This is a genomic window from Roseomonas sp. CCTCC AB2023176 (assembly GCF_042259275.1).
In the GTDB taxonomy this organism is placed as follows: Bacteria; Pseudomonadota; Alphaproteobacteria; order Acetobacterales; family Acetobacteraceae; genus Roseomonas.
On the sequence record NZ_CP170087.1, the window covers coordinates 57146 to 167441 of the forward strand.

Consider the following 110296-nt stretch of genomic DNA (forward strand, 5'->3'; position numbering starts at 1 on the left):
CGGGAGTGGGTCGGGGCGAGGGCGGCGAGGTAGGCGGCCACGGCAGCAGGCGCGGCAGGAAGCGGCTCGGTCCCGTGGGCCACGCACCACGCCTCGAAGTCGGCGAGGTCGGCCCGGTAGGCCCGCAGCGTCTCGGGCGCGAGCGCCCGGCGGGCATAGGCCTTCGCCGCCTCGATCGCCTCCGCCAAGCGGGGTGAGAGCGCGGTTCCGACCGGGGCGACGGGGATGCGGGTGGGCAGCTTGGCGTCGGTCACGGCGGGCAATCCATCACTCGACGCCGACCGCGGCGGCGATCTGGCGACGGATGAGGGCAAGTTCGTCCGGGGTAATCCGCGAGGGCGTCGCCCGAACCCGCGCCTTCGCCGTCGCGGTCACGAAGGGGGAGAGGCAAAAGCTCGGCTTCGTGCAGCCGTTCTCCGGGCCCGGCTCGAGGCGGACGCAGAGGTCCGGGATCGCGAGCCCCGCATCCTCCGTGATCGGCACGAGGAGGAGCGCGGGGTATCCCGGCCCGAACAGGCCATCGTCCTCGACGACGACCGCCGGCCGCCGCTTGTTCGCCTCGACCGGGACGGCGTCGCGCCAGTCGACCACGACGATGGAGCCCGCGGGGAAGGGCCGCTCAGGCGGGGTCAACGGGACGGCCGAGTTCCGCGACGAGGGCGGCGGCGGCGGGGCTCACCGCGACATGGCGGCCGACCGCCTCGCTCGCGGCCCGGATGCGGGCGCGCCGGACGTCGCGCGCCGCATCCGCCGCGAGGTGACGGAGGAGGGTCGCGAGCGGCAGTCCACGCGCCGCGGCCTCGGCCTCGAGTACCTCGCGGACGTCGTCGTCCAGGCGGACGGAAATCGGAACGGCCATCGGGCACCTCCTGGACGTGAGCGTAGCGCCCCGGCGTAGTGCACGCCAGTCACCGAATGAGGCGATCTTCTAGTCACACGCGGTAAGGGAAGCTTATCGCGTGTGAGGCGCAGGGAATGTCTTGGGCGCCAGTGCCTCTGAACGCACCCGCGTTTCCAGCGCCCACGGGGGCTAGCCACCGCCGGCGCGCCATGAGGGAGCACGTCTTGCAGCGCCAGCGGAGACGCGATGACAATCAAGCCCGATGCCGCGCGGGTTCGATGCCGGCGGCCTTGCCTCGCCGCGCCCCGCCGGCCCAAAGATCCGCCCGCTTGCCGACTGGGGGCGACCAGCCGTCCCGCTTCCTCGAGGCCCAGGCGTAGCGGTGGTCGCCCTCGAGCAGGTGAAGGTGGTCCGAGAGGCGGTTGCGCGAGACCCAGGCGAGCGCCGCCTCGAGCTCGGCGAGGCTCATCTCGGTCCGCGACTTGCCTCCGTGCACCCGCTTCAGGACGGCGTTGTAGGCGTGGTAGAGCCCGGCACCGCGCGAGGCGACCGCGACAGGGGCCGTTGCGACCGCTGACGTCCCCGCGTCCTCCACGGCCTGCGCCGCGACGAGCTCGCCGACCTGTTGCCGCAGCCGCCGCTCCTGGACCGAGGGCGGCTCGAGCAGCTCGCCCTGCGGGTCGGGATCTCGCGCCGCGGCGAGCCCCGCCGCGAGGTCCGGGCCGGGGCGGAGCGTCGACAGCCGCAGCGCGAGCGCGTTGCTCTCAAGCGGCACGATCGCGCCCCGACGCCGCGCCTCCTCCATCCGCTCCTCGAGCCAGTCGGGCAGCGCGAGGCGGGGCTGCCGCGGCGGGGCCGGTGCCTTCGCCCGCGTTCCCTGCTCCAGCTCCATCCGCCGTCGGAAGGCGGCAAACAGCGGGTCGTCGGGGTGGAAGACGAGCGCGCGCTGGCTCTCGTAGGGCCCGGCATTGGGGTCCACCCGCGTGGCCCTCGCGACCATCTGCTCGAGCCAGGGCCTGCTCCGGATGTGGGTGAGTGCCGCCACCACCGCGACCTCCGGCGCGTCGAGCCCCTCATAGGCCATCGCCACCGTGACGAGGCAGGAGGGCTCGGGGGTGAGACGGTAGGCCGCGAGTGCCTCGTGGGAGCCCGGCGTGTCGGCGGTGGCCATGCCGACCGTGCTCTCCTGCGCGCGCGGCACCCAGGAGCGCAGCAGGTCGAGGTAACGACGCGCCTGCACCTGGTCGGGCGCCACGACGAGGAGTTTTCCCAACCCGCGAGCCGGCTCGCGCCGGGAAGGGTTCAGCGTGCCCCGCCGCTCGGCCCGGAGGCGTCTCGCGGCCTCGAAGGCACGCCGCAGCAGCGCGTCGGCGAAGCCGGTCCGCAGGGCGGTAAAGAGCGCCGGCCGCGTCAGGTCCGAGGGGGCGGCAGCACGGAGGCGGTGCGGGCCGAGGTGGGGGCGCTCGGCGCCCCCGTCCGGTTCCGGCCCGAGCCAGGAGGCCTCGCCGTCGAGCGCGCCGAAGGTGACGGGGAGCACGGCCCGCTCGGCCAGCGCCCTCGCGCGCGAGTAGCCCACCACGGCCCAGCCGGGGGCGGCGAGGTCGACCTCCTCCCGGCCCCGGCCGGCGCGGCGGTAGGGCAGCCAGAGGATGCGCCGCCCATCGGCGCGCTCGAGGGTGCCCGACAGCAGCAGCCGCACGCGGGCGCACTCGAGCAGCGGCAGGAGGGCTGCGGACCACGCGGCCTCGGGTGGGGGGCTCGCGCCGTCACCCCCTTCCCCTGCCCCGCGCTCCGCGCCTGCCCCGTCGAGCGACGGGAGGTGATGCACCTCGTCGACGACGAGGAGCGTCGGGTGGGCGCGATGCGACGCGAGGTGGAGGTCGGGCGCGGCTGCGACGGCCTGGTAGGTCGTGACGTAGCCCGCGAGGCCGCGGGCCGGATCGCCCGCCGCATTGTCCGCGGCCCGGACCGAGAGCGTATGCCCGAGTGCCCCCCGCCAGCGCGGGTCGGCGAAGGCCTCCTCCGCCTGCAGGCGCAGGCTGTCGCGCGGCACGACCCAGCAGACGCGCGAGACGATCCCCGAGCCGATGAGGGCCGCCGCCGACAGCACGGGGAGGAGCGACTTGCCGCCGCCGGGCGTGACGGCCGCGAGCACGTCGCGCACGTCTGAAGCCTCACCGCGCGCGATCGCCGCCATGACGGCCGCGACCTCGCACTGGTGCGCCCGCAACGACGGCGCGGTCACGAGCTGGAAGGACGATGCAGCACCGGGAGGTTGGACTCCGGTCGCACGCCAGACGCAAGTCGAAAGCGCGCTCGAGCCGTCGCGATGCGTACGATGAGCGCGGACTGCGTCCTTCCCGCCGCGTGCATCTCAGTACCGGGACCAGTCGGGCGGGTACCGTCGTCCTACGCCGAGAGCAGTGGCAAGATGGAGGAGGTCGAAGCACCGCGTGGGCCACACGCTTGATCCCTCATCCCCGATCTCGTGCATGTCATCCAGCGCGACCCTCGGGTCGGAGGAGGAGCGGATCTCCGCCTGACTCAACGACCTCCGCGCGCTTCGGCTGAAACTTAATGGGTCGAGTTCAAGGTGGACATGCTCGCCCTGGATCGGCTTGGCCGCACGGTCTCCGTACTCACGAACGCTGCCCGCTACTGCGATAAGCCCTCTGCCGTCTTTGGTACGGATGCTGGCCGAGGAGCTGACGGGCTCGGACGTGCACGACACGGTGCCCGTGCCCGCGATGCTGGATCGCATCACCAACCGAATCGGGCGTGTCTACGGCGATGCGGCCTATGCGGGCGGTCCAACTTACTGCGCGGTGGTCGAGCACCGGGAGGCCCTGCCCAACGCCGAAGGGGTGTTCAGGCCGAAGGCGCCCGATGTCACAAGGGGCATGGACTCGACCTCTTGGGCGGCCGGGGTGCGACACGCACGGCACGGCGCGCACGAGGGCCGTCGCGCTTGGGAGAAGGCGACCGGCTACGGCCGCAGGAATGCGGCGGAGTGGACCCACTCGCGACGGAAAGGCGGGCTCGGCCCCGGAAGGCCCACTGCGACCCAAGACTGATCGTGCACCAGAGCCGCCGCAAGTGAAGCGGCACGATGGATCCGTCACCCAGATACGAGTCGGCCGTTCCCCAGATCTCCCGTTGGAACGCTCTTCATGAAAGTTTGCAGGGGTGGTGGTAAAACTGACGGCTTGGCTAACGGCAACGTCGTAGCCTGAGAAGGAGTAATTCCGCCTTTAGGCGCGCTTCCGTCGCTCACGGCCTTCCTCTGCCAACTCCGACGCCGGACGCTCCGTCACCCGATCCCCCCACCAACCCTTGTGAACCACGACCATCGGCGGCGGGATCACGTTGCTGAGGCGGCGCGGGTCGAGCGTCACCGCCCGCTGTCGGTCGGTTCGCGGAGCCGAGACCTGGGTTGGCCTGTCGCGCATATCCACCGATGTTGGTTACCACGACGAGCGCCACAAGGACCAGCACCATCAGGACCGAGGCGAGGGTCGCGAGGCCGGCGCGGGTGCGCCACCGGGCACGTCGCTGGTTGATGACACGATTGTTGTCGACCGCCGTCGCGTACTGCTCGATGAGAGCCGCCTTGACCGTTCGGAGCGCTCGCTCGGCAACCTTCTCCTCCATCTCACCCTCCTCGGCCTCCGCCTCCGCCGATGCCCGGACGTCCTCAGCGTAGTCGCGGAAGAGCGGCTCACGCCCGACATACTGAAAATCGGCCGGCCACACGGAGAGGGCGAGGAAAGCGATCGCCGCGAAGGTCGCGAGGCCCGCCGCGATGAGGAGCCCTGTCGCGGCGAGGAGCATCGGCCCGCCCACGCCCTCGATCCAGTCGCGTACCTGGGCGATTCCCGCGAGCTGGAGTGCGAGGGTCGCCGCGAAGAAGGGCAGGCTGCGCCAGACGTTCTCCTCCTGGTCGATCTCCTTGCGGTAGGCGTCAGCGAAGGTCTTCTCGATGTGGTCGAGCAGCGGGTCCGTGGCCATCACCTCACCGTAGCAGGCAGCGGGACTATTGCCCCCCACGAGACCGGACAGCGGGACGGGCGTGGACTAACGATCACCTTCCGCTGCTGGCGACGCTCGACGAATGGATCCGGGCGGCGGAGGCGACCGCTCGCCATGAGTACAACGCGATCATCCTTGCACCGTGCAAATCCCAGCAGCCACGCAACTTCAAGGCGCGGAGGGAATCCGCCGCCTTCGGCGACGGCGGCGCGGTTTCGTCCCGTCTGACTCCGCCCCAGCCTGTTCCGTCGCACCAGGGATCGCCCGTGGCCGCTCGGCATCTGGCAGACCCCAGTAGTCGAAGTTGCCGCTCAGGACCGCCACCAGGCGACGCATCTCCACCCGGACTGCGTCCGCTGCCTCCTGCACGTCCCGAGCGACGCCGGACAGCCGTTCGCCATCATCGCGCGAGCCGAGCGTGCGGGCCAATCCTTGGACCCCCGAGGCGATGGAACGAACCTCCACGAACACCGCCCGGAGCACCTCCTCTTCGTCCTGGCTCCACTGCGGCGTCCGCGCGAGATGCACGATCGCGAGGGAGCGAAGCCAGTTCGCGGGCGTCGTCCCGCGGGCCCGCGCCGCCTCTGCCAATGCGGTTCGTTCGCGCGGCTTGAGGCGCACGCCGACCTGAGTGCCGCGACCAACCCCACCGACCGGCCCGACCTCCTCGCCCAGGACTCCGAGAATGAGTCGGCGAAGTGCCGCCGATGAACTGCCGTCGCGCTCCCGTGCCCAGGCCTGAAAGCGCTCGGCAACATCTCCATCCACGTAGGCGCCGATGAACTTCTGACCCGGCGAGGCCGCCATCAGTCCTCCGTTTTAAATCTGCTACCAGCCGACATATCCTGCCTTCTCTCAAATCCCTATGGCTTCGGACAGAGACTGAGCGCCCGTGCAAACGCTCTCGCCGGGCGGAGGCTTGCACGGTGCAAGGACCCTCTTGGTCGTGAACCTGACCAGTGGGTGCCCCTGGCGAGATACCGAGGATTGACGCGATCTATTCGATGCGGGCGAGGGCGAGATCTGCCAAGTCGATCTCTTCGAGAGCCGCTCCGATCTGGACGAGTGCCCAGCCGTCCCGACCGGCACGCCGGTTCACGACGAGACGCCCCTCCGCACCGGCCTTCGTGCGGACGATGAAGACAGGAGCAAGAGGTTGCTGCGCCCTCGGCTCGGTGCGGTCGCGCCGGGCCGGTGCCCTCCCCTCCCCTCCCCGGCCGTCCTTGCCGGAGTTCGCGTCAGCCTCATTGGGCGCCTCTTCCGGCTCATCGGCCCCGGCCTCCGGAACGGCCAGTAGTGCCGGAGCGGGCGTCGCCTTCGGCTCGTCCCCGAACAGCGGGGCACGGTCGAGGACGATGCTGCCGGTCGCCTTGCCCGTGATGCCGCCGATGATCCTGCGGGCCTCGGTGATGGTGATGAACGTGTTGGGCTCGGGGAGTGCGGCGAGGACTTCCGCCGGCGTCTTCGTCCACTGGCGGTAGAGATCGTAGAGCGCTCGCATGTCGGCGGCGTCCATCCTCTCCCGCAGTTCCGGCGGGAAGTCGTCCACTTTCCGGAAAGCCGCGACCTGGTACTCCTTCAGGTTGCAGATGACGCCTATCTGCTTCGACGTCTTGCCCTCCGCAGCGAAGCGGAGAACGGCGGTCGCGAGTTCGGAGTTCGAAAGGTTCGAGCGCTGCTGGTTCTCGATGACCTGCGAGGCATAGTCGTCGTCCTCGACGCGGCGGATGATCGCCGGGATGTCCGGCGTGCCCGCGATCCGCGACGCGCGGAGGCGCCGTGCGCCCATCACAAGGGTATAGCGCCCTCCTCCGAGCGGACGCACGACGATCGGCTGGAGGACCCCTCTCTCCCGGATGCTATCGGCGAGGCTCGCGAGTTCCTCCTCGGAGAAGGTCCGGCGGGGCTGGTTCGGGTCCTCTTCGATGTCGGCTAGGCGAATACGGATCGCCTCTCCCCGCGTGTCCTCGCCGAGGGCGGACCGCAGGTTGCCGAAGGCCGCCGCCGCGAACTGCGCCTTGCCCCGGACCGGGGCGGGCTTCTTCGTCTCCTCCTTCATGCTCCCAGCCCCATCCTCTCGGATACCGTCCCGAAGACGCCGCGAATCTCCGTCGCCGCCTCTCGCGCGCCAGACCCCTTCATCATCCAGACGGGTTCGCCGTCGCTCGCCGCCTTCGCGTAGGCGTCGCGCTTGGCGATGACACCGGGGAAGAGGAGCTTGCCCGCTTGGCCCGCAAGATCCTCGAAGAGTTCGCGCTCGCGCTTGCTCTTGCGGTCGTAGATCGAGGGAAGCAGGCCGAGGAACAGCGGCTCCGGGCGGCCGTAATGGGTCGAGACTCCCTTGATGGCACGCAGCAGTTCCGCGATGCCCTGGATCGAGTAGTCATTGATCCCGATCGGGGCGATGACCGCATCGGCCGCGAGGAGCGCTCCGAACGTCCGGTTGGTGAGGGCCGGAGGGGTGTCCACGACGCAGACGTCGTAGTCGTCCCCGTTCGCCTTCAAGCTGTCCCGGAACACCTCGATGCAGGCCCGATCCACGCCTTCCACACCGAGGAGTTCGCGGGTCGAGCGGGTGACGGTGAGCGACCCAAGGGGCGGAACGCGCGTGGGCTCCGCGAAGAGGTCAACGGTCTCGACGGGCGACAGGTAGGCGCCGAGTGTCGTCGAGAGGTTGGCCTGCTGGTCGAGGTCCACGACGAGCGTGCGATGGTGCTCGGCGAAGAACCAACCGGCGTGGGCGACGATGTTCGTCTTCCCCACGCCCCCCTTCTCGTTCATCACCACGAGGGTCTTCATCAGACCATCCCCCACCACCCGGATGCGACCTCGCCCCATGTCACGCCCGGCCCGCTCCCCCGAGCGGGCCAAGCGGTCGTAGGATGCTCAGCCGGCAACGTCAACACTTGTAAACGTTTTCTTCCCCCGCGTTTATCTATCACGTGGACCGGCCTTGCACGGTGCAAGCCGCTTTGGGGCGTGGGTGGGGTTGTCGCACGGCGTCGCATCACGGGCTGCGGGCCGCTTTCGCTTGCACCGCTCCGGCCCGCGCCTCGCGCGCCATCTCTTCGACCCGTTGGGCCAGATCGGGCGGAAGCCAGACTTCGACGCGGCGCCAATCTCTCGGGACGTCGCGCTCCGCGTGCTGGAAGCGACGGAGAATGCCGCTCACCCGTTGCCGGCTCATGCCGTGCACCCGCGCCACATCGGCGGGGCGCTGGCCGTCGACCACGACGGCCCGCGCGATGCGGACGGTGTCGAGCGAGAGGCGGCCGAGGCGTGGCAGCAGGGCGTCGAACGCCTCCGCGCTCATGGTGGGCTCGCTCGACATCCGCTATCCCCGGCACCGCGTCGTCAACAGTCGGCGTCACGCCGTTTCCCTTTGTTGACATGCTGGCGGCCGTGCGTCGAGGGCGCGCCCGCGTCGGTCACTCTGCCCTACGCGGCTGCCAGGACGGGGCGCAGCTTCGTCGGCGATGGCCGGCCGGTGTGGGGAACCGACGCCGCTGGCTTGCACGGTGCAAGGGCGCGGATGCCGTCGCCCTGCCGATCTTCTAAGCGTGCCGGAGGGGCCGCTCCGGGATGATGGGCGTGCTCTCCCTGCCTCTCGCACGCCGCTCGCCCACGTAGGTGAGGACTTCGGCACCGGAGTAGGGCAAGTCGTGCAAGCCTGCGGAGGAGGAGAACCACAGGTCCTCGGCAGTCCCTCCCTCGTCGCGTCCCACGTCCACCACCCGCCAGCCCTCCTCCTCGGCCTCCAAAATCCAGGCGGTGCAGGCTGCGGCGTTCTCCGCGTCGTCGTCTAGGCCGGACGGGTCGTTGTTGACCAGCATGGTAGCCCACGATGCGGTCAGGGCGCTGCGCTCGGTCTCCCACCCAAGCCCCGCAGCGTCCCGCACCGCCCTGTCCATCTGTCCCATAGCCGCAGCGGAAAGGAGCCGCCGGTCTCCCGGTGGCCCCGATCCTCTCACTCCGCCGCCATTGGCCAGGCCGGGGCATCGTCCATGTCCTGGGCCTCCCCCTCCTTGGCTTCCGGCAGGTGATCGGTCGCCTCGTCGGTGTCGCCTCCCCCGTCCACCGGTGCCGCCTCGGGCGCTCTACCCGGCACGCGGAGGCGCGGCGGCAGCCATCCGGTGCAATCGAGGAGCGACGCGGCCTCCTCGACCATCGGCGCCTTCTTCATCCCGGCGAGACGGGACGCGGCCGCCTCGCCGACGGCCTCGCGGACGGCGGCGAGGATCGCGGCTTTCGGCATGCGGGCGAGGTAGGTCTCGGGCGTCGCCCTCCACCACCGCCGCATGTCGAGGCCTGCCCTGCGCGCGACCTCGGCACAGAGCGCGCCGTCCCCGAGCGACCAATCGCCGTGCCCGGCGTCGGCAACCCGCGCGACGCACACGGCCAGGGTGCGCAGCAGCGACGGGGTGTCCTGCGCCGCGATCCAGGCCCATAGGTCGCGCCGCTCGGCCGGGAGCGTCGCGCGCTCGCGCGCCTCGGGCCTCGTCGAGGACGCGCTTGGTCGGGCTATCCGTCAGCCCCGGCGCACCGCCGAAGGTGAGCGCGTAGGCCGGGAAGCTCGCGACCGTCTCACCGAAGCCCCTTCCATAGAAGGCGTCGCCCGCGAGGGAGTGGACGAGAACGCGGAGCGCGAGGTCGGGCTGGTCCGCGAGTTCGGCGCGGAGGCCGAGTGTGCGGTGGAAGTCCAGTTCGGCCGAGAGCGCGGCGGTCAGCGGCGGCAGGTGATCGTCCCGCTCCTCGTCCTCGGCTCGGTGATCCCCGTCCGTCCCCGCATCGCCAGACGCCGTGACCGGGTTCGCCTCCCCCTCGCCGCCAGCGTCCTCCGCCTCACCTTCCCCGGTCACGGCCACCGGCTTCGGCTCATCCTCCGGGCGGACCAGCCCGCGCGTGACCGACAGTCGCCCGTCGCCCGCGAGGGTCAGGACGCATCCGGCCAGCGCCACATCCTCCGGGCGCCACGCCTCCTCGCGGTGTTCGAGGGCGGCAAGCTCCGCCTCGATGCCGTCGAATTCGGCCGCGATCTGCTCCGGCAGGTCGTCGGCACCGCCGTAATCGTTCGCGATCTCGTCGGATCGCGTGGCAAGCTCGTCCCGCCGCGCCTCCTCGGCCTCGGTCAGGGACGCCCGCGTCGGCCAGACCCGGCGGCAGCGCCACACCTCGTCGGAAGCCGCGTCGCCCACCGCGACCCAGCGCCAGCCCTCGGCGCGGAGTGTCTCGGCCTCAGCTTCCATCCGCTCGCCGACGAGACGCTCCAACAGGGCCGCGTCCGCGATCCACCCGCCCCCGTCCTCCGTGAACAGGTCGCGCTGCACGGCGCCGCCCGCCGCCCCGTAGGCGTCGAGGCCGACGAGACGCACGCGCTTGTCGGTCACGGGCAGCAGGGAGTGGGTCAGCAGCCGCCGGATGGTGGCGGGGCTTCGCTGCCAAGGCAGCAGGTTGCGATGCACCCGCTCCTGCGCCGCGTGGTCGTCCGTGACGGTGAAGGCCATCACGTCGTCCAGCGTCAGCGTCCCCTCGCGGTAGGCCGCAACGACGGCGGGCGACAAGTCGGCCAGCCGAAGGCGTTGCCGCACGACAGCGGCGGTCACGCCGTAGCGGGCACGATCTCCTCAACCCCGAGACCTTCTCCCCCGCGATGGAGAAGCGCGAAGGCCTCGAACTCGTCGGCCGGGTGCATGTCGAGCCGCATCGCGTTCTCCGCGAGGCTCGCCTCGGTCGCGCCCGACGCGCCGTCCAGCTTCCAGCACACGATGGGGGCCGACTTGGAGAGGCGCTTGCGGGAGGCCAGCAGCCGCAGGGCGGCGTGGCGCCGTCCGCCGGCGATGACCTCGTAGCGCCCGCGCCCCTTTGGGCGGACGAGGAGGGATTGCAGCAGCCCGTGTGCCTCGATGGAGGCTGCGAGTCCCTCGATCCCCGCGTCGCGGCCGGTCTTGCGGACGTTAGCGGGGGAGGGGTCGAGCTTGGACAGCGCGACCTCGACGAAGGGGAAGGGAGTGATGGCGTTCATGCGATGCGCCTTTCGGGCGAGAGTGGGGAAGGGGAGGGGAGGGGGGTCGCGGCTCTCACGCGTGCCACCCCGGCCGGTGTTTCCCCCAACTGAAGGCGCGATCCTCCAGTTCGCATTCGATGCGATGGTCCGCGAGATCGGCGGCGGGGGAGGGGAGGGGGGCTCGGATCGCCGGGGCACCTTCCAAGGCCGACACCTGCTCCCAAAGGCTGTCGGCCAGATGCCCGCACCGGGCCTCGCCCGCGAGGAAGGCGAGGGTCTCCGTCGCGAGAGAGGCGAGCGTCGCGGCGCGGTGAGCGAGGTCCTCCTCCGGATGGCCATCCTCCACGGCCCGCAGCACCAAGCCGGCGCGAGGATGCGTGGCGGCGACCTGCAACAGGGCGGCGACGGCGGGGGAGGGACCTGGGGGAGGGGAGGGAGGAAGTGAGTTGCGCGCGACTGCACGCGGCCCCAGTAGGGGGTCAGCCTGGGTCATGGTTCGTGTCCATGTCTCGGGTGAGGCTGGGGAGGAGGGGTTGCCGCCCCTTTCCCTGGCCGCCGGTGTGCTCACCGGCAAGAGGAAGATAGCAGAACCGGCCGAAGAAGCAAGCGAATACAGCGGGTTAGCGCAGTTTCTGCTTCACGGAAGCGCGTACTCCGGCAGTCAACGCGCAGCGTCCGCCAGTCGAGGCCAAGTCGAACCTGCCCCTCGGGTGTGCCTTCCACATACACCCCTTGCTTCTTCTCCGGTCTTTACTTCAGCACGACCCTCCTCCACCTGCCCTTTGTTCGACCCGCGCCGGAGGCGAGGGTTGAACACTTGAGGACGCCCTTCGTCCCGACGGGGCCACCCGGCCGGCGCGCGCAGCGGGGGTCAACGGGGCATGGGCGCTGCCCTCACCGGGATCACGCCTGCGCGGCCCCCGGTCGCGCACCCGCAGGGCGCCGCAGCGCGGCGGGGGTGATCGCAGCACTGCCTTCCCCGGCCCCGTTGACGCCCGCGAGCACGCTGGCAGCCTCGGCCCATCGGGACATCGCGAACGGCCTCGGCCGCTACCCCGCGTGAGGGGGCGTGACCCGAAGGGCCGAGACCCCGCAGGGGGCTCCGGGAGGCCGAAGGCCGAGTAGCACCCGACCCCGTCCCCTTGGACGGGGGCACGTCCATGCTCCGATGCCGGCTTGTGTACGCCCGAATGTCGCCCACGCGATTCACCGCTTGGTCTGCTTGCCCTTTTTAGGGTCTGACGCAACGGGAGCATCGGTCTTGCACGGTGCAAGGCTCGCCGCTCACGATTTCGCTCGGACAGTGATCGGCAGGGGCGCCACTGGCTCGGGGCACTTCTCCCTGACTTCTGCGAAGCTGTCCCGCGCTTCCATCCACCGCGCGAGGTCGGCGTCCATCCAGTGTAGCAACTCCATCGCTTCGGTGTGCCGTGCTGCCGCCTTCCCGTCGATGCGCTCCCAACTCGAACCAAGGCTGGGCTCGTGGTGGGCGATTCGGTTCCGGAGATCCTGGAGCCGCTCGACTCGGTCGTGGAGTGGTGGAAGGAGCAGTCGCTCGTGGCGGCGGAAGGTCAGGTTCGGGAAGGCGATCGGGAGGCGCCTGGCCCAGAATACCCCTGCGTAGGGTGGACGGAGCAGTTCGCGCCAGAGATTGAAGTTGCTCGCGGCGATGATGTCGGGGAGCGTCGGCGAGGGCTTCCTCGTTCGTGTCTCGGCACCGACGAGTTCCGATTCGACGGCTCCATGGAAGTGGCGGAGGCGTGAGACCCTGTGCCAGGTCAGTCTAAAGGCGTCCGTCAGCGCGCGATGAATCCCGTTCCGGAGCGCGATCTCGACGGCGGAGAGTACCGCCGTCAGCGCGGCGGCGGCTCCGAAGTTCCACTCGTAGAGGGCGAGCGCACGGCTTGCGTCGTTCCCGGTCCGGACGAGGTACTTCGACAGACGTTCGCGGCTGAGGGCGTCCGCCACGCGCTCCGCCTCGTAGGGCAGCGGGGAATCGGCTTGTCTTTCGGGTGGCTGATGCATCCCTTCCCTCCCGGTCGCGCCCCGGGGGGCTTCCCTGTCGGCTGGTGTTTCCGGTCGGTATTATTCCCTGGCGGGCGATGAATGCGTGTTCCATGGGAGAGCCGCCTGCGAGGGCGGCCCTTCGGCCTCGGTCTCGTCCCGACTCACGCACAGGCGCTCGGGGATTTCCGTCGTTCTCGTCCACCTCACGAATTCGGCGGCGCTGATGCTGGGAAACCAGGCCGGGTCGCCCGTTTCGCGGCGGCTCCGGCGCACACCCGTGGCGAGCTTCCGCACGGAGTCGCCGGCGAGACCGCACGCGCGCCCCGTCTCCTCCTCGGCGTGAGTCGAAGGTGTGACGACCCCGCGGGCAAGAGCCCCCGCATATTCGCCCCGGTAAACCGCCTCGACGACATGCGGCCAGAACGGCGTCGCCCTCAGCAGACGACGGCGGATGTGCGGCGCCGTGTTCCGGTCGCCGAGGGCTACCAACGTCTCGAGCGTCGTACAGACGGCCGCAGCCAGCGGGAGGTAGGGTGTGACGACCGGCCTGCCCCGGCGGCGGGCCGCCGTGATCCGATCGAAATGGGCGCGGCCGATCTGACTCACGCCCAATTCTTCGAGCCGATGGCGGTCCCCGCGGCGCCAGCGATGCCTGAGCTTGTAGGCACGCAAGATCGCCGCACGACGGTGGCCCTCGTGAGCTCGTTCCCAGGCGCGGCGGATGCCGGTCTCGATCCCCTTGATGAACTCGGCGAACCCGACGAGATCACGCATGAGTCCCGAGGCGACGAGATGCTCTGTCATCGGCTGAACTCCTCCTTCGACCACCGATGACACGGGATGGATCAGGAGGCACGGGACGATAAATCGCCGTCCCCGAGCGAGGTAACGGAGGCCGTGAGTTAACCCCCGATCCGACGACGCCCCGCCTCGGGTCGCCGCGCGGGCGAGACGGCGATGAGGCGTGGTCCGACGGGTGGTGGCGAGGGGTGCAGGATGACACCCTCGTCCGCGAGTTCCACGCGTGCCTCCGGATAAGCGGCGACCGCCGGGGCGAGCATCTTCGGGAAGTCACGCCGGAAGAACCGGATCTGGCTGTAGCTCGACCCGAACTGGTCCCGAAGCGCGGCCCACCGCACGGGCGTCGTGCCGGAGAGGTTGTGGAGCCGGTAGGCGAGCCAGATGTAGAGGTCGAGGCTCGCGCTGCGATCCGCGAGTTCCCGAAGCGCCGCCTCGCGGAGCGGGACGGGATGACGGCGCAGGGCGTCGTAGAACGACTCATCGAGGGTGACGCGATCCTCCCAGAGATCGCTCTGTCGGTCGTCCTCGCGGCGGCGGTGGAAGCGCAGGCCGGACCGCACGAAGCGTCCCGCTTCCCAGGCACTTCCGTCTTCGCCCTCCCAGAAAAACTTGAGGGAGCAGGATGCGATCCGTGCAGCCTGTTCCTTCAAGGCTTTTCCTGTCTCTCCACCCCAGGCAAGGCCCATGCGCCCGAGCCAATCGTGCAGGCTCCGGCCGAGCTCCACCTCACGGGAGCCGGTCCGCACGGCCTGCGTCTGGAGGTAGAGAAGGATCATGCGCGCCCGCGCGCCATAGGGCACGCCGAGGAGCTTCGCGGGACCTGGTCCGCTCCGCATGCGCCCAGGCTCCACGAGAAGTGTGACGCGGTGGCCACGCTTCTCCCAAGGCTGATCGTCTGCGAGCTTCTTGTGCGGCAGGCCGGTGAGGCAGAAGCCGCTGTACGAGATGCCGATTTTGCCGGCGTCGTCGGCGAGCACCTCCGCCGCGATGTCCACGAGGGGTCGCTGCTCCGGCTCGACCATCGCCTTGGCCCCTGCGCGGCCGTGGACGAGGACGAGCCGTCTCACGCCTCCATCGGCTTCGTGCATCGGGCGACTCCAAGGATCGGAGTCCAAGTTCCTGATTCGACCGGTGCGGAGTCAATTGGGGGAGAACTCACGCGGGCTAGTGGAAAGCGTGTTGAAGGAAGCTAGTAGAGTCTGTGAGGGGACCCCCGTGGATAACCCCGAGTCCCGTGAGTGGACCCCCGGAAACCCGTGAGTTTGCCCCCGGGGATAACCCCGAGCGCTGTCGACGACGGGGGCGTGAGTTCTCCCCCGCTGTCCGTTGCGACTCGGGTGAGGATCGCGTCTGCCAGCTCCGATCATACGCCACGGCGATTCCGCATCGAGATCGGCCCATGGAAGCCGTGGACGGGGGAGAACTCACGGTGCTGTGCTGGACGGCCCGATACGGCCCGGAACTCCAGCCGCGGCAGGCCCTTCAGGGACCGATGTTGTTAGTCCGGTTTTGTTCTCTCTGAAGAACCGTTTAGGATCAATAGATAAGAGCGTTTCATGTGCGGAATCCGTCTTGAGTCCGTCCACATCTCCCTCATAGGTTGCGCCGCGCGGCCCCGGAACCTCCCTGGGTCGGGTGATGCGGGTGGCAGCTGGGAGACGTGTTCTGCAATCGGTCTCGTTCGCGTCGTCGCGTCACGTCGCTACCGTCCCGGCGAGAGGATCGTCGGAGACGGCCGGGTGGCCCGCAGCAGCATGTCAGAAGCGGATCTGCGCGCTGGCATGGATGCCGGCGGCCGGATCGAGCGCGTCGTCGTCGTCACACGGCCTGATGCCGCCGGCTTGCCCGAGCACGTGCCCTACGTCCTCCCGAGCTGGTGCCGCGGCTACGTCGCGATCTCGCTCTTCCGCGGGCCGGGCGTCCGCGCGTGGCGGGATCTCAACCGCCTCCTTCGCTACCTCCGCGACGACATGCGCTACGTCCTCCCGGTTTCCGTGTACGAGGCCGGCTGCCCGCGGCTCGCGCTGCTCCGCTCCATGCCGCCCGAGGCGCGGGCTCCGGTCGGCGCCGCGGCCGAGGCACCGGTGGGCACACCCGCCCTGTCCTGACCGCGTCGGCGGAGGAGGGGGCCGATGATCCTCTCACTCGCGACCTTCGCCTCGCTTGCGCTCTCCTGCGCGCCGTCGGTCCACCCTGACACGCTCGCCGCGGTGGCGCGGGTCGAGAGCGGCTTCGACACGCTCGCGATCGGCGACAACACGGGGCGCCGGTCCTTCGCGCCGCCGACGCAGGAGGAAGCGGTGGCGCTCGCGACGACGCTCCTCCGCGAGGGGCGCTCGATCGACCTCGGCCTCATGCAGGTGAACTCCGCCAACCTCCTGGCGCTCGGCCTGACGGTCGCGGACGCCTTCGACCCGTGCCGCTCGCTTGCGGCCGGCGCGCGCGTGCTGCGCGACGGCTACCGGCCCGGCCCAGGGGAGGACCCGCAGCCCGCGCTGCTCCGCGCCCTCTCCCGCTACAACACGGGGCATCCGGAGCGTGGCTTCGCGAACGGCTACGTCCGGCGCGTGCAAGCCTCGGCGGAGCAGGTCGTGCCAGCGTTGCGGCTACGCTCCGAACCGGCGGCTCCGGCGGCCGAGGCCGTCCGGCCGCCTGCCGCGCCGCCCGCGTCGTGGGACGTCTACGGGCAGGCCCGCTGGCGCCGGTCGCCGACGGCGGTGACGCCGCCGTCGCGCGAGGCCTCGTCACCACCGGTGGTCGCGCCGGGCGCCCCGGTTCGCCTGGAGGCGACCCTGCGGGGCGCGGAGGCCGCGCGATGACTGCATCCCGCACCCTCGAACTCCCGGTCCGGGGCGTCGGCGCGCCGCCTCGGCGGGACGCCGCGCGCTTGCACCGTGCAAGCCCGAGACCGGCCACCATCGCCGCCGTCAGCCCCTAGAAGAGGTTCTCGCCATGGGTTCCGTTCTCCGTCGCGCCGTCGGCGCGGCCAGCCCCTTCGTGTCTCCGCTCACCCTCCGGCTCGCCTCCGGGCGGCTCTTCGCGCTTGCCCGCGGCATGGACCGGCGGGCGGCGGTCGCCTTCGCGGCGGCAGCGGTCGTCCTCATCGCGGCCGATCCCGCGTGGGCACAGGGCACGTCGGCCGGCAACATCACGACGTTCCTCCAGAACATCGTGAACATCATCACCGGCACCGCGGGAAAGCTCATCGCGGTGATCGCGATCGCCCTCGTCGGCATCGCCTGGATGTTCGGCGCGGCGTCCGCGCGCACGGCGGGCGGCGTCATCGTCGGCGTGATCCTCGTCTTCTCGGCCTCCTGGATCGTCGACCAGATCGTGGGGAGCTGATGGAGGAGCGGTTGACGGAGGACCCGCTGTTCCTCGCCTGCACGCGCCCGGCGATGTGGCGGGGCGTGCCGATTGAGGCGGTGGGGCTGAACATGATGGTGACGACGATCGTCTTCGTCGTGATGGGCAACCCGTTGTGGATGACGGTCGGGATTGCCGTGCACGCCGCGACGCGCGTCCTCGTGGCCCGCGATGCCAACGTCTTCACGACGCTCCGGCTCTGGGTGGAGACGAAGGGGCGCGCGCGCAACATCGAGCTCTGGGGCGGGTCGTCCGTTTCGCCGCTCCCGCTCCGTGCCGCGCGACACCCCCGGGAGATCCGCGTGCATGCCTAAGCTCGGCGCCGGCGCCCGGGAGCGCGAGCCCGACACCTACGTGCCCTTCATCGGGCATGCGGCGCCGGGAGTCCTCCTCCTCGATGACGGCTCGCTCCTCGCGGTCCTCGCTGCCGACGGCCTCTGCGCCGAACTCGCGGACGCGGCGGAGGTGAACGCGCGCCACGCCGCGCTGAACGTGCTGCTTCGCAACGTCGCGTCCGACCGCGTCGTGCTCTCGTCGCATCTCGTCCGCACGCTCGCCGATCCCGCGATCTACCCGACGGCGTCGCCCCGCAGCGGCTTCGCGCGCGACCTCGACGCGGCGTACCGCGAGCGCCTCCTCGGGAACCGGCTCTTCCGGAACGCGCTCCTCGTGTCGGTGCTGCTGCGACCCGCGGGCTCGTCGGGCGTCCTCGACGGCAACGTGGCCTCGCTCCTCGTGCGGCGGCGGCGCGGCGACCGGGCGCGCGGGGCCTCGCCGGCGGCCCTGGAGACGCTCGCCGCCCTCGTCGCGACGCTCGTCGGAGAACTGGCACCTTACGGTGTCCGCGAACTCGGCCTTCGCGAGCGGGGCGGCGTGCTGTTCTCCGAGCCCGCGGAGGCGCTGCGCCTCATCCTCACGGGGGAGCGCCTCCCCGTGCCTCTCGTGGACGGCCACCTCGGCGGCGCGATCTACACGGACCGGGTCATCGTCGGGCGCGAGGCGATCGAGGTCCGGGGGCCGGCGGCTCGACCTTCGCCGCGGCGTTCGCGATGCGCGAGTACCCCGCGACGACGTGGCCGGGAATGTTCGACGCGCTCCTCGGCGCGCCCTACCGCCTCGTCCTGACCCAGACCTTCGGCTTCCTCGCGAAGGAGGCGGCCCAGGGCGTCATGGGCCGGAAGCAGAACCAGATGGTCGCGGCGGGCGACAAGGCCGCGAGCCAGGCCGAGGCGCTGACGGAGGCGGCCGACATGCTCGCCTCCAACGCCTTCTGCATGGGCGATCACCACCTCACGCTCGTCGTCTTCGCGGACAGCCCGGACCGGCTCGCCGCGGTCGCGGGGCGCGCGCGGCGCGACCTGGCGGAGAGCGGCGCCGTCGTCGCGCGGGAGGACCTGGCACTGGAGGCGGCGTATTGGGGCCAGCTTCCCGGGAATGCCGCGTTGCGGGTCCGTCCCGGCGCCATCACGTCGCGGAACTTCGCGGCAATGGCGCCGCTGCACGACTACCCGACGGGTGCCGCGCGCGGGCATTGGGGCGAGCCAATCACGGTGTTCCGCACGACGGGCGGCACCGCCTACCGGTTCCACCTGCACGCCCCGACCGAGACGGTGACCGACCTCGGGAACGTCTTCCTCGCGGGGCCGTCGGGCTCGGGAAAGACGACGCTCATCGCCCTCCTCCTCGCGATGGCCGAGCGCCAGGGCGCGCAGGTCGTGTTCTTCGACAAGGACCGCGGCGGCGAGATCCTCGCGCGCGCCGTCGGCGGCACCTACCTCGTGCTGCCCTCCGGTCGGCCGACGGGCCTCGCGCCGCTGCGCGCGCTCTCCGACACGCCGGCGGATCGCGAGTTCGTCGTCGGCCTCGTGCGCGGTCTCGTCGGCGTCGAAGGAGACCGTGACCTGCTGCCGGAGGAGGAGCGCCGCCTCGCGCTCGGCGTCGGCGCGGTGATGAGCCTGCCGCCGGAGGCGCGGTCCTTCGCCGAGTTGCGAGCCTTCCTCGGGCAGGCGGACCCGGACGGGCCGGGCGCGCGGCTGGAGAGGTGGTGCCGCGGCGGCGCACTCGGCTGGGTGCTCGACAACGAGGCCGACGAGGTCTCGCTCGACGCGCCCTTCCTCGGCTTCGACGTGACGTCGGTGCTGGACGACCCCGTCACGCGGGGGCCGGTGCTGTCCTACCTCTTCCACCGCGTCGAGGGGCTGCTCGACGGGCGGCGGCTCGTGCTCGCGATCGACGAGTTCTGGAAGGCCCTCCTCGATCCGGGCTTCCGGACGCTCGTGAACGACAAGCTGAAGACCATCCGCAAGCTGAACGGGCTCGTGCTGCTCGCGACCCAGTCCCCGGCCGACGCGCTCCGCTCCCCCATCGCGCACTCCATCATCGAGCAGTGCCCGACGCAGATCCTCATGCCGAACGCGCGCGCGGACGCGGCGGATTACCGAGACGGGCTGAAGCTGACGGAGCCCGAGTTCCGGGCGATCCGCGAGGACCTCGCGGTCGGCGGCCGCCGCTTCCTCCTGAAGCAGGGCGTCGCGTCGGTGGCCTGTGAACTGGACCTCGCGGGGCTGGACGATCTCGTGGCTGTCCTCTCGGGGCGGGCGAGCACGGTGCGGCTGATGGAGCGCCTGATCGACGAGGTCGGGCCGGCCCCGGAAGCGTGGCTGCCGCATTTCAGGCGGCTGTGGGGGGGCGCGGCGTGAAGGAGGGAGACGACATGAAGCGGTGGATGCTGGCAGGCGCGGCGGCGCTCGCTCTCGGAGGGGCGCCGACGGCGCGCGCGCAATGGACGGTAATCGACCCGTCGAACCTAGCGCAGGCGATGGAACAGGTGCGCCAGCTCCAGGCACAGATCAGCGTCATGCAGCAGCAGTACCAGCAGCTCCAGCAGACGTATCAGGCGATCGCACACCTCCCGACGGACGCGCTGAACGAGGTCGGCCGGCAGTTGAACGTGGACCAGTTCCGTAACGCCCTGCCGAACGTGTCGGGGCTCGCGGGAATGATGAACGGCGTCCAGCTCGGCGCGATGGCGCGGGGCTTCCTCGACGGCAACCGGGTCTATGCGCCGACGGGGTCGGACTTCGTGGCGGGGGAGCTGGGGCGGACGGCGCAGAGCATCGCGAACGCGCAGGGGATGGCGGAGACGCTCTACCGCTCGGCCTCGGCCCGGATCGAAGCGCTGCGCGGCCTGGAGCGGCTCCTCGCCGGTGCAACGGACGCGAAGGAGGTGGCCGACATCGGCGCCCGGATCGCGGCGGAGCAGAGCTACATCGGCGCTCAACAGGTCCAGGCGCAGGCGCTCGGGATGTGGCAGGGCGCCCAGACTCGCAACGAGCAGCAGCGCCGCGAGGAACAGTCGCGGAGCGAGATCGACCGGCTCATCGAAGAAGCGAAGGCGAGAGGAGGGTGACCATACCCCGGATCAAGCACGCGGCGCTCCTCGGAGGACTGCTGCTCGCCCCGCTCGCGGGCGCCGCCGACGCCCAGACAGGGCGAGGGGAGGGGGCACGACCCCTCCCCGCACGGTCACGTGGTATGCCGAGAATCCGCAGGCGCGCGCCCGCGTGGAGCTCGCCTGCCTCGACGACCCCGGCCGGCTTAACAGCAACCCCGACTGCATCAACGCGCGGCAGGCCGGCGTGGAGCTGGCCCTCCGCGACGCACGGTGGCGGACGGGCACGACCGATCCGGACAGTCCGGCGTTTTGGGCAGCGCGTCCCGAAGCGCGGCAAGCGCAACTGTTGATGTGCAGACGTTCGCCCGGAACCATGAACTGTGACGCGGCTCGGCGCTCTCTCGAAGCCGAGGCCGGTCTGTCACGACGGTAAGCCAGCGTGAACGACATCCAGTTCGCCATCTTCACGTATATCGTGTCTCAGGTTGAGCGACAGCTCGTGGACTCGGTGAGTGGCGTCGTCGCTGCTTTTCTGACTTACGCGTCGGCCCCCCTCCGCGTGGCGCTGGTGCTGTATGTTGCCCTGACGGGGATAGCGCTGGTTCGAGGAGGGGGCACACAGCCTGGTTCAGTCATCCTCGCGCGGCTGCTCCGCGCAGCGGCTGTCGTATGGCTCCTGACAGGTTCGGGTAACTATGAACTCTGGATCCATCGTTTGTTCTTCGAGGTGCTCCCGACCAGTCTGTCCAACGCGCTTACCTCAGGCGGCGTCGCCCCGATCTCATCAGCAAGTTTCGACCAGGTTTGGCTTGCCACCTGGCGCGCCGGTCTCGAAGTGTGGCGGGCGTCCGGCTACACCGAGATCGGAAAGCAGTTCTGCGTCATCCTTTTCTGGCTCGCCGGCATCCTTTCGACCGTCTTCTGCTTCGCGATCTGGCTCGTCTCGCGCGTCGTCCTCGCGCTCTACATCGCGATCGGCCCCCTGCTCGTCGGCCTCGCGCTGTTCGCCGCGACGCGGTCGGTGTTCGAGCGGTGGATCGGCTCGCTCATCTCCTGCGTCATCCTCCAGGTCACGACAGTGGTTCTCCTCTTCATCATCCTCGCCGTGCTCCAGCGCGTCGTCGGCACGGTGGGGCGCATGCCCTCGTCCGAGAGCATGTCGATGATCCAGGTGTTGCTTGCCGGGATGATCTTCTTCGGAGTCAGTGCCTTCGTCGCGCTCCAACTGCCGGGTATCGCCACCTCGCTCGCGGGCGGCTTGAACTTCCATACCGGCGCGGTCGCCCGCGCGATGCGCGCCGGCATCGGCTCCACCGGTCGGTCCGTTCCCTCGGGCCCGTCCGGCCCCTCCGGTGGCGGCACCGTCCGGGTAAACCGCTCCGGCATGCTCGGCGTGGGTCACGCCGTCGGCTCGGTGGTTGGCCGGGGCGCGGTCGCGGGCACCCGCGCCATCTACACCCGCCTTCGCCCGCCGACCGGTGGATCGCTATCCGACGGCTCCCGTCGCATCTGACGGCCGCCTCGACGGCCAAACCTTGTCTTGAAGGAGGAACAAACCGTGACCAGACGCCTGTTGCCGATCCTCCTCGCGGCGACACTCGCCGCGTGCGCGAACGATGGCCGTCCGCCCGAGCCTTCAGGCCCATGGCGCGCGCTGAACGCCGGGCGGTGGACCCCGACGCCGGACGACCTCCGCGGCCCTCGCGCGCCGCTACCGCCTTCGGCTTCCCCGAATGCCCTCACCGGCGGGAGGGGCGCGTGAACGCGGTCCCATCGAAGGACGTCCTCGACAATGCGTTCCGGGCGCGCCCCGTCCCGGCAGACCCTGAACTCACGGCCGCCTACTTCCGCAAGGTCGCGAGCTACGAGGCCGACCGCCTCCGCTCGGCGGAACGCCGTGCCCGGCTCGGCTCCGTCCTCGGCGCCGTCGGGGTGGTGGTCGGCCTCGCCGGCATCGGCGCCGCCGCCGCGCTCGCGCCGCTCAAGACCGTCGTGCCGATCGTCTTCCGGGTGGACAACGTGACGGGCGCGGTCGAGCGCGTCCACGACGTGCGCGGGGGCGAGATGGCGGCGACGGACGCCACCATCCGCTACTTCCTCTGGCAGTACGTGCGGAACCGCCAGTCCTACTCCGCTGCCGAGGCGCCCGCGTTGTTCGACGCGGTGGCCCTCATGTCGGCGCCGCGGGTCGCGGAGGAGTACGCGGCGACCTTCCGCGGCAGCAACCCGGCGAGTCCTCAGGTCCTCCTCGGACGGGACGGCACCGCAACGGTGCGCTGGGTGTCTACCTCGCTCCTCGGGCCGCGCCTCGCGCAGATCCGCTTCGTGCAGGCCGAGCGTCGCGGCGGCGTGCCGCTCCCGGAGAAGCGGATGGTCGCGACCATCGGCTTCGACTTCGCGCCGGGCGGCCTCCCCTCCTCCGCGCTCAACGTCAACCCGCTCGGCTTCGTCGTCACGACCTACCGGGCCGACATGGAGGCCCCGGGGTGATCCGCCTTCCCGTCCTCGCCGCCGCCCTCGTCATCGCCGGCGCCGCGGCCGCCGAGCAGCTCCCGCGCACCGCCGGCTTCTCGCCGAACGTGCAGACGGTTCCCTACAACCCGATGAACGTCGTGCGCGTCGTCGGCTCGCCGACGAGCTCGACGCAGATCATCTTCGCCTCGGGCGAGGAGATCACGCAGGTCGCGATCGGCGATGCCGATGGCTGGCTCGCGCAACCCGCGGCGAACCTCCTCTTCATCAAGCCGACGGAGGTGCGGCCGCCCACGAACGCACAGGTCGTGACCCGGCGGCCGGACGGGACGCTCCGCTCCTACCAGCTCCGCCTCATCTCCGTCCCGCGCGGCGAGGGCGAGGGCGCCGCCTATGCGGTGACCTTCACCTATCCCGCGGACGACGCGACGGCGCGGCGCTCGGCCTCGGCGCGCGCGTCGGCCGACGCGATGGAAGCGGCGGCGGGAGCGCGCCTCGCGGGCGCCTGGGCCGACGGTCCGCGGAACTGGCGCTACGTCGCGCAGGGATCGGTCGCGATCGAGCCCGTCGAGGTGAGCGACAACGGGCGGCAGACGGCCTTCCGCTTTCCGGGCAACGCGCGCGTGCCGACGATCTACACGACGGCACCCGACGGGTCTGAGACGATCGTGCCCTACACGGCGGTGGGCGAGGTCGTCGTGGTCCAGACCACGGCAGCCTCGTTCATCCTCCGCGACGGTCGCGAGGTCCTCCGCGTCGCCAACCAGGGCTACGACCCGGTCGGCCGCAATCCCGGCACCGGGACGGGCACGCCCGAGCTGCGGCGCGTCGTGCGGAGGACGCGCAGGTGAGCGGCGCGGCAGCCCCGCCCCCTGCCCCGGTGCCCCCGGCGGGCGTGCCGACGGTTCCGGGCGAGCGCCACGTCTCCGAGGTCGCGGGCCGCAGCCCCGCCCTCGGCCGCAAGGCCGGCGTCGGCGCGATCATCGCAGCGGGGGCGCTCGCTTGCGGCGTCGTCCTCCTCACGGCCTCCCCGCCGGACCTACGTCCGCCGCCGGGGCCCGAACTCGCGGTGCGTCCAACGATCCGCTTCGAGCCGCCGCCGCCGGCGCCTCCCGCGCAGTCCGTCTCGCTGCCCCTCGCGCCGCCACCGCCCCTCGCCACCCCGCCGCAGCAGCCCGCGGCTGCGGCGGCAGCGCCCGCGCGCCCGTCGCAGCCGCGGCTCCTCGTCTTCAACGCGGGCGGCGGCACGGGCGCGGGAGGCGCGACGCGCACCGCGGGTGGCAGCACCGCTGGTGAGGGCATGCCCGCCCTGCCGCCCGGCGCGCACGCGCCTGACCCGGCCGGTGCGGGGAGCGGGCCGGTGAGGCTCTCGGGCACGGCGGGCGGCGCAGGCCTGGCCGACCGCCTCCGGCCGACGCCGCTCGCCGGCGTGACGGCGAGCGTGCTGCGGAACCAACCCTACCTCCTGACAACGGGGACGCTCATCCCTTGCGTCCTCCAGACCGCGATGGATTCGACGCTCCCGGGCCTCGTCACCTGCGTCGTGCCGCAGGACGTGCTCGGCAAAACGGGGCTCGTGCTGCTGGACCGCGGCACGCGCGTCGTCGGGCAGCACCAGGGCGACGTGCGTCAGGGCGTCGAGCGGATGTTCGTCCTCTGGACGAGGGCGGAGACACCGCAGGGGGTCGTGATCGCCCTCGACTCCCCCGCGAGCGACGCGCTCGGCCGTTCGGGTCTGGAGGGCGAGGTGGACCGGCGCTTCTGGCAGCGGTTCGGGGGCGCGCTGCTCCTCTCCGTCGTCCAGGGAGGGCTCCAGGCTGGAACGGCGGCCGTCTCCCGCGAGGGTGGCATCTCAATCAACACGGGGCAGACGGGCGCGGTCGTCGCCGAGGCACTGCGGGGTTCGGGCGGGCTGCCGCCGACGATCCGCAAGGCGCAGGGCGAGCTCGTCAGCATCTTCGTCGCGCGCGACCTCGACTTCTCCACCGTCTACGGCGTCGTACCGACCTCGCCCGAGGGGCACGTCCGGTGACGCGCGCGGGAGAGGCGACACTCCGACTCCTCCTGGCCCCGGTCTCGGGGCCGCTTGCCGATCCGGGAGTGACGGAGGTCGTCGTGAACCGCCCGGGCGAGGTCGGCGTCGAGCGACGCGGCTCGGGCTGGTCGTGGCTCGCCGCGCCGGAGTTCACCTACGCGCGGCTCGATGCGATCGCGACGCTCGCGGCCTCCCTCTCGGGCCAAGACGTGGGTCCGGAGCACCCCCTCTGCGGAACGGTGCTGCCGGACGGTCAGCGCGTGCAGGTCTGCCGTCCGCCGGCGGTGATCGCGGGCACGGTCAGCCTCACGATCCGCCGCCCGTCGGGCGCGCTGCCCTCCATCGCCGGCCTCGCCGCGGGCGGGCTCTTCACCCGGACGGCAGGCGCGAGCCGCCGGATCCACCCGGACGACGAGAGGCTCCTCGCCTTGCACCGTGCAAGCGATTGGGAGGCGTTCTTCCCCCTCGCGGTCGGCGCACGGAAGACGATCGTCGTCACCGGGGACACGGGATCCGGCAAGACGACCTTCGCGAAGGCGCTCACCGGCGCGGTGCCCCTCGACGAGAGGCTCGTGACGATCGAGGACACGGCGGAGTTCCTCGGCCTGCCCCATCGCAACCTCGTCTCGCTCTACTACAGCAAGGGCGGGCAGGGCCTTGCGCGCGTCGGTGCGGGCGACCTGATGGAAGCCGCGCTCCGGATGCGGCCCGACCGCGTGCTCATGGGCGAGCTGCGCGACGGCGCAGCCTTCACCTTCGTGCGCTCCGTCGCGGCGGGGCATCCCGGGTCCATCACGACGTGCCACGCGGGAAGCGCCGCGGGCGCCTTCGACGCGCTGCGACTGATGGTCCGGGGGCATGAGGCAGGGCGCCACCTCGCGGACGGCGACGTGCGCGCCCTCCTCCTCGGCCTCGTGGACGTCGTCGTCCATTGCCGGCGCGCCGGCGGGCGCTTCGGGATCGAGGAAGTCTGGTTCGACCCACTCGCGGCGTGCGGTGCCGCGTCCCCCGTCGCAGCGGAGATGTCAGCATGAAGAACTTCACCGAGTGGCCGCCGGCGGCGAAGGTGGCGGTCGTCCTCCCCGCCCTCGCCCTCCTTGGGCTGCTGTGGTCGGTCATCGCCTCCGTCGGCTTCCTCGCGGCGACGGGGATGCTGACGCGCGACACACTCCCGCTTGCGCAGTGGTGGCTCTACGCCCTCCACTACGGCCCGTCGCACCCGACCGTGGGGATGCCCTTGAAGATCTCTGGCGGGATCGCGACGGCCCTCCCCTCCTGGTAATCCTCGCGGCCCTGCTGCGGGGCGGCCGCCTGCCGGCGCACGGGCTCCACGGCACGACGCGCTGGGCGACGCTCCGCGAGGCGATGCAGGCCGGCCTCTACGGCGCCTTCCGGGGCCTCTACGTCGCCCGCGACGCGCGGGGGCGCTACCTCCGCTTCTCGGGGCCGGAGCACGTCGCCTGCTATGCCCCGACGCGCTCGGGCAAGGGCGTGGGCCTCGTCATCCCGAACTGCATGCTCTGGGACGGCACGCTCATCTGCCTCGACGTGAAGAAGGAGAACTGGGCGGCGACGGCCGGCATCCGCGCCGAGGCGGGGCAGAAGGTGTTCCTCTTCGACCCGCTGGCGCCCGATGGGCGCACGGCCCGCTACAACCCCTTCACCTACGTCCGGCGCGGCACGATCGACGCCTTCGACGACATCCAGCGCATCGCGCAGATGGTGTTCCCGCACGCGGCCGGCGACCAGCAGTTCTGGACCGATGCGGCGCGCTCGGCCTTCGTGGGCGCGGCGGCCTTCCTCGCCGAGACGCCGGAAATGCCGCTCACCTTCGGGGAGGTGCTGCGGCTGCTCTCCTCCTCCGACGGTCCGCGGGTGATGAATGAGCACATCACGGCGCGACGGCTCGCGGGCAAACCCTACACCGAGGCGACGGTGAAGGCCCTGGAGGATTACCTCAAGGGCTCGGCCGACCTCGTGAACTCGATCCGCAAGACGGTGACGGCCCGCCTCTCCCTCTGGTTCAACCCGCGGATCGACGCGGCCACGAGCGAGAGCGACTTCGATCTCCGTGAGCTGCGGCACTCGCTGCACGCGATCTACCTCGGGGTCACGCCAGACAACATCGCGCGGCTGCGGCCGCTGCTGGCGCTGTTCTTCCAACAGTTCGTGGACCTCGCGGTGCGGGTGCTGCCGCAGCACGATCCCCGCGCGAAGCACGGCGTGCTGCTGCTCCTCGACGAGTTCCCGCTGCTCGGGCCGATGCCGATGCTCGCGGACGCCTTCGCCTACCTCGCGGGCTATGACATCCGGATGATGCTCGTGATGCAGTCGAAGGCGCAGCTCCGCGACCGCGACCTCTACGGGCCCGACAAGGCGACCGCGATCCTCGAGAACTGCGGGCTGGAGGTGGTCTTCGGGACGAAGGACCTGAAGCTGTCGGAGGAGCTGTCCGCCCGCCTCGGCTACGACACCGTCGAGGGGGCCAGCCGGTCGGGGCCGCGCTTCTGGCGGGCGCTGCGGCGGGACCGTCTGAACCTGACCCAAACCGATCAGCGGCGGGCGCTGCTGCTGCCGCAGGAGGTGACGCGGCTCGGGCCGGCGGAGGTGATTCTCCTCCGGCCGGGAACCTACCCGGTCCGTGCGTGGCGCATCCGCTACTACGAGGAAAAGCTTTTCGCGTCGCTCCGGCGGCAGCCGCCGGTCGTGCCGCCGATCGACGTCCACGTGCGGATGGACACGGGGCGGGGCTTCCGGCCGGCGGAGGGGGACGGTGCGGACTCACTAACACCGGCACCGCCCCCGCCACGGCCGTCGCGGCCGGCAGCGCGCCGACGCCCGAAGACGGCCGAGGGTGGCACGCCGCCGTCGGGGTCCATCGCCGTCGTGCGGCCTGGCCTAGCCCCAGCTCGTCCCGCACCTCCGGAACCGGCCGCGCCCCCGCTGCCGGTGCTCAGGCCGCATCAGGCCGATGGGCTGCTGAACGCGATCCTCGGGGCGGAGGTGGACCTGTCCTCCTTCGGGCTCGACGACGGCAAGGCGGCCGTCGCCTCGATCGTGGATGCCGTGCCGACGGTCGGGCGCCCGGGCGGGGCGTCGCGACTGGCGGCTGAATGACCCCCATCGAGAGAGGAGGCCGCCATGGCCGCACCTGACGGGAAGACCGACGCGCCGGCACGCCGCAACACGATCGAGGCCGGTACGCCGGACGGCCCGCCTCCGCCGCCGCCCAGGGACCGCCCGGGGGAGCCGGACGCGCTCAGCCGGACCTACTACCGCGAGGATCGCGACGGCGAACGCCGCTACTGGGACGACTACGCCCGCACGAGCCTCGCGCTCCGCGCCTCGGGGACGACGATCGCGACGGAGCGGGAGGACCGCGCGACGGTGCGGGCCATGCTCGACCTCGCGGAAGCACGGGGCTGGGGGACCGTCGAGTTGAAAGGGTCCGAGGCATTTCGGCGGGAGGCATGGATCGAGGCGGCCGCACGCGGGATCGAGGCTCGCGGGCACCGGCCAACGCAGCCGGAACAGCAGGAGGCGGAGCGGCGGCGGGCCGAGCGTGAGGCGCCGCGGCGGGACCCCGCCGAGGTGCCCCGGGAGACCTCCCCGAGGCCGGGGCGGGATGGGCGTGAGTTAACCCCCGACCTCTCTCCCGATGGCCGGCTCGTCTTCGCGGCGCTGAGCGAGAAGATCGACCGCGCAATGGTCCGCCTCGACGCGGGCATGAAGGCCGAGCTGCGGGCCTTCGTCGCGGGCGAGCTCGTCCGGAAGGAGCGAGAGGAGGGCCCGGTCGTGCTGTCGGCCGAGCAGCGGCGCGCAGCGGCGGCGCCGGAGCCGGTGCTGCCAGTGAAGGGAATGTCGCCGCCGCGCCTGGATGAGCCCCCGCCGCCGCGTCGGGCGATCGGGCGCTGAGGATGGCCGATGGCGTGGAGGATGCCTGGCGGCTGCCAGGGGAGGTGCGTGGCGGTGACGTGCGCCTTGGCGGTGCGGCTTCGCCTCTCTCGGCGGAGGGCAAGGCGCGGCTGCGCCGGATCGTGACGCGCGCGCCGGAGGCGATGGTGAAGGTGACGGGGCGGGCACGCGGAGGGGCAGCCGCGCTCAGGGCGCACCTCGATTACATCACGCGTGGCGGCCGGCTCGCGCTTGAGACGGGCGATGGGGCGCGGATCACGAACCGCGCCGGCCTGCGGGCGCTGGAGGAGGACTGGGTGCTCGCGAACGCGGCGGGGGCGCGTGGCCCCGCGGTTCCGCACGCGTCGCAGAGCGTGGCCCTCGCCCTTTCCATGCCCGCGGGCACGCCGGCCGACCGCGTCGAGGATGCGGCGCGCGCCTGGGCGCGGGAGACATTCGGCGGTACCCACGATTGGGCGATGGCCCGGCATGACGATCGCGGACACCCGCACGTGCACGTCACGGTCCGGGCCGTCGGCCGCGACGGGCTGCGGCTCGCGCCGGGACCGGCCGACCTTCGGGCGTGGCGGGAGCGCTTCGCGCGCGAGCTGCGGGCGCGCGGGATCGAGGCGGAGGCGACGCCGCGGCAGGTGCGCGGCGTGACCCGGAAGCGGCGAGGCGCGACGGTCGAGCGGATCGTCGAGCGCGGGGGAGTCCCGCGTCCTGCGGACCGACGGTGAGGCGATCCACATTGCAGCATCGTCGCCCGAAGCGCCGGACGACCGGACACGATCCGCAGCGGCACGGGGAGAGGCGCTCCGTCTCGCCTACCTCCGGCACGCGGAGGCGCTGGAGCACGGGGACACCGAGGACCGCGCGCTCGCGCATGAGGTGCGCCGCTTCGTCGCGGAGATACCAGCGCCGCTAACGCGGGTGCAGACCGCTGTCGCCGAGCTTCGGCACTCGTGGGCGACGCATAACGAAGTAGCCTCTCGGCCGAACCCGGAGGCGAATCGGCATGGACCGGTCGAGCCGGAGCCGTCACGACATCCCGAACCAGTTCCATTCTCACGGTCGCCACATGAAAGGATGCGGTAGGAGCAGTGTAGGTATCAGATGTGGCACGGAGGGCGGAAACATTCGGTCGCGTCTCGGGAGAAAACAGGTCATTGCCCGGCAACCCGACGTTGATCACTCTCGGCGATCTTCAGGGCGCGAGTCGTAGATGGCCGAGATTCAGTTCCGCGGGAAGGAGGTGGTCTTCAACCACCACCTCTCCGTTCCCTACCGCCCGCTCTTGCCGAACGCGGAGAAGGGCGTCGGCCCCGTGGATCTCGCGGGCAACCTCGTCATCCACGGCGACAACCTCGACGCGCTGAAGGCGCTGTTGCCGACGCACGCCGGACGCGTGGATCTCGTCTTCATCGACCCGCCCTACAACACGGGGAACGAGGGCTGGGCCTACAACGACGCGGTGAACTCCCCCGCGATGAAGGCGTGGCTCGGCCGCGTCGTGGACCGGGACGACCTGCTGCGGCACGACAAGTGGCTCTGCATGATGTGGCCGCGACTTCGGCTACTGCGGGAGCTGTTGAGCGAGCGCGGGTCCTTGTGGATGACGCTCGACGACAACGAGGTGCATCGGGCCCGCGCGATGTTGGATGAGGTATTCGGGGAGCAGAACTTCGTCGCGACCGTGATCTGGCACAAAGCCGACAGCCCCAAACCGTCGGCAAAGTACTTCAGCACGGATCAGGATTACCTTCTCGTGTACGCGAAGGAGAAGGAAGGCTGGAGCGTCGGTTCGACGGAACGCACGCCGACGATGCTCGCGCGCTATCAGAACCCCGACAACGATCCCCGCGGCCCATGGATGGTGAGCGACCTGGACGCTCGCAACTACTACAGCAAAGGCACCTACCCGATCACCACCCCGAAGGGTCGGGTCATCCCAGGTCCTCCTCCTGGCCGCTACTGGGCCGTGTCGCGCGAGCGCTTCGAGGAGCTCGTGGCCGACAATCGCATCTGGTGGGGCAAGGAAGGCGAGGGCGAGCCCAACGTAAAGCGGTTCCTCAACGAGGTTCGCGAAGGCGTCGTTCCGCGTACTCTCTGGCACTGGAGTGAGGTCGGGAGTACGCGGCATTCCAAGAGCGAGGTCGTCACGATTTTCGGCAAGACGGATCTGCCGAAGGAGATCGGTGCCTCGGATGATGACGAAAGCGTATTCATCACCCCAAAGCCTGTCCGTCTCGTCCAGCGCGTTATCGAACTCGCCACCACCCCAGACTCCCTCGTCCTCGACAGCTTCGCCGGTTCCGCAACCACCGGCCACGCCGTCCTCGCGGCCAACGCGAAGGACGGCGGAAACCGGCGCTTCGTTCTCGTCGAGACGGAGGACTACGCCGACAACCTCACCGCCGAGCGCCTCCGCCGCGTGATCGGGGGCTACGCCTACACCGGCACGAAGCGCGAGGAACTGCTCTCCCGCCGCCTCACCTTTCGCGACCTCTCCCGCGCGCCCGACATCCTCGCGGAGGTCGCAGCCCTGGAGGCCGATCCTCTCGCCGGCACCCGCGTCGAGAAGGCGTTGAAGGACGGCACCCTCACCGTCACCCGCGTCACCCCGGTGGAGGAACGCGTCCCTGGCCTCGGCGGGGGCTTCACTTACTGCATCCTCGGGGAGCGAATGGACCTCGACGCCCTCTTCGCGTCAGGCAGCCTACCCGCCTGGGAATCCCTCGGCGCCTGGCTCTTCCACACCGCCACGGGGCAGGCTCTCGACCCTGCGACGGCCGACCCCGCCACCGGGCGGCTCGGCGCCGCAGGGGGTTGGACCGCTTGGCTCCTCTACCGCCCGGACCGCGCATGGCTGGAAACGGGCGACGCTGCCCTGACGCTCTCTTGGGCGAAGGGTCTGCCACCGCCCGAACCCGGCACCCGGCACCTCATCTTCGCCGCGGTCTCCACGGTTCCTCGCGCCGCGCTGGATGGGCTGGGCATCGCCCACGCGCCGCTGCCTTACGCGCTGTTCCGGGTCGAGCAGCCCGCCGCATGATCCCGCGGGATTACCAGGCCGCGGCCCTTGCCTCGCTCGAACGCTGGCTGACCGTCTTGGCCGAGAAGCGGGCCGAGTCCGAAGCCGCCGAGGCCGCCATCGCCGCCACCCCAGCCCTTCGCGGCATCCCCGTCCCCGACTGGACGGAGCGCGCCTGGGAGGCGCTGCGGACGGAGAACCGCCTCCCCTCCAGCGCCACCTTCTCTCCCCGCCGCGATGCCGCGGGCCGGCCCGTGCCGAACGCAACGCTCAAGGTGCCGACCGGCGGCGGCAAGACCTTCCTCGCCGCCGCGAGCATCGCCCCGATCCAGCGCGTCCTCGTCGGCGCCGACGCGGGCCTGATCCTCTGGGTCGTCCCGAACGACGCGATCTACCGTCAGACCCTCACCCGCCTGCGCGACCGCGCCGACCCCTACCGGCAGGCGCTGGACCGCGCCGGCGCCGGCCGCGTCCGTATCGCGACGAAGGACGATCCGCTCGACGCCCGCGACGTCGCCGCGAACCTCGTCGTCCTCGTCCTCATGCTCCAGTCCGCGAACCGCGAGGACCGGGAGAGCCTCAAGATCTTCCGGGAGAGCGGGCGCGTCCGCGGCTTCGTCCCCGCGGCCGGCGACGTCCTAGCCCACCACGCCCTCCTCGCCCGCAACCCCCACCTCCAGACCGTCAGCGGGGCCGACCCGCGCCAGATGGGGACGGAGGCGGTCGAGTCCCTCGGCAACGCCCTCGCCCTTTCGCGCCCCGTCGTCATCATCGACGAAGGTCAGAAGGCCATCTCCGACCTCGCGCAGAAGACCATCCAAGGCTTCGGGCCGCGCCTTATCCTCGAACTCACCGCGACCCCGCGCGAGCGGCCGGACGCCGACCCGCCGATCCGCCCAAACATCCTCGTGGACGTTCGCGGGGCCGCCCTCCTCGCGGAGGAGATGATTAAGCTCCCCATCGAGGTGGAGACCTACCCGGGTGACGACTGGCGCGCCGCGCTCCTCGCCGCGCTCGCCCAGCTGAACGCGCTCCGCGACGATGCCGAGGCGCTCCAAGCCGACGGCGGGGCCCGCATCCGCCCGATCATGATCGTGCAGGCCGAGCGCGTCGGGAAGGATCAGCGCGACACCAGCTTCATCCACGCCGCCGACGTGCGGGGGTGCTGCGCCAGGCAGGGCTGCGGGACGGCGGCGACGCCCCGGAGATCGCTGAGAAGACCGCCGTCACCGACGAGCTCGCGGGCCGCGACCTGATGGACCCGTCGAACCCGGTCCGGGTGATCATCACGAAGCAGGCCCTGCAGGAGGGCTGGGACTGCCCCTTCGCCTACGTCCTCTGTTGCCTCGCGGCAAACCGCAACCGCGCCGCGCTCACGCAGCTCGTCGGCCGCATCCTCCGGCAGCCCGGGGCGAAGCGGACCCGCGTCGCCTCCCTCGATCGCTGCTACGTCGTGACCCATCGCGCCGAGACGGCTGAGGTTGCGAAGGCCATCCGCGACGGGCTGGAGCGGGACGGCATGGGCGACCTGACGGACGCCCTTCGGGAGCGTGCTCCCGGCGGGACCGTCGGCCCCCGCATGCTTCCCCGCCGCCCGGCTTATCGCGACCCGATCTACCTCCCCCAGATCGTCTGGAACGGGGAGGGCGGGCCGCGTCCCCTCGACTACGATGCCGACGTCCTCGCCCCGCTCGACTTCCGAGGCGTGGACCTGACGGCTCGGATCGCCGCGTTCCCGCTCGATGGATCGCACATCGCCCGCACCGGCCGGGTTGCGATCGGCCTTGACGCGGAGGGGCACGCCCTCGTCGGGGCGGAGACGGCGGTCAGCGGCGTGGCGGCGCACTTCGACGTCGTCGTTGCCACCCGCGCCCTCGCGGACCTCGTCCCGAACGCCTTCGTCGCGCACCGGCTCGTGACGGGGTTTCGGGACGGTCTCCTCGCGCGGGGCGCAACGCCCGACCTGCTCGGCCGCCTCTCCGGCTTTCTTCAGGCCGAACTGCGAGACTGGCTGCGGGCCGCGGGCGACGCCCTCGCCGAGGCCCGATTCCGCACCCTCCTCGCCGACGGCACGATCGAGTGCCGCCTTCGCGCAGATGGCCTGGACTGGCGGATGCCCGACGAGATCGCGACGGCCCACGCCGATGGCGCCCGCACCCTGCGACATCCGGACGACTGCCCCCTCGCGCGCGACCTCTTCACCCCGACCTACGAGGCCGACTTCAACGACGAGGAGCGGAAGGTCGCGCTCTTCCTCGATGATCGCGCGACCCTCGACTGGTGGCACCGCAGCGTCGCCCGCGCCGCGGGCGGCTACGCCATCCAGGGCTGGCGCCGCCAGCGCATCTGGCCCGACTTCCTGTTCCGCCATCGACCGGACGGGGAGGCCGAGATCGTCGCCATGGAGACGAAGGGGACGCACCTCTCGGGCAACGACGACACCGCCTATAAGAAGGCGGTGATGGAGGCGGTCACGGCCGCTTACCGCCGGGGCGGCGCGAACCGGATCGGCGAGCTGACGGTCGGGGGCGGCGAGGCCGGGTTCCGGTGCGAGATGGTCATGCTCGACGTGTGGCGGACCGAGTTGCCCAAGTTGACGCCGGCTGCGTAGCGCTATCTGGATGGATCGGAATGCCACAACGATCATCGACCATGGTGACGCCACACTGAGCGACGTTGCTCCACTGAGGCCGGCAGATGTTGGGCCCCGAGGCACTAGGCAGCAGTCATGGAGGCGTGGCGGCCGCTAGGCTTTTGAGAGGGCGTCCGCAACCGCGTCGAGGTAGCGTCTGACCTGCTCGCGGTCGCTCTCCTTTTCCTTCTCCGTCAGGTCAGAGTACGGGGTGCTTATCTGCTTCTCCCAGCGACGCACCAGGTCGGCGGGGAGCACGAGAGAGCCGTCCGCTTGGACCGTCCCCTTTCCGTGCACGTAGCGCTGCCAGTGCGACCACCGCTCGTGCTCGACAGCCGCTAGATCCTCCATGGCCGCGTCCAGGGCGGCCTCCACCCGCGCCCGATCCATCGTCAGATCAGCCCCTGCGACACGAGACGTCGGTAATGCTCGCCAGTGGCCGTCAACCTGCATGCCTTGCTCTCCACCGCGGCGTGCCACATGTGCGGCGCGCCGACCGGAACCAGCAGGTTTACCCGGTTGTACTTCTGTAGGATGGCGAAGACGGCGTTCTTGTCCGGGTCGGCGCTCGGGTCGGTCGGCTCATAGGACGGGTCGAGAGGGAACTCGAAGCCTGGGTCTGGGAAGAACTCGGCGATGCGGCGAAGGTCCGTCTGGGGCAGCGGCGGAGTGACCAGCCTCAGCGAGACAAACCGCTTCACGTTCGTCTTGAACATGGGCCTCTGGCCGCTCCACGTGCCCAGCGACTGGTCAATGTGGGCGTAGACCGCGCCCGGGGTTACCTGCCCCACGAGGTCGGCCGCCGCTCCGCCGAGCGCGTCGAGGAGCAGGCCGGTGAAGACCCCGCCGCCGTTCTTCTCCAGGGCGGACTGCCCCTCGGTCGAGGCGGTCAGGATGGTCACACCCTCGGTGATCTCCGTAACCTGCGCGTTCAGGGCCTGCCCCCCGAGCGCGCCGCCATGGCAGCTGTCGAGGATGATGATCTTGTTCCGCGCGCGACTCCTGTTGGCGAGAGTCATAATCTCGGCGAGGGGCAGTCCGTCGTCGCCTGTCCTGCAATCCGACGCACAGAGATAGCCGCCCGCAGCCTCGATGTGGCCGTGCCCGGCGAAGTAGAACAGCGCCACGTCATTGTCGTCAGCGAAGAGCTGGCGCACTGCCTCTTTCAATTCCGACCGATCCACGCGCTCGGACGGTCCCGTGCCGGTCATCAGCCTTGGCTGGCCGAAGTTCACCGAGCCATCGGCGTGGCGGTCGAGCATCCCCTTAACCCCGAACGCATCGTTCACGCAGCCCTTCAGGCTTCCGATGTGGTCGTAGTAGTCGATGCCGACGATGAGCGCCTTTCTCATGGCCCGCTCAGAGCGAGTCAATCCAGGTGGAGATGTTGTCCCAGCTCCAGACCATTGTGTTGACCCCGACGATGTTGGTCCTGTCGTCCGTGTAGGCCCAGATGCCGCGCAGCTTCTTGCCCTCTTCCTTGGCACACTGGATTTCCCACTTCTGGCCGCTAGACGTGAGCGAGTTCTTGCTGACGAGGGCCAGTATTCCGTCCGAGCGCAGGATGCGCGTCCGAACCCTCTTCTTCCATTCCGTGTCGTATGCCTCTTTCACCGACATATCGACGTACTCGAAAGGAGATTTGGTGTTCAGGGACTGCCCTTTAAGGAAGTCCCGCATTCGCTCGTCCTCGATGGCGAAAGCCACGAAGATCACCTTCCTGTCTGCCATTCGGCCCTCCGTAGAGGGTGAACATGACGGAAACGTCCGAGTCGAGGAAGGGCGTACTGCCAGGTCCGACCGCCGGCGTGCAGCGCGCCCCGCGTCTACTTCTCCGACTTCTTCGGTGGTTGCACGACGCTCGGCGCGCTCGGCGGCGGCCCGGATGGGCCTCCCTCCCCCGTCGTTGGAACGTGGCCGCCCTGCGGCTTCGGGGCGGTGGGGACGTAGCCCCGCTCGCCGGGGACGGGGACCTGTCCGCGCCGAAGGGGGACATACCCGTCATCGATGCGAACCCGTCCGCCCCTGCGTTCGTCGCTCATCTACGCCTCCTTCCTGTCCGGCATGATTTCCACGCACCTGATGTCGCCCGCCGGAACGAGGATGCTCCTGTCCCCGACCCCGTGCCAGGCTCCCTCTTCGTCCACCCGGTAGACCTTCTCGATGTAGAGGTCCCGCTCCTTCGGGTCGGAGGACGCGAACGACCGCGCGCCCATGAATCCCGACACCTTGCTGCCGTCCTTCATGGTGACCGTCACCCACGCGGCGGGGAACTGTCCGAACGTCCTGTCCCACGCCGTGGGGATCACGTGGACGGTCTGGAGGCCGAGCCTGACGAGCATGTTCCAAGTCCACCCCCGAGAAGCGTTGACCCCCAGCACGGAACCGAACAGCGCCGGTCCGACTACCGTCCAGAGGAACAGCGGCAGCGCTCCGCTCGTCGGGGCCAGCCCGCGGGTGGCCAGCCACGGCAGGAAGGGCGCGAGGAGGCCGTAATAGATCGTCGAGAGGGTGAAGAAGCCAAGAATGGCGTCCTTGGTGGTGTCCATTCGCCCGGTGAGGAATTGCGCTCGCACGAAGAGTGCAATGAGGCCCGGCGAAAGGAAGGCAGCGACGAGCGCCAGCTGCTCCAAGGACTTGACGTCACCCATCCCGACCTCCCACCCACGGGTGAGTATACCGAGGATTGAAGACTGCTGCCGGTCTTCGATGAACGCAGGCGATGCTCTCAGTCGTTTGAACACCTAAGCGCGCGCTACAAGCCCCGAGTAGCACCTCCCTCCTGACCGTGGATCTGTTAAATTACCCACGGTAATGTCAGTTACCGCTGGTAATCGCCTTGGCGCGGACCTAGCGTCCCGGGCGAAGCCGGAAGAGCGTGGGACAAGGTGGCGACCGGAGGCGAGGATCGCGCGTCGGCTCGGGTCACTGTTGCGCGGCGCCGGCCGGCGCCGGTCAATCGGTCAGCGATTGTTCTCCCGGAACCGCCGTCGGATCTACCGCCCGACATTGCGGAGCGTCTCGAGGCGCACGCTCGCAGTGCCCGCGGCGCACTCGCACCGGAGACGGAACGCGCGCTCCGCAAGGCTTCGGCCGCCTTCACGGCTTGGGCTGCAACCGAACGCGCTTCCCCGTTGCCCTGCACGGCCGAGACCGTCGCGCGCTACGTGGATGATCTTGCGGAGCGTGCGTGCAAGCCCGCGACGATCCGGCAGGCCGTCTGGGCGGTCGGCACGATGCACCGCGCGGCCGGCTTGACCGACCCCACAAAGGCCGAAGAGGTCCGCCTCGCGCTGAAGCGTATGACGCGTTCCCTCGGCACCCGCCAACGCCAGGCCGCGCCCGTCGGCGAGGACGATGTGCGCCTTCTTCTCCGTCTCGTCGGTCCGGAACCGTCCTTGCGGGTGCAGCGTGACGTCGCGCTCCTTCTGACGATGCGAGACCTCCTCGCGCGTCGATCCGAGGCAGTTGCACTCGACGTCGAAGACGTCACGTCCAGCCCTGACGGAAGCGGCACTGTCCTCATCCGTCGCTCGAAAACCGATCAGGCCGGCGAGGGCGAGGTGCTGTGGCTCTCGCCTCGCACGATGACCCACCTCAAGCGCTGGCTCGACCTCGCCGCCATTGAGGCGGGTGCGATCTTCCGCGCGATTAACAAGGCGGGTCGCGTGATGCGACGTCTTGCTTCGGGAGCCGTACCGCCGATCGTGAAAGGCCTTGCGGCAACTGCTGGCCTCGATGCTTCAGCCTTCTCCGGCCATTCCGCGCGTGTCGGCATGACGCAGGACCTTGCAGCGGCCGGTTCGGAACTCCCCGCGATCATGCAGGCGGGGCGCTGGAAATCGCCAACGATGCCCGCGCGCTACGCAGAGCGGCAGTTCGCGGGGCGAGGTGCGGTCGCGCGATACTATGGACGGCGTGGGGATGGATCACCTTGAGACCGTCCTGAGCCGCGTCGTTCGTCTCGCGCGGCACCGTCCGGAAATCCACCTTTCCGGACACAGCCACCATACCAAACTGAGTTCTCGTGGGCAATTCAGCGCCCGGACGACCGCGGCAGCGGACACGACAACGCTACCGCCGAACGCACCGTTACGAAATGGCCTTGACCAGCTTCATTCCGGCTGCTGCAGCGTCCAGCGCGCGATCAATGTCCGGCTCCGCATGGGCACAGCTGAGGAACATGGTCCGGCAGGGATGGATGTAGGCGCCTGCCCGTGCCGCGCCGACGCAGAAGGCACCGATCTTCGACAAGTCGGAATCATCGTCGAAGCGTAGAAGAGGCATGTGCATCGGCCCAGACTGACGGAGGGCAACGGAATGCAGGCGGGCCAATGCCGTAAGGCCGCCGCGGAAGTAAGCGCCGAGGGCTTCCATGTCGGTGATCATGCCAGTGTCCAACTCATCAAGCGTCGCGACCGCCGCGGCCATTGGCGTCGCCGCATGCGGCCAGGGCGCGGTGGCAAGGACGCTGGCAGCCGCATCGCGGAGCGGCTCCGCACCGGTCACGGCAGCAAGGGCGCGTCCGTTCGCGATGACGCGGCCGAGAACCGACAGGTCCGGCCGAACTCCCAGACGACTCCAACTTCCTGATGGGTGAAGCCGCAGCCCCCCCTTTTCCTCATCAAGGATGAGGACCGCGCCGGCACCGTCGCACAGCGAACGCGCGGCCTGTACGAAGGACGGCTTGGGCATCTCGTGGTCAACGGCGTCGTCGTGTCGGAAGGCAGTGACCACGATGGCGGCAAGATCGTTCCCCGCAGCATCGGCCGCCCCTCGCAGTGAGGTCACGTCATTGTATACGAACCGCAATTCGGGGCGTGACACTCGGCCGCTCACGTTAGGCGGGGCAGGCCGACTGACGTGGGCGGAACCGAGCGCCACGGCGATGCTCCGCCGCCCGGTCGCGATCCGGGCGATTCTCGCACAGGCTGTGAGCGCCGCCGCCGCGTCGCTCCGGAACATTGCCCAGTCAGCCCCGATACAGCGATCCACGAGCCGCTCCGCGAGCGCCACCATCACCTCGTTTGGCCCCCCCAATCCGTCTCCGAGACGAGTCTGCCTCGTCACCGCGGCTTCCACCGAAGGATGATGATGGCCGAGAATCGCCGCTCCTCCGGAGCAGGCCAGATCCACGTACTCTCGTCCGTCGACATCCCAAACTCGTGCTCCCCGGCCCCTTGCGAGGAAGATCGGAAATCCCGGAGGAAGCCTCCAGGCGCGCGAGATGGTGTCCACACCCCCTGGCATGACGCGACCTGCGCGCGCACGAAGGTTCTGTTCGGGTGAGACGGCGCTCATCATCGCCCGTTCCCCGACTCACATTGCGGGGGCGCTGTTCTCTCGGCGGTTGCAGCGGCGATGGCTACACTTCCAGCCGTGCGCTGGCCGCCTTCGAGCGCGGGAGCGGAGCCTTGCCGGAACCCTCCGCTTTTCGGCTCAGTCGCCCGACGAAGGACTGCTCTGCCGCTTCTCGCTTGCGGGTCTCCTCCTCCAGCCACTCCACGAGCAACATACCCCAACGGATGTCAGCTTCCATCGCCTCGCGTGCCGCGACGGGCCGCCCTTCCCGGAGTGCGGAGAGAACGTCGTAATGGCGGTGCCTGTCCTTCGAGAGCTCCCGCTGCGGCACCGTGTCGTGAAAAACCTTCAGCAAGGATCCCATCATCACCCACATGTTCTCGACGACGCCTGCGATCGTAGGCTGCGCCGCGATGGTCATGAGCGCGAAGTGAAAACGCCGGTTATGGAGGCTGGCAAGCTTTGCATCCCTCTCGGCGGCCGCGATGAAGTCTTCCTGGATGCGTTCCAGATCGGACAGTTGGCGCTCGGTAATGACCTCTCCCGCCCGCTCCGTCAGCACGCCTTCCAGCAGGATGCGGACGGTCTGGATTTCACGAAGTTGACTGACCGAAAGGATCGGCACCTGCACGGAGGTCGCCGCCTTCAGCTCCAGCGCCCCCTCGCTGACCAGCCGGAAGATCGCTTCCCGGACCGGCGTAATGCTCGTGCCAAGTTCCGACGCGACCGTCGAGATGCGGATGCGCTCGCCCGGCTCGTACTGTCCGTCCATCAGGGCGTTCCTGATCAGCCGGTGCACGCGTGACGAGAGGCTCTCGTGTTCAATGTGTTCAAGGCTCGGGATGGTCTGTCTCCTGATGCCAGGAAGCGCCGCAGGGTACCGAGAGGTGCTGTTCAGGTCGCCGCGATTTCCATCGCCCGGCGTCCCTCCTGCACTGCCGCGATGTCTTCCAGGTGGCTCATCGCGGTGACGAGGTCAGCCTCGGCGAGGACGCGACCGAAGTTGCGCGTGTGGGGCGCGGCGATGGTCGGGCCCGCGATGGCCGAAAGGACGTTTCCGCCGGGATCGGGCATCCCGAGATCGCCAAGGCTGCGGGGCAAGCCCACCTCCGCGTAGAAGGAGAGCAGGTCGGCCAGCTCGTCCCCGCGTGAACGGTCGAGCGCGACCTGGACGAGAACGCCGTAGGCGACCTGGAGCCCGTGAAGGACACCCGCGATCGGCTCGACGGCTGTGAGGCCGCGCGTCATCGCATGGGCGATCGAAAGCCCGCCGCTCTCGAAGGCAAGGCCGCTCATCAACAGGCACGCCTCCACGACGCGCTCCAGGGCCGGCGTCGGGGTGCCACCGCCCGCGACGTCTAGCGCCGCCGACGCGTCGGCACGAAGGATCTCCCAGGACGCTTCGGCGATGGCGAGAGCCATCCGCGGCGGTGTGCCGCCGAACATATTCACACCCCCTGCCGCGGAACAGGCTTCGGCCTCGAAGCGCTTGGCGACGGTGTCGCCGATCCCGGCGAGCAGGAGAACCCGGGGAGCCCGGGCGATCACCGCCGTATCGGCGATGACGGCATCCGGATTCGCCGGCAGGCGCTCCACTCCGGTGAGCCGGTGATCCGCGTCGTAGAGGACCATGATGTGGCTCGTCGAGGAGTCGTTCGACGCCACGGTCGGCAGCGTGATCAGCCGCGCCCCGAGACGGGAGGAAACGGCCTTGCCCGTGTCGATTCCCTTGCCCCCACCTGCGGCGACGATCACGTCAGGCGGCTCGGCTCCCCGGCATGCGGCGACGAGCCGTTCGATCTCCGGCAATGTCACCTCACCCGTGAAGGGCAGCGCGCGGAAGTGGAGACCAGCCTCCTGCGCCGCCGCCGCCACGGTGCTGCCGACCAGATCCATGACCTGCGCGTCCGCGACGAGACCGATGCTGCGGCCGAGTCGCGCCGCTTCCGTCCCAACCGCGCGTAGAGCGCCGGGACCCTGCACGTAGCGGCGAGGTGAGCCGAAGATGATCATGCGCGTCCTCCGGGCTGGATGGGGGCAGGGCCTCCGGGACTGGCGAGCCAGGATCGCAGCCGTCCGGTCAGGCGCGCGGTCGAGAGGCCGTACTTGTCCTGGAGGTAGGGAACGGAGCCGCACTCGATGAAGCGGTCGGGGATGCCGATCTTCAGGACGGGCCGGCATAGCCCCCTCTCCATCATGGCGTCGAAGACGAGGCTCGCGAGCCCGCCGATACTGACGTGGTTCTCGACTACGACCAGCCGGTCCGCAGCGGCGACGAAATCGACAACGGTCTCGGCGTCGAAGGGCTTGATCGTGGGCACGTGGAGCACGCCCGCTTCCACGCCGTCGGTTTCCAGAGCCCGGCACGCGTCGAGGCAGCGCTCGGTCATGAAGCCTGTCGAGACGATCGCTACGTCCGATCCCTCGCGCAAAGGCATCGTGCGGCCCGGAACGAAGCGGTAAGAGCGCGGGTCCAGCACCTGCGGCACCGCGCCCCGGAGGAGGCGGCAGTACACCGTTCCCGGGATGTCGGCGGCAGCTTCCGCGACCTGCTCCATCTCCGTCGCATCGCAAGGGTCGATGACGGTCATGTCGGGGATGGAGCGCATGAGACCGAGGTCCTCGATGGCTTGGTGCGTGCCGCCGTAGCCTGTCGTGATTCCGGGCAGGGCGGCGAACATCTTCACGTTCGCGCCCCCATGCGCGCACGCGATGGCAAGAAAGTCGTAGGCTCGCCGGGTCGCGAAGCAGCCATAGGTCGTGCAGTAGGGGACGTGTCCGGTGCGGGCGAGTCCTGCCGCGACAGTGACGAGCGCCTGCTCGGCCATGCCGACGTTGTGGAAGCGGCCGGGATGGGCGTCGCGGAACGGGTACACGTCGGTGTACTTGCCGAGGTCGGCTGTGAGGACGACGAGATCACCCCTCGCGGCCTGGGCCGCGAGGATGCCACGGGAGAAGGGGGCCATGACGGAGGGTCGGTGCTCCACCGTCTCCAGCTCCCCCATTCCGAGCGTACGCCCCTCAGCCATTCTCTGCCTCCAACTCGTTCGCGACGTCGTTCCACTCCTCCGGACCGATCCGGACGAAGTGAGCCTTCTCCCGTTGCACGAGGCGCCGGACGCCGAAGCCCGGCGTGGTCCGCATGACGATCATCTTCGGAGCCCTCGAGTCGGCACGGGCCCAGTGCATCGCGCCGACGAGCGCCGCCATGTCATTGCCGTTGATCTCGACCGTATCCCAGCCGAAGGCGCGCCACTTTCCCGCGACGGGCTCGATGTCCACGACCATCGGCCCATCGGCCTGGATGCCGTTGCAATCGCAGAAGGCGACGAGGTTCGACAGATGGAAGCTCGTCGCAGCCGTTGCCGCTTCCCAGGTGGATCCCTCCTGCAGTTCGCCGTCGGAGATCTCCACGAACGTGCGGGACGGGCGGCCCGCGATCCGGTGCCCGAGCGCGACACCGGTCGCGATGCCGAGCCCATGCCCGAGAGAACCGCCGGTCATCTCGACGCCGGGCAGGCGGCCCTCGATCGTGCTCATCTCCACGGGACTGCCGTCGGCGCCGTACGTCGGCAACAGCGCTCGGTCAAAGTAGTCGGCCTCGGCGAGGGCAGCCCAGAGGGCGATCGAGTAGTGGCCGGTCGAGAGATAGAAGCGGTCCCGATCGGCCCAGCCTGGATCGGCTGCGTCGTGACGCATCTCGTAGAAGTAGAGGACGGCGAGGAAGTCGGCGATGCCGAAGCCCTGGCCGAGGTAACCCTGGCCCTTTCCCGCCGCCTGAACGAGCATGTGGCGACGCAGGTTCAGCGCCTTGGCCCTGAGGAAGTCTAGCGGCGCCGTATCGGCGGGTGCGTTGACGACAGGCATTTTTCCCCCTGGACGACGCATGATATATCTTCCATCATGTGTCGCGCAAGCCGGGAATTGCCTCGGCTAGGGAGTGCAGGAGCGACATGGGCATCTCGGGCTTGACCCGTGTCGCGGTGCACCTCGCCCATCCGGCGGACCATGTGCGAACGCCCGGCCTCTTCAACACCCGCTGCGCGGAGCGTGGCGTGGACGCCGTTCTCGTCCCTTGGGACGTGATGCCGGCGCATCTCGCAGCTAGCGTTTCGGCGCTCCGCCAGGTCAGGAACCTGGCGGGCGTGGTGGTCACGATGCCGCACAAGCGGTCTGTCGCGTCGCTCTGCGACGAGCTGCATGGCGATGCCTCGGCCCTCGGAGCCTGCAACGTCGCGCGCAAGCTGCCGGACGGCCGTCTCGTCGGGAGCATGCACGACGGCAGCGGCTTCGTGGCCGGCCTCCGCCGCCGTGGACACGACCCGCGGGGTCGACGCGCACTTCTCGTCGGCGCGGGCGGTGCTGCCTCCGCGGTGGCGCTCGCCCTCGTTGCGGCGGGGGTCGCCCGCCTCGGTATCTCGAACCGGACGGCCTCCGTCGCCGCGGCGCTCGTCGATCGCATCCGCGGCGCCCACCCGGCGGCCGACGTCGCCGTCGTGCCGCCACGGGCCCAGGGCTACGACCTCGTCGTGAACGGCACCCCGCTCGGGATGCATGCGAACGACCCGTTGCCTCTCGATCTCGCCGGCCTCTGGCCGGACACGGTCGTCGCCGAGATGATCATGCAACCCGACGTGACGCTCCTCCTGCACGAGGCGGAGCGCCTCGGCGCCGTCGCGCATCGTGGCGTGCACATGATCACCGAACAGATCGACCTCATCATAGACGCCCTCCTCGCCCCGCCGTTTCCGCGCGATGGCGAGACGCCCTGATCCGAAGGAGCATCACGATGGACACGAACATGCCGACTGCCCCGTACCGGGCGAAGGCGATCCCCGCTGAGGGCGAGGACGGACTGTTCCGTCAATCCTGGTATCCCCTGTGCTTCTCGAAGGAGGTGCCCTCGGGCGGCGTCGTCGGCCGTGACTTCCTCGACGGTCGCGTCGCGATCTTCCGCGGCGCGGACGGGAGCGTGAGCGTCGTCAGCGCCTACTGTCCCCACGTCGGCGCGGACCTGTCCATCGGCAAGGTGGTCGGCGACAACCTTCAATGCGCGTTCCACCACTGGGAATATGACGCGCGCGGGGTCTGCGTGAAGACGGGCATCGGCGACCCACCGCCGCGCAGCGCCTGCCTCTTCAGGTTCCCGAGCCAGGAGCGCTGGGGCATCGTCTGGGCCTTCAACGGGGAAACGCCCCTCTTCGAGCTGCCGACACTCCCCTACGGCGAAGACGAGGTCCTCCTCGGCAACTACACGCTGCCTGAGCCGATGCGAAGCGATCCCTGGACCTTCGCCGCCAACACGCCGGACATGCAGCACATCAAGGTCGTGCACGGGGTGAAGTTCGGGGTGGCCGACCCTCACGACCTCCTTCGCTGGAATGAGTGGGGCCTCGAATACGATGTGAACGGCGTGCATCAGGGCAACAAGCCCATCGAATGGACCCTCGGCCTGCGCGGCATGTTCTTTTACCGCCACGGCACCTACGACGGCTTCTGGTGCGCGGCCATCACCGGTTTCAGCCTGCCCCGCCCGGGCCTTCACAACGTGTTCGGCGCCTACATGGTCCTGAAGGGTCCCGACGCCGAGGCGCAGCTGGCGGCGATGAAGGTCGTGTCGGAGCGCACCATCGCCGAGGACCAGCCGCTCCTCAACACCATCCGATACCGCCCGGGCCTGCTCACCGCGTCCGACAAGTCACTCGCGAAGTACCTCGTGCTGCTGAGGAACTGGCCGCGAGCGCACCCGTCTCAACCCTTCATCACCTGACCTTGCCACGCACGGAGCCAGATCCATGACAGCCACCGTCCTCAACCCGGCCTCACTGCCGTCATCCAACACGTACTCCCACGGGTTCGCCGTCGAGGGAGCCACCCGCACCATCTACTGCGCGGGCCAGGTGGGGGTGGACCGCGACGGCAACGCGCCGGCCGGCATCGCCGCGCAGACGGAACTCGCCTTCAAGGCCGTCGAGGCCATTCTCCGGGAGGGCGGACTGGAACTGCCGAACGTCGTGAAGACGACCGTTTTCCTCCTCGATCCGTCGGACTACGCGGAGTTCGCGCGGGTGCGCTCGGCGATGCTCGGCACCACGAAGCCTGCCTCGACCCTCGTCTACGTCAAGGCGCTCGTGAAGCCGGAGTGGATCGTGGAGGTCGAGGCCATTGCGGTCGGCTGAGATGGTTCCGGCCGCCTTCATCCCTGCGCCCCATGCGCCGGCAGGTCCGGCCGTACGGGTCACCTGCCGCACGGCGCGGGGCGCGGATTTGAGCCTGGCTGCACCATCGGGGACGAGTCTGATGGTGCTGCTTCGGGACTCCGGCGCGGGGGTGGACGGCGCCTGTGGCGGCAATCTTGCGTGCGCGACCTGCCACGTCGAGGTCGCACCGGAATGGGTTGGACGCCTGCCGCCCGCGCGCGCCGACGAGGTCGCGATGCTCGATTCTGTCGAAGGATTGACGCCGGCATCACGGCTCGGCTGCCAGATCATCCTGAACGAGGACATGGACGGCTTGGTCATCGCCGTACCGTAGGGGTACGGCGCGGCCAGAGGCCGGGAGAGGGGAAGATTGAGATGATGCGGACGATCGTGCGGCGCTTGCTCCTGCTCGCGCCACTCCTGGCCTCGGGCGTGTCGTCGGGGCCGGCCGCTGCCCAGAATGCGGTCACCTTCACGACCTTCGGCGGCATCACGCAGGAAGCAGCGGTAGAGGGCCTCCTCGCGGAGGCGCGACAGCTCGGTATCCGGGTCAATCCCGAGGTCCATGGCGGCTGGCCGGGCGTTCGCGCCCATCTTTCCGCGGGTGCCCCGGGCTGGGACATCATCTCGATCGGCTTCGCACGATGCGAGGCGGTGTCGCAGGCCGGCTGGCTGCGCCCCCTCGACTACGGCATCGTGGATCGCTCGCGCGTGCCGGAGAACCTTGCCCGGCGCGACTACGTCGGCATGTACACCTTCACCTACGGCATCGCCTACAACCGCACCCGCGTCCGTACTCCCCCGCAGAGCTGGGCCGATTTCTGGGACGTCTCGCGCTTTCCCGGGCGACGGGCGCTGATGGGTGAGGGGCTGTACGCGCTGGAGGCCGCGCTCATGGCCGACGGCGTGCCAGCGGATCAGGTCTACGCGACCCTGCGGACCCCCGCTGGCCTGGACCGGGCCTTTGCGAAGCTGGAGCAGATCAAGCGGAACGTCGCGATCTGGTGGCGATCTCCCGCCCAGGCGAGCCAGCTCCTCCGCGACGGCGAGGTGGACATGATCCTCATCACCAGCTCCCGGGCTGCCGACCTCGCGCGTGAGGGCGGCAATGTCGGCTTCGTCTGGAACCAAGCCTTCCTCGACGCGGAGTGCTGGATGGTCCCCCGCAACGCCCCGAACCCGGAGGGGGCGATGCGGCTGATCAACAGCGCACTGGACCCTCGCAACCAGGCCAACTTCGCGAACCGCATCGGCTTCGGGCCGATCAACCCCCGGGCCTTCGACACGGGCATCATCCGGCGCGACTCCATTCCGTGGCTTCCGACCGCGCCGGACAACGTCGGCCTCCAGCTGCGGGTTGACCAGGGCTGGTACGCCTCGGCCGAGGCCGATGCGGCCTACCAACGCTTCTCGCGCTTCCTCCAGCAGTAAAGGGACGGCAACAGATGGCGGATGCGGCGGATCTCCTGGAGCGGCACGCATCGGGGAGTCTGGCCCTGCCCGCCCCCGACCCGGCGAGACCGGCCGAGCTGCCCGCCATCCGGATCGAGGTGGCGCGGAAGCGCTACGGCGGCTTCCTCGCCCTCGACGACGTCTCGCTCGACGTCTTCCCTGGTGAGTTCATCACCCTGCTGGGACCGTCCGGCTCCGGCAAGACGACGTTGCTGAACATCATCGCGGGCTTTCAGGCGCCGGATCGGGGCATCGTCTCCTTCGGGGACCGCGACGTGACGGCCCTGCCGCCCAACCGGCGGGACCTCGGGATGGTGTTCCAGAGCTACGCCCTGTTCCCGCACATGACGGTCGGGGAGAACATCGCTTTCCCCCTGCGGGTCCGGCGCCTGCCCCGCGCCGAGATCCTGCGACGCGTGGCGGAGGTCCTGGAGATGGTGCGCCTGGACGGCTTCGCGGAACGGTCCGTCGCGGCCCTCTCCGGCGGCCAGCGGCAGCGCGTCGCGCTGGCGCGCGCCGTGGTCTTCTCTCCGCGCATCGTCCTGATGGATGAACCGTTGTCGGCGCTGGACAAGAACCTTCGGGAGCACATGCAGGTCGAGATCCGGCACCTGCACCGGCGTATCGGAGCAACCACGCTCTACGTGACCCACGACCAGCGCGAGGCGCTGACGATGAGCGACCGGGTCGCGATCATGAACCGCGGCCGCATCGTCCAGCTCGATACCCCGCGCGCCATCTACGACCGCCCGGCAAATGCATTCGTGGCAGGTTTCCTCGGGGAGACCTCCCTCATCCCCGTCACCCCGGATGGGGCAACGCTCCGTCTCGCGGACGGCTCGGCACTGGCCTGGGCGGGCGATGCGATCCGGGGCGAGCACATGGTCGTGGCTCGATCGGAACGGGTCCTCCTCCCCGGCGAGTTCCCGCCGGACGCGTGGCGTCTGCCCGCACGGCTCGAGGACGCGATCTTCCAAGGCGAGAGCATCCTCCTGCTCTTCCGACTGTCCAATGGCCTGCCCGTCAGCGTCCGGCGCTCGCTCCTCGGCTCCGCCTCGCCGCCCTTGCCCGACGCAGGCGCGCCGACGGAGATCGGTCTCGTGCCTGCCATGACACCCGTCGTTCCGGTCGTGCCTTGAGTGCGACGGCGGAAGACCTTTCCTCCCGCCTGAACCGGGCGGCCGACGCCGTCCAGGCAGCGGAGCGGCGGCGGCAGTTCGGCTACGGTCTCGCTGCCCTTCCGGGCGGCTTGCTCATGCTCGGGCTCCTCATCGTGCCGATGGGCTGGCTCGTCTTCGTGTCACTCAGCACCGCCGACGGCATCTCCCTCTCGCACTATCGGGCCGTCGTGACGGATTCGTCCTACCTGTCGAGCCTCTGGCTCACCGTATGGATGGCGACCGTCGTGACGGCCCTCTGCATCGTGCTTGGCTACGTTCTCGCCCTCGCCATCCTCGTCATGCCACCCGCCGCGCGCGGCCTCTGCCTCATGCTCGTCGCCCTGCCATTCTGGACGAGTGTTCTCGTCCGGACCTACGGCTGGCTCGTCCTCCTCCAGAACCGGGGCGTGGTGAACAAGGGCCTGCTCTCGCTCGGCGTGATCGAGGAGCCGCTGCGGATGATGCACAACGTCTTCGGCGCGGGGGTCGGCATGTTCCACATCATGCTGCCCTTCATGGTCTTCCCCCTCGTCGCGCAGATGCGCCAGATCGACGAGGCCTACATGCGGGCAGCCCTCGGCCTCGGCGCCCCGGTGGGTTACGCGCTCAGGCGCGTCTTCCTGCCTCTCTCCGCCCCTGGCCTCGCGGCAGGCGCGGTCTTCGTCTTCGTCCTGAGCCTCGGCTTCTACATCACCCCCGCGCTCCTGGGTGGCGGCCGGACGATGACGGTCGCCATCGTGATCGAGCGGGACGTGAACCTGAATCGGGACTGGGGCCCAGCGGCAGCGGTTTCCGTTCTCTTCGTCCTCGTCATCCTCCTCCTCCTCGCCCTCATCCGACGCTTCGTGCCGCTCGATCGCGTGGTCGGCGCGGATCCCGCGACATGAGGGACGTCATTCCCCTCGGAGGGCGCCTCGCCCTCTACGCCGTCACGGCCCTCCTTCTTGCCTTCCTCGTGGCGCCGATCCTCCTCATCGTGCCCATGTCCTTCTCCGGCACTCGCTACCTCGACTTTCCGCCGGTGATCTGGTCGTTCCGCTGGTATGAGCGGCTGTTCGGGTCGGCACTGTGGTCCAATGCCCTGGTGCGAAGTCTCCAGGTCGGCGCCATCACGGCCCTCCTCGCGACGCCGATCGGCGTGCTCACGGCCTACGCCGCGCACCACGCACGGTCCCCTGCGGTCCAGGCCGTGCGCGGCATGATGCTGTTGCCCCTCCTCACGCCCCACATCGCGATCGCCCTCGGGGTCTTCTACCTCTACGTCCGGCTCAACTGGCTCGGCTCGTTCTGGGGCTTGGTCGCGGCGCACGCGATGCTGGCACTGCCCTTCGTCGTCATCACGACGCTCTCGGCCCTTCGATCCTCGGACCCGGCGCAGGAGCGGGCGGCACTCAGTCTCGGCTGTGGTCGCCCCACGGCCTTCCTGCGCGTCACCTTGCCGCAGATTGCGCCGAGCATCCTCTCCGGAACCCTGTTCGCCTTCGTAACCTCGATGGATGAGGTCGTCGTCTCGCTCTTCATCGCAGCGGGGCAGAACACGACGATCACGAAGGTCATGTTCTCCTCCCTCCGGGACGAGCTGGATCCGACGATCGCCGCGGTGAGCACCGTCCTTACCGCCGGGAGCCTCGTGGTTGGACTCGCCTTCGTCGCGCTCGGTGCCGCCAAGCGGCGGAGGCGCGCATGACGGTCGGCTCCGCGCTCGCCGGAGCGGCGCTCCCGCCGGATGCCTCGGTCGTGATCGTCGGGGCGGGGCAGGCCGGGTTCGCCGTCGCGGCTGCGCTGCGGGACCTCGGCTTCGGGGGCAAGGTCGTCATCGCCGGGGCGGAAGATCACGCGCCGTACCAACGGCCGCCACTCTCGAAGGAGATGCTCGCCGGAACCTCGGACGAGGGAAGCCTGGCCCTTCGTCCCGCCGCCTTCTACGCGGAGCGCTGCATTGATCTCCTGCTCGGCTCCCCCGTCGTCGGCCTCGAACGCGACGCGAGGCAGGTGACGCTCGCGTCCGGGCGGCGGCTTCCCTACGACCACCTTGTCCTCGCAACCGGTGCCCGCAGCGGGCTGCTTGCTGTTGGCCACCCTCCTCCCGTGGGGGTTCACTCGCTCCGGACGCTCGATGACGCGCGGGCACTGCGCGCGGCGCTAGCACGCCCCGGTCGCCTCCTCGTGGTCGGGGCAGGTTTCATCGGGCTCGAAGCGGCCGCCGTTGCGGTGCGGTCGGGCTGGGACGTGACAGTCCTCGAATCGGCGGATCGGCCCATGGCCCGCTCGGTGTCGTCGGAGACGGCGGCGGCCTTCCGTCGCCTGCACGAGGCGTCCGGCATCCGTTTCCGCTTCGGCGTGCGGGTGACGGACCTTGGCCTGAGGGATGGACGGGTAGCCTGGATCGAGACCGACCACGGCATCCATCCTGCGGATCTGGTGCTCGTCGGCATCGGAGCCGTGCCGAACGTCGAACTCGCCGCCGCCTCGGGCCTCCGCGTCGAGCGCGGCATCGTGGTTGATGCGACCCTCCGCACGGACGACCCGGCCGTGTCGGCAGTCGGCGACTGCGCGGCCTACGCCCTGGCCGATGGGCCCGCATGCCTGGAGTCGGTTCAAGGTGCCGTGGACGGGGCGCGCTGCGTCGCGGAGCGCCTGATGGGACGACCACGCGCATTCAATGCAGTACCCTGGTTCTGGTCGGACCAGGGGGGCGCGAAGCTCCAGATCGCGGGGGTCGGCAGGGGGCACGACCACCGCGCCGTCCGGGGCGATCCGGAAACCGACGGCTTCTCCGTGTTCCTCTACCGCGGCGGGCGACTCCTGGCCGTCGAGTCGATCAACCGCCCGGCTGAGCATGCTTTCGCGCGCCGCATCCTCGCCTCCGGGCGGCACCCGCCGCCGGAGCAGGTCGCCGATCCAAGCTTCCCACTCCGCGCAGCCCTGGCGGCGTGACCGGGACCATATCATGACCGGCTTGCCGTTCCGTCTCCGCCTTCCCGTCTGCGCCGCCCCGATGTTTCTCGTCTCCGGCCCCGACCTGGTCGTCGCCGCGTCTCGCGCAGGCATCATGGGAGCCCTGCCGACCTCGAACGCGCGAACGACGCAGGAACTGGAGCTGTGGTTCGACGCGATCCGCACAGGACTGTCGGATCGGCCCGGGCCTGCCGTCTGGGCCGCGAACCTCGTCACGCACAGTAGCAACGCGCGACTCGCGGCTGACCTCGAACTCGTCGCCCGGTATCGGCCACCCGTCGTCATCACCGCCCTCGGCAGCCCACGCCCCGCGATCGACGTCGTCCATGCCTACGGCGGCCTGGTCATCGGCGACGTGACGACGCTGCGGCTCGCGCGGAAGGCCATCGCGGCCGGCGTGGACGGGCTCGCCTGCATCTGCGCCGGGGCGGGCGGGCACACCGGCGCCCTGTCTCCCTTCGCGTTCATCTCGGCCGTCCGCGCGACGTTTGACGGGCTGATCATCGCGGGCGGTGGCGTCGCGGACGGCCACGGCATCGCGGGCGCGATCGCGGCTGGGGCTGATCTTGTCTATGTCGGCACGGCCTTCATTCCGGCAGAGGAGAGCGTCGCCCCGCAGGAGCACAAGCAGCTCGTCGTCGATGCGACGCTGGAGGACCTCGTCGTGAGCGCCGCCTTCACCGGGGCGCCCGCGTCCTGGCTCAGCGCCTCCATACGCGGGGTCGGGATGGACCCGGACAGGTTGCCGCCGGACCTCGCGGGCTACGCGGGTGACGTCTCGAAACGCCCGAAGCGCTGGAAGGAGGTTCTCAGCGCGGGACAGGGCGTGGGCGCCGTCCATGGCATCGTCCCCGTGTCGGCCATCGTGGACCGGCTGGAGAGCGAGTACCGCGACGCGACCGCGCGCGCGATGCGTCTGTTCCATGACGCCGCAGCGGTGTCCGCGTGACCGAAATCGCGAATGCCCCGTGCGCCGACCTGCCTCTCCGGGGAATGAGGGTCTTCGACGCGACGATGGGGATCGCCGGCCCGCATTGCACGCGGCTCATGGCCCTCGCCGGGGCCGACGTTCTCAAGATCGAGTCCCCTGCCGGCGACTGGTGCCGCGCCATCGGACACGCCCTGGACGGTCACGGCTCGTACTTCGCCACCTACAACCGGGGAAAGCGGAGCATCGTGCTGGACCTGAAGACCCTGCCGGGCCGGGATGCCGGCGCACGGCTCGCGGCGTGTTGCGACATCATCGTCGAGAGCTTCCGGCCCGGCGTGATGGCCCGGCTCGGCCTCGGCTATGCGGAGCTCGCGAAGAAGCACCCCGGTCTCGTCTACGTCTCGATCTCTGGGTTCGGGCAGGTCGGCGCGGCGGCGCAGCGCCCCGCCATGGATACGTTGATCCAGGCGGCGAGCGGCTGGCTCGACCTGACGCGCGACGAGGCGGGGAGTCCGGTGCTGATGGACCTCGTCGCCATCGACGTGCTCACCGGCCTTTATGCGTTTCAGGCGGCGCTCCTCGCCATCCTCGGTCGCAACCTCGACGGCCGGGGTCGTCACGTCGACGTCAGCATGGCAGGCGCTGCGAGGTCCTTCCTGGCGCCACGGCTCGCGGACGAGGCGATTGCCCCGGCGGGAGCGCCCCGGCGCTTCGACGCGCCGATGGGGGTCTGGCCGACCGCGGAGGGCTGGCTTGCTCTCGTCGTAAAGGATCAGCCACAATTCGCGCAGCTCTGCGGCCTCCTCAGGCGCTCCGACCTGGCCGCTGACGGGCGGTTCGCCTCGCGCGAGGCGCGCATGTCGCATGCCGCGGAACTACGCTCCGAACTCGCCGTTGCCCTCGCCACCGCCGACGCCGCGGAATGGGAGGCTCTGCTGACCGGCGCGGGCATCATGGCCGCCCGCGTGCGGACCGTGCGGGAGGCGCTGGACGAGGGGGGGACGGCGAACCCGGCCCGCCGGCCTGGGCCACGACCGGCCTGGGCCGCAGCCACCCCGACCTCCGGCCGCCCGGCTTTCCCCCTGCAGATTCCCACGGCGCCGGGGCGCCGCGGCTCGGCCAGCACACGGACGAGGTGCTCACGGCGGCAGGGCTGTGGCCCCTGTCCTGATGCGCATGCGGGACGTGACCGCAGGGCGCGGTTCCGGGACGATCACGGCGGACGCTGCGGCTTCGGCGATCCTCGATGGACCCACGCGTGGCCGGGGCGAGGTCTGGGCTGGGCGCGCATGGCTGCTGCCGGCTCTCATGCGCCTTGCGGCGAAGCGCTCGGCACGTCTCCTGCGGAACGCTTGAGTTCAACGACGAAGTGATGGCTGAACCGAGTTCGTCCGGATGGGCATACGCCGTAGGGATTACGAGGTAGCCTCGATGGCGGGTGGGGCGAGCTGTATCCGCATCCCTCGCCGCCGCTCCTGGAGGCGTACCCTCCCATGATGCGCGCGACCTGAGCTGGATACCAACGCGTCCCACGGCCGGATGGTGTCGGCACTCCGCGCGCGTCGAGGGCGTGCGCGAGTTCCTGGAGGGTGGAAGCACCCGCCCTGGCCGCGTAACCCGAGCCAAACAGCCTCCGGCGAACCCGGGACGGTTCAGTTTCCGGTTTCTGCGCAACTCTGACGCGTCGCCCCCGGCCACTTCGCGACGAGAGTGGCGGGTTAAGCCGGCACATGGACGCATGGGATCGTGCGACGGTCGCGACCGTCCTGTCGTGATCGTTCAAGACCCGTCGGGGTGCGCACCATACCTTCCACCCGAAGGCAATGCGGGGGCGTTCGATGACGACGGACCGGGTGACCGTGAATGGCCGGGCGGCGACGGTGCCGGCGGGGTGGCAGGACGAGACGCTCCTCTCGTTCCTGCGCTTCCGCCTCGGCCTCGCGGGCGTGCGTTTCGGCTGCGGCGTCGGCCTGTGCGGGGCTTGCACCGTCCTCGTGGACGGCCGCGCGGAGCGCGCCTGTCTCCTCCCGGCCGCTGCGGCGACCGGTCGGTCCGTCACGACCGCGGAGGGTTTCGCGGCGGCGGGCGGCGCGCCCGCCGCCGTGCTCCGCGCGTGGGAGGAACTGGCCGTCCCCCAATGCGGCTACTGCCAGTCCGGTCAGATGGCGCAGGCTGCGTCGGTTCTCGTCGAGCGGCCCCGGCCGGGGCGGGACGACGCCGAGGCGGCGATGGCGGGCGTCCTCTGCCGGTGCGGGACGGCACCGCGCATCCGGATCGCCCTCGAGCGCGCCGGCGCCATCCTCGACCGGGGAGCCTAAGGTGGCCTCCCGCATGGGGCGGCGCGGCGCACTCCGCGGCCTCGCGGTCGTCGCGCTCGCCCCGGCGCTTCCTGGGTGCGCCGTGCTTCCCGTCTTCCCACCGCGTCCGGACCCCGCCGACACCGAGGCGGCGGCGGGCTGGGTGGGGTTGGCGGCCGACGGCCGCGTCGTCCTCCAGGCGCCCCGCCAGGAGATGGGACAGGGCGTGCTCGCGGCCCTGCGGCGGATCGTCGCGGCGGAGATGGAGGTCCCGCCCGAGGCGATCGAGGCGCGCCTTCCCGATACCGGCGCAATGCCGCCCGTCCGCGCGACGGTGGGGAGCGAGAGTCTGCATCTCTTCGCCGAGCCGCTCGCGCGGGCCGCCGCCGCGCTGCGGGAGGAGCTGACGCGCCGGGCGTCGGCGCGACTGACGGTGATTCCGGCCCAGCTCCTCCGCACGCGCGATGGCTTCGCGGCAGCGGGCAGCGGGGCCGTGTCGCTGCGGGACCTTGCGGGTGGCAGGCCGGTGACGCTGGGCGCGGCCGCCGTGCGCGACGCGCGACCGCGCGGCCTGCCCATTCCCCCAGTCGCCGGCCCGGCCCCGGAACTCGCCGCGGTCCTTCTCGGCGTGCCGGCCTTCGCCGCGGACGGCGCCCCGCCAGACCTGCTGCACGGCGCCATGCTCCGCCCGCCGCGCCTCGGCGCGCGGCTGCGGCGCGCCGTCCCGGGCGGCGCCCCCGCTGTCCCGGGCTTCGCGGCCTTCGCCGCCGGCGACGGGTGGGCCGGCCTCGTCGCGGAACGCCCCGGGGCCTTGGCCCGCGCCCTCGCCGCCGCCGAACCGGCCTGGGAGGGCGGCTCGGAATGGGGTGCGGCGGAGCTCGCCCGCGCGGTGGACGTGGATGCCCGCCTCGCCGGACGCGGGAGAACCTCCCTCCCCCACCGGCTCCTCGACGGCGAGCTCCGCCGCGCTGCTCCGTGGGACGTGGACATGCGCCTGGACGTGCCGATGGCCGCCCATGCCGCCATCGAGCCCCGCGCTGCCCTGGCCCGCTGGTCCGCGGACCTTCGGCGGCTGGAGGTCACGGCCGGCACGCAGGACGCCTTCTTCGTCCGTGCGACCCTCGCCCGCCATCTCGGGCTGCGGGAGTCCGACATCGTCGTGCGCTCGGCCCGCATGGGCGGCGCGTTCGGCGGACGCTCCGTGCCGAACGTCGAACTCGAAGCGGCGCGCCTCGCCCGGGCGGTCGCGCCGCGCCCGGTTCTCGTGCAGTGGACCCGCGCCGACGAGTTCCGCGAGGCGTTCCACCGCCCGCCCTCCTCGCACCGCGTCCGGGCCCGCCTCGGGCCGGACGGGCGCATCGCCGCGTGGTGGCACGCCTTCGTCTCGGGGCACGTGATCTTCAGCGCCGCAGCCATGCCCGGGTGGCTGCAGGGGGCGGCGAACGCGGTGACGGGGGACACGGGGATCTCGCGCGGCGCGCGGCCGCCCTACGCCATCGGGGAAGCGCGGGTCGAGTTCGACGCGGTGCGGCTGCCCGTGCCGACCGGGCCGTGGCGCGGCCTCGGCGCCGCGCCGAACGCTTTCGCGATCGAGGGCGCGATGGACGCGCTGGCGATGCGGGCGGGCGCGGACCCCGTGGCATTCCGGCTCGCCCACCTCGGGGCGGAGCCGCGTCTCGCGGCCTGCCTCCGGCGCGCCGCGGACATGGCGGGTTGGGGCCGTCGCACCCTCCCGCGCGGCCGCGCACTCGGCGTCGGATGCGCGCCCTACAAGGACGCCTCCTGGGCCGCGGTCGTGGCGGAGGTCGAGTCCGACGGGCGCGGCAGCCTCGCCGTGACGGGGCTGTGGTGCGCGCAGGACAGCGGGCGGGTGCTCGACCCGGACCGGGTGCGCGCGCAGGCCGAGGGCAACCTCGTCTGGGCGCTCGGCTCTGCCCTGAAGGAGGAGCTGACGCTGGCCGGGGGTGCGGTCGCGGCGGCGACCTTCGCCGACTACCGCTTGCCGACCCTCCTCGACGTGCCGAGGACGCTGGACGTGGCACTCGTCGACCCCCCGCCCGGCGCGGGGTTCGGGGGAGCGGGCGAGACGGCGCTCGGGCCCGCGCTCGCGGCTATCGCCAACGCCGCATCGAGCGCAACGGGGGAGCGGCTGGTGCGCCTGCCGCTGCGCCCGAACGGGGCAAGGCGGGCCGGGCAGCGCGCGGCGTGACGGCCGGGCGCTTCGCCTCGGCCGGTATGTTCGCCCTCGTCCTTGACGGGCTGCGGCGACAGGGGATCGCGTTGCCCGTGCCGCCTCCCGTCGGCGTGCTTCATGCCGCCCCGCCCCTCCTGGCGCACGGCCGGAAGCGCGACCTCCTCGGCGCGGTGATGACGGCGCACGGGCCGGTCGCCCTCCTTTGCGTCGGCGAGGCCGTGACGGGCCAGGGATTCCAGCCGATGCTGCACGCGCTTCTCCGCGCCCGCGGCCCGGAGGACCTGATCCGCCGGTGGATGCGCCTCGAGCGCTACGCCCACTCCCACCATCGGACCATCGCCGACCACCTCGATGCGGCGGGCGCCGCGCTGCGCCACGTGGCCCTCGACGGGCCGCCGCCCTCGGCCGCCGAGGATATTCTCGTGCTCGGCGTGTATGTCGGCCTGCTGCGGGCGCTGGGCTGCCGGAACGTGGCCGGCGCGGTGGGCCGCGTTTGCGTCGCCTTGCCGGATGGAGGCTGGGACGCGGAGGGGGCCGCGAGGTGCGTCGCCACAGGCGACACGGCGACGTGGCGCCTCTCGTGGTCGGTGGCGCCGGTGCCGGAAGCGCGCCCCGCCGACTTCCCGGACCCGCTGGATGCGCCCGCAGTGTCCTTCGGCAACTGCCCAGAGGCGCCCGCCGTCGCCGCGCTGCTGACCGACGATCCGGGCCGCCAACTGCCTCTCCACGACGCCGCCATGGCGCTCGGGCTGTCGCCCCGCGCACTTCAGCGTCGGCTCGCGTCGCACGGGCTCACCCTCGGCGCGGTGATCCGTGCGGTGCAGGTGCGCCACGCCTGCACCCTGCTGAGCGGCGACGACCCGCTGCCCGCCATCGGTTTCGTCTGCGGCTTCTCCGACCAGGCGCACTTCACCCGCGCCTTCCGTGCGCGGCTGAACATGACCCCGGGCGCCTACCGCGCCCTCGTCCGGTCTGGGGAGCCGCTCAGGTGCAGCGCGGTCGGTCGCGCCGGGATGAAGGAGGTGTCCCGCGACGCTCCCCTGGCCGACGCATCCGGCGGAGCGTTCCGAAGAGCGGGAGTGACCCTGCTCGGACGTTCGGTGCGGCCGACAGGGGTGCGGGCTCCCGCACGCGCCGCGCCACCGCCCCGGCCGCATCACCGCAACCCGGAGGAGACAGGACCGTCATGACTACCCCCGGGCCGTGATCGGCCCCCAATGGGTGGTCCGGGGTGAATGTTAGTGCAGCGTCGGCCTGGGTGCCACGGGATGTGTGGCCCCTGTGGCTTGTTGGCGTAGAGCCGCGGGCCAGGCCGCGAACGCGGGCAGCACGACTTCCGGGGCGGGCGGTCTGAATTTCAATGATGCGTGCGGGCGTACGCTGTTGTAGTGCCGGCGCCAGCTTTCGATCACCGCCTCCGCCTCGCGCAGGCTGTAGAAGATCTCCCCGTTCAGCAGTTCGTCGCGCAGCCGAGCGTTGAAGGACTCAACGTAGCCATTCTCCCATGGACTGCCCGGGGCGATGTAGGCCGTCTTGGCGCCGACTGCTGCGATCCAGCCCTGCACCGACTTCGCCACGAACTCGGGGCCGTTATCTGAGCGGATGTGGTCGGGCACGCCGCGCAGGATGAAGAGATCGGACAGAACGTCGATCACGTCATCCGCCCCGAGCTTGCGCCCCACCCTGATGGCAGGGCACTCGTGGCTGAACTCGTCGATGACGTTCAGCAGCCTGAACTTGCGCCCGTCATGGGTACGGTCCGCGACGAAGTCGTCGGACCAGACGTGGTTCGGCCGCTCGGGACGCAGCCGAACACAGGAGCCGTCGGCCAGCCAGAGGCGCGCGCGTTTCGGCTGCCGTCGCGGCACCTTCAGCTCCTCCCTGCACCAGATCCGCTCGACCCGTTTGGCGTTCACCAGCCAGCCCGCATTCCGCAGCAAGGCTGCGATCTTGCGGTAGCCATAGCGGCCATACTCCCGAGCGAGCTCGACGATGTCGGCCGTCAACCGCTCCTCGTCCTCCCCGCCCCGCGGCACCTTGCGCTGCGTCGAGCGGTGCTGCCCGAGCGCCGCACAGGCGCGGCGCTCGGAAACACCCATCGTCTCCATGACGTGCTCAACACAGGCGCGCCGGCGCGCGGGGCTCAGAAGTTTCCCCGCGCGGCCTCCGCCAGGATCTGCTTGTCGAGCGTCAGATCCGCCACGGGCTTCCGGAGCCGGGCGTTCTCCGCTTCCAGCTCCTTCATCCGCTTCACCGCGTCGGACTTCAGCCCGCCGAACTCTCGCCGCCAGCGGTAGTAGGTCACCTCCGTCACCCCGATCGCGCGGATCGCCTCCGCCACCGACTGCCCCTGCGCCACCAGGAAATCTACCTGCCGCAGCTTCGCCACGGCCTCCTCAGGCCGGTGCCTCTTGCTCGCCATCTCGGTCCACCTCCGGTCCAAAAACATACCTCAGGGCGGACCACTTCATTGGGGGAGGATCAGGGGAGTGCTGTCCATGTCGCGTGCTGTTCGTGCCGAAGTTGCGGTCCTCGGGATCGACCTCGGGAAGAACAGCTGCAGCGTCGCGGCCCTCGACGCCGCGGGACGCGTGGTTCTCCGGCGCCGCATGCGGCGCGAGGCGGTCATCGCCCTCGCCGCCGAGCTGCCGACTTGCGTGGTCGCGATGGAGGCCTGCTGCGGAGCTCACCACGTCGGCCGTCAGCTCGCCGCACGCGGCCACGACGTGCGCCTGATGCCGCCGGAGTACGTGCGCCCCTACGTCAAGGCGCAGAAGAACGACGACCGCGACGCCGGGGCGATCGCCGAGGCCGCGACGCGGCCGACGATGTGCTTCGTTTCCCTCAAGACCGAGGCGCAACTCGACATGCAGTCGCTCCACCGGGCGCGCGAGCGCCTCGTCGGTGAGCGCACGGCGCTGATCAACCAGGTCCGGGCGCTGCTGCTGGAACGGGGCATGACCGTCCCGCAGGGAAGACACAAGATCACCCCCGCGGTGGACGCGCTGCTGGACAATGATGCCGACCTGCCCGCTTCCATCTCGCCCCGGGTCCGCCTGCTGCTGGAGGACATGCGCGCGGAGTGGCGCGAGCTGGACCGGCGCATCGCCGCCTTCGACGCCGAGTTCCGCGCCTGCGCTGCCACCGACCCGGCCGCGCGCCGGCTCGCGACCGTACCTGGCATCGGCGTCCTGAACGCGACCGCCCTCGCGTCCGCACTCGGCGACGGTGCTCCGGCCTTCGCGCGGGCGCGCGACGTGCCGGCGTGGCTCGGCCTCGTGCCGCGCCAGGCAACGACAGGCGGCAAGCCGAAGCTCCTGGGCATCAGCAAGCGGGGCAACGGCTACCTCCGCAAGCAGCTCATCCACGGCGCGCGGTCGGCGCTGCCGAAGGTGGCCGCGACCGAGACGCCGCTCGGCGCCTGGCTGCGAGGTCTGCTGGGGCGGACGCACAAGAACAAGGCGGTGGTCGCGCTCGCTGCCAAGCTCGCCCGCATCGTCTGGGCGGTGCTGCGGGGTGGGCGGGACTACGACGCGCGCGCGGCCGTGGCCGCGGCGTAGGAACAGGAGATCGGTCGCGGGCGCCGCATCGGCGCCGCGACCGCCGAGGTCTGTGGGAGGTGGAATACGTGATGGCCTGACGGTCGACCGGCATCCCGGAAACCTGGTTCTGTGAATGGCAGTCCATGCCGAGGCGTTTATGAGGACCGGGGTGCGCGGAGCTCCATCATGGCGGGGAGCGATGCTCCGATGCCGGATACGTTGGCGCAGACTGCTCGGACCGGATCGTCGAAACCACTTGCAGACGGGGCGGGCCATACGCTGACAGGATGGTACGGCGTGGGCGGCCTATGTCGACCACTCCCGTGAACCGACCGTAGCCTCGCGACATGGGCGGCCTGCACCTGATCACCGCGAACCGACGTCGACGCTGCTCCTCAGCGACGGTCCTCGTGGCTGCGCGCAAATCGGACCCTCCCTAGTGGTGCTTGCTTCCTCGTAGCCCCACCAGTCAGGGCGGTCCCTAGCCCGCGCTCTCGAACCCCCGCAGCCCTCAGCTCCGGGGGTTTTCATTTGTCCCCTTGCCAGGCGAACCCCATGCGGAACCACGACCCGCCGACCTTCTGGACCGTGAGGTCGGCGTGCCGGCAGCGCGAGTCCGCTGAGCTTGTTCGCTTACTCCAGCGGTAGGACACCACCATGAGCATTCGCGTCGGCATCGTCGGGATCAGCGGTTTTGGCGGCGGCGAGGCGATGCGCCTAGTCGCGAGCCACCCGTTTTTCGAACTCGTCTACGCCGCGGGCGAGGGCAGCGCCGGCAGCCGATTGGGGGACCGCTTCCCCGGTGTGCCAACCAAGCTAGCCGAGTTGGCGATCGAGAAGTGGGATCCTGGGACGCTGCCGAAGCTCGACGTGCTGTTCGCGTCCCTGCCCACGGGTACCTCGGCCGAGGCGCTGGCACGTGTCCCCAAGAACGTAAAGATCGTCGATATCGGCGGGGACCACCGCTACGTCGAGGGTTGGGCTTACGGATTGGCCGATGTCTGGCCAGCCCGGATCGAGCATCAGGCCCGCGTTGCCAACCCCGGCTGCTTCCCCGCGGCGACGCTGACCGCGCTGGTGCCGCTGCTGGCCAACGGGCTGATCGAGCCCGGCAACATCGTGATCGACGCCAAGACCGGCATATCCGGTGTTGGCCGGGGCGGCGCCGACAGCAGGTTCGGCTACGCCGAGAGCAACGAGAATCTGGTGCCCTACGGTCTGCTGGAGCACGTCCACATGCCCGAGATGGTCAGGACGATCGAGCAGCTGAGCGGCGGCAGCGCGGCCGGCTTGGTTTTCACGCCACACCTGGTGCCGATGACCCGCGGTATCCTCGCCACGGTGTACTGCCGCGGTCGCGCCACCCCGGGCGAGTGCCTGGACGCGGCCCGGCGCTTCTACGCCGGCCGAGCGTTCGTCCGCGTGACCGACAGGCCACCGCAGACAAAATGGGCCACCGGCTCGAACCTCGCGTTCGTCAGCTATGCGGCCGATCCAGAGCGCAACTTGTTGATCGCGATGGGCGTGGTCGACAACCTCGGCAAGGGAGCGGCCGGCCAAGCGGTGCAGAATGCGAACCTGATCTGCGGCCTGCCAGAAACCGCGGGGCTGGATAGCGTACCTGTTTGGCCATGAGATCTTATCTGCAAACGGCCGGGTGGCGCCCTCTCGCCCCGCACCGCGCCCACGCTGCTGGTCGCGGACGTGGCGGAGCTCTTCGTGCGCTTCTCGGGCGCGGGCACGGCGGGGAGAGTCGGGCGGGCCGAGGCGGTCGTCGCACGAGCCTGCGACCTCGTACGCGACCGTTGGACCTTCTACGCCACGGGCTGGCGCGGCCCGGCGCCGCCGGCCGGCGACGCCAACTTCCAGCGCGACCTCACCGCCGTCGTCACGATCGCCCTCGCCCGCCAGCTCGGCGTTGAGGGCGGGTTGGTCACCCGATGCCGGTCCCCTCGCCTACCGCTTCCCGACCTACCCCGGCGATGGACTCAAGACCGACATTCCCGCCGGCGAACTCGACCGCATTCGGGCGGTGAACGAAGCGGCGGCGCGCGACGATGTCCCTGTCGCCTGAGACTACCCCTTGGGGGACCGCCTCGACGAATATGCCGCCCTCGCCGCGCATCCGCTCGATCCGAGCCTCCGCGAGCGTGCGCGCGGGCGTGCCGCGCTTGTCGGACTCAAGTCGTTGCAGAAGGGGCTTGATCTCGTATAAGTCTTCGTCCGGAGATGTCTCGCAGATCCAAGTGCATGCGGTAGGCGCGTCGCTGAGACGGGGCGGGTGTCGGCGGGGGTCTCTGACACTGAACCGGTGCCGCTCACGCCAACGCCGGAGCCGCCCGGTCGTTTCGTTGTCGGTGTTTGGCGGTCGGTGCTGGTAGAGCGGCATGGCAGCGGTGCTCTTTCCGAGGGCATCTCGCACGTGTCCGAGGGATCGTTGGCACTGAACGCCAGCCAAGGCAGCCTTGGGCGAACGTCCTGCTCGCATATACCTAAGTCAGAGCGCCCCCATCGCGTGGGCTACTGCGGCCGGCCTCACGAGGGAGAGATCGTTCCAATCGGTCCCCCATTCGCCCGTCCGGAACGTTGGAAAGACCGCGATGCCGCGGACGGCCGCGGCGGCCGCCTCCGCCCGCTCGCGTCCCACGTTCGGCAATGGCGGTCGGCGAAGCGGCAGATGACGGTCGTCGTCCCCGGCAATGATGATATGGCGGGTGGCGTCGCGGACACGGTAGGACCGCGCGACCGCCTCCAAGTTGTGCGCGTTGAATGCGACGGCGACCGCACGCCCCGTCGCCTCGCGTAGCGTCGCCGCCGTCGCGAAGCCCTCCGCGACGATGAGCGGCGCGCCCGGCGCGAGCCGGCCGAGCAACATGTGCCCTCCGTCGGTCCGCGCTCCCTTGAGGAAGAGCTTCGACCCGTCCGGGCCGATGCGCTGGAGGCCCCAGAGTCGCCCGTCAATATCGGCGACCGGCACGAGCAGCCTACCCTGGCGATCCACCCGAAGGCCGTGCGGCCCGACCCCCTTCGCGGCGAGGTAAGGGTGTGAGGCCGCGGGTGTTGCTGCCTCCCAAATGCGCGCCGCGAGCCGTGCCGCACGGCGCTGGCCTTCCATTCGCGCGCGGGTTCGCCGCTCGGCGACCTCTGCGGCCTCCCGGGCGAGGGCGGCACGCTCGCCCGGCCGTAGGGCGCATGGCGCGTCCGCGCGCCAGCGCTCCTCCGCGCCGGTGCGGTGGTTCCGGACGTAGCCCGCGGGCCAGGCGTCGAGGTGGCCGACATAGGCCCCGGACCGCTGCCGCCCCCGGTCTCCGTCCACGCGAACGCGATGGAGCACGCCGTCCATCAACGGCCGCCCCTCGACGCGCAGTCCCATGCGACGCAGCACCTCCGTGAAGGCGGCTTCAATCTCGATTGCCGAGAAGCCCTCGTTCAGCGTTGACGTCGGGGAGCGGCGTGGTTGGGTGGCCGGTCGTGTTTCCTCCCGCCGCCTGCCGACGGCGGGACCGTTGAACGTCCGAGATGGGGGCAATGCGGGATGGCGCGTTGTGGGCGGGAGAGGCGCACCCGAGTGGCGCGCCCCCTCCCCCCATTTATTCATCCGCGGGCTCGGTTCCACCCGTCCCCCCCGCGAAGAGGAAGTCCGCCGCCGCCTGCGCCCGGCTCGCGGCCGTGAACACCGCGCGCCGGTCCCCCCGGAGCAGGTCGAGCCAGCGCGCGACGTAGCGGGCGTGGTCGGCCCGTGGCTCGGCCGCGAGACCGAGAGAGGCGAGAAGGAACGCCGCCCCTAGTTCCGCGACGAGTTCCTCGGCCGCGTAGGATCCGGAGCCGAACCGTCCGGTGAGGTCGCGCGCGAGCCGGGACGGGTGCCCCGTCCAGTGCGTCACCTCGTGGGCAAGGGTCGCGTAGTAGCCCTCCGCCGTGCGGAAATCCCCGAAGGCGGGCAACCCCACGTAGTCGCCCTCGGGCGCGTAGAAGGCGGCCGTGCCGCCGTGCCGCAGGTCGAGGCCGGGGAGCGCGCGGAAGAAGCGCTCCGCTCCCGCGATGCGGGCCTCCTCGGCCAGGCACGGGCGGGTGTCGGCTGGAAGCGTCGCCCCGTCCACCTGGGCGGCGTTGAAGACGGCGTAGGCTCGCGCCCAGGGGCCGCGACGCGCTCCCCCTGCCCTGCCTTCCTCCTCCGACTCACCCGACGTCGAGGGCGCTCCGCCTGGGGCGGAAAACCGCCAGAACACGACGGTCGTCGCCCGCTCGCCCTTCCGGACCCCCCGCCCAACTCGCCCCATTGCCGATACGTGCCCCACAGCCCGGCCGGGTAGCCCCGTGCCTCGGCGGCGGCCCAGCGCGCCAGGATGTTGACGCCCCGGTAGGCCGCACCCGTCGCGACGTTCGTCGGCATGGAGGTGGCAGCGCCCGCGTCGCGGCGGCGGTGCCACGGCATCCGCCAGTCGGCGCCCCGCGCCATCCCCGCTTCAATCGCGGCGACGATCGTTTCGGTGACGCGCGCGTACACGTCGCCGCGCTCCTCGTCGGCATTCGGCCGGGCTGCGGCGGCAACCCGGTGCCGGACATCGCCCCGGCGCGGGGCGGCTTCCAGGGTGGGGATCATGCGACCCCCCGTGCGGCGACGGTGGCGATATTGCCTTCCCACCCTCCGATTACCGACGGTTCGTCGACGGCCTCGTCGCGCTCGCCCGGGGCGCCCGCGTGGGCATAGGCGCCGAGCACGCGGGAGGCGGCGGCGATGCGGTGCTCCAGGTCCCCCGCCCGGAGGCGGAGGGCGGCGGCGGGCGCCGAGTGCATCGGAAGGGCGGCGAGCCGCTCCCCCACGTCGGCGAGTTCCGCGACGGCGTCCTCCACCATGGAGGCGGCCGCGTCGAGCCAGAGGTCGTTCACGGTCCCGCCTCCCCGACCGCGAGGAACAGGTCGTAGCCGGCCGTCTCGATCTCGGTCGCGGCGTCACCCGCGAGGGAGAAGAGCCCGGCCGCGATGGCGCCGTGGACGCACCGGGCGGCCTCCTCCAGATCGCGCAAGGCGCGCTGGGCGGTGTCGAGGGCAGACGCGAGGTCCGCGAGGGTGCGGGACACCCGCATCCCCCGAGGGGGAGTGATGGAGGCGACGGGAGACGCCGCGACGGACAGGGCGCGCGAGAGGACGGGAAGCGGGCGCGGGAAGGGAAGGGTCATCCCCGGCCTCCTTCGGCACGCACGGCCATCGTGGTCCGGCAAAGCGCGACGGGGGATGCGGAAGAGTTGCGCGCGACTGCACGCGGCCCCAGTAGGGGGTCAGCCTGGGTCATGGTTCGTGTCCATGTCTTGGGTGAGGCTGGGGAACGGGGCTGCAACCCTGTCCCTGGCCGCCGGTGTGCTCACCGGCAAGAGGAAGATAGCAGAACCGGCCGAAGAAGCAAGCGAATACAGCGGGTTAGCGCAGTTTCTGCTTCACGGAAGCGCGTGCTTCGGCAGTCAACGCGCCGCGCCAGCTAGTCGAGGCCAAGTCGCATCTGCCCCTCGGGTGTGCCTTCCACATACACCCCTTGCTTCTTCTCCGGTCTTTACTTCAGCACGACCCTCCTCGACCTGCCCTTTGTTCGACCCGCGCCGGAGGCGAGGGGCGAAACACTACAGACGCCCTTCGTCCCGACGGGGCCACCCGGCCGGCGCGCGCAGCGGGGGTCAACGGGGCATGGGCGCTGCGCTCGCCGGGATCACGCCTGCGCGGCCCCCGGTCGCGCACCCGCAGGGCGCCGCAGCGCGGCGGGGGTGATCACAGCACTGCCCTCCCCGGCCCCGTTGACGCCCGCGAGCACGCTGGCAGCCTCGGCCCATCGGCCCATCGGCCCATCGGCCCATCGGCCCATCGGCCCATCGGCCCATCGGCCCATCGGCCCATCGGCCCATCGGGACATCGCGAACGGCCTCGGCCGCTACCCCGCGTGAGGGGGCGTCACCCGCAGGGCGGAGACCCCGCAGGGGGCTCCGGGAGGCCGAAGGCCGAGTAGCACCCGACCCCTCGCAGCGGGGGCAAGCCCAGTCCCTCTCCCGTTCACCATTGCAATCAATATCGAACCGGGATATGTATCGTCATGCCCGACGAGGCGATGCGCCGCCTGCTCGACTACGACCGACGCCGCTACTGGCTCGCGAACGGGTGGAGCATCCGCTTCCGGATCGCGGAGGCCCCGGTCACGACGGGGCGGCCGCACGGCATCAAGTACGCGTTCACGCTGCACGACGTGGACCGGACGCGGCTGCTCGGCTTCGACAACGCCCACGGGCTGCCGCGCGTGCAGGCCTACGACCACCGGCACCAGTTCCGCTGTACCGCGGAGTTGGTGGCCTACGACTACCGGGGTGCGGACGAGCTGATCGGCGACTTCTTCGCCGCCGTCGAGATGGCCTGCCGGACGGAGGGCGTGGCGTTCGAGTTCGAGGCCGAGGACGTCGAGTTGGAACCGGAGGACGACGATGGCACGCAAGAGCCTGTCTGAGCTGCGGGACGAGATGCGGGCGGTGGCGCGGGGGGAGGTAAGGGCCTCGCCGCTCCCGGCGGCACCGTTGCTCGCGGCCCTCTCGCGCGAGGCGCTGGATCTGCTCGGCGTCGTGCTGCGCGAGCGGCCGGCGACGGTGGCGGAACTCGTCGCCCGCACGGGCCGGGCGCAGCCGAACGTGTCGCGCTCGCTTCAGCAGTTGGCAGGGCACGGCCTGATCCGGCTGGAGCGGGAGGGGCGAGAGGTGCGGCCAGTGCCGGTGGCACGCGAGGTGCGGGTGGACCTGCTGCGGGGTACCTACGAGACGATGCCGCTCGCGGGGGCGGCATGAGGAACATCGCCCGCAACCGTCGGTGGGGAACGTGCGCCGGCAACGTCCCCGCCGCCGCTCGGCCGAAGCCGAGGTCCTCGCTACGGCGGCGGCGCTGGGCCGCGTCGGCGCGCTCGACGAGCGCGCGGTGGTCACGGGTGGACCCGCTCAGGGGCACCGTTGCGCCGGCAAGTCCACACTGCGGCATTCGGCTTCGTAGGCGGCGAGGGCATTGCCACGTTGTCGCCCGCTGGCCGGAACGAGGCGGCTGGGCCAAGCTGGCCGGATGTCGCCAGAGCCCGCCACCTATCCCGGCTACCGCTTCCCGGCAGAGGTCATCCGGCACGCGGTGTGGCTCTACCACCTCTTCAGCCTCAGCCTGCGTGACATCGAGCTGATCCTCGCGGAGCGGGGCATCACCGTCACGCACGAGAGCATCCGCCGCTGGGTTCTGCGGTTCGGGAGTGAATTCGCGGGGAAGCTACGCAAGCGGCGGCCGCGGCCGGGCGACACCTGGCACTTGGATGAGGTCTTCCTGAGGATCAACGGCGAGCTGCACTACCTATGGCGTGCGGTGGACGAGCACGGTGTGGTGCTCGACCTTCTCGTCCAGGCGCGCAGGGATGCGAGTGCAGCCAAGCGGTTCTTCAAGCGGCTGCTGGTCGGGCTGAAGGACAAGCCGAAGCGCCTCGTGACCGACGGTCTGCGCGGCTACGGGGTCGCGCATCGCGAGGTGATGCCGCAGGTTCGGCATCGGGTTAGCCGGTATCTCAACGACCGCGCCAAGAACTCGCACCGACCGACGCGCCGCCGAGAGCGGCAGATGCAGCGCTTCAAGTCGCCGCGGCAAGCGCAACGCTTCCTCTCGGCTCAGGCGATGATCTACGGCCACTTCCGGCCGCGACGTCATCTGATGACCGCTGCCCAGCACCGCCGCGCTCGTGCCAAGGCCTTCCGGGTCTGGCGTGCGGAGACATGCGTCCAGACCGCAGCGTGAACCCGCGCGCGATCCATCGTGCGGGCGCGTTCGGCGTCACGGCCAACAACTTGACGATGCCGGGCGGGCGCCTCAACGCGAAGCGAGAAGACGATCGGCCGACGTCAGATCCCCCGAGTTTTTCAACTCCCGGCAGGCGGCCTGGCCGTAGCGCTCGTGCTCCGCCGTTGCCGCGGCGGTGGCGTAGAGGCGGGTACCCAGCATCATCCAGCGGAGCGACGCCTCACCGCCCTCGACCTCGTCGGCGTGGCGCCGGACATCCACGGCCTGCCGAGCAGCAACGAGGTCTCTAAGACGGGTGACCCAGTCGGCGTCACGGAGATTGCAGGTGCCCGCAAGGTGGGCGACGCGGAGGACGTCTCCCGCCAGGAGCACGCGATCGCGAATGGACGAGACGCGGGCCGCATCGTCCGCCCGAGCCGCCCCTCCGAGCAGGAGGGCCGCCAGCAGGGCGAAGCAGCGGGCGGTCCGCCCCGTCACGAGCGGCCGCGCTCGGCGGCACGCAGCCCCGCTCCGAGGCTCGAAGCCAAGCCGGTGAGGTCCGTCGTGCGCTGGATCTCGGCCGCGACCGCCTCCCGTGCCTCATCGAGCGACCCGGCAGCCAAGCGGCGCACCTCCGTGTGGAAAGCCGAGCCGGTACGGTCGGGCGTCGCGGTCACGAGGAGCCAGGGGTGCCCGGCGGCGGCGGCGAGGGCTGAGGAGGCGGCGCCGATCGCGCTCTCCAGCACCGAGGGATCCTGGCGTGACGGGCCAGCCTCCCCAGAGAGGACGAGCATGCGAGCGAGGAGTGCGGAAAGCGCGCCCACCGCCGCCTGGTCCGCAGGCGCGACGCCCGGCATCGCATCGGCCACGCCGACCTCGCCGCGGGGATCCCGGACCACGCCGCCCGCCTTGCGGAGCAATTCCTCGCCACGGGCACGGTACGCCTCGCGCGCGAAGAACCCCTGCCAGAGGCCGCGGGAGGGGATGTGGACCGCAACGTACCCGACCGCGTCGGATGGCACGCCGTCCCTCATGTTGGGCCCTTTTCCATCGGGCTTTCCTACCACGAAGTTGCGCCGTCCGGATCCCTCCGGCACAGGCTCGGCGAAGGTGGACCGCTGGGGATGTCCGGTTCACCCGTCGCGTATGTCGCCGCCAATCCCCTCTTGCTTTACCTTACCGTACTCGGGCGCGGTGGCTCATCGGCCCGGCGCAAGCAAGACGACCGCCGCAATGGCTGTGCCCACCCCGAAGGCGCCGAGGCTCATCCCGAACAAGACGGCCGCCACCCCACGCCACCGGTTGGACGCTGTCACGCGTAGCCCGAGTGCGGCGTTGTGCGACAGCGTGATGCAAACCGACACGAGGACGGCAAGCATCACCCCCGTCGCGTACGCGAGCAGGGCAGGCCCGACGCGCGGCAGGAGTCCCTCGAGCGTCATCCCTCCCCGCCCAACGAGATTACCGATGAGGGTGAGGAGGGCGACGCCACCACCAGCATTGACGACGAGTGCCTGGCCGACCGCGTGGCGAGACGCCTCGGCACCTACCTTCGCGAGTTCGGTGAGCGTCGTCACCTGGAGCCTCCACAGGTCCATCGCGACGCCGTGTCTTCGGACGGCAGCGTCACGCTCCTCCGGCGTGAGGCCGTCGAGGTTCGGAAAGGGCGGCACGGGAGCGTAGCCGGGCGTCGACGTCCTGGAGTCGGGCCTACCCTCCGGTGGCCCCTGTATTGCGGACATGAGGTCTCACTCCGCAGCGGCCGCGAGCGATGAACTGGCGATGGACGACGAGCCGAGCACCCCAACGACGACGCCCTGAGATGCAAGTCGGGTCGCGAGAGCACCTCGGGGTGACCCCGTGCCGAGCAGCTCGGCAGGCGGCGACGCGAGGCGGACAGGTCGCCAGTCCATCACCCAGGTAACGGCCTCATCGATCATCGTCTGGGGCAACGCGATGTGGACGCCGAGGATGGCGGACAGGACCACCTGCCGGATCTCCTCCGGTGGTCTCTCGCGCCGGACGGCCTCGTCTCGGCGGGCAATGGCTAGGGCGGAAGTCTGACGCGACAGCCAAATAGGGGCGGGAAGGGTCGCAGCGGGGGGCTTCTGCATGCAATGGAAGGACTTTGGTGCGGCATGGCGATCGGCGCCGTCCTGACGGCGGCCCTCTACCTGGCCCGCCTTCTGCGCCATCTCGCCGTGCACCAGGCGCGCGCCTTATGTTCGGATGGTGCCGCCGCATCGGCCGGGCTTTCGTCCAAGCCGCGGTGCTGGCCGAGGATAAGGTCCAAGGGGAAGTTGCGGGAAGCAGCGCAGACCGGCGAGCATGCGCCCATGACAGGCCATACCGATATCGCGGCTGACGGATGGGTGGCCCGGCTGCCCCGTGGCCTTCGGCCCTACGTTCTGCTCGCACGCCTCGACCGGCCCATCGGGATCTGGCTGCTCCTTCTGCCAGGGCTCTGGGGCATCTTGCTCGCCCAAGCCCCGTGGCCGGAGACGGTGTGGCTCAGCACCCTGTTCGCCGTTGGCGCGGTGGCGATGCGCACGGCCGGGTGCGTCGTGAACGACATGTGGGACCGCGACCTCGACCGGCTCGTTGTCCGCACCGCGGGGCGACCGCTTGCGTCCGGCGCGCTTGGGATGGCCCAGGCGCTGGCGCTCCTGGCGCTGCTCCTGACGGCCGGGCTCCTGGTGCTGCTGCAACTCAATCCGCTTGCCCAGGCGCTCGGCGTCGGGTCCCTCGCGTTGGTGACGCTCTACCCGTTGGCGAAACGGGTGACGTGGTGGCCGCAGCTTGTGATGGGGTTCGCTTTCGGCTTCGGCGCGCCGCTCGGCTACGCCGCCGCGGCCGGTCGGATCGATTGGGCCTGTGTGGCTCTCTACGCCGGGGCGATCGCCTGGGACCTCGGCTTCGACACGGTGTACGCCCACCAGGATCGCGAGGACGATGCCGCTGCCGGCGTCCGCTCCACCGCCCGCTTGTTCGGGCAGCGCACGCGGCCATTCCTCGCGTTCTGCTACGCAGGGACCGTGCTTTTGGCGGGTACGGCTATGGTGCTGGCTACCTATCCCTGGTGGGCGCTGACGCTGTTGCTGCCAGCGGCCCTCGTCTTTGCCTATCAGGTCGTGCAGCTCGACATCGACGATCCGGCAGGATGCCTGCGTTTGTTCCGCCTCAACCGCGAGGCAGGACTTCTGCTCGGCCTCGCGCTGCTCGCCGGACACTTTTAGGAGGCTGCGGCGGGTGCGAAGCCGCACCCGCCCGCCCCGCCTGTCGCGAGCCGAGCCCGCCCGCTTTGCCCGCTGGTGGCTACAAGGGTTCACCAGCCGGATCGTCTCGGGCTGAAAGCCGCCACGAATGTAGAATTCGATCGCGCGCTGGTTGTGTGCGAACACGTCGATGCTCAGAAGGAGCCGGCGGCGGTTGGCGGGAACGTGCTGGCCGTAGCGGGAGCGCTGACAGAACCCTTCGTCGCTCATCCTCGCGCGCCCACGACCTCCATGACTCCTCGCTCCGTCACCCGTCAACTCGGCGCTGATCCACTCCACCCGCCCATTATGCTCCGCCGATTCGCGGGACGAAGCACAAGAGGTGGGAGTCTTGGCGACGACAAGAATACCAGACCTAGCCCGGCCTGCGGTCGCGATCGAGTTCCTGTTTCGTTCACGCCCCCCCACCCCGGCTCCCTGGATCGCCCACATGGAGGACGAGCCCACCCCCTACGACGGCGGGGAATAGGCAACTTGTTGGACGTGGTGGCGCGTCTGCCTACACGCGAATAGACGAGACGGCTTCACGCCGCCATCTGGGCGCAGATCTCCTGCTGCCAGATCCGGAAGGCCTTGGCACGAGCGCGGCGGTGCTGGGCAGCGGTCATCAGATGACGTCGCGGCCGGAAGTGGCCGTAGATCATCGCCTGAGCCGAGAGGAAGCGTTGCGCTTGCCGCGGCGACTTGAAGCGCTGCATCTGCCGCTCTCGGCGGCGCGTCGGTCGGTGCGAGTTCTTGGCGCGGTCGTTGAGATACCGGCTAACCCGATGCCGAACCTGCGGCATCACCTCGCGATGCGCGACCCCGTAGCCGCGCAGACCGTCGGTCACGAGGCGCTTCGGCTTGTCCTTCAGCCCGACCAGCAGCCGCTTGAAGAACCGCTTGGCTGCACTCGCATCCCTGCGCGCCTGGACGAGAAGGTCGAGCACCACACCGTGCTCGTCCACCGCACGCCATAGGTAGTGCAGCTCGCCGTTGATCCTCAGGAAGACCTCATCCAAGTGCCAGGTGTCGCCCGGCCGCGGCCGCCGCTTGCGTAGCTTCCCCGCGAATTCACTCCCGAACCGCAGAACCCAGCGGCGGATGCTCTCGTGCGTGACGGTGATGCCCCGCTCCGCGAGGATCAGCTCGATGTCACGCAGGCTGAGGCTGAAGAGGTGGTAGAGCCACACCGCGTGCCGGATGACCTCTGCCGGGAAGCGGTAGCCGGGATAGGTGGCGGGCTCTGGCGACATCCGGCCAGCTTGGCCCAGCCGCCTCGTTCCGGCCACCGGTCATCAACGTGGCAATGCCCGCGAGGTCGCGATGACGAGGCGGCGCTCACGGCCGACATCGTCGAGCTCGCGCGGCAGTACGGGCGCTATGGCTACCGGCGAATCACGGCGCTCCTTCGTGATGCGGGCTGGGCTACGAGCCACAAACGGGTCGAGTGGATCTGGCGACGCGAGGGCCTAAAGGTGCCGCGGCGCCAGCCGAAACGGGGACGCCTCTGGCTCGCGGACGGGTCGTGCAGCCGGCTACGCCCTGAACCTGTTCCCCGCGCACGTGGGGATGAGCCGTACACGTGCCGATCGCCCGGCCAGAGCGTCACCTGTTCCCCGCAAACGCAGAGTTGCAGAAGAGGGACGCCAGCGCGTCGTTTTCCTCGCCACTCTCAGCGTGTCCAGGGATCGGCGAGCGGTACGCCGCAGCCCGCGAAGCCGCCGGCGTCACGGGTCGCGATGAGCGCGGCCCCCTTGGCGCGTGCGATGGAAGCTATCTGGGCGTCGGCCGTCGCAACCGGCCGCCCTGCCGCACGCCGGGCGCCGACGAAGGGACCATAGGCGGTCGCCGCGGCGCGGTCGAAGGGCAGCACCCGTCCGCCGAGTCCCTCGCCGAGGAGGCGGGCGACCGCATTCTCCAGGAGGTCGCGGCGGCGCCCCTTCGGCAGGAGCGCGAGCCCGTAGGCGAGTTCGGCCTCGCTCACCGCGGTGGTGCAAAGATCGGCCCGGCGCTGGCGCGCGACCCAGGCGAGGACGGCAGGATCGGGCTCCGGCCGGGCGAGTTCCGAGAGCACGTTCGTGTCGAGGACGATCACCGGCGGCGTACCATGGCCTTCGAAGGCATCGTCCGCCTGGCGACCGCCGCCCTCCCACCCTCCTTCTTGCCGACCTGCGGCGGCGTGTCGCGCGATGGTGCGGGCCTTTCCTCCTCGAAGGCCGGGGGATCGCGGGCTGGCTCGCGCGGGGGCAGGTTCAATTCCACCCCGCCGAGGGGCGCGAAAAGCCCCCGCGCGAAGGCGGCGAGATCGGTCGGATCCTCCTCCGGGGCGGCGAGGGCGGCCTCAAGGATCGCGCGGGCCTCGGCCTCCATGGAGCGGGCGTTGTGGGCGGCGCGGACGCGGAGGCGAGATTTCAGGTCGGGGGCGAGGCCGCGGATGGTGACCGCTCCGGAGGGGGAGGGCGATCCGGTCGAGGACGGTGCTGGCACGGGAGGGTCGTCTCCGGCTAGGCTTCGCTGATAGCGATGAAGCAGTTTGCATGATATTGAGGATGATAGCATTGCTGGCAACGCTTCGGGTATACGAACTGAGCAGCCGCGAGGGCCTGACCACACCCGTTCACATTTCCTGAACCGGACGGCACAGCATCTCCGGCGATCTGGGACGTGCCGGAGCGCTTCCGGAGCATCTACGCCCACGCCGTGGAGGTTGCGCCTGGAGAGCGCCTCCTCTTCCTCTCCGGCCAGGTCGGTGTGCGACCCGATGGCGCCCCTGCCGAAGGCTTCGCCGCGCAGTGCGAAGCGGCGATGGCGAATGTTGAAGCCCTGCTGCACACGGCGGGGGGCACGCCCGCCCACCTCGTCAAGATCACCTACCTCCTGACCGACGCGGCCGACTTGCCGGCACTCGTCGAGGCGCGGCAGGCACGCTGGCGCGGGGCCAGCCCACCCGCTGTCACCGTGATGGTCGTCGCGGCTCTCGCCAACCCGGGCTTTCGAATCGAGATCGAGGCCGTCGCCGCACTGCCGAGCGCGGGGCGCGGTGACCCGTGATGTCGGCCATGTGGTCCTGAGCCTGCTCACGGTCCGCTCCTTCACCGAAGCGGATGCCGAACCGGCCACGGAACTGCCGCACGGGATGGCCGACGGGTAGATTGGAGGGGTCCGTGGGCGTTGGGGGGGCGGTGCGGGTCATCTGGCTCAATGGCGGGGTAGGATCGGGCAAGAGTGCCGTGGGAGGGGCGCTTGCCCGACTTCTCCCCGGCTCGCGGTTCCTGGACGGGGATGACCTGGCCGGTCCGCGGCACCTGCCGAACCCCGTGCGCTGGCGCATGGCGCTCGATGCGCTGCTCCGCGCGGTGGCACGCCGGGGACGCTTCCGCTGGCTCGTCATCGCCTACCCCTTGGAGGCCGACGGATTCCGGCGCCTGCGGGCCGCACAGGGCACGGCGCGAAGGTTCCTCACCATCGTGAACCTGGATGCACCGCTGGCAATGACGCTGCGAGGACGCGGCGGACGGACGCTGTCTCCGGCCGAGAAGGACCGCGTTCGGGTCATGCGTTCCAAGGGCTGTCACCGCCGGCCTTTCGCGACGGCTACCCTGCGCAACGCCTACCCGCCCGTGGGACGGACGGCCCGGCGCATCTTGCACCTGGCGCGCAGTCTTCCGGCCGGCTGACCAGGCGTCCCTAGGCGGATACGCCCTCCGCGAAGCGCTCTGGTCGGAAGGGCTGGAGGAGGTCGGAGAGGTGGCCACCCTTGATCTCCTCCGCCACGAGACGGCCGACGATCGCGGCCATCGTCACGCCCGAGTGCAGCGCGGCGAGGTAGACGCCCTCCACCGCACGAAGGGGGCCGACCACAGGCAAGCGGTCGGCGGGCATGGGACGCACTCCGACGGCGACGTCCAGGAGGGTCACCTCATGCCCGCCGCGGAGCGAGCGCCGCACCGTCGCGAGTGCCCGGGCGGCCACCGCCTCCGGGCTGTCTTCCCCGCCCTCGCCGACGTAGTTCGCCGCACCAACCAGGATGTCGGCCAAGCCCTGCCGCACCTCCATGCCAGGAGCGGAGACGATGCCGCGAACCACCGGCGCAGGCGTCCGGTACCGCAAGAGGATTGCGGGCGACCCGTGCAAGGGAAGGTCCGCGCCGAGCAGCCCGAGCAGCGAACGGGCACCAACGCCGCATGCGAGGACGACGCAGTCGGCCGCGATCTCACCCGCCTCCGTGCGGAGCTCCCACACCCGACCGTTCGCCGTGACGACCTCCTGGACCGAGGCCCCGAAATGCATCTCCGCACCAAGGTCCTCGGCCGCGCGCAGGAGGACCCCCGTTGCCCGCACCGGATCCAGCATGCCCTCCTCTGCGGCGTGGGCCGCGATCCGCGGTGGGTCGGCCAGCCCCGGCTCGAGCGTCGCGACCTCCTCGCGCCCGACGAGCCGGACGCCGTAGCCCTCCGCCAAGCGGTCGGCCACGAAGCGCTCGGTCTCGGCAGGGTCGCGGTGCCAGGTGAGGGCGCCGCACCAGCGCAGCCCGAGGGCGCCGGCGAACTCCTCCTCTAGCCGCCGCCAGTCCGCGGCGGCCGGCTGGCGCAGCCGCGAGTAGGCGCCCGATGCCCCGCTCGCGATGTTGATCCAACCGAAAGCCCGGCCGGTCGCGCCGGCGGCAACGCCCGTCGCGTCCACGACGGTGACCGACGCGCCACGCTGCGCGAGGTGGTAGACGATCGACGCGCCCACGATCCCGGCGCCGACGACGACAATCCGTGGCTTCGTTCGCTGCATGCCCTGCCTCTACCATGCCGGCGCGAGCGCTGCCCTCCAGGGGCAGAGGTCATGGACGGACGGACTTGTCCCGTCGCGTGGGAGGGAGGACGAGGGTGTCGTGCGGGTCCTGGCACGGGATGACGGGTGTCGCACATCTGCCCGCGCTGGAGCGGCCCGACGAGTTGGCCCATATCGTCGGCAGCTTCCTCGCCCGCTGCTGAGGTGATGGCAGTACGTCAGTCTGCGAAATCGTGGTTAAGGATTCATACAGGCCGCCTGCTGCGAACATTCGGCGATAGTAGGGTTGCTCATGCGCTTCCCCTCCCAGCACGGCGCGATCGCCGGTCTCGTCCTGCACGTCGCCGACCTCACCACCGCGACGCCCTTGCTCCGCGGCGTGCTCGGCGCGCTCGGCTACGGCCGCACGAACGCCGGCCCGGGCTGGACCTTCTGGGCGCGGGAGGGCGCGCAGGTGCTCGTCCGCGAGGTAGCGTCGGGCGAGCCGGTAATGGCCGGCGTTACGGTGCAGCTCCGCGCACCCGATCGCGCGACGGTGGACCGACTACACGCCGTCGCTCTCGAGGACGGCTGGCGCGTGGCGGAGCCTCCCGCCGAGCACCCCTATGCCCCGGGCTACTACAGCGTCGTGCTCGCCCTACCGGACGGCTCCGGCCCGCTGCTCGAAGTTGTGCACCCTCTGAGCGACTTGCCGGAGGACCGCCACGGCGGCGAGCGCGTCCGCCTCCCCGGCGCGGACGGGGTCACCCTCCGTGGCTATCTCTTCCGCCCTGCGCCGGGCGATGGCGGGGCGCGTCCCGGCATCGTCGTCCTGCACGGCTACGGGGCGGACGCGACCTGGACTACCTTCACCGGCGCGCGCCTCGGAGAGGCCGGCTTCGCCGCGCTGTGCCTCTCGCAACGCGGCTGGCTCGGCTCGGAGGGCGACGAGGACCAGGGCCTCCGCCAGCCCGACGACGCCCTTGCCGCGGCCGCCTGGCTGCGCGCGCAGGGCGGCTGCGGCGGCCCGGTGGCGATCCTCGGCTACTCGCAGGGCGCCCAGGTCGCCCTCCTCGCCGCCGCGCGGCCCGGGGCCGACCTCCTCGGCGTCGTCGCGTTCTTCCCCTGCACCGACCTCGCGGCCTGGGCACAGGAGGGCGGGCCAGCGATCGCGGACTACCTCGTCGACTTCGTGGCGCCCGAACACATGGCGGCGTGCTCACCGGTGACGGTCGCCCATCGGATCCGTTGCCCCGTGCTGCTGATCCATGGTGATTCCGACACGACAGTGCCGCTCTCCCAGAGCTGGGCCATGGTCGCCGCGAACCCCGCGATCAAGCTCGTCGAGGTGCCGGGCGCGACGCACCTCTTCACGCCCGAGCAGTACCGGGCCGGACGCGAGCGCGCCGTCTCCTTCCTGCGGGCGTGTCTGGAGGGGTACGCCCGCCGGACGAGAGTAGGAGGCGATCGCCGATGACGGACAACGCGGCGAAGCACCGAGCCTTCTACGCACGCGTCGCCGTATCCTCCCTCGCCGGACCTGGCCGGCATCGTCGTGCCCCTTCGTGCGGGCCGGGTTAGGTTGGGAGCATGCCCGCGATGCGTCACGTCGCCTCCGGCCGCGCCGCCCTTGCTGCCGAGGCGGTCGGGGAGGGCCAGCCCGTTGCCTTCCACCACAGCAATGCCGGCGACCGGCGCGAGTGGCACGGGCCGATGGGGCGCCTCGGCGCGGCGCACCGGGCCGTCGCCTACGACCGGCGCGGCTTCGGCGCGACGCGGGCCGAGCGGGAGGACCACCCCGCGGTCGCGGACCTCCTGGCCGTGCTCGACGCCGTGACGGATGGCACCCCCGCCGTCCTCGTCGGCTGCTCCATGGGCGGCAAGATCGCGCTCGACGCGGCGCTGCGGCATCCCGCGCGCGTCCGCGGCCTCGTGCTGATCGCGCCGAGCGTCGAGCGTCGAGGGAGCGCCCGCGCCGGACTACCCGCCAGAGATCGCGGAGCTGGTAGGGGTCACGCCATGGGACGGAGCTGGATTCACGCTAGAGCGTTTTCCGCTCAGTCTGGATCGTATCCGGCGGCGGCGAAGTAGTTCGCGCACTCGGCGGGCGTGAATGTCGGTACGAGACGGCCGATGGTGGTCCAGAGCCCGTCGAGGGTCCGTTCGGCGGCGGCGCGGAGAGCGGATTTCAGCTTCGCGAAGGCGTTCTCGATCGGGTTGAAGTCGGGCGAATAGGGTGGGAGGTAGAGCAGGGTCGCACCCGCGCTCTCGATCGCGCGTCGCACGCCCGCGCCCTTGTGGCTGCCGAGGTTGTCCATCACGACGATGTCGCCGGGGCGCAGCTCGGGCACCAGCACCTGGTCGACGTAGGCCTGGAACAGCTCGCCGTTGATCGGCCCGTCCAGCACCATCGGGGCGACCATGCCCGTGTTGCGCAATCCGGCGACGAAGGTCGTGGTCTTCCAGTGCCCGTGCGGCACCGCGGCCCGCAGCCGCTCACCCCTCGGTGCCCGGCCGTGGGTGCGGGCCATATTCGTCGAGGCCCAGGTCTCGTCGATGAACACGAGGCGGTCGGGATCGAGGTCGAGCTGGCCGTCGAACCACGCCCAGCGCCGCTTCAGGATATCCGGCCTGTCCTGCTCCGCGGCGTGGGCCGTCTTTTTTTCCATGTCATCCGGCGCCGGTCGAAGAAGCGCCATAGCGTGCCCATCCCGACCGCCACGCCAGCCCCTGCGAGCTCGGCCCGGATCTCCGCGAGCGTGATGTCGGACTTCGCGTCCACCAACCGCAGGATCAGTGGCGCGTGCGCCTCGATGCGCCCCGACCGCCGGTCCCCGCCGAGCGGACCCGGCGCAACCGAGCCCTTGTCCCGCGCAAGGGCGGCCCACCGGATCGCGCTCGCCGCACTCACCCCGAAGCGGGCCGCGGCCGCTCGGCACGACGACCCCGCCGCGATCGCCCCCACCACCCGCTCCCGCAGGTCTACCGACAACGCCCTCGACATGCCCGCCCGCCTCCTAACCAGGCGACACTGAATCACCTCGCGACGAAGCCGCGGATCACATCCGATTCAGTCAGGCCGGATACCGCTCTAAGCGAGGCGGACGGGGAACGTCACGGACGGCGTTCTACGGCGGATTCCCGCCTTCGCGCTGCTGGTCGCGGCTTCGGAGCTACTGCCGAAGACGACCTTTCGCAGACGCAACCTGTGATGGTGGGGCTGTCAATCCTTGCCAGTCGTCCGTGGCTGTGAGATGCGAGACCAGCAATGTCCAGCACGCCGACCCGTAACGTGTCGCTCACATCGGAACTGGAGGCATACCTGCGCGAACAGGTCGCCTCGGGGTATTATTCGAACGCGAGCGAGGTCGTTCGGGCGAGTCTTCGCTTGCTGATCGAACACGAGCGCAAGCAGGGCAAGAAGCGGACGGTCAAAACCACCGAGGCTCCGGCCGATGGATGAAGAGGCGCCGTCGCGCCAACTCTCACGAGTGGGTATTCCCGACCCCGACCTCTGGCTGACCTGGAAGGTCAGCCCGGATCTCCTCGGTATCTTGACCTTGGACGGTTACTTCGAGCGATCCAATCCGGCTTGGTCCGCCACCCTCGGCTGGACGGAGGACGACCTCCGGACGACGAGGTTCTTCGATTTTCTGCACCCGGATGACGTGGAACGAACCCATCTCTCCTTCGACGCCATGAAGCGGGGGACGCCTGCGCTGCGCTTCGAGAACCGGTATCGCCACAGGGATGGCGGGTTTCGCTGGCTGTCGTGGGTGGCGGTTCCGGAAGGCGCCAAGTTCTATTGCAGCGCCCGCGACGTGACGGAAGAGAAGGACCAGGCCGAAGCCTTGACCAGGCGTACGGCCGAACGCGACGAGATCTGGCGAGTGTCGCAGGACATGCTGCTGGTCATCGACACGCAGGGCATCATGCGCGCGGTGAACGAAGCATGGACAAGAACGCTCGGCTACACCGAGGAAGAGCTGGTCGGTAGCCGCTTCGACATCTTCGTCGATCCCGCGGACATTGAGCCGAGCTACGCGGCGCTCGCCCACGCCGCCTCGACCGCGCTTCCACGGTTCGAGAACCGCTATCGGCACAAGGATGGGTCCTGGCGCACGCTCTACTGGACCGCCGCTCCCGGTCGGGATTTCGTCTATTGTGCGGCCCGCGACATCACTGATGACAAGCTGCGCGAACAAGAGTTCGCCGGCGTTCAGGAGCGCTTGCGCCAGAGCCAGAAGATGGAGGCGGTGGGCCAGCTCACGGGCGGCCTGGCGCACGACTTCAACAACCTGCTCACCGGTATCATGGGCAGCCTAGAGTTGCTGAACACCCGCATCCGCCAGGGGCGGACGGCGGAGGTGGACCGCTACGTGAACGCCGCGCAAGGGGCGGCAAAGCGGGCGGCAGCGCTGACCCAACGCCTGCTGGCCTTCTCGCGTCGGCAGACGCTGGACCCCAAGCCCGTCGACGCGAACCGCTTGATTGCCGGCATGGAGGAGCTGATCCGCCGCACCATGGGGCCGAACATCACGGTGGAGACGGTCGCGGCGGGCGGGCTGTGGACCACGCTGATCGACCCGCACCAACTCGAGAACGCGCTGCTGAACCTGTGCATCAACGCCCGTGATGCCATGCCGGACGGGGGCAAGCTGACGATCGAAACCGGCAATAAGTGGCTGGACGCTCGCGCGGGGCGCGAGCGCGACGTGCCACCCGGGCAGTATGTCTCGCTGTGCGTCAGCGACACCGGCTGCGGCATGACGCCGGACGTGGCGCGGCGAGCCTTCGACCCGTTCTTCACCACCAAGCCGATCGGCATGGGCACCGGGCTCGGCCTCTCGATGATCTACGGCTTCGTCCAGCAATCGGGTGGGCAGGCCCGCATCTACTCGGAGCCTGGGGGGGGCACGGTGGTGTGCCTCTACCTGCCGCGCCACCTCGGCGCCGCAGAGGCCGTGGAAGCACTGGCGGGGCCGGCCGAAGCGCCGCGCGCAGAGCAGGGGGAGACCGTGCTGGTGGTGGACGACGAGCCAACGGTACGGATGCTGGTGACCGAGGTGCTGGAAGACCTGGGTTATGTCGCGATCGAGGCCGAGGACGGGGCGGCGGGGCTGAAGGTGCTGCGGTCGGACGCGCGGATCGACCTGCTGGTGACCGACGTGGGCCTGCCCGGCGGCATGAACGGGCGACAGGTGGCCGACGCCGCGCGGGACCTGCGACCGGGGCTGAAGGTGTTGTTCATCACCGGCTACGCGGAGAACGCCGTGCTCAGCCATGGCCACTTGGACCCAGGCATGCACGTCTTGACCAAGCCATTCGCGATGGAAGACCTCGGCAGCCGCATCAAGGACCTGATCTCGGATTGAGGGGAGGACCGGGCGAGGGCGAGGAACACGTCACCGCCCCTCTGCGACCGTTGCCGCTGTCCCAGTTGAACTCACGCCGACTAGCAGGCCGTAATTCGCTGTTTCCGCTAGGGCCGGTGCTGTCGTAGTTGGGCTGTAGTTCAGCTGGGACGCTCATGGCCGTAGCGCGCCGTCCGTGAGATTCCCCGTCCGCCTCGCTTAGCGTGAATCCAGCTCCGTCCTATGGCGTGACCCCTGGTAGCCTGGGCGGGAGAGGCCGAGGCGGCGGGCGACCCAGGTCGCGCGGCGGCGGCGAAGGCCCGGCTCTGGCTCGACGGCCCGCTCGCGCTGGAGGGGCGGGTCGGGGGCACGGCGCGTCGGCTGTTCCTCGACATGATCGGGACCGCGCTCCGCGTGGCCCCGGTGGGGGCGAACCTCGACCGGGCGCCGGCCTACGGGCGGCTCGGCGAGGTCGCGGTGCCAACCCTCGTCATCCAGGGTGACCTCGACTTCCCGCACATCGTCTCGCGCTCGCGCCACGTCGCGGCGACGGTGCCGGGCGGGTCCTGGGGCGCCGCCATAGAACGGGCAGGATAGCACGGTTAGTGGCACGGACCGGGAACGGGGTCATGCCGCCGTGGTGCTGTGCACCGTACGCGCGCCGCGCAGCGGCCTGAAGCCGTCCGGGCCGAGGCCGGCGTCCGCGCCCCAGAGGTAGTCGCCGGTGAGGTTGACGTGCTGCCAGCCGAGTGGGGCGAGGTGAGCGAGGGTCGTGTCGGGCACTGTCTCGCCGCGGCGCAGGGCGTCGAGCGCGCGGCCGAGATAGACGCTATTCCACAACGCGATGGCGGCGGTGACCAGGGCGAGGCCGCTGGCGCGGTGCTGTTGCGCCTCGGCGCCGCGGTCGCGCAGGCGCCCGAGGCGGTGGAAGCACACCGCGCGGGCGAGGGCGTTGCGGGCTTCTCCCTTGTTGAGTTCCGCCGTCGCCTGCCGGCGGAGCGCCGGCATCTGCAGCCAGTCAAGGGTGTGCAGGGTGCGGGTGATGCGGCCGACCTCGCGGAGCGCGAGCGCGAGGCCGTTCTGCCGCGGGTAGGCGCCGAGGCGCTTCAGCATCAGGGAGGCGCTGACGGCGCCGCTGCGGACCGAGGCGGCGAGACGCAGCAGGTCGTCCCAGTGCGCGGCGATCAGCGCCTCGTCGGGGCGGCCGGCGATGAACGGCGCGAGGGCCGGCCAGGTGGAGGCGGGCCCGAAGGCGTAGAGCCGCCGCTCGGCGAGGTTCGGGATGCGCGGCACGAAGCCGAACCCGAGGAGATGCGCGAGGCCAAACACCTGGTCGCTCACCCCGCCCCCGTCGGTGTGGTGCACGGCCGTGGTCAGGTCGGCCTCGTGGTAGAGCAGGCCGTCGATGACGTGCGCGGCCTCGCCGGCGGGGGCGATGACCTTCGTGTGGAAGGGGACGTAGCGGTCGGAGACGTGCGTGTAGAGCAGCACGGTCGGGTCGCGCCCGTAGCGCGCATTGGCGGCGCCGACCGCCTCGCCGGGTCCGGCGGTCGGGAAGTGCTGGCCGTCGGAACTCGACGCCGTGCCGGCGCCAAAGTGGGCCGCGAGCGGCTGGGCCTGTTGGGCGTCCACCAGCACGGCGAGCGCGCGGCGGTAGGTTTCCTCGCGCAGGTGCCAGCCGGCAGTCCAGGCGAGCTGGCGGTAAGAGGCGACGGCGCAGGCGTCCGCCATGCGCGTCAGGCCGAGGTTCGTCGCGTCGGCCAGCACGGCGGTGAGCACGACGCGCGGGTCGTCCGCCGGCAGGCCGCTGCGCAGGTGGGTGAAGGCGGCGCTGAAATCGGTCCAGCGGTCCACCTCGGCGAGCAGGTCGGTGATGCGGACGGTGGGGACCATGCCGTAGAGGCGCTCGGCCAGCGCCTCCGCCTCCTCCGGCGTGGCTGCCCTCAACGGCGAGAGCTTCAGCTCGTCGCCCCGGATCCGGACCTCCTCCAGGCGGTCCGCGGCCGCAAAGGCGTCCACTTCGGCCAAACGCGCGCCGAGGGTGGCACGACGCTCGGCGAGCCACACCTCCGCCGTCGCCGGCACGGCGACCGGCAGCGGGCCGGCCTCGCGCATGGCAGCGAACACGTCGGGCGGGATGAGCTGGTCCTCGACGGCGCGCCACTGGCGGCTGCCCTCGACCCAGATATCGCCAGCGCGCAGCCGGTCGCGCAACGCCAGCAGCGTGGCCGCCTCCCAGATCCTGCGGCCGGCGCTGCCCTCCATCTCGCGCATCGCCTTGCGCCAGGCAGGGCGGAGGAAGGAGGTCGGGGGCTGCGCGGCCACCGCCGCCCGCCGCTGGCGTAGGCCTCCCGCAGCGCCTGGACCGCGCGCAGCGTCCCTGCCGCGGCGGGCACGGCGCGGAGCCGGAAGGCGCCGAGGAATGTTGGGCCGAGGCGATGCAGCACCGGCCAGGCGCGCAGGGCGAGGGCCGGCAGGTCCGCCCCGTCCGGCCGCGCAAGGCGCTCGGCCTCGGCGACGCCGTGCGCCAGGCGGTCCCAGCCGACAGCGACGGCCACCGCCGCCTCCAGGTCGCCTTTGCTGTCCCGGGCCGCGATCAGCGCCGCGCCGAGCCTGGCCAGGAGCCGTACCTTGTCGTTGACCGCGCGCGCGTCGCGCAGGACGCCTTCCTCCTCGCGTGCCTCCGCGCGGCGGAACATCCGGCCCACCGCCCGGTCGAAGAGGGCCACGCCGTCGTCGATGAGCCGCACGACGGTGTCGAGGATGGTGGCCACGAGCACCGCGCGGCGGCGGACCGGCGACAGGGTCCGCAGGTGCCCTGCCGTGAGGCGCCCGCCCTCTCGGGCCAAACCTCGGAGCCGCGCGGGGTGGATACCGTCGGCGAGGGTCGGGTCGAGGCCAACGGCCCGGAAGCAATTGAGCCCCTCCACCAGCCGGGCCAGACTGCGATGTCCCGGCGCGCCGGGCGGCTGGCGCGCCCAGGCGAGCGTGCTGACCGCGGTGCCCCGCCGCTGATCAAGCAGGCCCTCGAGCACCGCCACCTGCGCTGTGGTCAGGCCACGGGTGAGCCGCGCCGCGACACGCCGTTCGGCCGACAGCAGCGCGGCAGCGACGAGGCGCTCCAGCACGCTCGGGCCCGGGGCGAGGATCCGGCTCCGGCGCAACTCGTCCATAAGCGCCGCCGCGATCGCCACCGCGTCGGTCGTGGCGAGGGCGACCGGCAGCAGCCACGCCACGATCTCCTGCCGGTGCCCCGGGCCGAACATCCGGAAGCCAAAGGCGTCTCGCAGCGCGTCGAGCTGCTCGCGCCGGGTCTGCGGCCGCCGGGCGTAGTCGGTCAGGGCCGCGGCGTCCGCGCCGACCCCCTCGGCCACGAAGCGCAGCGCCGCCTCCGGGATGGCCTCGCCGGGTCGCAGCAGCCGGCCAGGATAGCGGCACGCGCAGAGCTGGAGCGCGAAGCCGAGCCGGTTGTGGTCGCCCCGGCGCCGCTCTACGGCGGCGAGGTCGGCGCGGTCCAGGGTCCAGTGCCGGACGAGATCGGGTTCGGAGGCGGGCAGCGCGAGCAGGCCCGCGAGCTGCGCGCCGGTGAGCGCGCGGCGTCTCGGCATGGCGTTCGTCCCAGTTGAGGTGCAGTCTATCTGCTACGATCCCGGCCCCAACCGGAACAGCGGGTTGCGGCCCGTCCGACGAGGAGGGTTCAACTGGGACAGCGCGCCGCCCTCTATTGTCGCGTCTCGACCGCCGACCAGTCCTGCGCCCGGCAGGAGCGGGACTTGGCCGCGTTCGCCGCGCGTGCCGGCTACGAGGTGGTTGGCACCTTCCGCGAGACCGGCTCCGGCGCCCGGGCGGATCGGGCCGAGCGGCGCAAGGTGATGGCCCTGGCGCAGCGGCGAGAGATCGACGCCGTGCTGGTGACCGAGCTGTCGCGCTGGGGCCGTAGCACGCTCGACCTGCTGCACACGCTCCAGGAACTCGAGGCGCGGCGCGTTTCCGTCATCGCCATGAGTGGCCTGGCCTTTGACCTCTCGACGCCGCACGGGCGCATGCTGGCCACCGTCGTCGCCGGCATCGCCGAGTTCGAGCGCGAGCTGATCCGCGAGCGCGTGCGCTCCGGCATGGCCGCGGCGAAAGCGAGAGGCAAGAAGCTGGGCCGCCAGCCCGGGCAGCGGCCGAAGTCGGATCGCCTCGCGCCGAGGGTCCTCGCCCTCGTGGCGCTGGGCCGCAGCTACCGCCTGGTCGGGCGCGAGGTGGGGCTGAGCAAGAACACGGTTGCTGCGATCGTTGGCCGGGCGCGGAGGAACGCCGTAGCGAAGAGCTGAGGCGACCACGCCGTCAGAACGGCAGCGGCGCGAGGTCCGGCTCGACCCACGAGCGCCGCGCGGCGGGGGAGAACAGCGTCTCCTCGCGCCAGTGGGCGAGCGGCCAGCGTTTGTCGCCGTAGGGCGAGGCGAGGAGGCGGTTGCAGGCGGCGTGCAGCGGCGTGCCGGGTGGCTGCGCGGCGAGGAAGGCGCGCACCGCCCGCAGCGAGGCCTGGGTGATCGTGTCGTGGTAGCCGCGCGTCTCCGAATTCGGCACGCCCGTCGCCTCGTTGTAGGCGCGGATGATGCCCGGCATCTCGCGCGCGGCGTCGAGGTCGGGCCGCGCGGCGAGGATCCAGGCCGCCGCCGCGAGATGCGCGGCATGCGTCCACTCGGCCTTGGGCAGCGTGCGGTCGAGGAGGCGGGTGCCGATCGCCTCGACCTCTGCGTCCGATCCGAAGGGGCCTCGCCCGGTCACGCGACCACCCCGAGGCCGGCGAGGAGGGCGTAGGCGCCGAAGCCGAGCAGCGCCGCCCCCGAGAGGCCCTCGATCCACCGCAGCGCGCCCGAGGGCAGGGAGCCGCGCACCGCGGCGACGCTGCCCACCAGCAGCAGCCACCAGGCGACGGAGCCGAGGAACACGCCCGCGACGAGGGCGAGGCCCGCCGCTGCCCCGCCGCCTGGCGCGGCGAGCGCCGCGACCACGCCGGCGAAGGAGAGGATCGTCATCGGGTTGGCCAGCGTCAGCGCGAAGGTCGAGGCGAAGGCGCCCGCCAGGCCCGTTCCCTCACGCCCGGCCGCAGCCTCGGCGACGGCGTGTGGCGGCGCCAGGGCCCGCCGCAGTGCGCCGAGGCCGAGCCAGGCGAGGAGCAGGCCGCCCGCGACGCGCAGGAGCGCCGCGTGATCGACCAGCACGGCCGCCAGCACGCCGAGCCCGAGGGCCGCGACGAGCCCGTAGAGCGCGTCCGCGGTCGCCGCGCCAACGCCGGACGCGACGCCCGCGGCGGGACCCGCGGCGAGGGTGCGGCGGATGCACAGCAGGGCGATCGGCCCGACGGGGGCCGCGATGGCGAGGCCGATGCCCGCCCCGCGGAGGAGGGTGCCGGCGATGTCGGGGGCGATCATGGCGCGGCGGTCTCCGGCAGGGCGGCGGGCAGGGCGAGCTCGGTCGTCTCCTTGGCGGTGTCGAGGGCGATCACCGTCTCGGTCCGCAGCACGCCGGGCAGCGGCTTGAGGTGGTTCGCCATGAAGTGCTGGAGGGCAGCGGTGTCGCGCACCCGCAGCTTGAGCATCCAGGAGTGCGGTCCCGTGACGTGGTGCGCCTCCTGCACCTCCGGCAGCCGGCGCAGCGCCTCGGCGAAAGCGAGCTCGTCAGCGCGCGGCTCGAGATCCACGAAGGAGAAGGCGAGGAGGCCGAGCCCTGCGCGGCGGGGATCCGCGACGGCCCTGTTGGCGGTGATGATGCCTGCGGCGTTCAGGCGCCGGACGCGGTCGCTCGCGGCCGAGACGGAGAGGCCCACCTCTGCGCCGAGCTCGGCGGCGGATCGCCTGTTGTCGGCTTGGAGGAGGCGCAGAATGTGCAGGTCGGTGGCATCCATGCCGCCAATCTGCCTGCAACACCGCTATGAATCAAGCAAAATGGGTTTTTTGCCACGCTTGGCCGGCAGAATCACTATCAACTAACGTCGTTTCCGGCGAACTGCCGGCCACCCCGACGCCACCATCCGACGCTGGCCCCATCGAACTGGACGGCATCGAGCAGGGCCCCTGGTCAACCGGGCTGTTCCTGATCTGTGCGCCTATGCGTGCTATTCTGCCCGTTCTGTGGCGGCGCCCCGTCCTGGCACGGGATGGAGGGCGTCGCGCACCTGCCCGCGCTTGAGCGGCCCGACGAGGTGGCCAGCCTCGTCGACGACTTCCTCAGCCGTTGCTCGGGCTGAGGGCAGGACGTCGGTCAGCGAACCGTGGTTTAGAATCGCAACACCTAGCCTCTCCGCCGTCCTTGCATCCGGCGGAACGCGTAAGTTCAACCCTCAGCGGACCTACAGACCCCGAGCACCGGGTTGTGTCGCTCCGCCCGACGCGGCACGGCATGCTGAGCCATGCTTCGCCTCGTCGCCCACCGGTTCGGGGAACCGTCCCGGGCTCTTTCGTGCGAACCCGCCCCGCGCCCCGAGCCGGGCGAGGCCGAGGTCGTGGTGCGGATGCTCGCGAGCCCCATCAATCCCTCGGACCTCGTCCCCGTCGCCGGCGCCTACCCCTACCGGACTGCTCTGCCCTTCGTGCCCGGCTTCGAGGGGGTCGGGACCGTCGAGCGGTTGGGCAGCGCCGCCGCCGCGGGCGCGCCGCTGCGCCCGGGGCAACGGGTCCTCCCGCTCGGCTCGGCCGGGGGGGGTAGACCTTCAAGGCCGCCCCGGCCGACTGGTGCATCCCCGTCCCGGATGGCGTCACCGACGACGAAGCCGCCGTGGCCTACATCAATCCGCTGACCGCGCGGCTGATGCTGCGGTGCGCCGACCTCCCGTCGGGGGCCCTGGTGGGCGTCAACGCGGCCGCCTCGGCCGCCGGCCGCGCGCTGCTGCGGATGTCGCGCGCGGGAGGCCTGCGCCCGGTAGCCGTCGTCCGGTCCGAAGCGGGGCGGCGGCGGCTGGTGGGGGAGCCTGCCGAGGCGGTCCTGGTCCAGGGGGAGCGCCTGCCGCCGCTAGACGGCGGCTTCGACGCCGTGGGCGGGGATGCGGGCGCCGAGATGGCCCTCGCCGTCCGGCCGGGGGGCGTCTTCGTCCACTACGGCCTGCTGTCCGGCCAGCCGCTCCCGCCCGGCCTCGGCAGGGCCGTAGCGCCCGGCGTAGCAGTGCGCCTCTTCTCGCTGCGGCAATGGGTTCACTCGGTTCCGCGCGCGGAGCTGCGCCAGGCCCTGGCCCGGGCGTTCGAGGACGTCCGAGGCGGCTTGGCGGCGGCGGCCGTGGAGGCCCGGTATGGCCTAACCGACGTGCGCGCCGCGCTCGCTCACCATGCCCGTGCGGGACGCTCGGGGAAGATCCTCTTCGCCCCGACCGACGGGTAGACCGGATTGTCCGCTCCCCGCCCCATGGCGACACACGGGCGCCGTGCCGCCTCGTCAGTCGGGCGTTTGACAGAACGCTACGCAAGACAACGCCGGACCGTGTGGTCAGCGCGTCCAGACGAGGTCGGGTCGCTGGGCGAAGGCCTCGACGACGGAAGCAACCAAAGCCGCGAGGCGCCGCGGCACGAATCGTCGTGAGGGATAGACGGCGTAGAGGCCGCGCGCCCGGACCGCGTGCCCCTCCAGCGCCAGCACGAGCTGGCCCCCCGAGACCTTCGGTAACACGATGTTGGAGCCGACCTGAGCCAACCCCATCCCGGCCGCCGCGGCGAGGGCCGCCCCCTCCGGGTCGTTGACGACGAGGGCCGGCATCACTGGACGGCGGACCACGCCACCCCCGGGTGCTGCGAACTCCCAGGCGAATACTTCCTGCGACGGGTTGCTTCGCATGCCCACGAGGCGGCGCCCCTCGATCTCGTCGGGCGTCCGCGGCAGCCCGTGCCGTGCCGCGTAGGCGGGCGAGGCGCAGACGAGCATCGTCACCGGCAGGATCAGCCGGGAGACATACTCGTTGACCGGCAGCACGCCGCCCCGGATCGCCAGGTCGAACCCTTCCGCCACCAAGTCCACGAAGCGGTCGGACAGCGACAGCTCGACCTCCACGGCGGGGTGCGCGGCCATGAAGTCCGCGATGACCGGCAGCAGGTGCGTCCGGCCGAAGGCGGTGGTGCTCGTCACACGCAGCCGGCCCGAGAGTGCCTCGCGCTCCTCGCGCACCGCGCCCTCGGCCTCCGCGAGCGCCTCCAGCGCCGGGGCGCAGCGCAAGAGGTAGCGCTCGCCCTCCGCCGTCAGCCGCACCTGGCGCGTCGTGCGGGTCAGCAGCCGCACGCCGAGCTGATCTTCCAGATGGCGGATGTTGAGGCTGACCGAGCCTGCCGTGAGGCCGAGCGCCCGCGCGGCGCCGGAGAAGGACAGGCGTCGGGCGACCTCGACGAAGGTGGAGACAAGGCGGAGATCGGCCGTCACGGAGCATTGTTTAACCGCATCAAACAGTGCTGTCGATTCAGCGGCCATTCTGTCGGAAGACAGCGAGGGACAGATTGCGGGCACCGACACGGAGCCCAGCAATGACCCTCGCCGCCCTGCACCTCCCGAGCCTTCCGAAGATCCCCCGCGCCTACGCGCCGGTGCTCTTCGCCTTCCTCATGTCGGTCAGCCTCTCCGGGGCCCTCTCGGCCGCGATCACCGCCGTGAACACCGGCATCGGACCCGGCTTCGTCGCTCGCTGGCTGCACGCCTACGCGCTGGCCTGGAGCTTCGCCTTTCCGGCCGTGACGATCGTGGCGCCCCGCGTGCGGGCCCTCGTTGACCGCCTCACCGCCTGAACCCCGCACCCCAAGGGAGCACAGAGATGACCACGACCTACGCCATCGGCGGCGACCTCGTCGTTTCCCGCATCGGCTTCGGCGCCATGCGCCTCACCGGCCAGCCCGGCAACTTCGGCCCCTACGCGGACTGGGATGGGGGGATCGCCCTGCTGCGCCGCGCCGCCGAGCTTGGCATCCGCCTCTTCGACACCGCCCTCGCCTACGGTCCCGGCCACAACGAGGCGCTCATCGCCGAAGCCCTGCACCCCTATGCCGATGGGATCGTCGTCGCCACCAAGGGCGGCATCGACAAGCTCTCGCCGACCCAGCTCGTCCGCGACGCCTCCTCGGCGACCCTGGCGCGGCAGGTGGACGAGGCGCTCGTGCGGCTCCGCGTCGAGCGGATCGACCTCTTCCAGCTCCACTGGGTGGACCCGGCCGTGCCGATCGAGGAGAGCGTCGCCGCCCTCGACGCCGCCCGCCGCGCCGGCAAGGTCCGCCACGTCGGCCTCGCCAACGTGACGCGGGATGATCTCGACCGCGCGCTCGCCGTGGCACCCATCGCCTCCGTCCAGAACCGCTTCAACAGCGAGGAGCGGGAGAGCGACGCGCTCGTGAATTACACCGCTGAGAAGGGCATCGCCTTCATCCCCTACGGTCCGCTCGGCGCGCATCCCATGCAGCGGGGCGCTCGGCTGGACCCCGCCGCGGCGCTGCGCTGGCTGCTCGCCCGCTCGCCCAACGTCGTCGTCATCCCCGGCACCACCAGCGTCGCGCACCTCGAGGAGAACGTGCGCTCCTTGGCGGAGGCCTGAACCACCCCAACCCCAAAGGAACCTCACCATGGATCGCCGTCACCTGCTCTCCGCCGCCGCCTTCGCGGCCATCGCCCTTCCCGCCGCTTCGGAGGCGGCCCCGGCCGCGACCGCCGGGATGCGCTTCGACCATGTCTCGCTCAACGTCCGAGACTTCGAGGCCGCGCTCGCCTGGTATGGCGCGAAGCTCGGCTTCCGGACCGAGGTGGCCTGGCGCGTCGCCGCGCTGAACGGCAAGCGCCTCGCCTACCTGCGCCTGAACGACACGATGCTGGAACTCGTCGAGGCCGACGCCGGCGGCATCGGGCTGCCGGAGGCGATGACCTTCCCCGAGCACTTCGGCCGCACCGGCTACGGCCACCTGTGCTTCCGGGTGGACGACGTCGAGGCGGTGCTCGCCGGCCTCGCCGCGGAGGGCGTGCCCACCTTCGTGCGGGCCGAGACCTACGACCTCGACGGCACGCCCTTCCGGCGCCGCGTCGGCTTCGTGAAGGACATGGAGGGGAACGTGCTGGAGTTTGGCGAGCCGCTACAGCGCGTCGGCTGACGTCTCGGCCGGGCGGCGGTTCGAAGCCGCCGTCCGGCAACACTTTCATCCCCGACGGCTCGGATCGTCACATCCCCATCCCACGTCCCTGCCGCAGCCCCAGGCGCTCCTGCTGCGCTTCAAGCCGCCGCTCGGCCGCCCGCTGCCGGTCCTCATGGGCGCCCCGGCCCGCGCGCTCGGCCGACAGCGCCCGCGCGACGCCGGCCACCCCCTCGCGCGGGCGCTCCCCCTCAGGGGCGCCCCGCCCCGTCTCTGCCCGCTTCAACGCCACCTCCATGTCGTAGCCCAGCCGCTTCTCGGCTGCTGCCGCGAAGGCCCGCAGCTCCGCCTTCACCGCCGGCTTCGCCGCCACCTCCCGCGCCCACGTGTCGGCCACTGCCGCCTGTTCCCGCACGAAGCGCTGCCAGCTCTCCTCGCCGGCCGGCCCGGGGCCGACGCCCCCCTCCCGCGCGGCCTCCACCGCCCGCACCGCCGACCACGCCGCCCGCGACAGGCCCGGCACCTCCACCGCGTCGCGCTGCCGCTGTCCCTCCACCACGCCGGCGTGCTCGCGCATGGCCCGGTCCCGGTCCTTCGCCTCGCCCTCCAGGTCCCAGCCGATGGCTCGCGCGGCGCCGACGGCCCGCACCCGCTCGGCCTTTGCTTCCTTGCTGGCGAACCACCCCTCCCGCCCATGCAGTGGGCCGAGGCTCTCCGGCCCCTCCCGTGCCAGCGCCGCGGCGGCCCGTCTCAGGTCGCCCCCTTGCGCCGGATGAGGTCGCCCAGCCGGCGCCCGGCCTCCTCCGGCTCGCGATACGCCTGGTACAGGTGCCGCTGCCGATCGGCGGCCTGCTTCCGCACCCAGGGGTGCGCGTCTGCCGCCGCGGCGAGGTCCGCGGGCGTCGTGCCCCGCCCGAGGCTGTCCCGGCCTCCCGGATCGCGGTGCGCCGGCAGCAGCGGCGCCGGCCGCTCCTCGCGCCGCGCCTCTTGTGAGGGCGTGCGCGGCCTCGACGCCTCCGCCTCCGGACGGCGCACCACGATCTCGCTCTCCGGCGCCAGCCCGCGCCGCTCCGCGAACGCCGCCCCGTAGTCCAGCGTCGTGTCCTTCGCCCGCTCCCGCGACAGGGTGCGCGCGAGCGCCCCCCATCCGCGAACTCGTCCCGCCCGTAGTGCAGCGCCACGCCCTCGCGGTGCCGCGTCAGGGCGACGTAGGCCGCGTGCCGGTCCATGTGCTTGCTCGCCAGCACGTGCGCCCGGTCCACCGTCACCCCCTGCGCCTTGTGGATCGTCGCCGCATACCCGTGGTCCACGTGCCCGTAGTCGCGGACATAGAACGTGACGGCCGCCCCCTTCCCCGCCGCCCCGCCCGCGCCGTCGAGCGCCACCGTCAGCCGCTCGCCCCCGGCCTCCACCGCCAGCACCGTCCCGAGCGTCCCGTTCTTCACCGCCACGCCGCCGCGGCCGTCCGGACCTGCCCCCAGCGCCCGCTCGTTGCGCAGGAACATGACCCGGTCGCCTGCCGCCATCGCCCGCTCGCCGCGCTCTGTCGCGACCGCCCTCTCCGGCCCCAGCTCCCCGGCCTCGCGCAGCCGCTCCCGCGCCAGCGCGTTCAGCGCCGCCACGTCCGCCCGGATGTAGGCCAGCATCACCCGGCTCGCGTTGGGACTCTCCTGACGCTCCGCCGCCCAGCCCGCCACCAGCGCCGCGCGGGCCTCCTCGCGCGTGCCGTGCCCCCGCACCATGCCCGCGGCCCCGTAGCGGTCCAGCGCCGCCCCGGTGCGCGCCGTCGCTAGCTCGCGCGTGGCGTCCCGCTGCCACCCCTCCCGCTGCCGCCGCACCTCGGCGATTTCCGCCGCCCCGTGCCGCTCCGCCAGCGCCCGGAACGCCGCCCCGGCCTCGATGGCCTGGAGCTGCTCCGGATCGCCCACCAGCACCACCTTCGCCCCGGCCTGCCGGGCATGGCTCAGCACCCGCTCCATCTGCCGCGAGCCCACCATCCCCGCCTCGTCCACCACGAGCACGTCGCGCGACGTGAGGCGGTCCGCTTCCCTCCCCTGCGCCCAGCCCCATTCGAGGCTCGCCAGCGTGCGCGAGGCGATGCCGCTGCCCCCTTCCAGGCCCTCGCCGCGATGCCCGACAGCGCTGCGCCCCGGACCCTGTAGCCCTCGGCCTCCCACGCCTCGCGTGCGACGCCCAGCATCGCGCTCTTGCCCGTGCCCGCGTAGCCGACGACGAGGGCGAGGTCCCGCCCCGCAGTGACGTGCGCCACCGCCGCGCGCTGCTCCTCCCCCAGCGCCAGCCCGCCCGCCTCCGCGCGCCGCACCGCGCGGTCCATGTCCGCGACGCCGATCCGGTGCGCCCGCGACCCCGCCAGCCCCGCGCCAGCCGCCTCCATCCGCGCCTCGACGGCGAGCATCTCGCGCGTGCTGAACCGTTCCCGCCCGCGCCCGTCCTGCCCGACCCGCACCAGCTCCGGCGCCGCCTCCACACGCGCCATCACCTGCGCGAACTGCTCCGCCCCGTCCGTGTGCCGCGAGACGAACCGCGCCAGGTCGTGCCGCGTGAAGGTGGACTGCTGCCGCGTCAGCACGTCGAGCGCCAGCGCGGGGTCCGCAGCTATCCGCTCCCCGTTCCGCCGGGCGATGGCGTCGTGCTCGGCCTGCCGCTCCGCGTCCTCGCCCCGCTTCGCCCGCCGCTGCCCCGCCGGTCCCACCTTGTGCTGCGGCTCAAGGGCAATGCCCTGCGCGGCGAGGGTGCGGTGATCGATCCGCGCGTCGTGCCCGAGCTCGTGAAGGCGCTGGTTCGCCAGTTCCGCCCACCGCTCGCGCCAGCCTGTCAGCAATTCCTTGCTGTTCCAATCCCGCGCCTTCGCCCCGAAGCCCTCCCCCTCGACCCGGCGCATCGTCAGCATGACGTGCGCGTGCGGCTGCGCCTCGCCATCCTTGCCGACGCCCCAATGCACGTTCAGGTCCGCGACCATCCCGCGGGCCACGAACTCCTCCCGCACGAAGTCCCGGGCGAGGGCCACCGCCTCCGCCCGCGACAGCTCGCGCGGCAGCGCCACCTCCACGTCGCGCGCGAGCTGCGCGTCGCGGCGGCGCTCCCCCGTCTCCACCTCGTTCCACAAGGTCGCGCGGTCGCGCCACCGCTCCGGCGCGCCCTCCGGCAGCAGGATCTCCGAATGCACGACGCCGGCCTTGGCCGTGAAGTCATGCGCCCGGCCCAGCCGCTCGTCCTCCAGCCGCGAGGCCGAACGGTAGGCTGCGGCCGCGACGGCACTGCGCCCCGACGCCCGCGAGATCACCTTCGCGGAGAAGTGGTAGATCGCCACCGCCGGACGGTGCCGGCCTGGGATGCACGACGGAACCCCGCGGCGGGGCTCATTCCGCCCGCGCCCACCGCACGACTACGCGACGTCGCCCTGGGCGACGTATAAACGCGCATTTCGCTGCTTCGGTCCCCTCAGCATCGCGAACTGACGGGCGGCTCGGGCCCCTCCCGCTGCCCTTCAGCAGGCTACATCGCGCTCCACCGTCAACCGGCCTCTGAGCAGCGGCGTCACCTCGGGGATCGCACAGGGGGCAGCTCGCTTCCATCCGGAGCGAGGAGGCAACCCACGTTATTCCGCCATGGACTCCGCACCCGCATAGCGCGAGTTCAGGTGAGGAGCGCGAACATGGGCAGCAACGTCCAGCAACTGCGGCCCAATCTGTTTGGGTGCCGTATCCTCATCGTGGAGGACGAGTTCTTCATCGCAGCCGACCTCGCGGACGCGCTGCTCGAGCTCGGTGCCGAGGTTGTGGGGCCCATCCCGACCCTGGCGCAGGCGGTCGAGGCCCTGTGCGGAGCGCGCCTGGATGGCGCCGTGCTCGACGTGAACCTGCACGGCGAGATGGTCTGGCCCGTGGTGGAGGAACTGCTCGCACGCGACGTGCCCATCACCCTCGCCACGGGCTACACGGGCGAGGTGATCCCGCCCGCCTATGCCCACCTGCCAGTGGTCGAGAAGCCCTGCTCCGCGTGGGAGCTGTCCCGGATCGTCGCCGCGCGGGCGGCAGTGGGGCAGGGGTTCTCGCCATAGAACGGGCGGAGGAGCACGGGTCGCAGCACGGCTCGACGCGTGGTCGGCGGCCCGATACGCTGCCGAGTGACGCCGAGCGAGACGCCCCTGGAGATGGTGCAGCGGCATGTCCGCGAGGGTAAGGGCCAGGTCCGCCGGCAGCGTGACCTCGTTCAGCATCTCGAAGCGGCTCAGTCTCCCCTGACGGATGAGGCGGGTAAGCTTCTGGCCGAGTTCGCTTCGTTGCAGGGCGACCACGAGAGGCATCTCGCTCAGATCGAGAGGGAGATGCAGTCGGGTCGGCGCGATGCCGACGGCAACTTGCTGCCGCTCCGGCCCGCCAAGACTTGAGCCGCACTCTCGCCCGAGCTGGCGCGGCGGTTCGTGACAGGAGTGCCAGGTCCATGCACAGACTGGTAGGTGCTGGCCTGGCCGACACGGCTGGAAACGGCGACGGATGACGCTCGAAGACCTCTACCGCATGCTCTGCAGCGGCCACGTCCAGGCTCAGGGCGTCATCGACACCCTCGACGTCCCGCTCGTCGTGCTGGACCAGGGCTTCTGCGTGGGCGCCGCCAACCCGGCCTTCCTCGACGCCTTCGGGATCGAGCGCGACGAGACCATCGGCCAGAACCTGTTCGGTCTCGGCAACGGCCAGTGGGACATCGCCGATCTGCGGACGCTGCTCGCCGACGTGGTCCCGAAGGCGGCCGCGGTGATCGACTACAGGGTGACCCACGACTTCCCGGGCATCGGCCGCCGCACCGTGCTCGTCGGCGCGCGGCGGCTGGCGCCCCCGGGCGGCCACGGCAAGGACGTCCTCGTGACCTTCGAGGACGTCACCGAGCGCGACCGGGCCGACGCGGAGATGGACGTCCTGCTTTCCGAGACCCGCCACCGCATGCGCAACTTGCTCGCCGTGGTGCGCGCGCTCGCCGGCCAGACCTGGACGGAGGGCCGCACCGGGGAGGAATACCGGGACGCCTTCCTCGGCCGCCTCGAGGTCCTCGTGCGGGCCCAGGACGCCTCGCTCGCCGGCGGGTCCGCGGCCGACCTCGCGGACCTCGTCGGGCGGACGCTGGAGCCGATCGGGGCGGATCGCGCCCGCGTCGAGCCCGGGCCGGCCGTGCGGCTCGCCGCCGCGCAGGTCCTGCCGCTCGGGCTGATCCTGCACGAGCTGACCACCAACGCCCTCAAGCACGGCGCGCTCTCCGCGCCCGGCGGCACGGTGAAGGTCATCTGGGACGTGCAGACGGCGGCGGACGGGGCCACGCTCGTGCTCGACTGGCGCGAGGAGGGGGCCCGCCGGTGGCGCCGCCGGCCAGGCGTGGCTTCGGCACCCGCCTGATCGAGTTCAGCGCGGGCACCGATCTCGGGGGCGAGGCGCAACTGCGCTTCGAAGCCAGCGGTTTGCATGTACGGATCTCGGTGCCGCTGAAGTAGGCAACCCGAAGCAGGAGCCGTCCGTCGTGGGGCCTTCCTATGGCAAAGACTTCAATGAGCCAGCCCCTCGCCGGATCCTCGTCGTCGAGGACGAGATCTTCATCGCCATGGAGCTTGAGTCCGTCCTGACGGAGGCCGGCTTCGGGGTCATCGGCCCGGTCCCGACGGTCGCTTCGGCGTTGGCGCTCCTGGGGAGCCAGCGGCCGGACGCCGCGGTGCTCGACGTGAACCTCCGCGGCGAGCGGGTGACGTCGGTGGCGGAGACCCTCACGGCGATGGGGGTGCCGTTCATCCTCGCGAGCGCCTACGGCGGGGCTGACGTCGCCTCGGACGCGGTGCTCGCGGGCGCACGGAACCTCGGCAAGCCCACCCAGCCCGCGACCTTGCTGGCGGCCCTGACGGACCTTCTCGACCGCCGATAGGGCGGCTCAAGCCGTGAAGGACGCGGTCCCCTCCCCTCTCGTCGGCACGTCGTCCCCATCCTCCCCGTCTCGGCCTGGAAGGTCTGACGGGACGCCTGACCCGGGGCGCCGGCATCCGGCGCCACAGTCGGCGCAGAATCGGCCCGCGATTGCCGGGGAGCATTGCGTCCCTCGGGTGCCCCGGGCATGGCTCCTCCAATGCCCCAGCCCTCCGCCGTCGGCGCCGGCGTGCTCCGGATGCGGCGCCTTCCGACGGCCGCTCGCTACGTCCTTGCCATCGGCATTGCGCTTCTCTGCTCGGGCTTCGAGGTCCTCTCGGGCGGACGCCTGCCCGACGTCGCGGCCTACCTCCTCGCCTTCCTCGGCGTCCTCCTCTGCTCCGCCCTCTTCGACCGCGGCTCGGGCTTCCTCGCCACCGCCGTCTCCGCCCTCGTGCTCACCGCCTTCCGGAGTGGGGCCGGGGTTTCCCTCTCCCTCTCCGGGGCCGACCTCCTCGTCCTCGGCCTCTTCGTCGCCGTCTCGGCCGTCGCGGCCCTCATCGTCGAGGCCCTGCACCGTGCCGTCGAGCGCGCGGAGGAAGCGCGGGAGGCCCTCGAGGCCGCCGCGGTGAAGCGCCGCCTGCTCCTCGACGAATACCGCCACCGCACGAGGAACGACCTCGCCTCGCTCGCGGCGATGCTCCTCCTGCGCGCGCGCGCCGTCGCCTCGGGCCGTGCGGCCGAGGGCCTGCGCGAGGCCGCGGAGCACGCCCGCACCCTCGCCCGCGTCCACACCCTCCTCGCCCAGGAGACGGGATGGCCCGACGATGATCCCGGCGTCGTGGACACCCGCGTCTTCGTCGAGGGGCTCTGCCGCGAGATCGACGCGACCGCCGTGGGCGGGGGCTGCGGCCGGTGACGCTCGCCATTCACGCAGAGGCCCACCCGCTCCCGACGGAGCGGGCCGTCTATCTCGGCCTCGTGCTGAACGAGCTCGTCACGAACGCGCTGAAATACGCCTTTCCGGAAGGCCGGCCGGGGCGCATCGCGGTGAGCCTCAGATGCGAGGGTGAGACCTTCGTCCTCCGGGTCGAGGACGACGGCATCGGCCTCGACGAGAACGGGGACAAGGACGAGACCGATACGAGAGACGAGCGACCCCGCGGCGGCCTCGGCACCCGCCTCCTGCACGGCCTTGCCGGCCAGCTCCGGGGCAGCTTCGCCCGGTCGGAAAGCGAGCCATCCGGAACCGCCGGCGAACTGCGCTTCCCCGTCAGGACTGGTACCGGCTGATCCCTGACGATCGGCCCTCCCAAGCCCTCGCTCTGCCCTCGGATCCTCTCGCCGTTCGCTGCGCTCGCGGGTTGTTCCCACACCGGCGTATGCAGCCCTGCGGCTTTGTTGCAGCAAGGACGGAGGACCGAGATCGGAAGCCAGGAGGTCGGCTTACGCGACGCGGACGGCACGCGACATCCTGAGTTCGGCCATGCGGTTCAGCGCGCTGGCGGCGATGGCGGCTTCGGCCCGTTGCGCTTCGAGGCTCCGCGACCGCAGCCTATCTCCGAGCACGCGCTTCCATCGTGAGTGGCTCCATTCCGCCGCGTTGCGCTTGCCGTAGCCGGTCGCTCGCTCCCACGCGCGGCGGCCCTCCCGCGCGACGTGCCGCGCGTGTCGCCCGCGGCCGCTCAGCACATCGAGTGTGTCCGCCCCGCCCACGTCGGGCGCCTTCGGCCTGAACACCCCTTCCGCGTTCGGCAGGGCTTGGCGATGCTCGGCCACCGCACGGTAGGTGGGCCCGCCCGCATAGGCCGCGTCGCCGTAGACGCGCCCGATCCGGCCGGTGATCCGACCGAGCAACAGCGGCACCGGCAATGATTGGTAGCGTCCACGGAGGTGGTGGAGTTTCCGGCGCTGGTCGTCGGGTTCGAGACGGTGGTCTGCGTCTCCCTCCCGCGCACCACGCCCGGCAGGCCCATGGCCCGCATCAGCCGCTCCACCGTGCAACGGGCTACCGAGATGCCCTCGCGGCCGAGCTGCCGCCAGACCTTCCGGGCGCCGTACACCCCGAAGTTCTCCGCAGGCACGCGGCCGGTCTCGGTGCACAGTCAGGCGTCTCGCCTCGTCCGCTCGGATGCCCTCGAAGGATCCGACCGCTGGGCAAAGTGCGCGTGACAGGTAGGCGGGGCGATGGGCAGAACCCGGCAGGTCGGCTCGACCCCGTACTCACCCCGGTGATCGTCGATGAAGGCGATCATGTCTTGGAACGGCGGTCGAGTTCCGCGTGCGCGAAATACGCCGAGGCCTTCCTGAGGATCTCATTGGCTTGGCGCAGCTCGCGGTTCTTCCGCTCCAGCGCCCCGATCCGTTCTCGCTCCGCGCTCGTCGGCCCGGGCCGCTGCCCCCCGTCACGCTCGGCGTGGCGCACCCACTTCCGCAACGTCTCCGTCGTGCAGCCGATCTTCGCCGCGACCGAGCTCATCGCCGCCCACTGCGTCGGATGCTCCCCGCCACCCTCCAGCACCAACCCGACCGCCCGCTCCCGCACCTCCGGCGAGAAGCTCGCCTCCGTCTTCTTCGTCGTCATGGCTCCATCCTCTTAAGAGTCGGAGCCTCCGGGAAAGCCGGGGCGGTTCACCTCCGTCGCGCCACGGCCGCGCTCGCCGTTCTGAAGGCCGCGTAGGGCGGACTGACGCACCATGCCCTCTCACGCCTGCCCTGGCGCGAGCGCCGACAGAGCCCAACAACGCCGTGCTCGGCGCAAGCTTGAGGATCGAGGCGAAGCGCAGGATCGCACGACCTCACTCCGTTGCTCGCGACGTTGTGTGATTGTATGATGCGTACGCCAGTCGACCGTGCAAACAACGCGTGGACAACCGTCGGAGAGTCCTCCTTGGATCAACTCCTTAGGCGCTTACGTGCGATTGCGCGGATCGGGATTTGGGGGATTGCGGACGGTCAACCGTCATCACCGCCGCGCGGCGGCGGCGGAGCGCGCTTCGTCGGCATCGGTGGCGTGGTTGGCCTCATGCTTCTCGTCTGCGGCTTCCTCCTCCTCGCCCATGACCTCCGCTCGGCGGGGCGGCGCGATGCCTCGCGCGATCTCGCGTCGACGTCCCACCTTCTGGCAGACCATGCCGGGCGTCTCTTCGAGGTCGTCGACATCGCCCTCCGGGACGCGGCCCGGCGAACGTCTGGCCTCGACTGGGAGGCGATCGCCCGCTCCGGCGAACTCCAGCAGGGCCTTCGCGACCTGCGCGATGCCCTGCCCTACGTCGAGGACGTCTGGCTCAACGACGCCGAAGGCACGCTCAGGCTCACGAGCTTCGCCTTCCCGACGCCGCCCTCCACCGTTGCCGACCGTGACGCTTTCCACCGGGCGGCCCGGGGGATCGAGGCGCTCCAGATCGGCGAGCGGATTGTCGGCCGCGTCACCGGCCGTTCCACCTTCCTCCTGGCGCGGGGCCTGGCGCATCCTGACGGCTCATTCCGCGGCATGGTCTCGGTGACCGCCGACCTCGCCTACTTCGACGGTTACTGGGCGCGCACGCAGCTGCCCCTCGACGCCCGGGTCAGCCTCGTCCGGGCTGGGACCCTCGACATCCTCGCGCAATATCCGCCGCCCAGACCTGATGCGGACTTTGTCGCGCCTCCCGACGCCCTCCGCTCGTCGGTCGCTGCCTCCCCGGCCGCAGGCGCGTTCGTCTTCCCGGAGGCCGACGGAGGCCGTCTCGCCGCCTACCGCCGCGTGAGCAACCTGCCAATCTACGTGATGGTGAGCGTCTCCGACGCCGCGATCGCCTCGGCTTGGCGCGCTCGGCTCGGCGCCTACGTCCCGCTCGCGACCATGGCGGCACTCGCGCTCACGGCCCTGACCTTCATCGCGCTCCGGCAGGCGCGGAGTGAGAGCCTCGCCCTTGCCGACCTCGTCCGCTCGCGTGCGGCGTTGCGCGATGCGAACGTTGCACTCGAAGCCCGGGTCGCCGCGCGCACTGCAGCCCTCAGCGCGAGCGAGGCAGCCCTGCGCCGGCTCAATGACGAGCTCGAGACGAGGGTGCGGGAGGAGGTTGTGGCTCGGGAGGAGGCCCAGGCACGCCTGGGCCACGCGCAGCGGATGGAGGCGCTCGGCCAACTCGCCGGCGGTGTCGCACACGACATCAACAACGTCCTGCAAACCGTCCTCGGAATGGCCGAAACGATCGAGGACGTGGCGGACGGCAACGAGGAAATCACGTTCCTGGCCCGCGATGTCATGGAGGCGGCCGAGCGCGGTTCGAGCATCACTCAACGGCTGCTGGTCTTCGCGCGCAAGGGTGAGCTGCGGGCGGAGGCACTCGATCCAGTCGCCCTGCTGCGCGGCGTGCAAGGAATGCTGGCTCGCACGCTCGGCAGCGCCACCTCCGTACGGGTGAGCGCGGAGCCTTCCCTCCCGATGCTTATTGCCGACAAACGGCAGCTCGAGACCGTGCTCGTGAACCTCGCCGCGAACGCGCGCGACGCCATGCCGGGGGGCGGGGCGCTGCTCTTTTCCGCCCGGGCTGCAGAGGTCGACGAGGACGGCGCTGCGCCCCCGTTCCGCCCCGGCCGCTACGTCCGGCTCACCGTGGCCGATACGGGCGAGGGCATGTCGCGGGAGGTCCTGGCCCGCGCCACCGAACCGTTCTTCACGACGAAGGAGGCCGGCAAGGGCACGGGCCTCGGCCTCGCCATGGCACAGGGCTTCGCCGAACAGTCGGGCGGCGGCCTCACCATCGAGAGCGAGACGGGACGCGGGACCTCCGTTCACCTGTGGCTGCCGGTGGCGTCCGGGCCGCGCTCCTTCGCATCGTCGGCCCCAGCGGTGGTGTCGCGACGAGGGCACCAGCAGCGCGTCCTCCTGGTGGACGATGACGGGGCAGTAAGGGCCGCAACGGCCCGGCAGTTGGAGAAGGCAGGCTACCAGGTGGTGGCCGTGGCATCGGGGCTCGCGGCCCTGGCGTTGCTCGCCACGGGCGAGGCGGCGGATGCCATGGTCGTCGATGCCTCCGGTATCGGGATGGACGGGCTCGCGCTGATCCGTGATGCGCGGCAGATGCGGGAGGGCTTGCCCGTCGTCGTGCTGTCCGGCGTCACGACGGATGAGGTGGCACTCGCGACGGCCGGGGCCTGCTCGCTGCTCCGAAAGCCCGGGTCGTCAGCCCAGATTGCGGCATGCCTCAAGGCGCTCTTGAACGAGCAGCCGGCGGGCATGGAGGTAAGCGGTCAGGCGTGACTGCGGTCGGTTGGCCCGCCGTGCGCTGTCAGCGTCGCGCGGCCGCACCAGGCCCAGAACTCGGCATTGACCGTGTCAGGCCATCGCATCCGCCGCAGTCACCGTTGATCGGTTACGTTCCGCGCACTTGCCATCCTTCTTCAACTCGGTAAGGGCGGCGGCATACGTCGGCGCCTTGTCCGTGTTGATGACCTCTGGCTTCTCCCAATCCTTCAGACCGTGCAGCGCCTTGCCGAGGAAGCGCTTAGCCGCCGCCGTGTTGCGCGTCGGTGAGAGGTAGAAGTCTCTGGTGGTCCCGTGCTTGTCCGGGGCCCGATACAGGTAGGCCCACTCGCGCCGGACCTTCACGCAAGTCTCGTCCACGCTCCAGCTCGTCGAGCGCGGCCCGCGCCACTGCGTAACCGTTGTCTGCGCCCCACTCCGCTGATGGTGTGACGACGGCGGGGGTCAAGTTGGGTGGGTGCGGTGGGCGTGCCAGTAATCGCGGATGGCGAGGACGGCCTCGGGGACGTGGTGGTAGGCCCGGGCGAGGTGGGCACGCGCTTCGGGGTTCGCGGCGGTGAGGCGCTCGGCTTCCTCCTCGGCTTCGAGGGCGATGATCGGCAGCATGAAGGTAACGTGGTGGCCGGTCTCGAAGATCGGGCGCCACGCGGCGGGCCAGCGCTTGACGGCGAACATGAAGCCCGCGGCCCAGGGCTGGGCGATGACGGTGCCGTCCTCCTCGCGGAGGTAGAGCGGGCGCCAGCGCTGTCCACCGTCGAGGCGGAGCCCCTGCCGGACCGCGTTCATGTGCCCGATGACGGCCGAGATCGCGCCCAGGCCCATCGGGGTCTCGGGGAGGCTCGGGCCGAAGATCACTCGGAGCCAGTCCTCCATCGGCACGCGATCGGGACCGACGGCGATGGCGGCTGCGAAGCCGTCGATGGAGGTGACGCGCCAGTTCCGGCGCGCGATGTCGGGCTGGGCGGCGAGCCAGGCGTCGAGGTCGTCGAGCGGCAGCGCCGGGATCCGCGCCCGGCGGCTCACGCGGCGGCCCGCATGTCCGGGGCGGGGTGCCAGGGCAGGAGCGTGTCGAGGTTGGTGGCCCGGACCTCGCCCCGCACCACCTGCTCCAGTACGGCGGTGAGCCACGCCTCGGGGTCGCGGCCGTGCATCAGCGCGGTGCGGACGAGTGTGGTCGCGACCGCCCAGTTCGCGCCCCCACCCTCGCTGCCCGCGAACAGCGCCGCCTTGCGCGTAACGGCCACAGGCCGGATCTCGCGCTCCACCGTGTTGGTATCCAACTCGAGGGTGCCGTCGTCGAGGAACCGCACGAGCCCGCTCCAGTGGCGCAAGCCGTAGCGGATGTGCTCGGCGAGCTTGGAGCCGCGGCTGAGGGTGTCGAGCTGCGCCCGCATCCAGGTCTCGAGGGCGGCGATCCGGGGCGCGCTCCGCTCGCGGCGCGCGGCGAGGCGTTCCTCGGCGGGGCGGCCGCGGATCTCGCGCTCGATGGCGTAGAACTCGCCGATGCGCAGCAAGGCCTCCGCCGCGACCGGCGACTTCGTCCCAGCGTGCACTTCGAAGAAGCGCCGACGCAGATGCGCCCAGCAGAAGGCGAGCGCGACCGACCCGTCGCGGCGCTCCCGTCCCATGGCCTTGAACCCGTCATAGCCGTCGACCTGCAGGGTGCCCCGGAAGCCCCGAAGGTGGGCGGCCGGGCGCTCGCCCTTGCGGTCGGGGGCGTAGACGTAGGCGACGGCCGGTGGTGCCCGGCCGGCCCATGGTCGGTCGTCCACCGCGTAGGCCCAGAGCGCCCCCTTGCGGGTCCTGCCGAGGCCGCGCTCGAGGGTAGGCAGCGGCGTGTCGTCGGCGAACACCCGGGCCTGGCCCCGGACGTGGGCGAGAACCCGTTCGTAGAGGGGCCGCAGCCACCAGCAGGCGGCTCCCACCCAGTCGCAGAGGGTCGAGCGGTCGAGGGTGACCCCGCTCCGGCGGAGGATCCCGGCTTGGCGGTAGAGGGGCAGCCCGTCGCCGTACTTCGCGACGAGGACGTGGGCCAGCAACGCCTCGGTCGGCAGCCCGCGGGCCACCGCGTGCTCGGGCGCGGGCGCCTGGTGGACGCCCCTGGCACACCCCCGGCAGGCGAGGCGCGGCCGGATGGTGACGAGGACGCGCAGCCTCGCAGGCACGACGTCGAGCCGTTCCGACCGGTCCTCGCCGACCTGGTGCATGTCCCTCCCGCAGCAGGGGCAGGCACGGCTCGGCAGGTCGACGAAGCGCTCCACGCGTTCGAGGTGGGGCGGTAGCGAGCCGCGGTTCCGGCGTGCCGGGGCGCGTCCTCCACCTCCCTCCCGGCGCGGCGCGTCGTTCGCCGGCGGCGGGGGCGGTGGTTCACGGCCGAGCGAGAGGGCGAGCTGGCCCGGGTCGACGCGCTCGGTACTCGCCCCGAACCGCGCGCGATTGGCGGCGTGCAGCATGCTCTCGAGATGGGCGATGCGGGCCTCGGCGGCTGCGAGCGCGGCACGCAGGAGCAGCACCTCCTCTGTCTCCGCTCCGCGCTCGTCGGGTGGCGTCGTCACGCGCGAATCGTCGCAAGTCCCGCCGCGTCGGCGCAAGCGAAACCGACTACGTCGCGCTCGGCCGCCAGACGCGCTGCGGGTTCCTCCAATCAATTCCCTCGAGCAGCATCGAAATCTGCGCCACTGACAGCGCGATCCGGCCCGTATTCGTCACCGGCCACGGGAAGTGGCCCTGCTCCAGCCGTTTCTGGAAAAGGCACAGGCCCTGCCCATCGTGCCAGATGCATTTCACCAGCCGACCGCGGCGCCCCCGGAAGAGGTAGACGGCGCCCGAGAACGGGTCATCGCCGAAGGTCGACTGCACCAGCGCGGCGAGCCCGTCCATGCCGCGCCGCATGTCCGTCACGCCGCAGGCGAGGTAGACCCGCGTGCCGGTCGCAGGACCGATCATCGCTCCTCCAGCGCCGCGAGTACCCGCCGTAGCGCGGCCTCGTCCACGGCAGCATCCACCCGCAGGACGGCGCCGCCCGGCAACGCGATCTCGATCCCGCCCGTCCCCGACGCGGGCTCGGTCGACGTCGGTGGACTTGCGGTAGCGGGCGACACGGCAGCGGCCGCCTCCACCGCAACCGCAGGAAGCCGAGGCGAGGACGAGGCCGGCGCAACCGCGGTGAGGAACTCGCGCCGCCACGTGTAGAGCAGACCCGTCCCGATCCCCGCCCTGCGTGCGACCTCCTTGGCCACGACACCGGGCTGCATCGCCTCTGCCACGATCCGCAACTTCTGCTCCGGGGTCCAGCGCCGTCGCCGCTCCCCGCGCGTCACCACCTCCACGAACTCCGTCCGAGCACTCATACGATCACTCGTATGAGTGCTCGCAGACGCGCTCTCCATCAGGTCGCCATCCACCGCTCGCCCTCCCATCAGGAAAGCAGACCTCAGCGGTTCAGCCCCGATCCTCAACCGTGGGGTTCAGACGACGGATACGCCACTGCCAGCGGAGGCGCCTCTCCAACTCCGGCGCAAACCGCTGCATCCAGCGATGGATGGTGCTGTGGTCGACGGAGACGACGCGCTCGCCCATCATGTGCTCCAGATCGCGGTAACGCCCCGTAGCGGCGATACCAGCGCACGGCCGACAGCACGATCTCACCCTCGAAGTGCCGCCCCTTGAACTCGGACACCGCCCCGTTCTCCCGGCTCGGACCCATCCCGCCCCGACGTGCAGGTGCTTGCAACAGAGCCCTGGCATCAACGCCCTCATCGGGCCGGGAGACTCCGGGAAGTTACCACCCTGATTGTCCGGACCCTGCTGGCGAAGTCGCTCAGCACATGGCCGTCCGCCGGAGCTGTTCCGCCTGTCAGGGAACGGCGTAGGCGCCGACGAGGGTGTGAGGCACCGTTGCCAGCGCTGCGCGAACCCGGGCCAGCGATACCGACGTTGGAGCGGTGGCAGCGAGGGCGTAGCGGAAGGCGAAGGGCGGCCCGGGGAGCGGTGCGGAGTTCACGAAGCTCACGCGGAAGCCGAGCCCGGTCAGCGCCGTCACCGCGTCGCCGAACGCCCCTGACCCGCCCGCGGCGTCCACGATCAGCACCAAGCGGTTGGGAGCCTCCGCGGGCGATGACGCGGCAGGGCCGATCACCCAGAACAGCGTGGTGTTGTGGGGGTCGTCCTGGATGCCCTCCGCGAGCGGGACCAGGCCGAACAGCGGTGCGGCGGCCGGGCCTGCGACCGCCGCGATCGTTCCGTCGCTCGCGGCGACCTCCCGCGCGGCGGCCGCGGTAGAGGCCGTCTCGACCTGCTGAAGGTCGCCGAAATCCCGCCGCAGCGCCACGCCCGCCTCGCGCAGCGCGTTGGGGTGCGACAGCACGCGGCGCAGGTCCTCGCGCCGCGTGCCGGGCCGCACGAGGAGGTGCGAGACGATGGGCAGCTGCACCTCACCCACCACACGCCAGCCGGGGTCGGGCGCGCGGAGGAGCGCGGCGTGCGCCGCGGCCGGGAAGGAGCTTACCGTCGCCGCGATGGGCAGGATCCCGAGCCTCGCGCGCCCACCCGCGACAGCGTCCACCACGGCTCCGAGCGTCTCCTCCGGCGTGGGCGCGGACGGAGCACTTCGTGCTGCCTGGACGGCGAGCGCCGCCTGCTCCGAGTAGGTTCCCCGCGGGCCGAGGAAAGCGAGGTCTGCCGGTTGGGCCGAGGGGGATCGCCCCGGCAGCACCGTGCACGCCATGACCACGGCCAGCCCGCTCATCGTCGTCCGGATCGTGCGTGTCGGCATCGGGTGCGTCGCCATCCTCCGAAGCGGGCCGCCGGCCGCGCCCGGTCAGATGCTAGGGTGACGCCTCGCGGACGGGCAAGACATCGATCCAGGGCCGCATCGTCCCGGCCCCCAGCGCTGCCGCTCACCGCTCAGCCGGGAGCCCCAACCCGGCCGCAACAGGCGGGAGCAAACTTCGCCAACAGTGTCTGTCCTCCCACGGGTTGAAAACCGCCTCGCCTGGCCGGTTCGGGAGCCTTCGCCTGCACTTCGCTCAGGGGTGGACCCCGACCGGCTCCTGAGCCCTCGCCGCGATGATCCCCCTTGCCATCGCCCCCAGCCCCCGGCTGAAATCGTGGCAAGAATGAGGAGGACACCGCCATACGGTATTCCTCGAGTGCGCCACCCGATCCCGGCATACGGGAGACGAACTCATCGGCCGCCCTCTCCACGCTGGTTTACCGGAGCCGTGCCGTCCGGCCGGTGTCCGGCGTGGAACTGGCCGGCCTGATGCAGGCCGCCCAGGCGCGGAACCGGCGCGAGGCGATCAGCGGCGTGCTGCTCTACGACGAGAGCCACTTCTTCCAGTGGCTGGAGGGGCCGGCCGACGGGGTGGACAGGGTCATGCGCTCGATCCGGGGCGACCCGCGCCACACCGATATCGAGATCCTGGCCGACGGCCCGGCCCCGGAGCGCCGGTTCGAGGGCTGGGACATGCGGCTCGCGATGCGGCGGATGAGCCGCTCGTCCCCGGTAAGCGACGTCCTCGAGCCCGCGGCCGAGATCATCGAGGGGTTGCGGCGGCATCCGGAGCGCGCCGCCGGCCTTCTCCTGCGTCTCGTAGAGGTACCGGGTCGCGCCATCCCCCCATTCGGCTTGCTCGACCGGCATCCCTCTCGCGCGATGATGACGCGCCGGATCGAGGCCGTGCTTCGTTCCACGTTCCGGGATGTGGTCGTCTCGCAGCTCGCCGACCGGCGCGGGACGGGGGATGCCGGGCGGCGCGGGATGCCTTCGCCGCGGACGTCCGAGCTCGCGGAACTCCTGATCTCGGACGACGAGGGAGCGTCGCTGCAGCTCATCCGGGAGTTGCGCGGGGAGGGTGGGGTCCTCGACGGCCTGTATGCTCCCCTCTTCGAGCCGGCGGCCCGGCGACTGGGCGACCTTTGGGCCGACGACGAGTGCGGCGAGCTCGAGGTCGCGCTCGGCCTGGCCCGGCTCGGGACGGCGGCACGCCTGCTCGGCACCGATGCCCCGAGGTACCCGTCGCGCGGCATCCGCCGCAACGTGCTCGTCGTGCCGGCGCCGGGCGAGGTGCATCAGCTCGTCGCGGGGCTGGATTTCGAGTGGCTCTGGAGCAGGGGGTGGGCGCCCCAGCAAGACTTCCCGGCGAACGACCAGGCGCTGGAGGACCTGGTCTCCGGCACGTGGATCGACGTGCTCGACCTGTCGCTCAGCGCAGCCTTCCGTCGCGGGGACAGGCTGCGGGATCTAAGCCGATCCATCGCCCTCGCACGCCGGGCATCGCGGAACGCGGCACTGCTCGTGGTCGTCGGAGGGCGGGTCTTCGCTGAGAACCCGATCAAGGGGCGGGAGGTCGGCGCCGACCTGGCCAGCCCCACGTCCCAAGACCTGGACCGGCGGCTTCTCGCGGACTCCATGTCGCAGGCGGGAGCCAAGGTTCACGCATTGGGCACTGAGTACGACCTACGGGCCACGCCGCCGGAATTCCGAGCGCGCATGGTGCAGAGCGGCTGATGCGGCGATAAGCGGGGCATGAACCCAGCCGACCGCGCTATCCACGCTGCCGACGCTATCCGCGACCTCCTGACGGGCACGCTGGACGACTGCGCGAGGGCGCTCGCGCGGGGTGACGTGCAGGCGGCCCAGCGGGAGCTTCAGGCCGCCATGGAACGGCTGCGCCGGGTTCGCCGCGACCTCGCCGACTAGATCGCACATGGGAATTAGGGGGCCCTGCGCACATAGACGCGATGGGCGTAGCGACCCACCGGTACGCGCCCACTGCTGCTTCAGGCCCCGATACCCTCGAGGCGGTCCTCCAGCTCATCGCCCGCGTTGCGCAGCTGCTCGAGCACCGAGGCGTCCGGCTGCCAGTAGCTGCGCTCCTGCGCCTCGATCAGCCGGTTGGCGATCTTGGCGGAGGCCGTGGGATTCAGCTTCGCCATGCGGTTCCGCATCTCGGGATCCAGCACGTAAATCTCGGCGATCTTCTCGTAAACCCAAGGGGCGACGTCACCGGTGGTCGCCGACCATCCCATCGTGTTGGTGACGTGCGCCTCGATCTCGCGCACGCCCTCGAAGCCGTGCTTCAGCAGGCCTTCGTACCATTTCGGGTTCAGTGCGCGCGTCCGCGTCTCCAGCGTGACCTGTTCGGCGATCGTTCGCACCTTGCCGTCACCGCGGGTTTGGTCACCGATGTACACGGCCGAGGCGATGCCGCCGCGGGCGCGGCGGACCGCTCGGCTGATACCGCCCAGGGTATCGAAGTAGTGGTCCACCGTCGTGACCCCGACCTCGATGCTGTCGAGGTTCTGGTAGGTTATGTCCACCGTGGCCAGCACTCCGCCGAGAACCTTGTCGGCACGAGCAGGCTTGCCGTCCAGTCCATA

At 71.1% G+C, this 110296-nt stretch carries 114 protein-coding genes, 9 pseudogenes and 1 other annotated feature (2 of these 124 cut by a window edge); of the genes and pseudogenes, 65 read left to right on the forward strand and 58 right to left on the reverse strand.

The features are described 5' to 3' along the window. The 4 genes from ACE7GA_RS26655 to ACE7GA_RS26670 form a co-directional block, all read right to left on the reverse strand. Window positions 1-254: the beginning of a tyrosine-type recombinase/integrase gene (locus ACE7GA_RS26655; RefSeq protein WP_376100888.1), read on the reverse strand. Its footprint begins 742 nt before the window's first position; only the first 254 of its 996 coding nucleotides appear in the window; it begins with the start codon at window positions 252-254; the stop codon falls past the left edge of the window. A 13-nt stretch (window positions 255-267) separates the two neighbouring features. Next, a complete protein-coding gene (locus ACE7GA_RS26660; protein WP_376093959.1) occupies window positions 268-633 on the reverse strand; it encodes a type II toxin-antitoxin system PemK/MazF family toxin in 366 nt (121 codons plus the stop codon). After that, window positions 620-859 (reverse strand): hypothetical protein, encoded by a 240-nt coding sequence (locus ACE7GA_RS26665; RefSeq protein ID WP_376100890.1) that lies wholly within the window; start codon window positions 857-859, stop codon window positions 620-622. Before ACE7GA_RS26665 ends, ACE7GA_RS26660 begins: the two co-directional genes overlap by 14 nt. 235 nt (window positions 860-1094) lie before the next feature. Beyond that, a complete protein-coding gene (locus tag ACE7GA_RS26670) occupies window positions 1095-3086 on the reverse strand; it encodes a DEAD/DEAH box helicase (RefSeq protein ID WP_376100892.1) in 1992 nt (663 codons plus the stop codon). A 445-nt stretch (window positions 3087-3531) separates the two neighbouring features. Between ACE7GA_RS26670 and ACE7GA_RS26675 the strand changes: the two genes are divergently transcribed. Next, the gene (locus ACE7GA_RS26675) at window positions 3532-3915 is read left to right on the forward strand and encodes a hypothetical protein (RefSeq protein WP_376100894.1); all 384 of its coding nucleotides are present in this window, start codon (window positions 3532-3534) and stop codon (window positions 3913-3915) included. 196 nt (window positions 3916-4111) lie between these two features. On the opposite strand, the gene ACE7GA_RS26680 is transcribed toward ACE7GA_RS26675, so the two are convergent. The 12 genes from ACE7GA_RS26680 to ACE7GA_RS26735 form a co-directional block, all read right to left on the reverse strand. After that, window positions 4112-4849: a hypothetical protein gene (locus ACE7GA_RS26680; protein WP_376100896.1), complete on the reverse strand. Its 738-nt coding sequence runs from the start codon at window positions 4847-4849 to the stop codon at window positions 4112-4114. 189 nt (window positions 4850-5038) lie between these two features. Beyond that, window positions 5039-5677: a hypothetical protein gene (locus ACE7GA_RS26685; protein ID WP_376100898.1), complete on the reverse strand. Its 639-nt coding sequence runs from the start codon at window positions 5675-5677 to the stop codon at window positions 5039-5041. Window positions 5678-5867: 190 nt separating this feature from the next. Beyond that, window positions 5868-6929: a ParB/RepB/Spo0J family partition protein gene (locus ACE7GA_RS26690; protein WP_376100900.1), complete on the reverse strand. Its 1062-nt coding sequence runs from the start codon at window positions 6927-6929 to the stop codon at window positions 5868-5870. Next, window positions 6926-7669 carry a ParA family protein gene (locus ACE7GA_RS26695; RefSeq protein ID WP_376100902.1) on the reverse strand — a complete coding sequence of 248 codons (744 nt, stop codon included), beginning with the start codon at window positions 7667-7669 and terminating at the stop codon, window positions 6926-6928. The genes ACE7GA_RS26690 and ACE7GA_RS26695 overlap by 4 nt, the downstream gene beginning before the upstream one ends. 208 nt (window positions 7670-7877) lie before the next feature. Then, entirely contained in the window at window positions 7878-8201 is a 324-nt protein-coding gene (locus tag ACE7GA_RS26700) for a TrfB-related DNA-binding protein (protein WP_376100904.1), read from the reverse strand. Between the two features lie 223 nt (window positions 8202-8424). After that, the gene (locus tag ACE7GA_RS26705) at window positions 8425-8703 is read right to left on the reverse strand and encodes a hypothetical protein (protein WP_376100906.1); all 279 of its coding nucleotides are present in this window, start codon (window positions 8701-8703) and stop codon (window positions 8425-8427) included. 264 nt (window positions 8704-8967) lie between these two features. Continuing rightward, a complete protein-coding gene (locus ACE7GA_RS26710; RefSeq protein WP_376100908.1) occupies window positions 8968-10473 on the reverse strand; it encodes a hypothetical protein in 1506 nt (501 codons plus the stop codon). After that, entirely contained in the window at window positions 10470-10892 is a 423-nt protein-coding gene (locus tag ACE7GA_RS26715) for a ParB/RepB/Spo0J family partition protein (protein WP_376100910.1), read from the reverse strand. The genes ACE7GA_RS26710 and ACE7GA_RS26715 overlap by 4 nt, the downstream gene beginning before the upstream one ends. Before the next feature lie 55 nt (window positions 10893-10947). Then, on the reverse strand, window positions 10948-11268 hold the full coding sequence (locus ACE7GA_RS26720) for a hypothetical protein (RefSeq protein WP_376100912.1): 321 nt from the start codon (window positions 11266-11268) through the stop codon (window positions 10948-10950). Window positions 11269-12158: 890 nt separating this feature from the next. Continuing rightward, entirely contained in the window at window positions 12159-12842 is a 684-nt protein-coding gene (locus ACE7GA_RS26725) for a hypothetical protein (protein WP_376100914.1), read from the reverse strand. Window positions 12843-12959: 117 nt separating this feature from the next. After that, entirely contained in the window at window positions 12960-13685 is a 726-nt protein-coding gene (locus tag ACE7GA_RS26730) for a hypothetical protein (protein WP_376100916.1), read from the reverse strand. 98 nt (window positions 13686-13783) lie between these two features. Continuing rightward, window positions 13784-14749, reverse strand: coding sequence for a replication protein RepA (locus tag ACE7GA_RS26735; RefSeq protein WP_376100918.1), 966 nt, complete (start codon window positions 14747-14749; stop codon window positions 13784-13786). 672 nt (window positions 14750-15421) lie between these two features. Between ACE7GA_RS26735 and ACE7GA_RS26740 the strand changes: the two genes are divergently transcribed. From ACE7GA_RS26740 to ACE7GA_RS26835, 20 genes and pseudogenes are all read left to right on the forward strand, one after another. After that, a complete protein-coding gene (locus ACE7GA_RS26740) occupies window positions 15422-15790 on the forward strand; it encodes a hypothetical protein (RefSeq protein ID WP_376100920.1) in 369 nt (122 codons plus the stop codon). Window positions 15791-15814: 24 nt separating this feature from the next. Then, window positions 15815-16501, forward strand: coding sequence for a lytic transglycosylase domain-containing protein (locus tag ACE7GA_RS26745; protein ID WP_376100922.1), 687 nt, complete (start codon window positions 15815-15817; stop codon window positions 16499-16501). A 133-nt stretch (window positions 16502-16634) separates the two neighbouring features. Further along, window positions 16635-17027: a TrbC/VirB2 family protein gene (locus ACE7GA_RS26750; protein WP_376100924.1), complete on the forward strand. Its 393-nt coding sequence runs from the start codon at window positions 16635-16637 to the stop codon at window positions 17025-17027. Between the two features lie 11 nt (window positions 17028-17038). Further along, window positions 17039-17362 carry a type IV secretion system protein VirB3 gene (locus ACE7GA_RS26755; RefSeq protein ID WP_376100926.1) on the forward strand — a complete coding sequence of 108 codons (324 nt, stop codon included), beginning with the start codon at window positions 17039-17041 and terminating at the stop codon, window positions 17360-17362. Beyond that, window positions 17355-18173: a hypothetical protein gene (locus ACE7GA_RS26760; RefSeq protein ID WP_376100928.1), complete on the forward strand. Its 819-nt coding sequence runs from the start codon at window positions 17355-17357 to the stop codon at window positions 18171-18173. Before ACE7GA_RS26755 ends, ACE7GA_RS26760 begins: the two co-directional genes overlap by 8 nt. Then, a complete protein-coding gene (locus ACE7GA_RS26765) occupies window positions 18131-19747 on the forward strand; it encodes a hypothetical protein (RefSeq protein WP_376100930.1) in 1617 nt (538 codons plus the stop codon). Before ACE7GA_RS26760 ends, ACE7GA_RS26765 begins: the two co-directional genes overlap by 43 nt. A 14-nt stretch (window positions 19748-19761) precedes the next feature. Beyond that, window positions 19762-20457 carry a type IV secretion system protein gene (locus ACE7GA_RS26770; protein WP_376100931.1) on the forward strand — a complete coding sequence of 232 codons (696 nt, stop codon included), beginning with the start codon at window positions 19762-19764 and terminating at the stop codon, window positions 20455-20457. Window positions 20458-20572: 115 nt separating this feature from the next. After that, window positions 20573-20875, forward strand: a pseudogene (locus ACE7GA_RS26775) (hypothetical protein); the annotation flags it as partial. Between the two features lie 6 nt (window positions 20876-20881). Beyond that, complete coding sequence (locus ACE7GA_RS26780) at window positions 20882-21955, forward strand: type IV secretion system protein (protein ID WP_376100933.1); 1074 nt, start codon at window positions 20882-20884, stop codon at window positions 21953-21955. A gap of 245 nt (window positions 21956-22200) precedes the next feature. Next, window positions 22201-22932, forward strand: a complete 732-nt coding sequence (locus tag ACE7GA_RS26785; RefSeq protein WP_376100935.1) for a virB8 family protein — start codon at window positions 22201-22203, stop codon at window positions 22930-22932. Continuing rightward, window positions 22929-23765, forward strand: coding sequence for a TrbG/VirB9 family P-type conjugative transfer protein (locus ACE7GA_RS26790; protein WP_376100937.1), 837 nt, complete (start codon window positions 22929-22931; stop codon window positions 23763-23765). The genes ACE7GA_RS26785 and ACE7GA_RS26790 overlap by 4 nt, the downstream gene beginning before the upstream one ends. Beyond that, window positions 23762-24946 (forward strand): TrbI/VirB10 family protein, encoded by a 1185-nt coding sequence (locus ACE7GA_RS26795; protein ID WP_376100939.1) that lies wholly within the window; start codon window positions 23762-23764, stop codon window positions 24944-24946. The genes ACE7GA_RS26790 and ACE7GA_RS26795 overlap by 4 nt, the downstream gene beginning before the upstream one ends. Further along, entirely contained in the window at window positions 24943-25983 is a 1041-nt protein-coding gene (gene virB11 / locus ACE7GA_RS26800) for a P-type DNA transfer ATPase VirB11 (RefSeq protein ID WP_376100941.1), read from the forward strand. The genes ACE7GA_RS26795 and virB11 overlap by 4 nt, the downstream gene beginning before the upstream one ends. Continuing rightward, window positions 25980-26231, forward strand: a complete 252-nt coding sequence (locus ACE7GA_RS26805; RefSeq protein ID WP_376100943.1) for a hypothetical protein — start codon at window positions 25980-25982, stop codon at window positions 26229-26231. Before virB11 ends, ACE7GA_RS26805 begins: the two co-directional genes overlap by 4 nt. A gap of 83 nt (window positions 26232-26314) precedes the next feature. Next, window positions 26315-28066, forward strand: coding sequence for a type IV secretory system conjugative DNA transfer family protein (locus ACE7GA_RS26810; RefSeq protein ID WP_376100945.1), 1752 nt, complete (start codon window positions 26315-26317; stop codon window positions 28064-28066). Between the two features lie 24 nt (window positions 28067-28090). After that, window positions 28091-28864 (forward strand): LPD7 domain-containing protein, encoded by a 774-nt coding sequence (locus ACE7GA_RS26815; protein WP_376100947.1) that lies wholly within the window; start codon window positions 28091-28093, stop codon window positions 28862-28864. A 2-nt stretch (window positions 28865-28866) separates the two neighbouring features. Continuing rightward, window positions 28867-29583 (forward strand): relaxase/mobilization nuclease domain-containing protein, encoded by a 717-nt coding sequence (locus ACE7GA_RS26820; protein ID WP_376100949.1) that lies wholly within the window; start codon window positions 28867-28869, stop codon window positions 29581-29583. Between the two features lie 485 nt (window positions 29584-30068). Further along, window positions 30069-31898, forward strand: a complete 1830-nt coding sequence (locus ACE7GA_RS26825; RefSeq protein ID WP_376100951.1) for a site-specific DNA-methyltransferase — start codon at window positions 30069-30071, stop codon at window positions 31896-31898. Further along, window positions 31895-33133: a DEAD/DEAH box helicase family protein gene (locus tag ACE7GA_RS26830; protein ID WP_376100953.1), complete on the forward strand. Its 1239-nt coding sequence runs from the start codon at window positions 31895-31897 to the stop codon at window positions 33131-33133. The genes ACE7GA_RS26825 and ACE7GA_RS26830 overlap by 4 nt, the downstream gene beginning before the upstream one ends. After that, window positions 33040-34488 (forward strand): hypothetical protein, encoded by a 1449-nt coding sequence (locus tag ACE7GA_RS26835; RefSeq protein ID WP_376100955.1) that lies wholly within the window; start codon window positions 33040-33042, stop codon window positions 34486-34488. Before ACE7GA_RS26830 ends, ACE7GA_RS26835 begins: the two co-directional genes overlap by 94 nt. A 135-nt stretch (window positions 34489-34623) precedes the next feature. On the opposite strand, the gene ACE7GA_RS26840 is transcribed toward ACE7GA_RS26835, so the two are convergent. The 4 genes from ACE7GA_RS26840 to ACE7GA_RS26855 form a co-directional block, all read right to left on the reverse strand. Then, window positions 34624-34884: a hypothetical protein gene (locus tag ACE7GA_RS26840; protein ID WP_376100957.1), complete on the reverse strand. Its 261-nt coding sequence runs from the start codon at window positions 34882-34884 to the stop codon at window positions 34624-34626. A 17-nt stretch (window positions 34885-34901) separates the two neighbouring features. Then, a complete protein-coding gene (locus ACE7GA_RS26845) occupies window positions 34902-35861 on the reverse strand; it encodes a caspase domain-containing protein (protein ID WP_376100959.1) in 960 nt (319 codons plus the stop codon). Window positions 35862-35868: 7 nt separating this feature from the next. Further along, window positions 35869-36240 (reverse strand): TIR domain-containing protein, encoded by a 372-nt coding sequence (locus tag ACE7GA_RS26850; RefSeq protein ID WP_376100961.1) that lies wholly within the window; start codon window positions 36238-36240, stop codon window positions 35869-35871. Window positions 36241-36551: 311 nt separating this feature from the next. Then, on the reverse strand, window positions 36552-37160 hold the full coding sequence (locus ACE7GA_RS26855) for a DUF6338 family protein (protein ID WP_376100963.1): 609 nt from the start codon (window positions 37158-37160) through the stop codon (window positions 36552-36554). Window positions 37161-37397: 237 nt separating this feature from the next. On the opposite strand from ACE7GA_RS26855, the gene ACE7GA_RS26860 reads away from it, so the two are divergent. Further along, window positions 37398-38447 (forward strand): tyrosine-type recombinase/integrase, encoded by a 1050-nt coding sequence (locus ACE7GA_RS26860; protein WP_376100965.1) that lies wholly within the window; start codon window positions 37398-37400, stop codon window positions 38445-38447. A gap of 154 nt (window positions 38448-38601) precedes the next feature. On the opposite strand, the gene ACE7GA_RS26865 is transcribed toward ACE7GA_RS26860, so the two are convergent. From ACE7GA_RS26865 to ACE7GA_RS26885, 5 genes are all read right to left on the reverse strand, one after another. Next, window positions 38602-39747, reverse strand: coding sequence for an aminotransferase class III-fold pyridoxal phosphate-dependent enzyme (locus ACE7GA_RS26865; RefSeq protein WP_376100967.1), 1146 nt, complete (start codon window positions 39745-39747; stop codon window positions 38602-38604). A 127-nt stretch (window positions 39748-39874) separates the two neighbouring features. After that, a complete protein-coding gene (locus ACE7GA_RS26870; protein WP_376100969.1) occupies window positions 39875-40609 on the reverse strand; it encodes a GntR family transcriptional regulator in 735 nt (244 codons plus the stop codon). A 95-nt stretch (window positions 40610-40704) separates the two neighbouring features. Then, the gene (locus ACE7GA_RS26875; protein ID WP_376100971.1) at window positions 40705-41823 is read right to left on the reverse strand and encodes a glycerol dehydrogenase; all 1119 of its coding nucleotides are present in this window, start codon (window positions 41821-41823) and stop codon (window positions 40705-40707) included. Next, window positions 41820-42839, reverse strand: coding sequence for a transketolase family protein (locus ACE7GA_RS26880; RefSeq protein WP_376100973.1), 1020 nt, complete (start codon window positions 42837-42839; stop codon window positions 41820-41822). The genes ACE7GA_RS26875 and ACE7GA_RS26880 overlap by 4 nt, the downstream gene beginning before the upstream one ends. Continuing rightward, the gene (locus tag ACE7GA_RS26885; protein ID WP_376100975.1) at window positions 42832-43677 is read right to left on the reverse strand and encodes a transketolase; all 846 of its coding nucleotides are present in this window, start codon (window positions 43675-43677) and stop codon (window positions 42832-42834) included. Before ACE7GA_RS26885 ends, ACE7GA_RS26880 begins: the two co-directional genes overlap by 8 nt. 101 nt (window positions 43678-43778) lie before the next feature. Here ACE7GA_RS26885 and ACE7GA_RS26890 point away from each other — a divergent pair, with 101 nt between their 5' ends. The 14 genes from ACE7GA_RS26890 to ACE7GA_RS26955 all read left to right on the forward strand — a co-directional run bounded on the left by ACE7GA_RS26890 (window position 43779) and on the right by ACE7GA_RS26955 (window position 58192). Beyond that, complete coding sequence (locus ACE7GA_RS26890) at window positions 43779-44582, forward strand: shikimate dehydrogenase family protein (RefSeq protein ID WP_376100977.1); 804 nt, start codon at window positions 43779-43781, stop codon at window positions 44580-44582. 17 nt (window positions 44583-44599) lie between these two features. Further along, complete coding sequence (locus ACE7GA_RS26895; RefSeq protein ID WP_376100979.1) at window positions 44600-45580, forward strand: Rieske 2Fe-2S domain-containing protein; 981 nt, start codon at window positions 44600-44602, stop codon at window positions 45578-45580. 25 nt (window positions 45581-45605) lie between these two features. After that, on the forward strand, window positions 45606-45989 hold the full coding sequence (locus ACE7GA_RS26900; RefSeq protein ID WP_376100981.1) for a RidA family protein: 384 nt from the start codon (window positions 45606-45608) through the stop codon (window positions 45987-45989). 1 nt (window position 45990) lies between these two features. Beyond that, entirely contained in the window at window positions 45991-46344 is a 354-nt protein-coding gene (locus ACE7GA_RS26905; protein ID WP_376100983.1) for a 2Fe-2S iron-sulfur cluster-binding protein, read from the forward strand. A gap of 41 nt (window positions 46345-46385) precedes the next feature. Further along, window positions 46386-47441, forward strand: a complete 1056-nt coding sequence (locus ACE7GA_RS26910) for an ABC transporter substrate-binding protein (protein WP_376100985.1) — start codon at window positions 46386-46388, stop codon at window positions 47439-47441. Between the two features lie 14 nt (window positions 47442-47455). Beyond that, entirely contained in the window at window positions 47456-48601 is a 1146-nt protein-coding gene (locus ACE7GA_RS26915) for an ABC transporter ATP-binding protein (RefSeq protein WP_376100987.1), read from the forward strand. Further along, window positions 48598-49509, forward strand: coding sequence for an ABC transporter permease (locus ACE7GA_RS26920; protein ID WP_376100989.1), 912 nt, complete (start codon window positions 48598-48600; stop codon window positions 49507-49509). Before ACE7GA_RS26915 ends, ACE7GA_RS26920 begins: the two co-directional genes overlap by 4 nt. Next, window positions 49506-50309 (forward strand): ABC transporter permease, encoded by an 804-nt coding sequence (locus tag ACE7GA_RS26925; RefSeq protein ID WP_376100992.1) that lies wholly within the window; start codon window positions 49506-49508, stop codon window positions 50307-50309. Before ACE7GA_RS26920 ends, ACE7GA_RS26925 begins: the two co-directional genes overlap by 4 nt. Beyond that, on the forward strand, window positions 50306-51559 hold the full coding sequence (locus tag ACE7GA_RS26930) for an NAD(P)/FAD-dependent oxidoreductase (RefSeq protein ID WP_376100994.1): 1254 nt from the start codon (window positions 50306-50308) through the stop codon (window positions 51557-51559). The genes ACE7GA_RS26925 and ACE7GA_RS26930 overlap by 4 nt, the downstream gene beginning before the upstream one ends. Before the next feature lie 13 nt (window positions 51560-51572). Next, window positions 51573-52529: an NAD(P)H-dependent flavin oxidoreductase gene (locus ACE7GA_RS26935; RefSeq protein ID WP_376100996.1), complete on the forward strand. Its 957-nt coding sequence runs from the start codon at window positions 51573-51575 to the stop codon at window positions 52527-52529. Window positions 52530-52573: 44 nt separating this feature from the next. Further along, entirely contained in the window at window positions 52574-53884 is a 1311-nt protein-coding gene (locus ACE7GA_RS26940; RefSeq protein WP_376100998.1) for a CaiB/BaiF CoA transferase family protein, read from the forward strand. Window positions 53885-54349: 465 nt separating this feature from the next. Next, window positions 54350-54829 (forward strand): (2Fe-2S)-binding protein, encoded by a 480-nt coding sequence (locus ACE7GA_RS26945; protein WP_376100639.1) that lies wholly within the window; start codon window positions 54350-54352, stop codon window positions 54827-54829. Window position 54830: 1 nt separating this feature from the next. Continuing rightward, window positions 54831-57017, forward strand: coding sequence for a molybdopterin cofactor-binding domain-containing protein (locus ACE7GA_RS26950; RefSeq protein ID WP_376100641.1), 2187 nt, complete (start codon window positions 54831-54833; stop codon window positions 57015-57017). Window positions 57018-57094: 77 nt separating this feature from the next. Next, window positions 57095-58192 carry a helix-turn-helix transcriptional regulator gene (locus tag ACE7GA_RS26955; RefSeq protein WP_376100643.1) on the forward strand — a complete coding sequence of 366 codons (1098 nt, stop codon included), beginning with the start codon at window positions 57095-57097 and terminating at the stop codon, window positions 58190-58192. 48 nt (window positions 58193-58240) lie between these two features. Here the strand turns inward: ACE7GA_RS26955 and ACE7GA_RS26960 are convergent. Then, a protein-coding gene (locus tag ACE7GA_RS26960; protein WP_376100645.1) for an IS3 family transposase occupies window positions 58241-59424 on the reverse strand; the annotation gives its coding sequence in 2 pieces (ribosomal slippage) (window positions 58241-59160 and window positions 59160-59424; 1185 coding nt in all). 76 nt (window positions 59425-59500) lie between these two features. Between ACE7GA_RS26960 and ACE7GA_RS26965 the strand changes: the two genes are divergently transcribed. After that, complete coding sequence (locus tag ACE7GA_RS26965; RefSeq protein WP_376100647.1) at window positions 59501-60562, forward strand: IS110 family transposase; 1062 nt, start codon at window positions 59501-59503, stop codon at window positions 60560-60562. 639 nt (window positions 60563-61201) lie between these two features. After that, a complete protein-coding gene (gene argC / locus ACE7GA_RS26970; protein ID WP_376100649.1) occupies window positions 61202-62179 on the forward strand; it encodes an N-acetyl-gamma-glutamyl-phosphate reductase in 978 nt (325 codons plus the stop codon). Between the two features lie 298 nt (window positions 62180-62477). Here the strand turns inward: argC and ACE7GA_RS26975 are convergent, their stop codons facing one another. From ACE7GA_RS26975 to ACE7GA_RS27000, 6 genes and pseudogenes are all read right to left on the reverse strand, one after another. Next, window positions 62478-62933, reverse strand: coding sequence for a hypothetical protein (locus tag ACE7GA_RS26975; protein WP_376100651.1), 456 nt, complete (start codon window positions 62931-62933; stop codon window positions 62478-62480). Between the two features lie 108 nt (window positions 62934-63041). Further along, window positions 63042-63917 (reverse strand): toprim domain-containing protein, encoded by an 876-nt coding sequence (locus ACE7GA_RS26980; RefSeq protein ID WP_376100653.1) that lies wholly within the window; start codon window positions 63915-63917, stop codon window positions 63042-63044. 217 nt (window positions 63918-64134) lie between these two features. After that, window positions 64135-64644, reverse strand: coding sequence for a zincin-like metallopeptidase domain-containing protein (locus ACE7GA_RS26985; protein ID WP_376100655.1), 510 nt, complete (start codon window positions 64642-64644; stop codon window positions 64135-64137). A 221-nt stretch (window positions 64645-64865) separates the two neighbouring features. Beyond that, a pseudogene (locus ACE7GA_RS26990) lies at window positions 64866-65147 on the reverse strand (ArdC-like ssDNA-binding domain-containing protein); the annotation flags it as partial. Then, window positions 65144-65434: a hypothetical protein gene (locus ACE7GA_RS26995; protein WP_376100657.1), complete on the reverse strand. Its 291-nt coding sequence runs from the start codon at window positions 65432-65434 to the stop codon at window positions 65144-65146. The pseudogene ACE7GA_RS26990 and the gene ACE7GA_RS26995, both read right to left, overlap by 4 nt. Beyond that, window positions 65431-65724, reverse strand: a complete 294-nt coding sequence (locus ACE7GA_RS27000; RefSeq protein WP_376100659.1) for a hypothetical protein — start codon at window positions 65722-65724, stop codon at window positions 65431-65433. Before ACE7GA_RS27000 ends, ACE7GA_RS26995 begins: the two co-directional genes overlap by 4 nt. Window positions 65725-66623: 899 nt before the next feature. Between ACE7GA_RS27000 and ACE7GA_RS27005 the strand changes: the two genes are divergently transcribed. The 3 genes from ACE7GA_RS27005 to ACE7GA_RS27015 all read left to right on the forward strand — a co-directional run bounded on the left by ACE7GA_RS27005 (window position 66624) and on the right by ACE7GA_RS27015 (window position 68335). Beyond that, window positions 66624-67028, forward strand: coding sequence for a DUF6516 family protein (locus ACE7GA_RS27005; RefSeq protein WP_376100661.1), 405 nt, complete (start codon window positions 66624-66626; stop codon window positions 67026-67028). Next, window positions 67006-67359 (forward strand): MarR family transcriptional regulator, encoded by a 354-nt coding sequence (locus ACE7GA_RS27010; protein WP_376100663.1) that lies wholly within the window; start codon window positions 67006-67008, stop codon window positions 67357-67359. The genes ACE7GA_RS27005 and ACE7GA_RS27010 overlap by 23 nt, the downstream gene beginning before the upstream one ends. Before the next feature lie 265 nt (window positions 67360-67624). Continuing rightward, entirely contained in the window at window positions 67625-68335 is a 711-nt protein-coding gene (locus ACE7GA_RS27015) for an IS6 family transposase (RefSeq protein WP_376100665.1), read from the forward strand. Between the two features lie 72 nt (window positions 68336-68407). On the opposite strand, the gene ACE7GA_RS27020 is transcribed toward ACE7GA_RS27015, so the two are convergent. The 4 genes from ACE7GA_RS27020 to ACE7GA_RS27035 all read right to left on the reverse strand — a co-directional run bounded on the left by ACE7GA_RS27020 (window position 68408) and on the right by ACE7GA_RS27035 (window position 70305). Next, window positions 68408-68815 carry a hypothetical protein gene (locus ACE7GA_RS27020; protein ID WP_376100667.1) on the reverse strand — a complete coding sequence of 136 codons (408 nt, stop codon included), beginning with the start codon at window positions 68813-68815 and terminating at the stop codon, window positions 68408-68410. Next, the gene (locus ACE7GA_RS27025; protein WP_376100669.1) at window positions 68812-69339 is read right to left on the reverse strand and encodes a hypothetical protein; all 528 of its coding nucleotides are present in this window, start codon (window positions 69337-69339) and stop codon (window positions 68812-68814) included. Before ACE7GA_RS27025 ends, ACE7GA_RS27020 begins: the two co-directional genes overlap by 4 nt. A gap of 177 nt (window positions 69340-69516) precedes the next feature. Beyond that, window positions 69517-69990, reverse strand: coding sequence for a hypothetical protein (locus tag ACE7GA_RS27030; protein WP_376100671.1), 474 nt, complete (start codon window positions 69988-69990; stop codon window positions 69517-69519). 75 nt (window positions 69991-70065) lie between these two features. Continuing rightward, window positions 70066-70305 (reverse strand): hypothetical protein, encoded by a 240-nt coding sequence (locus tag ACE7GA_RS27035; RefSeq protein WP_376100673.1) that lies wholly within the window; start codon window positions 70303-70305, stop codon window positions 70066-70068. Window positions 70306-70653: 348 nt separating this feature from the next. Here ACE7GA_RS27035 and ubiA point away from each other — a divergent pair, with 348 nt between their 5' ends. Then, window positions 70654-71553: a 4-hydroxybenzoate octaprenyltransferase gene (ubiA, locus tag ACE7GA_RS27040; RefSeq protein WP_376101002.1), complete on the forward strand. Its 900-nt coding sequence runs from the start codon at window positions 70654-70656 to the stop codon at window positions 71551-71553. A 563-nt stretch (window positions 71554-72116) separates the two neighbouring features. Here the strand turns inward: ubiA and ACE7GA_RS27045 are convergent. Continuing rightward, window positions 72117-72827 (reverse strand): IS6 family transposase, encoded by a 711-nt coding sequence (locus tag ACE7GA_RS27045; protein WP_376100675.1) that lies wholly within the window; start codon window positions 72825-72827, stop codon window positions 72117-72119. Window positions 72828-72881: 54 nt separating this feature from the next. On the opposite strand from ACE7GA_RS27045, the pseudogene ACE7GA_RS27050 reads away from it, so the two are divergent. Beyond that, window positions 72882-73121, forward strand: a pseudogene (locus ACE7GA_RS27050) (IS3 family transposase); the annotation flags it as partial. A 125-nt stretch (window positions 73122-73246) separates the two neighbouring features. Here the strand turns inward: ACE7GA_RS27050 and ACE7GA_RS27055 are convergent. Together ACE7GA_RS27055 and ACE7GA_RS27060 are read right to left on the reverse strand one after the other, a co-directional pair. Next, on the reverse strand, window positions 73247-73669 hold the full coding sequence (locus tag ACE7GA_RS27055; protein ID WP_376100677.1) for a type II toxin-antitoxin system VapC family toxin: 423 nt from the start codon (window positions 73667-73669) through the stop codon (window positions 73247-73249). Then, entirely contained in the window at window positions 73666-74061 is a 396-nt protein-coding gene (locus ACE7GA_RS27060; protein ID WP_376100679.1) for a hypothetical protein, read from the reverse strand. The genes ACE7GA_RS27055 and ACE7GA_RS27060 overlap by 4 nt, the downstream gene beginning before the upstream one ends. A 177-nt stretch (window positions 74062-74238) precedes the next feature. Between ACE7GA_RS27060 and ACE7GA_RS27065 the strand changes: the two genes are divergently transcribed. Both ACE7GA_RS27065 and ACE7GA_RS27070 read left to right on the forward strand, forming a co-directional pair. Beyond that, window positions 74239-74625, forward strand: coding sequence for a RidA family protein (locus ACE7GA_RS27065; RefSeq protein WP_376100681.1), 387 nt, complete (start codon window positions 74239-74241; stop codon window positions 74623-74625). A gap of 113 nt (window positions 74626-74738) precedes the next feature. Next, window positions 74739-75251 carry a hypothetical protein gene (locus ACE7GA_RS27070; protein ID WP_376100683.1) on the forward strand — a complete coding sequence of 171 codons (513 nt, stop codon included), beginning with the start codon at window positions 74739-74741 and terminating at the stop codon, window positions 75249-75251. A gap of 10 nt (window positions 75252-75261) precedes the next feature. On the opposite strand, the gene ACE7GA_RS27075 is transcribed toward ACE7GA_RS27070, so the two are convergent. Beyond that, entirely contained in the window at window positions 75262-76356 is a 1095-nt protein-coding gene (locus tag ACE7GA_RS27075; protein ID WP_376100685.1) for an NAD(P)/FAD-dependent oxidoreductase, read from the reverse strand. Between the two features lie 292 nt (window positions 76357-76648). Between ACE7GA_RS27075 and ACE7GA_RS27080 the strand changes: the two genes are divergently transcribed. Both ACE7GA_RS27080 and ACE7GA_RS27085 read left to right on the forward strand, forming a co-directional pair. Continuing rightward, window positions 76649-77812, forward strand: a complete 1164-nt coding sequence (locus ACE7GA_RS27080) for an alpha/beta fold hydrolase (RefSeq protein ID WP_376100687.1) — start codon at window positions 76649-76651, stop codon at window positions 77810-77812. Window positions 77813-77925: 113 nt separating this feature from the next. Next, the gene (locus ACE7GA_RS27085; protein ID WP_376100689.1) at window positions 77926-78426 is read left to right on the forward strand and encodes an alpha/beta fold hydrolase; all 501 of its coding nucleotides are present in this window, start codon (window positions 77926-77928) and stop codon (window positions 78424-78426) included. On the opposite strand, the gene ACE7GA_RS27090 is transcribed toward ACE7GA_RS27085, so the two are convergent. Further along, window positions 78393-79339 (reverse strand): IS630 family transposase gene (locus tag ACE7GA_RS27090; RefSeq protein WP_376100691.1). Its coding sequence is split into 2 segments (ribosomal slippage): window positions 78393-78998 and window positions 79001-79339, totalling 945 coding nucleotides; the frame shifts between segments, so codons are not numbered across the junction. The two genes, ACE7GA_RS27085 and ACE7GA_RS27090, sit on opposite strands and share 34 nt — an antisense overlap. Window positions 79340-79603: 264 nt before the next feature. On the opposite strand from ACE7GA_RS27090, the gene ACE7GA_RS27095 reads away from it, so the two are divergent. The 3 genes and pseudogenes from ACE7GA_RS27095 (at window position 79604) to ACE7GA_RS27105 (ending at window position 82286) form a co-directional block, all read left to right on the forward strand. Next, window positions 79604-79798 carry a type II toxin-antitoxin system ParD family antitoxin gene (locus ACE7GA_RS27095; RefSeq protein WP_376100693.1) on the forward strand — a complete coding sequence of 65 codons (195 nt, stop codon included), beginning with the start codon at window positions 79604-79606 and terminating at the stop codon, window positions 79796-79798. Between the two features lie 10 nt (window positions 79799-79808). Further along, window positions 79809-81710 (forward strand): annotated as a pseudogene (locus ACE7GA_RS27100) (PAS domain S-box protein); the annotation flags it as partial. 372 nt (window positions 81711-82082) lie between these two features. Further along, window positions 82083-82286: a hypothetical protein gene (locus tag ACE7GA_RS27105; protein WP_376100695.1), complete on the forward strand. Its 204-nt coding sequence runs from the start codon at window positions 82083-82085 to the stop codon at window positions 82284-82286. A 30-nt stretch (window positions 82287-82316) separates the two neighbouring features. On the opposite strand, the pseudogene ACE7GA_RS27110 reads toward ACE7GA_RS27105, so the two are convergent. Continuing rightward, a pseudogene (locus tag ACE7GA_RS27110) lies at window positions 82317-85297 on the reverse strand (Tn3 family transposase). Between the two features lie 93 nt (window positions 85298-85390). Here ACE7GA_RS27110 and ACE7GA_RS27115 point away from each other — a divergent pair. Continuing rightward, the gene (locus ACE7GA_RS27115; protein WP_376101004.1) at window positions 85391-86008 is read left to right on the forward strand and encodes a recombinase family protein; all 618 of its coding nucleotides are present in this window, start codon (window positions 85391-85393) and stop codon (window positions 86006-86008) included. 13 nt (window positions 86009-86021) lie between these two features. On the opposite strand, the gene ACE7GA_RS27120 is transcribed toward ACE7GA_RS27115, so the two are convergent. From ACE7GA_RS27120 to ACE7GA_RS27130, 3 genes are read right to left on the reverse strand one after another with little or no spacing between them, the layout of a single operon-like run. Further along, window positions 86022-86465: a hypothetical protein gene (locus ACE7GA_RS27120; RefSeq protein ID WP_376100697.1), complete on the reverse strand. Its 444-nt coding sequence runs from the start codon at window positions 86463-86465 to the stop codon at window positions 86022-86024. Further along, window positions 86462-87112, reverse strand: a complete 651-nt coding sequence (locus ACE7GA_RS27125) for a LysE family transporter (protein ID WP_376100699.1) — start codon at window positions 87110-87112, stop codon at window positions 86462-86464. The genes ACE7GA_RS27120 and ACE7GA_RS27125 overlap by 4 nt, the downstream gene beginning before the upstream one ends. Continuing rightward, on the reverse strand, window positions 87109-87585 hold the full coding sequence (locus ACE7GA_RS27130) for an Lrp/AsnC family transcriptional regulator (protein ID WP_376100701.1): 477 nt from the start codon (window positions 87583-87585) through the stop codon (window positions 87109-87111). The genes ACE7GA_RS27125 and ACE7GA_RS27130 overlap by 4 nt, the downstream gene beginning before the upstream one ends. Before the next feature lie 606 nt (window positions 87586-88191). Between ACE7GA_RS27130 and ACE7GA_RS27135 the strand changes: the two genes are divergently transcribed. Then, window positions 88192-88476 carry an alcohol dehydrogenase catalytic domain-containing protein gene (locus ACE7GA_RS27135; protein WP_376101006.1) on the forward strand — a complete coding sequence of 95 codons (285 nt, stop codon included), beginning with the start codon at window positions 88192-88194 and terminating at the stop codon, window positions 88474-88476. After that, the gene (locus ACE7GA_RS27140; RefSeq protein WP_376100703.1) at window positions 88455-89051 is read left to right on the forward strand and encodes a hypothetical protein; all 597 of its coding nucleotides are present in this window, start codon (window positions 88455-88457) and stop codon (window positions 89049-89051) included. The genes ACE7GA_RS27135 and ACE7GA_RS27140 overlap by 22 nt, the downstream gene beginning before the upstream one ends. 105 nt (window positions 89052-89156) lie before the next feature. On the opposite strand, the gene ACE7GA_RS27145 is transcribed toward ACE7GA_RS27140, so the two are convergent. Next, window positions 89157-90077 (reverse strand): LysR family transcriptional regulator, encoded by a 921-nt coding sequence (locus ACE7GA_RS27145; protein ID WP_376100704.1) that lies wholly within the window; start codon window positions 90075-90077, stop codon window positions 89157-89159. Between the two features lie 101 nt (window positions 90078-90178). Between ACE7GA_RS27145 and ACE7GA_RS27150 the strand changes: the two genes are divergently transcribed. From ACE7GA_RS27150 to ACE7GA_RS27160, 3 genes are read left to right on the forward strand one after another with little or no spacing between them, the layout of a single operon-like run. Then, entirely contained in the window at window positions 90179-90436 is a 258-nt protein-coding gene (locus ACE7GA_RS27150; RefSeq protein WP_376100705.1) for a DUF2798 domain-containing protein, read from the forward strand. Between the two features lie 26 nt (window positions 90437-90462). Continuing rightward, on the forward strand, window positions 90463-91233 hold the full coding sequence (locus ACE7GA_RS27155; RefSeq protein WP_376100707.1) for an aldo/keto reductase: 771 nt from the start codon (window positions 90463-90465) through the stop codon (window positions 91231-91233). A 28-nt stretch (window positions 91234-91261) separates the two neighbouring features. After that, window positions 91262-91780, forward strand: coding sequence for a VOC family protein (locus tag ACE7GA_RS27160; protein ID WP_376100708.1), 519 nt, complete (start codon window positions 91262-91264; stop codon window positions 91778-91780). 67 nt (window positions 91781-91847) lie between these two features. Here ACE7GA_RS27160 and ACE7GA_RS27165 read toward each other — a convergent pair whose 3' ends face one another. Further along, window positions 91848-92408: a hypothetical protein gene (locus ACE7GA_RS27165; protein ID WP_376100709.1), complete on the reverse strand. Its 561-nt coding sequence runs from the start codon at window positions 92406-92408 to the stop codon at window positions 91848-91850. 308 nt (window positions 92409-92716) lie between these two features. Continuing rightward, window positions 92717-95090 (reverse strand): annotated as a pseudogene (gene traA, locus ACE7GA_RS27170) (Ti-type conjugative transfer relaxase TraA); the annotation flags it as partial. Window positions 95091-95435: 345 nt separating this feature from the next. Here traA and ACE7GA_RS27175 point away from each other — a divergent pair. The 6 genes from ACE7GA_RS27175 to ACE7GA_RS27200 all read left to right on the forward strand — a co-directional run bounded on the left by ACE7GA_RS27175 (window position 95436) and on the right by ACE7GA_RS27200 (window position 98955). After that, window positions 95436-95840, forward strand: a complete 405-nt coding sequence (locus ACE7GA_RS27175) for a response regulator (protein WP_376100710.1) — start codon at window positions 95436-95438, stop codon at window positions 95838-95840. 66 nt (window positions 95841-95906) lie between these two features. Next, window positions 95907-96170 carry a hypothetical protein gene (locus tag ACE7GA_RS27180; protein ID WP_376100711.1) on the forward strand — a complete coding sequence of 88 codons (264 nt, stop codon included), beginning with the start codon at window positions 95907-95909 and terminating at the stop codon, window positions 96168-96170. Between the two features lie 106 nt (window positions 96171-96276). Beyond that, complete coding sequence (locus tag ACE7GA_RS27185) at window positions 96277-97167, forward strand: HWE histidine kinase domain-containing protein (protein WP_376100712.1); 891 nt, start codon at window positions 96277-96279, stop codon at window positions 97165-97167. A 121-nt stretch (window positions 97168-97288) separates the two neighbouring features. Continuing rightward, window positions 97289-97684 carry a response regulator gene (locus ACE7GA_RS27190; protein WP_376100713.1) on the forward strand — a complete coding sequence of 132 codons (396 nt, stop codon included), beginning with the start codon at window positions 97289-97291 and terminating at the stop codon, window positions 97682-97684. Between the two features lie 198 nt (window positions 97685-97882). Then, window positions 97883-98581, forward strand: a complete 699-nt coding sequence (locus tag ACE7GA_RS27195) for a DUF4118 domain-containing protein (protein WP_376100714.1) — start codon at window positions 97883-97885, stop codon at window positions 98579-98581. Beyond that, complete coding sequence (locus ACE7GA_RS27200; protein WP_376100716.1) at window positions 98578-98955, forward strand: sensor histidine kinase; 378 nt, start codon at window positions 98578-98580, stop codon at window positions 98953-98955. The genes ACE7GA_RS27195 and ACE7GA_RS27200 overlap by 4 nt, the downstream gene beginning before the upstream one ends. A gap of 153 nt (window positions 98956-99108) precedes the next feature. On the opposite strand, the gene ACE7GA_RS27205 is transcribed toward ACE7GA_RS27200, so the two are convergent. Together ACE7GA_RS27205 and ACE7GA_RS27210 are read right to left on the reverse strand one after the other, a co-directional pair. Next, complete coding sequence (locus tag ACE7GA_RS27205) at window positions 99109-99528, reverse strand: transposase (protein ID WP_376100717.1); 420 nt, start codon at window positions 99526-99528, stop codon at window positions 99109-99111. Between the two features lie 47 nt (window positions 99529-99575). Then, window positions 99576-100246, reverse strand: a pseudogene (locus tag ACE7GA_RS27210) (IS3 family transposase); the annotation flags it as partial. Continuing rightward, window positions 99843-99959: a sequence feature (AL1L pseudoknot), on the reverse strand. It overlaps the preceding pseudogene by 117 nt. A gap of 306 nt (window positions 100247-100552) precedes the next feature. On the opposite strand from ACE7GA_RS27210, the gene ACE7GA_RS27215 reads away from it, so the two are divergent. Then, on the forward strand, window positions 100553-102910 hold the full coding sequence (locus ACE7GA_RS27215; protein ID WP_376100719.1) for an ATP-binding protein: 2358 nt from the start codon (window positions 100553-100555) through the stop codon (window positions 102908-102910). A 117-nt stretch (window positions 102911-103027) separates the two neighbouring features. On the opposite strand, the pseudogene ACE7GA_RS27220 reads toward ACE7GA_RS27215, so the two are convergent. The 7 genes and pseudogenes from ACE7GA_RS27220 to ACE7GA_RS27250 form a co-directional block, all read right to left on the reverse strand. Further along, window positions 103028-103306, reverse strand: a pseudogene (locus tag ACE7GA_RS27220) (DDE-type integrase/transposase/recombinase); the annotation flags it as partial. Between the two features lie 51 nt (window positions 103307-103357). Further along, on the reverse strand, window positions 103358-103936 hold the full coding sequence (locus ACE7GA_RS27225; RefSeq protein ID WP_376100720.1) for a YecA family protein: 579 nt from the start codon (window positions 103934-103936) through the stop codon (window positions 103358-103360). Further along, the gene (locus ACE7GA_RS27230) at window positions 103933-105468 is read right to left on the reverse strand and encodes an IS66 family transposase (protein WP_376100722.1); all 1536 of its coding nucleotides are present in this window, start codon (window positions 105466-105468) and stop codon (window positions 103933-103935) included. Before ACE7GA_RS27230 ends, ACE7GA_RS27225 begins: the two co-directional genes overlap by 4 nt. Before the next feature lie 46 nt (window positions 105469-105514). Then, a complete protein-coding gene (tnpB, locus tag ACE7GA_RS27235) occupies window positions 105515-105859 on the reverse strand; it encodes an IS66 family insertion sequence element accessory protein TnpB (RefSeq protein WP_376100724.1) in 345 nt (114 codons plus the stop codon). Then, entirely contained in the window at window positions 105856-106263 is a 408-nt protein-coding gene (locus ACE7GA_RS27240) for a transposase (RefSeq protein WP_376093878.1), read from the reverse strand. The genes tnpB and ACE7GA_RS27240 overlap by 4 nt, the downstream gene beginning before the upstream one ends. Before the next feature lie 130 nt (window positions 106264-106393). Further along, window positions 106394-106592, reverse strand: a pseudogene (locus ACE7GA_RS27245) (IS6 family transposase); the annotation flags it as partial. A gap of 177 nt (window positions 106593-106769) precedes the next feature. Further along, entirely contained in the window at window positions 106770-107687 is a 918-nt protein-coding gene (locus ACE7GA_RS27250; RefSeq protein WP_376100726.1) for a prephenate dehydratase domain-containing protein, read from the reverse strand. Window positions 107688-108119: 432 nt separating this feature from the next. Between ACE7GA_RS27250 and ACE7GA_RS27255 the strand changes: the two genes are divergently transcribed. Both ACE7GA_RS27255 and ACE7GA_RS27260 read left to right on the forward strand, forming a co-directional pair. Then, window positions 108120-109424, forward strand: a complete 1305-nt coding sequence (locus tag ACE7GA_RS27255; RefSeq protein WP_376101008.1) for a BLUF domain-containing protein — start codon at window positions 108120-108122, stop codon at window positions 109422-109424. Between the two features lie 18 nt (window positions 109425-109442). Continuing rightward, window positions 109443-109616 (forward strand): hypothetical protein, encoded by a 174-nt coding sequence (locus ACE7GA_RS27260; protein ID WP_376100728.1) that lies wholly within the window; start codon window positions 109443-109445, stop codon window positions 109614-109616. Between the two features lie 80 nt (window positions 109617-109696). On the opposite strand, the gene ACE7GA_RS27265 is transcribed toward ACE7GA_RS27260, so the two are convergent. Beyond that, window positions 109697-110296 carry the 3' end of a magnesium chelatase subunit H gene (locus ACE7GA_RS27265; RefSeq protein WP_376100730.1) on the reverse strand. The gene runs 3027 nt beyond the window's last position, so only the last 600 of its 3627 coding nucleotides appear in the window; the start codon falls outside the window, past its right edge; the stop codon is at window positions 109697-109699.

What these genes read in the sequence shown, in the direction of transcription:
- ACE7GA_RS26665 (WP_376100890.1), bottom strand. Translation starts at nt 859, where the DNA reads ATGGCCGTTCCGATTTCCGTCCGCCTGGACGACGACGTCCGCGAGGTA.
- ACE7GA_RS26675 (WP_376100894.1), top strand. Translation starts at nt 3,532, where the DNA reads ATGCTGGCCGAGGAGCTGACGGGCTCGGACGTGCACGACACGGTGCCC.
- ACE7GA_RS26680 (WP_376100896.1), bottom strand. Translation starts at nt 4,849, where the DNA reads ATGGCCACGGACCCGCTGCTCGACCACATCGAGAAGACCTTCGCTGAC.
- ACE7GA_RS26685 (WP_376100898.1), bottom strand. Translation starts at nt 5,677, where the DNA reads ATGGCGGCCTCGCCGGGTCAGAAGTTCATCGGCGCCTACGTGGATGGA.
- ACE7GA_RS26690 (WP_376100900.1), bottom strand. Translation starts at nt 6,929, where the DNA reads ATGAAGGAGGAGACGAAGAAGCCCGCCCCGGTCCGGGGCAAGGCGCAG.
- ACE7GA_RS26695 (WP_376100902.1), bottom strand. Translation starts at nt 7,669, where the DNA reads ATGAAGACCCTCGTGGTGATGAACGAGAAGGGGGGCGTGGGGAAGACG.
- ACE7GA_RS26700 (WP_376100904.1), bottom strand. Translation starts at nt 8,201, where the DNA reads ATGTCGAGCGAGCCCACCATGAGCGCGGAGGCGTTCGACGCCCTGCTG.
- ACE7GA_RS26705 (WP_376100906.1), bottom strand. Translation starts at nt 8,703, where the DNA reads ATGCTGGTCAACAACGACCCGTCCGGCCTAGACGACGACGCGGAGAAC.
- ACE7GA_RS26715 (WP_376100910.1), bottom strand. Translation starts at nt 10,892, where the DNA reads ATGAACGCCATCACTCCCTTCCCCTTCGTCGAGGTCGCGCTGTCCAAG.
- ACE7GA_RS26730 (WP_376100916.1), bottom strand. Translation starts at nt 13,685, where the DNA reads ATGACAGAGCATCTCGTCGCCTCGGGACTCATGCGTGATCTCGTCGGG.
- ACE7GA_RS26745 (WP_376100922.1), top strand. Translation starts at nt 15,815, where the DNA reads ATGATCCTCTCACTCGCGACCTTCGCCTCGCTTGCGCTCTCCTGCGCG.
- ACE7GA_RS26750 (WP_376100924.1), top strand. Translation starts at nt 16,635, where the DNA reads ATGGGTTCCGTTCTCCGTCGCGCCGTCGGCGCGGCCAGCCCCTTCGTG.
- ACE7GA_RS26760 (WP_376100928.1), top strand. Translation starts at nt 17,355, where the DNA reads ATGCCTAAGCTCGGCGCCGGCGCCCGGGAGCGCGAGCCCGACACCTAC.
- ACE7GA_RS26765 (WP_376100930.1), top strand. Translation starts at nt 18,131, where the DNA reads ATGTTCGACGCGCTCCTCGGCGCGCCCTACCGCCTCGTCCTGACCCAG.
- ACE7GA_RS26770 (WP_376100931.1), top strand. Translation starts at nt 19,762, where the DNA reads ATGAAGCGGTGGATGCTGGCAGGCGCGGCGGCGCTCGCTCTCGGAGGG.
- ACE7GA_RS26805 (WP_376100943.1), top strand. Translation starts at nt 25,980, where the DNA reads ATGAAGAACTTCACCGAGTGGCCGCCGGCGGCGAAGGTGGCGGTCGTC.
- ACE7GA_RS26810 (WP_376100945.1), top strand. Translation starts at nt 26,315, where the DNA reads ATGCAGGCCGGCCTCTACGGCGCCTTCCGGGGCCTCTACGTCGCCCGC.
- ACE7GA_RS26815 (WP_376100947.1), top strand. Translation starts at nt 28,091, where the DNA reads ATGGCCGCACCTGACGGGAAGACCGACGCGCCGGCACGCCGCAACACG.
- ACE7GA_RS26820 (WP_376100949.1), top strand. Translation starts at nt 28,867, where the DNA reads ATGGCCGATGGCGTGGAGGATGCCTGGCGGCTGCCAGGGGAGGTGCGT.
- ACE7GA_RS26825 (WP_376100951.1), top strand. Translation starts at nt 30,069, where the DNA reads ATGGCCGAGATTCAGTTCCGCGGGAAGGAGGTGGTCTTCAACCACCAC.
- ACE7GA_RS26830 (WP_376100953.1), top strand. Translation starts at nt 31,895, where the DNA reads ATGATCCCGCGGGATTACCAGGCCGCGGCCCTTGCCTCGCTCGAACGC.
- ACE7GA_RS26845 (WP_376100959.1), bottom strand. Translation starts at nt 35,861, where the DNA reads ATGAGAAAGGCGCTCATCGTCGGCATCGACTACTACGACCACATCGGA.
- ACE7GA_RS26850 (WP_376100961.1), bottom strand. Translation starts at nt 36,240, where the DNA reads ATGGCAGACAGGAAGGTGATCTTCGTGGCTTTCGCCATCGAGGACGAG.
- ACE7GA_RS26855 (WP_376100963.1), bottom strand. Translation starts at nt 37,160, where the DNA reads ATGGGTGACGTCAAGTCCTTGGAGCAGCTGGCGCTCGTCGCTGCCTTC.
- ACE7GA_RS26875 (WP_376100971.1), bottom strand. Translation starts at nt 41,823, where the DNA reads ATGATCATCTTCGGCTCACCTCGCCGCTACGTGCAGGGTCCCGGCGCT.
- ACE7GA_RS26880 (WP_376100973.1), bottom strand. Translation starts at nt 42,839, where the DNA reads ATGGCTGAGGGGCGTACGCTCGGAATGGGGGAGCTGGAGACGGTGGAG.
- ACE7GA_RS26885 (WP_376100975.1), bottom strand. Translation starts at nt 43,677, where the DNA reads ATGCCTGTCGTCAACGCACCCGCCGATACGGCGCCGCTAGACTTCCTC.
- ACE7GA_RS26895 (WP_376100979.1), top strand. Translation starts at nt 44,600, where the DNA reads ATGGACACGAACATGCCGACTGCCCCGTACCGGGCGAAGGCGATCCCC.
- ACE7GA_RS26900 (WP_376100981.1), top strand. Translation starts at nt 45,606, where the DNA reads ATGACAGCCACCGTCCTCAACCCGGCCTCACTGCCGTCATCCAACACG.
- ACE7GA_RS26905 (WP_376100983.1), top strand. Translation starts at nt 45,991, where the DNA reads ATGGTTCCGGCCGCCTTCATCCCTGCGCCCCATGCGCCGGCAGGTCCG.
- ACE7GA_RS26910 (WP_376100985.1), top strand. Translation starts at nt 46,386, where the DNA reads ATGATGCGGACGATCGTGCGGCGCTTGCTCCTGCTCGCGCCACTCCTG.
- ACE7GA_RS26915 (WP_376100987.1), top strand. Translation starts at nt 47,456, where the DNA reads ATGGCGGATGCGGCGGATCTCCTGGAGCGGCACGCATCGGGGAGTCTG.
- ACE7GA_RS26925 (WP_376100992.1), top strand. Translation starts at nt 49,506, where the DNA reads ATGAGGGACGTCATTCCCCTCGGAGGGCGCCTCGCCCTCTACGCCGTC.
- ACE7GA_RS26930 (WP_376100994.1), top strand. Translation starts at nt 50,306, where the DNA reads ATGACGGTCGGCTCCGCGCTCGCCGGAGCGGCGCTCCCGCCGGATGCC.
- ACE7GA_RS26935 (WP_376100996.1), top strand. Translation starts at nt 51,573, where the DNA reads ATGACCGGCTTGCCGTTCCGTCTCCGCCTTCCCGTCTGCGCCGCCCCG.
- ACE7GA_RS26940 (WP_376100998.1), top strand. Translation starts at nt 52,574, where the DNA reads ATGAGGGTCTTCGACGCGACGATGGGGATCGCCGGCCCGCATTGCACG.
- ACE7GA_RS26945 (WP_376100639.1), top strand. Translation starts at nt 54,350, where the DNA reads ATGACGACGGACCGGGTGACCGTGAATGGCCGGGCGGCGACGGTGCCG.
- ACE7GA_RS26965 (WP_376100647.1), top strand. Translation starts at nt 59,501, where the DNA reads ATGTCGCGTGCTGTTCGTGCCGAAGTTGCGGTCCTCGGGATCGACCTC.
- argC (WP_376100649.1), top strand. Translation starts at nt 61,202, where the DNA reads ATGAGCATTCGCGTCGGCATCGTCGGGATCAGCGGTTTTGGCGGCGGC.
- ACE7GA_RS26975 (WP_376100651.1), bottom strand. Translation starts at nt 62,933, where the DNA reads ATGCCGCTCTACCAGCACCGACCGCCAAACACCGACAACGAAACGACC.
- ACE7GA_RS26980 (WP_376100653.1), bottom strand. Translation starts at nt 63,917, where the DNA reads ATGGGACTGCGCGTCGAGGGGCGGCCGTTGATGGACGGCGTGCTCCAT.
- ACE7GA_RS27000 (WP_376100659.1), bottom strand. Translation starts at nt 65,724, where the DNA reads ATGACCCTTCCCTTCCCGCGCCCGCTTCCCGTCCTCTCGCGCGCCCTG.
- ACE7GA_RS27005 (WP_376100661.1), top strand. Translation starts at nt 66,624, where the DNA reads ATGCCCGACGAGGCGATGCGCCGCCTGCTCGACTACGACCGACGCCGC.
- ACE7GA_RS27010 (WP_376100663.1), top strand. Translation starts at nt 67,006, where the DNA reads ATGGCACGCAAGAGCCTGTCTGAGCTGCGGGACGAGATGCGGGCGGTG.
- ACE7GA_RS27015 (WP_376100665.1), top strand. Translation starts at nt 67,625, where the DNA reads ATGTCGCCAGAGCCCGCCACCTATCCCGGCTACCGCTTCCCGGCAGAG.
- ubiA (WP_376101002.1), top strand. Translation starts at nt 70,654, where the DNA reads ATGACAGGCCATACCGATATCGCGGCTGACGGATGGGTGGCCCGGCTG.
- ACE7GA_RS27045 (WP_376100675.1), bottom strand. Translation starts at nt 72,827, where the DNA reads ATGTCGCCAGAGCCCGCCACCTATCCCGGCTACCGCTTCCCGGCAGAG.
- ACE7GA_RS27075 (WP_376100685.1), bottom strand. Translation starts at nt 76,356, where the DNA reads ATGCAGCGAACGAAGCCACGGATTGTCGTCGTCGGCGCCGGGATCGTG.
- ACE7GA_RS27080 (WP_376100687.1), top strand. Translation starts at nt 76,649, where the DNA reads ATGCGCTTCCCCTCCCAGCACGGCGCGATCGCCGGTCTCGTCCTGCAC.
- ACE7GA_RS27085 (WP_376100689.1), top strand. Translation starts at nt 77,926, where the DNA reads ATGCCCGCGATGCGTCACGTCGCCTCCGGCCGCGCCGCCCTTGCTGCC.
- ACE7GA_RS27095 (WP_376100693.1), top strand. Translation starts at nt 79,604, where the DNA reads ATGTCCAGCACGCCGACCCGTAACGTGTCGCTCACATCGGAACTGGAG.
- ACE7GA_RS27105 (WP_376100695.1), top strand. Translation starts at nt 82,083, where the DNA reads ATGATCGGGACCGCGCTCCGCGTGGCCCCGGTGGGGGCGAACCTCGAC.
- ACE7GA_RS27125 (WP_376100699.1), bottom strand. Translation starts at nt 87,112, where the DNA reads ATGATCGCCCCCGACATCGCCGGCACCCTCCTCCGCGGGGCGGGCATC.
- ACE7GA_RS27130 (WP_376100701.1), bottom strand. Translation starts at nt 87,585, where the DNA reads ATGGATGCCACCGACCTGCACATTCTGCGCCTCCTCCAAGCCGACAAC.
- ACE7GA_RS27135 (WP_376101006.1), top strand. Translation starts at nt 88,192, where the DNA reads ATGCTCGCGAGCCCCATCAATCCCTCGGACCTCGTCCCCGTCGCCGGC.
- ACE7GA_RS27150 (WP_376100705.1), top strand. Translation starts at nt 90,179, where the DNA reads ATGACCCTCGCCGCCCTGCACCTCCCGAGCCTTCCGAAGATCCCCCGC.
- ACE7GA_RS27155 (WP_376100707.1), top strand. Translation starts at nt 90,463, where the DNA reads ATGACCACGACCTACGCCATCGGCGGCGACCTCGTCGTTTCCCGCATC.
- ACE7GA_RS27160 (WP_376100708.1), top strand. Translation starts at nt 91,262, where the DNA reads ATGGATCGCCGTCACCTGCTCTCCGCCGCCGCCTTCGCGGCCATCGCC.
- ACE7GA_RS27175 (WP_376100710.1), top strand. Translation starts at nt 95,436, where the DNA reads ATGGGCAGCAACGTCCAGCAACTGCGGCCCAATCTGTTTGGGTGCCGT.
- ACE7GA_RS27185 (WP_376100712.1), top strand. Translation starts at nt 96,277, where the DNA reads ATGACGCTCGAAGACCTCTACCGCATGCTCTGCAGCGGCCACGTCCAG.
- ACE7GA_RS27195 (WP_376100714.1), top strand. Translation starts at nt 97,883, where the DNA reads ATGCCCCAGCCCTCCGCCGTCGGCGCCGGCGTGCTCCGGATGCGGCGC.
- tnpB (WP_376100724.1), bottom strand. Translation starts at nt 105,859, where the DNA reads ATGATCGGTCCTGCGACCGGCACGCGGGTCTACCTCGCCTGCGGCGTG.
- ACE7GA_RS27240 (WP_376093878.1), bottom strand. Translation starts at nt 106,263, where the DNA reads ATGAGTGCTCGGACGGAGTTCGTGGAGGTGGTGACGCGCGGGGAGCGG.
- ACE7GA_RS27250 (WP_376100726.1), bottom strand. Translation starts at nt 107,687, where the DNA reads ATGCCGACACGCACGATCCGGACGACGATGAGCGGGCTGGCCGTGGTC.
- ACE7GA_RS27260 (WP_376100728.1), top strand. Translation starts at nt 109,443, where the DNA reads ATGAACCCAGCCGACCGCGCTATCCACGCTGCCGACGCTATCCGCGAC.